Raw genomic sequence first — 81,398 nt, forward strand, 5'->3', positions numbered from 1 at the left:
TTAAGATAATCATTTACCGCAGATATTTTTAGTGCTTTTGAGTAACTTTTGTTTTTGGGTTGATTAAGTAAACCTGTTGGTCCATTGCATTGGTATATAGAAATCCATTTTCTAATACTCTGGCAAGCAACTCCAAGGTTTTTACTTGCCTGACCCAATCCAATCTCTCCATCAAGATATTGCTCAACTATTTTTACCTTTACTATTGGATCTATTTTGCTTTTTCTGGACATGAAAATACCCCCATATAGGACTTTTATATTTCATTGTCCTATATGAGGGTAGCATATCAGATGCCATTTCGATTGATGAAGTCTTTTTAGACATGGATGAGCACTGTAAATACGCGCTTGTCATTCAGGACTTCCACACAGGTGATCCCATCGATTTACTACGAAGCAGACGTTCTAATGTGACCGAGCCTTACTTTACTTCAATCCCTACTGAGGAACGCTTTGCAGTGAAGTATCTTATCTCTGATATGTATAATCCATACATTTCTTATGTGGAAAAATATTTTCCCAATGCAGTTTCTGTCGTAGATTCATTTCATGTCATTCAATGGATTACTCGTATGATTGATAATTATATTCGTCAGCTATTAAAGAAGTTCCGTCAGCGTGATCGTGAATACCAGGAAAAACTATCTCTTGAACAGCAAGTGCCGGTATCTCTTCCACCATCTGATGAAGTTTACCTGCTTCAGAAATATCGTTGGCTTATTCTATGTAATCAATCAAATATTCGATATCATACTGATCCACATATGGATCCGCATTTCCATGCACTCATGAACACATATGATTATGAAGATGCGTTATTTCGCATAGACTATAAACTCAAAGAGTTCAGAGATCTAAAAGAACTTTATCTTCAATTCAATGCCAGAAATGGCGGTAATCCTTCACAGGCTCAAATTGAATTGGAGGAATTGATTGAAGCATACCGGAAATCAAGACATGAGATATTTCGTGAATTCGCTTCTCTCTTAGAGAAATATAAATCTTCCATTATCAACTCATTTATTATGGTTGAAAAAATCGGTAATGGAAGAATCTATGATAGCCGATTATCAAATGGACCTATTGAATCTATTAACAGAAAAATCAAAGATTTAAAACGACTTGGCAGAGGTTTCCGCAACTTCGAGCATTTTAGAAATCGCTTTTTATATGCAACAAGATCAGTCCCTGTATTAAACGGTATCACGAATTACAACCCTGTTCTATATTTAGAAGAGGATGATTTTTAGGAGGAATTTATGAAAAACCATTGTGCTTTTAGCAAGAATCATTCCTGTCCACTTTGGACAGATTATGAACTTACATGTTATGAATTAGAAGAGGCAAACTCACTATGTCATAGCAACTGGATTGAAATTGCACGTCAATACAAATATATTCAAACACTGCAAAAAATCTTATCAGATAATGATATCCCATATCCCAACGAATATGATTTTGACTAATTATTTAAGAGGGCCTGGAATTATTCCAGACCCTCAAACTCGCCCCTCAAGTTTGTCCCTCAAACCAGCCCCTCAAACTAAACCCTCAAAAACTGGCATTCTAAAAGGGCCAGCCCCTCACGACTGACCCTCAATTAGTTCGGCAAACCCTCAAAAACTTTGATTATCCGAATGTTTTTGTCATTAGTGCGACAGCCCCTTTTTTATAAAAACGCTTCGCGAGGATGCTCTCAATAACGATGTTGTACTGGCTGGAGGGCAAGCTTTAGGCACAGGGTTGACGGAATAGCTTTTTTGCTTTATTCTTTCCTTATTGATTTACGCGCAGAAGAGATGATAGAAACGGCAAAAGGAAAGATGGAATCATACCATGAATTATATTGTGTTTGATCTTGAATGGAATCAAAGTCCGGATGGGAAAAAATTTGAGAATGCAAGACTACCATTTGAGATTATTGAGATAGGGGCTGTAAAGCTTGATAAAGATAAAAATATCATAGACAGTTTTCAACGGTTGATCAAACCGCAGGTGTACAACTGGATCCATGACAGTATCCATGAGGTGATCCATGTAGATTATAAAGATTTGACAGATGGCCTGCCTTTTCCGCTGGCAGTGCGAGAATTTCTTCAATGGTGCGGAAAGGATTATGCCTTTTTTACCTGGGGCAATCAGGATGTTATGGAGCTGCAGCGCAATATGAAATATTATAATATGCTGTCACTGATCAAAGGTCCTGTTACTTATTATGATGTACAGAAGCTATATGGGATCTGTTATGAGGAAGATGGCGAGAGACGGGCACTGGAGACCGCAGTGCAGCAGCTGAAGATCAAAAGCCAGATGGAATTTCACAGGGCTGTTGCAGATGCATATTATACAGCATATGTGCTTCAGTATATTGACGATAATTGCATCCGTCAGAATCCATCCCTGGACGTTTACCAGAATCCCAAGTCCAGAAAAGAAGAAGTTCATATGGAATATTCCATGTGGAATAAGTATGTTTCCAGGGAGTTCTTTTCCAGAGAGCGAGTGATGAAGGACAGGGAGGTTTTAAGCACCTGCTGTCCTGTGTGCCATTGTCCTGCCAGACGGAAGGTACGATGGTTCATGAATAATAATTCAAAGGTTTATTATTGCCTGGCAATTTGCCAGGAACATGGAACCATAGAGGGAAAGATCCGTATACGCAGAACAGAAGAAGATAAATATTTTGCTGTGAAAACTCTATACCGGGTAGGTACAGAAGAGGCGGAGAAAATCCGTGAAAAACGGGATTCTCTCCGCCTGAAGCGACAGTTAAAAAGGAAGCAGGAGGTCCGATAGGACCTCTTTTTCATATTGTACACCCCATCCTACCAGCTGACCATTATAATAATAGCTGCTGTTTAAAAGAAGAGGACCGGCAGCGTTGGAGCCTAAGATCTGCTGCTTTTCCAGGGCAGATACATCTGTTCCCTTGGGAACGGTAACATATACAGTTCTGGTATAGGGAAACGGGCAGGTATTGCCATTATTTTGAAGAATATATTTGTCGCAGGCAAGATCCACAGTAACTACAGGGGTCTTATCCTGTTTCAGATTGATCTTCTCAAAATTGCCAAACCCATAATCCAGCAGGGATGCTGTATCAGACCAGCCACCGTTAATGGTACCCATAACCACCACCAGAAGGGTCATATTCCCCCGTTTGGCATAAGTAACAAGCGTATTTCCTGCTGCTTCCGTGTATCCGGTCTTGCCGCCAAGAACACCTTCATAAGCATAGTCACGGCCTTCCATCATTTTGTGATGGTTCAGGAGATAACGGGTTTCCTCGAACTTGTTGGTAGGAGGAATCTCGAAGATCTTCCGTGTAACGTATTTGCGGAACAATGGATTGTACCAGGCTGCCCGTGAGATCTTAGCCATATCATTAGCAGTGGTAACATGATTCTCATCCGGAAGACCGTTAGGATTGTTAAAGTGAGTACTAGTGCAACCAATTTCCGCTGAACGGGTATTCATAAGCTCTACAAACTTTTTCACAGAACCGGAAACAGATTCTCCGATAGCCAGGGCAATTTCATTGGCTGATTCCAACATCAGAGCCATCAATGCCTGATGGACAGTAAAGATCTCGTCAGTATCTGCGTAAATACTGGAATCGCCGGGGGAGATGCCATGTGCAGCAGTTTCTGACATCACCAGCTTGTTCTGTACACTTAAGTTCTCACAGCCAAGAAGTGCTGTCAGGATCTTGGTAATGCTGGCCGGGTACATTTTCTCGTCCGGATTTTTGGAATAAAGGATGGCACCGGTGTACACGTCCATCATCACTGCAGAACGGGCTTCCACCTGGGGACCCTGTGGCCAGCCGGGGATGGAATTGCTTTCCGGGGCAGCATAATAGGCCTCTGTGTGAGGATCCGGTGTAGGCGTGGGGGATTCAGCAGCAGTTTCTCCTTCTTCTCCAAAGGCAAATGCAGGCTGTGTGACAAGCATTCCGGCAGATAAAGTGATACATAAAAGACGTTTTAATATTTTTTTTCCTGATTTAAACATAAAAATTCCTTTCATCTTAGCTTACAGGTTAGCATTTCCGAAATTTTGCTTCATTATAACACTTTTTTTCAGTAAAGAACAGGTGGAAAACTTGCCTAAAAAGTCTTGACACAGGGAATTTCATGCACTTATAATAGAAAAGCATATGGAAAAACCATGATGGAGACAGTAAGCTGTATTGAAAGCTTCAGCGAGCCGGGGAGGGTGGAAGCCTGGTGTGAGTCAGATATAGCAGAAGATCACTCCGGAGTTGCGTCCCTGAGGGTGTCTGGCAGCAGATACAGGTAGGGGATGACGGATTTCCCACGTTAACGGGAACGGGTATCGGGCATATGGCCCTGTACATTGTAACAGGTGGTATTACGAGAGCACTTCGCCTTCGTCCTTTTACGGACGGAGGCTTTTTAAGTTGTAATAAGAGGCTTTTTTGAAGTTCCCTGTTACACATTTCTCAAGGATGAGCAAAAGGAGGAAATGCGATGTATCAGAAAGTAGATACGAACCTGAACTTTGTAGACCGGGAAAAAAAGGTTGAAAAGTTTTGGAAAGACAATGACATTTTTGAAAAAAGCATGGAAAACCGTAAAGAGGGACCAACATATACTTTTTACGACGGACCGCCAACAGCCAACGGAAAGCCTCATATCGGACATGTACTTACCAGAGTTATCAAGGATATGATTCCAAGATATCGGGCAATGAAGGGCTACATGGTTCCAAGAAAGGCAGGCTGGGATACTCATGGACTTCCGGTAGAACTGGAAGTTGAGAAGAAGCTGGGGCTTGATGGAAAGGATCAGATCGAGGAATACGGAATTGAGCCTTTTATCAAACAGTGTAAAGAAAGTGTATGGAAATATAAGGGAATGTGGGAGGATTTTTCCTCTACTGTAGGATTCTGGGCTGATATGGAGCACCCTTATGTTACCTATGAAGATAATTATATTGAGTCTGAGTGGTGGGCATTAAAGCAGATCTGGGACAAAGGCCTGTTATACAAAGGATTTAAGATCGTGCCTTACTGTCCAAGATGTGGGACACCGCTTTCCGCTCAGGAGGTTTCCCAGGGCTATAAGCTGGTAAAAGAGCGTTCTGCTATTGCAAGGTTTAAGGTAAAGGGTGAGGATGCATACTTCCTGGCATGGACCACAACTCCGTGGACTCTGCCATCCAACGTGGCTCTTTGTACAAATCCTCAGGATACTTACTGCAAAGTAAAGGCAGCAGACGGTTATACTTATTATATGGCAGAAGCACTGCTGGATACTGTTCTTGGCAAGCTTGCCACAGAAGAAGCACCTGCTTATGAGATCCTTGAGAAATTTACAGGAAAAGATCTGGAATATAAAGAGTATGAGCCGCTGTTTGACTGCACCGGTGAATACGTGAAAAAACAGGGCAAAAAAGCTCATTACGTTGTATGTGATGATTATGTATCCATGAGTGATGGTACTGGTATCGTTCATATTGCGCCTGCTTTCGGTGAAGATGACAGCCGTATTGGACGGAACTACGGGCTTCCGTTTGTACAGTTTGTAGACGGTAAAGGCGATATGACTGCAGAAACTCCGTATGCAGGAGTATTTGTTAAAGATGCAGATCCTATGGTTCTGAAAGATCTGGATAAAGAGGGCAAGCTGTTTTCAGCACCTAAGTTTGAACATGATTATCCTCATTGCTGGCGTTGCGATACACCGCTGATCTATTACGCAAGAGAATCCTGGTTCATCAAGATGACTGCAGTAAAGGATGACCTGATCCGCAACAATAATACCATCAACTGGATCCCGGAAAGCATTGGAAAGGGGCGCTTTGGTGACTGGCTGGAGAATGTACAGGATTGGGGCATCAGCCGTAACAGATACTGGGGAACACCTTTGAATATCTGGGAATGCCAGTGCGGACATATGGAGTCTATTGGCAGCCGTCAGGAGTTATTTGAAAAGACAGGGGATGAAAGAGCTAAGACCATCGAGCTCCATCGCCCATACCTGGATGATCTGACCATGAAATGTCCGAAATGTGGCGGTACCATGCATCGTGTACCGGAGGTAATTGACTGCTGGTTTGATTCCGGTGCAATGCCTTTTGCACAGCATCATTATCCATTTGAAAATAAAGAGCTTTTTGAACAGCAGTTCCCGGCAGACTTTATTTCCGAGGCTGTTGACCAGACAAGAGGATGGTTCTATTCCTTACTTGCAGAGTCTACCCTTCTGTTCAATAAAGCACCCTACAGGAATGTAATCGTTCTTGGCCATGTGCAGGATGAAAATGGACAGAAGATGAGTAAATCCAAAGGAAATGCAGTAGATCCTTTTGATGCACTGGAAACATACGGCGCAGATGCGATCCGCTGGTATTTCTATATCAACAGTGCACCATGGCTGCCAAACCGTTTCCACGGCAAAGCAGTGCAGGAAGGTCAGCGTAAGTTCATGAGCACTCTTTGGAATACCTACGCATTCTTCGTACTGTATGCCAATATTGACGAATTTGACGCAACGAAGTATACTTTGGACTATGATAAACTCTCTGTTATGGATAAATGGCTGCTGAGTAAGCTGAATACAGTTGTTAAGACTGTAGATCAGGATCTGGCAGACTATAAGATTCCGGAAAGTGCAAGAGCACTTCAGAACTTTGTAGATGAAATGAGTAACTGGTATGTAAGAAGAAGCCGTGAGCGTTTCTGGGCAAAAGGAATGGAGCAGGATAAGATCAATGCTTACATGACTTTATATACAGCTCTTGTGACCATTTCCAAGACAGCAGCTCCTCTGATCCCGTTTATGACAGAAGATATTTATCAGAATCTGGTAAGAAGTATTGATAAGACTGCACCTGAGAGTATCCATCTCTGCGACTTCCCTACAGTGAAGGAAGAGTGGATCAATAAGGAACTGGAAGATAACATGGAAGAAGTGCTGAAAGTGGTTGTTCTTGGCCGTGCCTGCAGAAATACTGCAAACATCAAGAACCGTCAGCCTATCGGTACCATGTATGTGAAGGCTCCAGAGAAGATGGATACATTCTTTACTGATATTATTGCAGATGAACTGAATGTAAAAGAAGTAAAATTCACAGATGATGTGGAATCCTTTATTTCCTACAGCTTTAAGCCACAGCTTCGTACGGTTGGACCGAAATACGGCAAGCTTCTGGGCGGTATCCGTAAGGCACTTGCTGAGATCAACGGAAGCAAGGCAATGAATGAACTGAAGACCAATGGTGTTCTTGTTCTGGACATCGACGGAAATAAGGTTGAACTGACAGAGGAAGATCTGCTGATCGAGACTGCCCAGACAGAGGGGTATATGACAGAGACAGACGGCGATACAGCAGTTGTACTGGATACCAATCTGACTCCGGAACTGCTGGAGGAAGGTTTTGTACGTGAGATCATCAGCAAGATCCAGACCATGCGTAAAGAAGCAGGATTTGAGGTTATGGATAAGATCCTGGTTTATGCAAAAGATAATGATAAGGTTATGGATGTGATGAAAGCGCATCAGGATGAAATCAAAGGCGAGGTTCTGGCAGATCAGATCATTCTGGGCGAAGTTCAGGGTTATACCAAAGAGTGGAATATCAATAAAGAGCAGGTAACACTGGCAGTAGTTAAAGTACAGGAGGATTAACATGATTAACAAGCAGTTTGAGAAAGAGGCCTTCAAGAAGAGTGTACGAGATAATGTAAAATTTCTCTATCGCAAAAGGCTGGAGGAAGCTACCCAGGAGCAGCTTTTCCAGGCTGTATGCTACACTGTGAAAGATGTTATCATTGATAATTGGCTGAAGTCACAGAACGCATTTGAGGAGCAGGATCCGAAGATCGTTTATTACATGTCCATGGAGTTTCTGATGGGCCGTGCCCTGGGCAACAACCTGATCAACCTTGGCGCTTACGGGGAAGTAAAGGAAGCACTGGAGGAGTTAGGACTTGATCTGAATGTTCTTGAGGACCAGGAGCCTGATCCGGCATTGGGCAATGGCGGTCTGGGAAGACTTGCAGCATGTTTCCTGGATTCTCTGGCAACTCTTGGTTATTGTGCTTATGGATGCGGTATCCGTTATCGTTATGGTATGTTCAAGCAGGAGATCAGGGACGGTTATCAGGTAGAGGTACCGGATAACTGGCTTGTAAATGGTTATCCATTCGAGCTTCGCCGTCCGGAGTATGCAAAGGAAGTGCATTTTGGCGGTTATGTACGTGTAGAATATGATCCTGCAACAGGACAGAATAAATTTATCCATGAAGGCTATCAGGCAGTCAAGGCGATTCCTTATGATATGCCTATCGTGGGATACAAGAACAATATGGTAAATACCCTTCGTATCTGGGATGCAGCTGCGATTGAGGAATTTGGTTTTGATTCCTTTGACAAGGGTGATTATAAGAAAGCAGTAGAGCAGGAAAACCTGGCAAAGGACATTGTAAATGTACTTTATCCTAATGATAACAAGATGTCAGGAAAAGAGCTTCGTCTGAAACAGCAGTACTTCTTTGTTTCTGCAAGTATCCAGGAAGCAATCGCAAAATATAAAAAGAAACATAATGACATTCGGAAGCTGCATGAAAAGGTTGTATTCCAAATGAATGATACACATCCTACCATGGCAGTTGCCGAGCTGATGCGTATCCTCATTGACCAGGAAGGCCTTGGCTGGGATGAGGCATGGGCAGTAACCACCAAATGTGTTGCTTATACTAACCACACCATTATGTCCGAGGCACTGGAGAAATGGCCCATCGAGCTGTTTTCAAGACTGCTTCCCCGTGTATATCAGATGATTGAAGAGATCAACCGTCGTTTCATCATTGAGATTCAGAACAGATATCCGGGCAACTATGAGAAGATCAAGAAAATGGCGATCATTTATGACGGCCAGGTGAAGATGGCACATCTTGCTATTGCAGCAGGATATTCTGTTAATGGTGTTGCAAAGCTTCATACTGAGATTCTTGAGAAACAGGAGCTGCGCGATTTCTATGAGATGATGCCTGAGAAATTCAATAATAAGACCAATGGTATTACACAGAGACGTTTCCTCCTTCATGGCAACCAGCTGCTTGCCAACTGGGTAACAGACCATATCGGACCAGACTGGATCACAGATCTGTCCCAGATGAAAAAACTGGCTGTTTATGCTGATGATGAGAAAGCACTTCAGGAGTTTATGAATATTAAATTCCAGAATAAGCAGCGTCTTGCAAAATACATCCTGGAGCATAATGGCATTGAGGTAGATCCTCATTCCATCTTTGATGTACAGGTTAAGAGACTTCATGAGTACAAGAGACAGCTTTTGAACATTCTGCATGTGATCTATCTGTACAATCAGATCAAGACACATCCGGAGATGGATATGTATCCGAGAACCTTTATCTTTGGCGCAAAAGCTTCTGCAGCTTATGCCCGTGCAAAGAAGATCATTAAGCTGATCAACTCTGTTGCTAATGTGGTCAATAATGATGCATCCATTAACGGCAAGATCAAGGTTGTATTCATTGAGAATTATCGTGTGTCTAATGCAGAGATGATCTTTGCCGCAGCAGATGTTTCCGAGCAGATTTCTACAGCCAGCAAGGAAGCTTCTGGTACAGGTAATATGAAATTCATGCTGAACGGTGCTCCTACACTGGGAACTATGGATGGTGCCAATGTGGAGATCGTAGCAGAGGTAGGCGCTGAGAATGCATTTATCTTTGGTATGAGTTCTGATCAGATCATCAATTATGAGAACAATGGAGGTTATGATCCGGATATGATCTATAATACAGATCCGGAGATCCGTCAGGTACTGATGCAGCTGATCAATGGTACTTTCTCCAGTGATACAGAGCTGTTCCGTGATATTTATGATTCTCTTCTGAGCACAAAGAACAGTTCCAGACCGGATCAGTATTTCATTCTTGGTGATTTCCGCTCCTATGCAGAGGCACAGAAGAAGGTGGAAGCAACTTATCGTGATGAGAAGAAGTGGGCGAAGATGGCACTTCTGAATACAGCTCACAGTGGTAAATTCTCTTCAGACAGAACCATCCAGGAGTATGTGGATGATATCTGGCATCTGGACAAAGTTACTGTAGGCACAAAATAATATTTCATGTCTTATCCGGGCAGTGCAGGACATGAACGGGATAGTTATAGAAACTGAATAAGTATAAAAATGGGATACGGTTATCACCAGTCAGTGAAAGCCGTATCCCATTCTTTTGTTGCTATTTTGGAAGAAATAATTCTCCGGTTGCTGCATTTTTCCAGTATTCATAAGGGAACATATGATACATTTTACGGATGGTACTGCGCTGACTTTCGTAGATCATTGCCAGTTTCCGTTTGCGGATGTACAGTTCTTTGTCCATTTCCCGCAAGCTGTATGGAATCCGGTCATTTACGTAGTAGGTACCAAACCAGTATAATTCAGCCTTGCATCCGGTTTCTTTATATTCTTTTTCAATGATCTGATGTGTCATCTGATGATGCAGATGGCCATATTCGCCATTTTCATTGTGGGTGGCAACAAGCTGCCAGTCTTTGTAGTTAAGAATCGTTGCCACATCTTTTTCCATGGCTGCTCGCCAGTATTTCCAGGAACTGCGCTTATTGCCAAGCTTATCCGGGTAGGAAAGCATCAGATATTTGCCACCGGCTTCTGTAACCACAGATTGAAATTCTTTGCTGCGGACCGGGTTGTTCCCACCGGTCATACACACTACCAGATACTTATCATCCAGCAGGTGGCCACCACCCCAGATCAGCTCATCATCCGGGTGTGCAGAAAACAGGATCTTTGTATAACCGGACAGATCCAATGCATCCAGCTGATCATCTGTAACTGCAGGCAGGTGCATGTATGGGGAAAGAATATGCCACCAGTAAATAAGCAGGGATGCGGCTGCCACAGCCAGTAGAGAAAGAAGGGGACGGCCCACTGTTTTGCAGGCTTGCTTCATTGTATACATAAAAACCTCCTAAGGGCAGAATGTTCAGGGCGGCTTAGATCCCTTTTTTGTAGAGTATAAAAGAATAAATACAGGGAATCACAAAAAGCACTATCAGTATGGGAAAAAGAAGCCAATAGGACTGGACAAAACCGTTAATGATCATAATGATACCGCCAAGGATAAAAATCCAGGAGGCCATGCGGTGGGTACGGTTCCAGTTTTCTTCACTTGTCAGAGTCCAGGGCAGCCTGATGCCGATCGTAAAATTCTGTTTCACCTTATGCAGATAATTACCTATGACAATAAAGAGAAAGCCAATCATAAGGCTGACCCAAAGTCCGATATCCAGGTCATATCCCAGATTATAAGAATAAAGGAAAATATTAACGCATATGGAAAGCACAGGGATGATCCAGAAGACCATTTTGCCAATGCGGGTATTGATATTTTTTCGTTTGGGATCTGCCAGGGTTGCCAGGGAAACAAAAAGCTGCAGGGCAAGCAGAATCAAAGGAAGCCCAAATACTCCAAAAAATTTGCTGCCCCATCCATCGGCTCCATTATTGTTTGAAAAGTGTATGGCGAATTTCTCAGGCAGCTGATTCCATAAAATCAGGCCTGCAAGTATAGGACTGATAGTAAGAAGGCTTGTAAGTAAAAGAGTTTTTCTGTTATTTCGGATCATTGTCAGATTCTCCTTTCAGATTCTTCAGCCATAGCAGGATTTCATCTACAACTGAAGTATTCAATTCATAATATACATAATTTTTTTCTTTGGCTTCCCATACCAGATCTGCTTTTTTCAAAATGTTCAGATGGTAGGAGATGGTTGCACCAGTCATGTCAAAATGACTTCCGATTTCTCCTGCTGACATCCGACCGCTTTTCAGAAGCTGTAGGATTTCCCGTCGGACAGGATCGGATAGTGCCTTGAAAGTGTTGGCAAAAGACAATTTTGTTCCTCCTTTTAAAAGCATTTAGAAATATTTCTAAATAGAATATATGATAACTTTATGGAAAAGTCAAGAACTATTTAGAAAAAAATCTAAATACAATGACACAGACAGAAAAAATGATTTTACTGCTTCAGTTCTGATACTATAATCATGTAAAGGAATGAGAATTGAAAGAATATACTATATGGAATATATTTACAAAAGGGATGGTATGTTTCATTAATTATTTATGAGGTGGAATGATTTCTAAAAATATATAAATAATATACAAATAATCTGTTAATTACCAAAAAAAACGTGTATAATATTACATAGTGATACCAGATAGGAAAGGTTAAAGTTGGTGTCAATATAAAATCAGGCAGGACATAAAGGGGGCTTGTATATGAAGATCACATTTATCGGTGCGACCCATGAGGTGACGGGCAGCTGTTATTATCTGGAGGCAGCCGGAAAACGGTTTCTGGTAGATTATGGGATGGAACAAGGACCAAATTACTATGAGAATCAGGAAATCCCGGTAGCCCCGGGAGAACTGGATTTTGTACTGCTGACACATGCACATATGGATCATGCAGGAATGTTGCCTGCATTATATGCAAAAGGCTTTCAGGGACCGATCTATGCAACAGAAGCCACCTGTCATTTGTGTGATATTATGCTTCGTGATAGTGCACATATCCAGATGTTTGAGGCAGAATGGCGCAATCGTAAGGGACGCCGCCAGGGAAAAGCAGATTTTGTGCCTGTATATACCATGGAAGATGCACTGGCAGTGCTGAAGAATTTTGTGGGAAGACAATATGGAGAAATTTTCCAGCCGGCTTCCGGGATACAGGTTCGTTTTACAGATGCAGGACATTTGCTTGGTTCTTCCAGTATTGAGATCTGGATGGAAGAAGATGGAAAAGAAGAAAAAATAGTATTTTCCGGAGATATTGGAAATAAAAACCAACCACTGATCAAGGACCCAACATATCTTAAGGAAGCAGATTATGTGGTGATGGAATCCACATATGGAGACAGAAGTCATGGAGAACGTCCGGAATATGTAAAGCTTCTGGCAGAGGTGATCCAGGAAACCTTTGACAGAGGCGGTAATCTGGTGATTCCTTCTTTTGCAGTAGGCAGAACGCAGGAAATGCTGTATTTTATTCGGCAGATCAAGGAGGAAGGCCTTGTTACTGGACATGATAATTTTAAGGTCTATGTGGATAGTCCGCTGGCAAATGAAGCTACTACCATTTTCGGAAAACATTATCATGACTGCTTTGATGAGGAAGCTTTGAAATTGGTGCAAAAAGGGATCAATCCTTTAAGCTTCCCAGGTCTTAGGATTTCTGTAACAAGCGATGATTCCAGAGCTATCAATTTTGATGAAGACTGCAAGGTGATCATTTCTGCCAGCGGCATGTGTGATGCAGGGCGTATTAAGCACCATTTAAAACATAATCTGTGGCGTGAAGAGTGTACGATCCTGTTTGTTGGATATCAGGCTGTGGGGACAGCCGGAAGGGCACTGCTGGAAGGGGCGCAGGAGCTGAAGCTTTTCGGTGAGCCGGTTCATGTGGCTGCCCATATCCGCCAGATGCCGGGCATCAGCGGTCATGCAGATGTAAATGGACTGATTGACTGGGCGAAAGCTTTTAAACAGAAACCGAAACAAGTATTCATTACTCATGGAGAGGACAGCGTAACAGAGCTTTTTGCAGGAAGACTGAAGGAAGAACTGGGGTACGATACCATGGCGCCTTTCAGTGGAACCATATATGATCTGAAAGAAAATGCCCTTGTATATGAGGCAAAGGGCATCCGCATTGAGAAAGCATCCAAGTCTCCCAAGGCTTCTAAAGCTGCTCAAGCTTATGCGAAGCTGGTTTCTCTTGGACACAGATTGATGTCTGTGATCCGCAAAAATGAAGGAACTCCCAATAAGGATCTGGACAGATTTGCGAGAGATATCCAGTCATTATGTGATAAATGGGACAGACCGGATCAGTGAGATAAAAGAAAAACCGTCTGTGGTCTTAGTATTTCATCAGATCACAGACGGGTTTTAAGCTGCTTTTAGGCAAGTGCCTCTTTTAATGCGAAAGCAAGCTGCTGTGGACATGAAGTTGGTTTTGAACCGCACTTAATATTTTCAAGACGGCTGATCACTTCTTCAGCGTCCATGCCCTCCACCAATTTTGAAACACCCTGGGTATTTCCAGAGCATCCTCCGATAAAATTTACATTGTGAACCTTTTTATTGTCATCAATTTCAAATTCGATGGCCTGTGCACAGACACCTTTTGCTTTATACATCATGGCTTTATCCTCCTTTTTGCAGTTCAAAAGCATTATGAACTTTTCGTTTTGGTATTATGTATTATGATTTTGGCGTGAAAACACCAAAATCATGATTACACGGATGGTTCCGTGCTTTTGACATTGTAATCATATTATAGCAGAATCGCTGTAAAAATCTATAGGGGATTTGGGAAGAATAAGGAAATAGATTGGGATATGGTAAAATTACAAGGGTATCAATTTGATAATTCGGTCTTAATATGATATTAAAAATTGCCAGTTTCAGAAAAAAAGACTAATATAAGGAACAGCAAAGGTGCAGTCGTGGTGAAAACCACAGGCTGCGCCTTTTTCGCATTACAAGATTATCGATAAGATTACCAATTACACGATTATCAAAATGAAAGAGTGATCCACAATGGTATTTCATTCCGTAACAAAAAGCAAGCAAAGAGTAGAAGCATACAAAAAAGTAAATGGTGAAACCATTTTTGCAAATGACCTGGAGATGAAAGACATGCAGTACGCATACGGCGTAAGTTCCAAATATGCATTTGCATGGGTTAAAAATATTGACACTTCTCAGGCAGAACAGGCACCAGGCGTATCCTGTGTTGTTACATACCAGGACATACCAGGAGACATTCTTATGGGTGAAGACAAGCAGGATCAGTATGTACTGGCTGTAGACCGGGTGATCACGGTAGGAGATATTCTGGCCGTCGTGGTGGCTGATACCATGGAACATGCAAAACAGGCTGGACAACTGGTAAAAATAGAATATGAAAAGCTTCATGAACTGACGGACCTGGAAGAGGCCTATCGTTCGGATATGGTGGTAAATCCATATAGAAATGATAACCTGTGTTCCCAGTGTTTTATCAAAAAAGGAAACATTGATAATGCCTTTGGACCGGAAAATGTATCTGTGCAGACTCATTATGAGACAACCTGGCAGGAACATGCATATATAGAACCGGAATGCGTAGTGGCATATCCGGGAAGAATCTATGCAGCAGAGCCATAAACGCCATCCCTTTAACTTCGATGTTCATGTATCTGCAGATCAGGAAGGAAAGCTGCAAGGGTTTGAAGCACTTGCAATGACCGATTCCGGAGCCTATGCAAACATGTCTCCGGGAGTGGCTTTTAAAGCTGTATCCTTAGGGGCAGGTCCTTATGTAGTTCCCAATGTTTATTGTGGGGCAAAGGCAATTTATACAAATAATATCCCATCAGGCTCTATGCGCGGCTTTGGAAATCCCCAGGGGATTTTTGCAAGGGAATGTGCTTTAGATGAACTGGCAGAAAAGCTGGGAATGTCCCCTTATTTGCTGAGAAAAAGAAATGTAATGCATAGAGGAGATGCCACTGGATCCGGGCAGATCATTGATTTTGAGGATATCGGTGCAGAAGAGGTGCTGGATCAGGTAGCACAGAAGCTGGATTACGAGAAAAAATACTGGCAGTATAAAAAGGAAAATCCGGGAAAAACAAAAAGAAGGGGAGTAGGACTTTCCCTTTCCTACCGCGGAAACAGCTACGGAACTGGTGTCCCTGATGTTGGACGGTGTTATCTGGAAGTGCAGATGGACGGAAGTGTAAGACTGAATATCGGTTTAACGGAAATCGGCCAGGGGCTTCATACAGTGATGGGGCAGATTGCAGCAGAAGCATTGATGGTCAGTGATGACCAGGTAACGGTAAGCGAAAGTACCACAGATGCTCCGGCTACCGGAATCTGTAATGCTTCCAGAGGAACCTTTGTTGGCGGTAATGCCATTTTGGATGCAGCGAAAAAGATACATGAATGTATGAGGGACGCATTATCAGAAACCTTTCAGTGTGACCGTAGGAAAATCCGTTTCCTGTTGGACATGGTGGATGTGGATGGAAAAAAATTATCTTTTAAAGAGGCTGCCGGGATCACTTTTTCAACAGGCCGGACACCTGCCTTTACAGGAAATTATAAAACCACGGATCCTGTGTTCGATGAAAAGACAGGATTTGGTGACACCTTTTATGAATATACTTATTCCTGCATCGGAGCAGAAGTGGAGATTGATACCTGTACAGGAGAAACAACAGTGCTGAATGTGGTGTCTGCCCATGATGCTGGCCGGATCATGAATCCTAAGCTGGCAGCAGGACAGATCGTAGGCGGTGCAGTCATGGCTCAGGGTTATGCGTTGATGGAAGATATCAATTCAGTAAAAGGATATGCAAAGAATGAGAATTTTGACCAGTATATGATACCCGGAATCAAAGATGTGGGCAGGGTTTTGCCGGTAACAGTAGAAAATCCCAATGACCGCGGACCTTTTGGAGCCAGATCCCTGGGAGAACCGACTCTGGATCCAGGGCTTGGAGCTTTTACAAATGCAGTAAACCATGCACTGGGAGAACTGGGAAAAGTAAAAAGCTCCCCTGCCAGTCTGGAAAAGGTTTTGTTCTCATGTGGAGGAGCAAAGGGGGATGGAAGATGAAGTATCAGGATTACATTACCGTTTCTTCTTTGAAAGAAGCATTGGAGCAGCTGGAGAAATATGGGAAAGATGCTGTGATCGTTGCCGGGGCAACTGACCTGGCAGTAAAGGCAAGGTCAAAGGACTGGTATGAAAGCAAATATTTGGTGGACATCAGCCGCATTCAGGAATTACAGGGAATCCGAAAAGAACATGGAAAAATTATGGTGGGAGCAATGACTACCATCTATGAATTGCTTCATTCTGAACTGATCCGAAAAGGAGCAGGGCTCCTGTATCAGGCCTGTGGAAATATTGCGGGACCGCAGATACGGAATCAGGCTACCATAGGAGGTAATCTGGCGAATAGCTGTCTGGCTGCAGATACGATTCCTGCGCTTTGTGTATTAGAAGCAACGATACGGATCATGGGACCGTCAGGCACCAGAGAAATTCCGGTAGAAGAATTGCTGAAATCCTGTCCGCCATGTTTGAGACATGAGGAAATGAGTGTAGGCGGATGTTTTTATGGGATACCTGCAGGGAAAAAGAATACGCTGGAGCCGGATGAAATCATCACCCAGGTAGTAATTCCAGTTATGTCAACGGATTATCGGTATTCATTTCAGAAAGTAGGCCGGAAGAAAAGCGGATGTATGTCCAGGTTCACTTTGGCAGTGGCGATGAAGCTTTCAAAGGATCAAAAGATTGAAGATGTTCGGCTTTCCATAGGGGCTGCGCTGGCTGATATCAGACTGCAGAAGGAAGTGACAGAATCTCTCAAGGGCCATAAACCGGACAGTGAATTATTCCATGCTTGTATGGCGCAGCTTGGGGAGAAAATCCGCAGTCAGGTGCGGAAAGTGGATGACAATATAGAATACAAAGCAGCTGTCTGTGAACGGCTGGGGACAAGAACTTTAAGTGAACTTGCTTTTGGAACAGTTTTTGTGAAATAAAATGGGATAAGGACTGATGCAGAATGAAAAAAGTGATACAATTTATATTGAATGAGCAGGCAGTGTGTATAGAAACTGATCCTGCAGGAAGACTTCTGGATACCATTCGCCACATTCTTGGATACAAGGGAACCAAAGAAGGCTGTGGGATCGGGGAATGTGGAGCCTGTACAGTGATCATGGATGGCAGGACAGTGAACAGCTGTGTGACTCTGAATGCACAGGCAGAAGGACGGAAGGTGACTACTATAGAAGGCCTGGCAGGAGACAGGATGGCAGATGTGATCAAAAAGGCCTATGTGGAAGAAGGAGCTGTACAGTGTGGATTCTGTACACCTGGCATGGTTTTAAGTACATATGTTTTGCTAAAAGAAAATCCAAAGCCCACCCAGGATGAAGTGCGGGACGGCCTGTCAGGCAATCTTTGCAGGTGTACCGGATATACGGCTATCATCCGGGCGGTATTACGGGCAGCAAAAGAGCTTTCAGGTAAAGAACCTGAAAAAGAAGGGAGCGATTAAATGATGATAGCAGATGGATGGAAAGAGGAAGTTGTAGAGCTTTGTAAGAAAATTGTTTCCAGGAGGAGCTATTCCGGAGAAGAAAATGGTGTGGCAGAGGAATTAAAAGCTTACATGGAAGCAAATGGATTTGATCAGGTTTATATTGATAAATACGGAAATATCATTGGAAAGATAAAAGGAAAACGTCCTGGAAAGAAGCTGTTATTTGACGGACATATTGATACGGTTCCGGTAGGAAATGAAAGTGAATGGACCCATGCCCCTTTTGCTCCCGAGACATGTGATGGAAAGCTGTACGGACGGGGAACCACAGATATGAAAGGGGCTGTGGCAGCTTATACAGTGGCTGCCTGTCATTTTGCAAAGGATTTTGACAGAGATTTTGCAGGAGAGATTTATGTGGATGGAGTTGTCCACGAGGAATGTTTTGAAGGGGTAGCTGCCAGAAGCATCAGCGAATATGTGAAACCGGATTATGTGGTGATCGGGGAAGCTTCAGACCTGAATCTGAAAATCGGCCAGAGAGGACGTGCAGAGATTGTACTGGAAACCTTTGGAAAACCTGCACACAGTGCAAATCCTGAAAAAGGGATCAATGCAGTATATAAGATGGCAGAACTGATCGGGGAAATCAGAAAGCTTACGCCTACAGAGCATCCGGTTCTGGGAAAAGGAATCCTGGAGCTTACAGATGTGAAGTCCAGCCCATATCCTGGAGCATCAGTTGTACCTGAATACTGTAGGGCCACCTATGACAGAAGACTTCTGGTAGGAGAAACCAAGGAATCTGTGCTGGAGCCTATTCAGAAGCTGCTGGATGAAAAAATGAAAGAAGATCCGGAACTGAAAGCAAAGGTTTCCTATGCCTACGGTAAGGAAAAATGTTATACAGGCGAGACGATCCAGGGGGAAAGATTTTTCCCGGGATGGCTGTTTGAGGAAGACGCTGATTATGTACAGGCAGTGAAAAAAGAATTGGAATCCATGGGCTTTACCCCCAAGATCACAAAATATAACTTCTGCACAAATGGCAGTCACTACGCAGGGGAAGCCAACATTAAAACAATTGGTATGGGACCATCTGTGGAGAGCCTGGCTCATACAGTGGATGAATACTGTACGTTAGAGGCACTGGAAAAGGTGGCCGGATGTTATTACGGTATTATGAAAGCTTTGCTGAAATAAAGGGTCCGGTATTGCCGCTTACCGGATCAAAGGAAATATCCAGGTAACAGGAAGCGAGGGAGAGACATGAAGATATACAAAAATCTTAGAATTTTTACCATGGACAAAGAAGGAAAAGCATATGATAATGGGTACATTAAGGTTTCAAAGGGAAAGATCCTGGCAATTGGGAATTGCGATGATCTGACCTGTCAGGAGCTTGAGGCAGGAGAATGCGTGGACTGCAAAAATAAGATCGCAGTGCCAGGCATGATCACTACCCATGCACATTTTTATGGGACTTTTGCCAGAGGGATGCAGTTATCCCAGCCGATATGCAACTGGCAGCAGATGCTGACCCATATGTGGTGGAAGTTCGATAAGAAGCTTACCTTCGACCAGTGCTATTACAGTGCTATGCTTGGACTGATAGATGGCCTGAAAAGCGGCACTACCACATTTTTTGATCATCAGGCAAGTCCGAATGCCACAGATGGGGTTCTGGATATCCTGGAAAAAGCGGTAAGACAGGCAGGTGCAAGAGCATGCCTTTCCTATGAGGTTTCGGATCGGGACGGAACAGTGGGAGCTTCTGCAAAAAACAGGCACAACCGCTGCTTATAATGTACAGTCCAATACCAATAATGCAGTAGGGATCTGCCCGGCAGTATCCATGTTGGATCATGGGGTTAATGTGGCGCTTGGCGGAGATGGTTATACATACGATCTTTATCAGGAACTTGGATTCGGAGTGATCATGCAGCGGATCAGGGAAAAGGATCCTCGTGTTTTTTCAGGGGAACAGATCCGCAGGTTTGCCTTTGAAAACCCTGGAAACCTTGGGAAAAGGCTGTTTGGTGTACAGCTTGGCATGCTGGAGCCTGGTGCGGCAGCAGATATTGTTCTGGTGGATTATCAGGAACCAACACCCATAACAGGCAGTAATTTCCTGTCGCATATGACCTCTGCATTCAGCGGAAAAGTGACAGATGTGATCGTAAATGGAAAAACGGTTGTGAGAGACAGGCACTGTACCCAGATTGATGAAGAAAAGATTTTGGCAGAATGCAAGGTACAGGCAGACCAGCTCTGGAAAAGTCTTGACTGAACATAACAAATGTGTCCCACGAAAATGAAGGGGCATTCCTGAAAGGTGATCAATGAAAAAAAGTAAATTATATGAGATACAGGATGTGGCGATCCAGATTGCCAATACATTGGCAACCATGCTGCAGGTAGATGTGGAGATCATTGATTCTGCACATATGAGGGTGGCGGCAACCGGGCATTTTGCCTGCCGTGTGAATCAATCTAATGTGGGAGATGGCCATGCTTACCGGGACACACTTGAGACAGGAAAGAAAATGTTTATTGATAATCCGGGACAGAATCTTTACTGCGTGGGCTGTAAGGAAATAGATACCTGTGATGCGCTTCTTGAAGTGTCTGCACCGATTATTGTGGATGACCGGATCGAAGGAGCCATCGGGATGACCTGCTACAAAGAAGACAGGGAACAGTTTATGGCGGAGCATTTGCAGGAATCTATGTTTTTTCTGGAACAAATGTGCATGCTGGTGGCAGGAAAGATCAAGGAACGCGCCAATCTGCAGAAGCATCTTTCTGCAAGCAGGATGCTGCATGCCATGATGGGTATGGTAGACAAGGGCGTGCTGATCCTGGAATCGTCGGTCAGCCTGTGAATATCATCCTGACTGGGGATGTGATGATGGAAAAAAGGGAATATACAGTCCGTATCAAAAAAGAGATCAATCAGGCGGCAGCCCATAATGGACCTGTGCTGATCGAAGGTGAAGAAGGTACAGGGAAAAAGACCATAGGAACGGCTATCTGGAAGGCCAGCCAAAGAGCGGAAAAGCCTTTTGTATATTTTAACTGTGCAAGCGTAGAGGAAGGTCTTTTGGAAGAACGGTTATTTGGTGCCACCGGGCAGAATAAGGCCGGTATGGGATCCGAACAGGAGAGCACGGAAGTGATGCTTTGTAAATCAGTTGCGGAACAATAGATAGTAATTACAAATTCTTTAAATTTGGTCTGGCGTACAGGCTGATGAATTGATACAATAGAAGGGTCAGTGTGCAAAAAAAGGGAAGATTTTCCCGGCACTGGCGCTTCTATTTTTATGAAAAGAGGTTCAGAGGATGAATTGTATTGGAATTATCGGAGCTATGGAAACTGAGGTAGCCAGACTTAAAGAGATGATGGAAGATGTGACAGTGGTCACAAAAGCTTCCATGGAATTTTATCAGGGAACTTTAAAAGGAAAAAAGGCAGTGGTAGTCCGTTCCGGGATTGGCAAGGTGAATGCAGGAATCTGTGCGCAGATCCTGGCAGATGTTTTTCAGGTAGATGCCCTGATCAATACCGGTATTGCAGGAAGCTTGAATAATGATATCAATATTGGCGATATTGTACTTTCTACAGATGTGGTGCAGCATGATGTGGATGCAGGAGCGTTCGGATATAAGAAAGGAGAGATTCCCCAGATGGGACAGCTTTCTTTCCCGGCAGACGCAAAGCTCCGTCAGCTGGCAGCAGATGCCTGCAGGGAGGTGAATCCGGAGATCCAGGTTTTCCAGGGCAGGATTGCTTCTGGAGATCAGTTTATCTGTGATCGGGCAGTAAAAAATGATATCCGTGATACTTTTGGCGCTTATGCAGTGGAGATGGAAGGTGCAGCGATCGGACAGGCGGCATGGCTGAATCAGGTACCTTTTCTGATCATTCGTGCCATTTCAGATAATGCAGATGACAGCACTGGTATGGAGTATAATACCTTTGAAAGGCTGGCAGCTGAGCACAGTGTGCGTCTTACTGAGAAGATCATGGAAGCTCTGTAAGAACAAAAAGGGCAAAACAGGTGTGCAGTCCTTTAGGAGGCTATAACCTATTTTGCCCTGTCTGCATATACTGGAACAGACAGGAAAATAAGGGGAAAACCATATGTATCATAAAGAGTTTTATCCTTTTTATACAGCATATGCAGAAGCCGGGCTTTTCGATGGACAAAAGGTACAGGATCAGGAGTTTGAACTGATGAAATCCTATTATCCTTCTGCTGCCAGAAGGGTGCAGGCTCAGGTGGAACAGGAATGTGATCTGATGGATTACGAAGGCAGCAGGATTTATGATCAGTACCCGGATAAACTAATGCTTTACCATATGTGCCGAAAGATCCGTGAAAAGGTATCTGGGATGAGGGAAATGGAGCCGTTGTCCGGAGATTTTCTGGATGATCTGATCCAGGTTTTGCTTTTTCAGGAGATTTCCAGGAGGCGTTGCAGGCGTAACCGGTGCCGGGGAAGAAACACAGCAGTTAATTTTTTTGTAGATGAATCCAAAAAACACAATATATACAATATCAGGGAAAAAAGATATAATAAAAATGATGACATTAGAAGAATATTTAGAGAAACAGATCAATGAATATTTGAAACAGGCGGTGCTCAGTGGAAATCGTAAAGAAGGTGTGGGCACAGTAAAGATCCGTCCGGTAAAGATACGGGAGCAGATCTTTTATCAGGCTTCAGCCATGGAGGGTACAAAGGTGCTCCATAAAAACTATGACAGGGAGCAGGTGATCGCCTATATTAAAGAGGCTCTTGGCAGCGGCTTCGGACAGCTGCAGGCGCAGGGACAGGAATTGGATGGTACAGTTCTTGTAAGTAAAAAAGGAAAGATCACGGTAAAGGCAAAAAGGCATTCTGGTGCAGAAAAGATCCAGATCCAGGCACATAACCGTGTTAAGAAATATATACTTGAGGAAGGAACGCCAGTTCCGTTTCTGGTGGATCTGGGAGTGATGCATCCGTCAGGCAGCATTGTTTCCTCCAGATATGACAAATTCCGTCAGATCAACCGTTTCCTGGAATTTATTGAAGACATTCTGCCTAGGCTTCCAAAGGACAGAGAAATCACGATTCTGGATTTTGGATGTGGGAAATCTTACCTTACTTTTGCTATGTATTATTATCTTCGGGAATTAAAAGGCTATGATGTTCAGATCATTGGCCTTGATCTGAAGGAAGATGTGATCCGGCATTGCAGCCGGCTGGCAGAAGAGTATGGATATGAGAAGCTGCATTTTTATAAAGGGAATATCGCAGATTATGAAGGAGTAACATCTGTAGATATGGTAGTGACCCTCCATGCTTGTGATACAGCCACGGATTATGCACTGGCAAAAGCCGTTGAGTGGGGGGCGCAGGTGATCCTGTCTGTGCCCTGTTGCCAGCATGAGCTGAACCGGCAGATAGAAAATCAGCTGCTGCAGCCTGTACTGAAGTACGGGATCTTAAGAGAGCGGATAAGTGCCCTTCTTACAGATGGGATTAGAGCAAATCTGCTGGAAGAGGCTGGCTATGATACACAGATCCTGGAGTTTATTGATATGGAGCATACCCCCAAGAATTTGCTGATCCGTGCAGTACACACAGGGAAAAAGCGTGACGGGGAAGCGTTAAAACATATGATGAAGGCTTTGCATGTGCAGCCTTCACTGGAAAAACTGCTTTAATCGGTTTGGTAGGAGAAAAACATGAAGAAATTTTTATGCAGGCTATTGCTTTTACTGCTGGTGTTTGCAGCGGGAGTGGCAGGAACCGCCTTTCTTCTGAATAGTGAGACAACTGATGACCGGTCGGATATGAATAATCCGGTGCTGCCTGAGGTGATGATCGATGTAGGCGGCATATATGCTAACCGGATGTACGGATATGCACAGGAAATGCAGGCCGATTTTACGCGTGATAGCGTGACGCCTTTAGACACATCCAAGGAATTAAAATTTGTGATCAACGGATATGATACAAAGGTATCCAGCCTGGCTTATGAGATCCGTACTTCAGATGGTATGAAGGTGTTGGAGAACCGGAAGATCAAGAATCTGGGAGAAGAGGACGGGTATCTTACTGCGTCTGTGACGGTGAACAGCAGTCTCAGGGTGAATCAGGAATATTCTATGCAGATCACATTGGAAACATCCAAAGGGACTGCCTATTATTATACACGTGTAGTATCCAGGTCAGGACTGAATGTGGATCAGTATGTGAAATTTGTTAAAAGCTTTTATGAAAAGTCCATGGACAAGGCTTCTGCCGAGGATTTGACCAGTTATCTGGAGCCTGTGGATACTGGCGCTTCTGCTAATTATAATGATGTGAATATTAATTCCACCTTCAATCAGATCAGCTGGGGGTCTTTAAGTCCGCAGATCTACAAAAAAGGAATTCCATTGATCAAGGATATTAATGAGACAACAGCAAGTATTTCCCTGGAATATCAGATCATGGCAAGGGATGGGGACAGCGCTCCGGAGATTTATGATGTAACAGAGTTTTACAGGATGAGGTACACTTCTTCCAGGATCATGCTTCTGGATTTTGAACGTTCTGCCAGCCAGGTGTTTGATGAAAACAATATAAAGATTTCCCAGGATGGACTTCTTCTTGGTGTCCGCAGCAGGGACGTGGAATATATGACTAATGAAACAGCAGGTGTGGCTGCTTTTGTACAAGAGGGAGACCTGTGGTCTTTTGACCCTGAAGATGGGAAGACTATCCGTATTTTCAGCTTCCGCAGAGATGAAGGCGATTTCCGTGATGCAAGGAATCAGCACAACATTAAGATCATTCGTGTGGAAGATAACGGTGATGTGGATTTTGTATTGTATGGATATATGAATCGGGGATTGAGAGAAGGCTATAGCGGTCTTTGTGTATATCACTATAGCAGTGATCAGAATGTGGTAGAGGAAAAAGTATTTATCCCCACTACAGAGTCTTATGAGTTTTTAAAGGAAGACCTTGGTACACTGTCTTATGTAAGTAAGAATAACCAACTCTTTTTGCTGTTTTCCGGAAAGCTGTATCGTGTAGATATCGATAAAGGCGACTTTCAGGTTATGGAAGAGCAGATCAATCCTTCACAGTTTGTTGTTTCAGACACAAATGCACATGCAGCCTGGACTATACAGGAAGGGGAAAATGCAGGATGTATCAAAGAAATACAGTTTGACACCTTGGATACCAGGATCCTTACAGGAGCAGCTGGACAGAGCGTAAAGCCGGTAGGCTTTATGAATGAAGATCTGGTATATGGTGTGGTTATGGACGGGGATGCTCTGACGGATGATGACGGCCATGTGACAGAAGGAATCCATACCCTTCGGATTGAAGGCTTTGATGGTGAGATCAAAAAGGAATATCACCAGGAAGGCCTGTACATAACCAATGTGACGATCGGAAGTACACTGATGGAGTTTGAACTTTCTGCCAAACAGGGGAATACCTATGTTGTTCAGAAGAATGATAATATTATGAACAACAAAAAGGCGGGGGAAACTCAGGCTGAGGTTGAACTGGTGTCCAATTCCAGAACAGGCACCCAGGTCAGATTGTCCTTTAGCAGTGCACCTGAGGTTGAGGAGGCACTGGTGGTCTATGCCAAAATGAAGAGCGGGGATGAAAATAAGATCGTTCTGGATACTCAGGTGCCGCAGGATGAGATTTACTATGTTTATGCAAAAGGCGGTCTGGACAGTACATTTACAGATCCGGGTCAAGCCGTGAAGCATGCAGATGACCTGGCAGGCGTGGTATTGAACCGTGCACAGCAGTATGTCTGGGAACGAGGCAATAAAAAGACAAAGATCACGTTGAATATTGAAGATGTGCCGGAAGTGATGCGTACTGGATCCATGGATCTGGCGGCACTGCAGCAAGGCATGGGAGATCAGGGCACAGTGATCGATCTGTCCGGATGTACTTTGGACAGTGTACTGTATGAGGTAAGTGCTCAGAGGCCTGTGATCGCCAAGACGGGAAATAATACCAGCGTGGTGATCATTGGATATGATGAGTATAATACCTGGCTGTATGATCCGGCGACCGGTGAGACACAACCTTATGGTATGAATGACAGTACAGCACTGTTTGAAAAGGCTGGTAATATTTTTGTCAGCTATATTGAAAACATAAAAGATCCAACATAATAACATAAAGTTGTTGGAATAAAAAGTAAGCAAAAATAGCAGGAGGGATTTTATTATGCAGAAACAATTAATGGAACTGTTTACACAGATGTATGGAGAAGGTGGAGACATTCGTGGATATTTTGCACCTGGCCGTGTAAATCTGATCGGAGAACATACAGACTATAATGGCGGTCATGTTTTTCCGTGTGCTCTTACGCTTGGTACCTATGGTCTTGCAAGAAAACGTGAGGATAATATACTTCGTTTTTATTCTGCTAATTTTCCAAAGACCGGCATGATCCAGTCTTCTCTGGAGGAGCTTGTTCCATCTGAAGAGGCTGGCTGGACCAATTATCCAAAGGGAGTTATGTGGACCTTTGAAAAGAGAGGCTATAAGCTGACTTGTGGACTGGATTTTATGATCTTTGGTAATATTCCTAACGGTTCCGGACTTTCATCCTCCGCTTCCCTGGAAGTGCTTACAGGAACTATGTTAAAAGATCTGTTTGGATTTGATGAGATATCCATGCAGGATATTGCTATTATGGGACAGTATTCTGAGAATAATTTCAATGGGATGAATTGTGGGATCATGGATCAGTTTGCAAGTGCAATGGGTAAAAAAGGCTGTGCTATTTTCCTGGATACGAATACCCTGCAGTATGAGTATGCACCGGTAAACCTTCCAGATGCAAAGATCGTGATCACAAACAGCAAAGTGAAACACAGTCTTGTAAGCTCCGCCTATAATGACAGGAGAAATGAATGTGAGACAGCATTAGAAGATCTGCAGAAAGTGATGGATATTAAGACACTGGGAGATTTAACAGAGGCTGAGTTTGAAGCACATAAGGATGCAATCCAGGATCCGGTATGCGTAAAGAGGGCAAAGCATGCAGTTTATGAGAATCAGCGTACCATCAAGGCTGTACAGGCACTGAAAGAAAATAACATCAAAGAATTCGGAAAGCTGATGAACGCATCTCATGTATCCTTAAGAGATGATTTTGAAGTGTCCTGTGAAGAGATCGATATTCTGGTAGATCTTGCGTGGAAAACACCGGGAGTGATCGGGTCACGTATCACAGGAGGCGGATTTGGCGGTTGTACTGTAAGCATTGTGGAAAATGACCAGGTACAGGCTTTTACAGAGAACATCGGAAAGGCATACGCAGAAAAGGTAGGCCATGAGGCAGAATTTTATGTAGTGGACATGGGCGATGGTGCCGGAAAGATGGATATAAAAGATATGAATGTACAGGTTGAATGCTAAGGGGTGACGGGAAATGTTAAGTGAGAATATTAAGAAACTGGTACAGTATGGGATTGAAACAGGTTTGACACCGGAATGTGAGCGGATCTATACTACCAATCTTCTGCTGGATGTATTTAAGGAAGACGAGTATACAGAGCCGGAAGAAGAATATAGTAATATTGATCTTGAGCAGGTTTTAAAAGAGTTACTGGATGAGGCAGTTGCACGAGGACTGATCCAGGACAGTGTGGTATACAGGGATTTGTTTGATACCAGGCTTATGAATTGTCTGATGCCCAGACCGGCCCAGGTAAGAAATACTTTCTGGGAAAAATATAAAGAGGATCCGGAGAAAGCGACCGATTACTTTTATAAGCTGAGTCAGGACAGCGATTATATCCGTCGCTACCGTGTAAAGAAGGACCAGAAATGGACAGTGGACAGCCCATATGGACAGATTGATATTACCATTAACCTGTCAAAGCCGGAGAAGGATCCAAAGGCTATTGCAGCGGCCAAGCTGATCAAGTCCAGCAGTTATCCAAAGTGTCTGCTTTGCCCGGAAAATGAAGGATATGCAGGCAGAGCCAACCATCCGGCAAGGGAGAACCACAGGATCATTCCTGTTACCATTAATGATACTCCCTGGGGCTTTCAGTATTCTCCTTATGTATATTACAATGAGCATTGTATTGTATTCAATTTCAGCCATACACCTATGAAGATCGAGAGGAATACCTTTATTAAGCTATTTGATTTTGTAAAGCTGTTCCCTCATTATTTCCTTGGCTCCAATGCAGATCTGCCTATCGTAGGCGGTTCTATTTTAAGCCATGATCATTTCCAGGGCGGACATTATACCTTTGCAATGGCGAAGGCAGAGATTGAGAAGACAGTGACGATCCCAGGTTATGAGGATGTGGAAGCCGGGATTCTGAAGTGGCCGCTTTCTGTACTGAGGATCCGTCATAAGGATTCTGACAGGCTGGTGGATCTGGCTACTCATATTCTGAATAAGTGGAGAGGCTATACAGATGAAGAGGCTTTTGTTTTTGCACAGACAGATGGAGAACCTCATAATACCATTACTCCTATTGCAAGAAAGAAGGGTGATCTGTTTGAGCTTGATCTGACTCTTCGGAATAACATTACCACAGAGGAGAATCCGCTGGGCGTGTACCATCCTCATGCACAGTATCATCATATCAAGAAAGAGAATATCGGTCTGATCGAGGTGATGGGGCTGGCAGTGCTTCCAGCAAGACTGAAAGAAGAATTGGAGCTTCTTGAAGAATATATTCTGGAAGGCAAGGATATTGCTTCCAATGAGAAGATAGAGAAACATGCACAGTGGGTAGCTGAGTTCCTTCCTAAATATCCTCATTTGGATAAAGAGAACATCCAGCAAGTTCTGCGTGAGGAAGTAGGACAGGTATTTGTGCATGTTCTGGAGGATGCCGGTGTTTACAAATGTACTCCAAAGGGCAGGGATGCATTCATGCGTTTTGTTCATACACTGTAAGATTTGATGGAAATACTTATGTAATACAAATGTAAAATTTGTTAAACTTTTTTCTGACCTGTGGTTGAAAGTTAAAAATGTTTCAGTTATACTGATACAGAAGCAAGGAATTGTGATGTTGCCGGCAGGCGGCATGAGGGTTTATGAACAGAGGAGAGTATATGAAGAATAATAAGCAAAAAAGCAAAGGCCGTTTCCTATGTCTGCTGCTTGCTCTTTTGATGGTATTTATTGATATACCATTTACCGGGAGCGCAGGCAACCTTGGAGCAGCAGAAGTAAAGGCAGATACTTTGCAGGACGGAGATGCTGTTACGATTCGGTTTAAGGATCCTACAGGCAGGAAATATTATGAGGATCTTCAAATTGATACTAGCATAGGCGAGACGGTTACACTTCCGGCAAGAAAGGGGTATCGGTGGAAGCTGTCCGGGAAGTTTCGGTTTAATGGTGCTTCCAAGCTTACTCTTTCCGCTGATGCAGCATGGAGCCGTTATATCAAAGATGGTGTGCTGACTCTTCGGGCAGATAAGTTCTATTATGTGCAGTTTTATAATACCAATGGGACAAGCACCAGGAAGATGAAGGCTTTGAAGAAGATTGTGGTAGCTGGCAGGAAGATCAAGCTTCCCCAGGTGCCGGGAGCATATGGCTATAACAATCTTGGATGGTCTGTGAAGAAGAATGCAGATACTGCAAAATTTCAGGGTGGACAGGTGATCACTGTAAAGAGGAACCTTAAATTCTATGCAGTCCGTAAAAGGATCGCTACCTCCGCAGTTCTGTTTTATAACAGTAATGGCAAGACAAATGCAGCTTATAAGAAGCTGAACAAGCGTGTGGCTAAAGGCAGTACATTTACCCTGCCGGAGATTCCGAAAGTGACCGGCTATCAGGGAGTTGGATGGACGACGACCCGGGGGGCAGCTGCTCCATTATACAAAGTGGGTGATACAGTAACCATTACCGCCAATACTAAATTCTATGCGGTGAGAGAGAAAGTAGATACTTATACAGTTTCTTTCTACATGTACAATGGCAGAAGCAATGCAGATTACAGGGAACTCCAGGTGGAGGCTGAGAGCGGATCTTATATTACACTTCCGGCAGTTCCTTCAAGAACCGGGTATGTAGGTTTGGGCTGGTCTACGGTAAAGAACAGTAGCACATCTGTACTGAAAACTGGCAGTAAATACAAAGTGACGAAAGATGTTAAGCTGTATGCTGTTCAGGAAGCCGGAGTGACAGTGACCCTGTGCAAGAATGATGGATCAGTTTACCGTAAGGTTTCTGTTGGAAAGGGCAATTATCTTACTCTTCCGGCAGTGGCGAACGGTTCTGGTTACACATTCCTTGGATGGTCAAGGACGCAGGGAAAGAGTACAGATCCGGAATATGAGGCTGCAGGGCGTATCCGTGTAAATGGAGATGTGACTTTATATGCAGTGGTCTTTAACAGAAGTACAGAGCCTAATCTTACAGCTGCAGACATGGCACAGGTAGATTTATGGAAACGTAAATATAAGCAGGTGATTTTTGTAGGCGATTCCAGGACAGTCCGGATGCAGGCAACTCTGAACAGAGAGTTTGGTGCAAGCAGTACGGTAGTATGGAATTCTGAGTTTGTAGCACAATCCGGAATGGGACTTGACTGGCTGAAAGGTGACGGTTACAACCAGATCATGAATATTGTAAATAAGAATAACAGCACCCAGAATTCTACAGCAGTGATCTTTAATCTGGGAGTGAATGATCTGTCTAATCTGCCTTCTTATGTGACTTACATGAAGAGTCTGGCCTCTACATTGAAAAAGAAGAACTGCAAGCTTTTCTATATGTCTGTTAATCCAGGTAACAGTAAGATGATGGAGAACACCGGACATGTGGTAAGAAGTGAGGCAGCGGTACGCCAGTTTAACAGCACGATCCGCAGTCAGCTGGCGTCGGATTATACATTTATTGATACCTATTCCTGGCTGTTAAAGAATGGCTATGGCACAAATGCCAGCGGAAGCGGTGTAGATAACAGCGTGGATGACGGACTTCATTATACAACAAAAACCTATAAGAGAATTTATTATCATTGCCTGGAATTTTTGCTTCTGCAAGATGTTCCTAAGTAATGAGAGCTGATGAAAAATGCCCCAAAGCAACGGATGCTTTGAGGCATTTTTTTACTCAAATTAAGTTATGAACTTCTCCAGGATTCTTAAATCCTGGTTTGCATTACCACAGATTCATAACATGCTGTATAAGGAGACTGACCAGTGTAATGCCGCACCAACAGCATGCACCCAGAAAAATCGGTTTGCCTCCCTTTTTGATCAGTTTTACAATGTTGCTTCCAAGACCTATGGCGGCCATTGCCATGATGATAAAGAATTTGCTCAGTTCCTTTAATGGCGCAAAAAAGGATGCAGGAGCACCTAAGCGAAGAGCTATGGTAGTGATCACTGAGGCAAGGATGAACCATAATATGAACATTGGAAAAGACTTTTTCAGGCTGAAACCATTGGAACTGTTACCGGCGGATTTACTGCTTCTGGCACGGATAAGGGCAAGCACCAAAGTGATAGGAATGATGGCAAGAGTCCGGGTCAGCTTTACGGTTACTGCTTTATCCAGCGTCTGAGAGCCAAGATTCCACATACTGTCCCAGGTAGAAGCTGCTGCTGTGACCGAAGAGGTATCATTAATAGCAGTACCTGCAAAAATTCCAAAGGATTCACCGGAGGCAGTGTTGAAGCCAATGGCATGGCCAAGTATTGGGAAAAACAGAGCTGCTAGTACATTGAAAAAGAAGATTACAGAAATTGCCTGCGCCACTTCTTCATCATCTGCATCAATAACAGGCGCTGTGGCTGCAATGGCAGATCCACCGCAGATAGAAGACCCTACTCCGATCAGGGTACTGATGTTGGAATCAATATGCATGGTTTTATGTAAAAGAAAAGCAATCAGCAGGGAAGTAGAAATGGTGCAGATGATAATAGGCAGGGACTGGCTTCCGGTGCGAAGTACCACATTCAGGTCAAGGCCAAAGCCCAGAAGGATTACTGCCAGCTGCAAAACTTTTTTGGAAGTAAAGGTAATGCCGGTTTTCAGATTCCCGGAAGGTGTCCATACCAGTGCCAGAAGCATTCCAATGATAATGGCGATCACCGGACCGCCTATTACCGGGAATTTTTTGCCGATCAGCCAGGAAGGAACAGCAATCAGCAGGCAGATCAATATGCCGGGAAGGTTTTGCTTTATAGTTTTCATGGTGATTTTGTCTCCTTTGATAAGTTTGATGTGAACCCACGTATGAGCCAGATTCGATTATAAAGGAAAAACAGAAAAATATAAAGGAGAATGTGTGAGAAACTATATACGGAGAATGAATATATCCTGGCAGTTAGAGAAACGCATACATACGTATAAAATCCCCAGCATACATTGTAAAAATGATGTACGCGGGGGATTTTTGTGAAAGATTATATTGAAGAGCGTGCAGTGGAACTGGGAAATTACATTGTAGAAAAGAAGGCAACTGTAAGACAGACCGCGAAAAAGTTTGGAATCAGTAAAAGTACAGTACATATGGAAGTAACAATATAGAACGGTTCGTTTGGGTAATAGAATAAGAAAAACCAAGGAGGAACGAACCATGAAGGATTTGAAAACAAGAATTACGGAGAATGGCATTGATTATGTACTTGTCGGGGATTATTATATCCCAGACTTGAAGCTGCCGGAGGAAAAGCGATCTATCGGTAAGTGGGGACGAATGCACAGGGAGTATCTGAAAAAGCAGTGCTACGGTAGATATTCCAGTTTACTGCTGACCGGAAAACTTTGGAGCTATCTGGAGGATTTGGACGAACAAGCGGAGGAACGGTTTACGTGTATTGTTGATCAGATGAAAGCGGCTGAGGGAGTGACGGAGGAATTGAAGCGGAAAGATGCTATGCTTTGGGTACAACGGTGTAATAATATTAGAAACAGAGCAGAAGAAATTGTACTGAACGAAATGGTTTATATTTAGTATGGAGCAGTCAGCCGAAAGGCTGGCTGTTTTTCTTTTCCTAGCGACAGAAAATGATTGACAATGCTATAAGACTGTGGTAGTCTGAAAACAAGAACAGACTACTGTAGTCTTATAGGAGGCGAAACAAGTGACAGAGGAAAATATCAAACTTTTTGATTCGGAATTAAAGGTAATGGATGTTCTGTGGAAGGATGGTGACGTGCCAGCGAAATATGTTGCAGATACTTTAAACAGAGAAGTCAGCTGGAATAAAAACACAACGTATACATTGATTAAGCGGTGTATCAATAAAGGCGCGATTGAACGAACGGAACCGGGATTTATGTGCCATGCGCTTATAGCAAAAGAACAGGTACAGGATCTGGAAACAGATGAACTTATTGATAAGATATATGATGGATCTGTTGACAAGTTGTTTGCGGCACTTCTTGGCAGAAAAAAACTTTCTATGGAGCAGATTAAGAACCTGAAGCAGATCGTCAGTGAATTGGAATGAGGTGATGTATATGAGCCTGCTGCAAATGAGTTTTCTGGGAACGGTTATTATTTTACTTATTGTGGTATTAAGGGCTGTGCTTATCAACAGATTACCGAAGAAAACATTTTTGATTTTATGGTGGATTGCATTAATACGGTTATTAGTTCCATTTTCCATAAAATCAGTCACAAGTATTTATTCTCTGTTGCAGAGTATTTATTCTGATATAAACCCAGTGAGAACGGCGCAAACGACAACATTTTTACCCATTCATGGGAATATGCCTGAGATAGCAAATGGATTATCAGAGGCTATGGTACAGAGAACAGAATCCATTTCGATTTTGAGTGTAATATGGCTGGCAGGTCTGTTACTTTGTTTTGGATTTTTTGCGGTTTCCTATATAAAATGTTATCGGGAATTTCGATTTTCGCTGCCTGTTGAAAATGATATTTTGGAAGCATGGAAGGAAAAACATCCACTAAAAAGGAGTCTATCCATCCGGCAGACAGAAACCATAGCTGCACCACTTTCTTATGGTGTGATTCGCCCAGTTATTTTAATGCCGAAAAATACAGAATGGAAAAATATTTATCAGCTTCGTTATGTGTTGGAACATGAATATGTGCATATCAGACGGCTTGATATGCTTACAAAGCTGATAATGATTGCTGCAGTATGCATTCATTGGTTTAATCCTCTTGTGTGGGTAATGTATATTCTTTTTAACAGAGATTTGGAATTATCCTGTGACGAAACCGTAGTCCGTAGATTTGGAATGGATATAAAGTCGGTATATGCAACTGCTTTAATATCTATGGAAGAAAAAAAGAGCGGACTGACACCATTATGTAACAGTTTCAGTAAAAATGCGATTGAAGAGAGGATAAGAGCAATTATGAAGATAAAGAAGACATCTAAGTTTGCAGTAATGATAAGTGCAGTATTGGTAATTTGCGTGACAGGTGGATTTGCAACTTCCGCATCATCCTTGGAGAAAAAGACAGAGACAGCGCAAGAAAACGGTGAAACAACAGTTGCTTTAAACGAAGTGAATATCCGGGAAGATGAATCACTTTCAAGTTCGGATGTGGAATGGTGGACAGCAGAAGAGTATGCGAAATGGCTGGACGAGGAAAAAGAAGTTCTGCAGTCTATGATTGGTGAAAAAGCTTATACAGGCGGCGACGGATGGTTTGTATGGACACAGGAAAAGGTAGATGAGACGATTGCACTTTATGAGGATAATCTTCAAAAAATAAAAGATGGGATGAAGTTGTCGAAATCATCTGATGATGCAGTGGGAATTACAATGGCATATTCTCCGGAAAATATAGAATATGCGAAGCAGGAAGCAGAAACGGTCACCGAAAATAAAGACAGTAATGAAAATGTATTCAGCGAAGAACAGCTTTCTGAATATGCAAAAGCGGGAATAACTTACCAGAAAGAAACAGGATTTCTGATGTATGATGGAAAGACCATTGGATATTTCCGGGATGAGTTTAAGCCGGGTACTTATACAATAAGTTCCAAACGTGGAGGTACGCTTCGAGTTGAAGTGCAAAGGGAAAACTATGGCACCATCACAGACGTAAAGGCAGAACCGTTATCAGATGATTTTTGGTCAGAACCGGCGGCATTGGTTGAAAGTTCCGGCGGAGAAGCTGTAACTGCAGATGAAATGAAAGGATCTGTTTTTGAAGAAGGAGGAAGTGAGAACATAGCGGCTGATGACATGGGCGAATATAGCAGTGAAGAGGGAAAAGGTCTTAATATTGCTGTTCCACAGGAGTATGCTGATTATGGAGTATCCTGTGATGCTAAAGGAAACTGGGTTTATAATGGTAAGATTATAGCAGATTTATATGATGAGGGAAGGGGAATCTTTTCTAACAGCAACGGCACTATGTACATTGAAGTAACGAGAGACAAAAGTGGAAAGATTAGTAGCTTTCAAAAAGTAAGCAAAAATAGAATGCAGGAATTATTTACTGAATTTAATCCGGAAACGGAAACATTTGCGGAATATAATTCAGAGGCGAAGCATTAAGTTAGTGCTAAATGAAACGAGGATGATTAAGTGGGAAAAATATTGCTGGTATCATTCGAGGGAGATGAGGAAGAGTTGGTAAATTCTGTTATTTCCGTGTTAGATTCCGGCAGAGAAAAATTCCTTTTTCAGGAAATACAACTTCAATCGAAAATAAGGCATAAGGGTATAGCGATTGATTTGAAACGGAGGGAAGTTGTTCGTGATAATAGAAAAATAGAATTAACTTACACCGAGTTTGAAATCCTGCAGTTATTAGCACAAAATCCAGGAAGGGTATTTAGTAAGGAGCAGATTTATGATGTAGTCTGGAAAGAAGCCTATTCTGGCGATTACAATATTGTCATGAGTCATATCAGCCATATTCGTGAGAAGATAGAAGATGATCCGGGCAACCCGGTATATATTCAAACCGTCTGGGGTGTAGGATACAAGTTTAATGAGAGGGCAGGCAGCGAGTAAATTCGCTGCCTTTCCTTTACAGGGATGGATTCAGATTTCGCTGAGTTTTAAGATAATATTGCTCTGCTGATACAACCAGTCTGTGAATTCTGTCGGACTGGTTGCTCCTGCCTTTACAGCTTTCTTACGCTGCAGAGCTTCTTTCTTAAAAAGGTCAAACGCATTTTTCATTTCTTCCAGGCGTTCAATCGGAAAATTAGCAGTTTTTTGGGATTTATTGATTTTATTACGCCAATTCTGGCATTCATTTTTATAAAGCAGATCATAGTTGTTTTCTCTGGCTCGTTCATCAAACTCCCTTTTGTTTTGAAGTGCCTGTGCTTTACGGCACTTATCACTGCACAGTTCATAACGCTGGCTTTTTGCCAGAAAATATTTTCCACAGACTTTGCACTGACGGAAACAAAGGCCCCAGTCATTCAGTCGATTCAAGTAATAAGTGATAAGCGGATAAAAAGAGCTGTAGGCAGCTACACATTCTGTTCTGCGCCTATTATCCGGAAACCAAAGCTCAAGTCGGGTAATTTCAGCAGGAATATTGCGGAAATAAAGACTGCCAGTATGAAAACGTTCAGGTTTTCCAGTATCAGAATTAAAATTCATGACATTTTCTGTTTGGAATGCCTGAGTCAAAATTTGCATTTTTTCTATAAAATGATCACAGGCAGTATTACGGTCACGATATTCCCTTGTAACAAGATATTCATTCCAAATACGGAATGCAGCATATATTCTCACCGGATCGTCGGTGAGATATTTTTTTGCCAGAAAATCAGCAGAGGTCTGTTCCAGTGCAGGCTGTTTCCAACGGTTAGTGTGCAATGCATCACGTAGAGGAGCGAGTCCATATATATTCCAGTTCTTCTCTTTATCATATTCAAAATTTATCAGAAAACGTCCGAGAGGGCGCGTTATATCATGCATGACATCGTTATCTTTATTTCCGTCCAGTCGAAAACGGATTTGCTGTTCTGTTCCGATTAAAATTCGCTCCTTCATTTTGTCTCTATCCAATGCCAGAACGAAGAGGATGTGGTCGTAGCAAGGTTCTTGCCTTATAAATTGATAAGCCATTTCTATTTGCTCCTGTTTTATATGGTAATTTTAAAAAATATAATATTAGTTACATTTATGGTATCGCGAAAGTATTGAAAAGTCAAGATAAGATTGATAAGATACGATTGCATGGTAATTTCGTACTATGCAGTGTACTTTGACAACTTTATGACCGTCTAACCTGAGATAAACCGCCATGATCTTCGATAAAAGAAGTGAGCGCATCCGAATGGATGACGTGTTGTATGCCTTGACAGCAGTATGACTCAGGAAACAGGAAAGATAAAACGGCAATGAGAAGCTAAAAAAATGAGATCAAAAATGGAGGAACAACATGAGTGAAAATAAGAGATTAAACAATTATGATGAACTGCCTCTTGTACTGGATGTGGCTGATATTCAGCGGATTATGGGGATTTCCAGAGTAACGGCTTATGAACTGGTTCATACACCCGGTTTTCCGGCATTTCGAAGCGGCAGATTAATTAAGGTTAGTAAAATTGCTTTTTTCGAATGGATGGCAAAGGGAAATGGAAAGGTGCCGGAAAATAGTCACTAAATCTGGAGCAGAGCGGAGAGCGCAGTCTTTTGTGCAGGTTAAGGGCGGCAGCCATTGCCCAGTGAGTTGATGCGTGCGTCTACTCGTACTGGGTATTATCTGACGCAAAATCACGCAGGTTTGCAGCTTCGCCGCTTTATTCAATTTAGAAAAAATGCAAAAAAGGAGGGAAAGAAAATTATTGAAAGCAACAAGACACAACGGACGCTCCGGGAAAAATGGCACTTACAATCCCAGGCATAATGATCGCCGTTTCGATTTGGAAAACAGTGAACATATTGATGCTGGAAGAGTCAGAAAAAATATTTACTGGGACTGTTACCGTGGCTATACCACAATGCAGAGCAGGGAAGAAGATTCTCAGGATATCAGTTTTGAGAAGATTGAATGTACTTTTTATCAGGAACATTATGGAATGCATATAGAAGCGCAGAATGAAAGAAATGCAAGAACCCGTCATACAGAGCGTAACCGATCTGTGGAAGATTTACTAAAAAACAATAAAACCTGTCCAGAGGAAACTATTTTTCAAATAGGAACAGTAGAAGAATCTGTTTCCTATGAAATATTGCTTGCGGTCGTACAGGACTTTACAAAGCAGTTTACAAATCGGTTCGGTTCTCATGTACATATTCTGGACTGGGCACTGCACTTGGATGAGGGAACACCGCACATCCATGAACGTCATGTATTTGATTGTGAGAATAAGTACGGGGAAATCTGTCCTCAGCAGGAAAAAGCACTGGAAGAATTAGGGATTCCACTTCCAAAACCGGATAAACCCAAAGGCCGCAATAATAATCGAAAGCAGACTTTTGATGCTATTTGCCGGATAATGCTTTTTGATATAACCCGAAAATACGGGTTGCATCTGGAAGAAGAACCGTCTTATGGAGGGCGTGACTATCTTGAAAAACAGGATTATATTCTGTTTAAGCAAAAGGAACAGATGAAAAACCAGACGGAAATACTGGATAGACTTACTTTGAAAATTGAGGATGTGGAAGCTCTGATCGATGAAGTTTCAGATATTGCTTACGACAAAGCTGTGGAGGTTGTGACGGATGAGGTCAGAGTGGAAACCCATAAAGAAGACATTCGTCTGGTAGAACAGTCAAAGGCGTGGGTGCTTTCCCCTGAGCGCAAGGCTTCCCAAAAAGAAAGGACTTATGCTGCAAGCCGATTGGATGGAGTAATTACCAAAATTACAAAAGCTATGCAGACAGCAGTTAAAACAATTCAGACCACGCTGATAAAACCAGAAGTCAAAAAGGCGAATACCGAGCAGATTAAGAAAAAAGCCAGAAGTTCCATTCTGGATAGGCTGACAAAAGCGAAAATTACTGCGGAACAGGAGAACCGGGAGCGATGGGAACACGAAGGAAGAATTAAATTAGGAAGAAACGATATGGAGTTGTGATGTAAAGGAAAGAGGAAAAGGATGAATATATTTGAAGCAGTTAAACAGTCTGTGACTACCCGGCAGGCTGCAGAATACTATGGAATACGGGTAAACAGGAACGGAATGGCGGTCTGCCCGTTTCACCGTGACAAGAATCCGAGCATGAAAGTGGACAGGCGTTTTCATTGTTTCGGATGTCAGGCAGATGGGGATGTGATTGATTTTACGGCACACTTGTACAATTTAAAACCGAAAGAGGCGGCAGAGAAACTGGTAAGGGATTTTTCTGTATATTATGAGAACATGGGGCACAGCCCGCCACAGAGAAAACAAATCAAACGACAGCTAACACAGGAACAGAGGTATCTGCAGGCAGAAAATAGATATTTCCGTGCATTGGTAGATTACCTGCATTTGTTGAAACAGTGGAAAGAAGAGTATTCGCCGAAACAGATGGAAGATGTCTGGCATCCGTTGTTTATGGAGGCATTGGAAAAAATATCAGAAATAGAGTACCTGCTGGATATATTATTATCAGGCACATTAGAAGAACGAGTTGCCGTAGTGGTAGCTCATGGGAAGGAGGTGACAGCGATTGAACAGAGAATTTCGGACTTTAACGCCACAGACACGACAGGAATTGTGCGAAGTAATGGATATAATGGAAGCGGAGTTGACAGTAGAGGAAATCAGAGAACAACTGGAAATAACACAGAAGGGTGCTGTGAAAAACAATCGGCATAACTGTAAGCTAATTTTAGAACATGATTCTCTGCTAAAAGGTGTATTCCGGTATAATATTTTGACTGAGCAGACAGACCTTGTAAAACCTGTGTGGTGGGAACGGATAAGCCCGGCATTCACAGATATGGATTTGAACTATATTATGCTTTATCTGGAAGAAACGTATGGTTTGACGATGGATAAGGTTGTGCAGAAAAGTATTGTCCATCAGGCAGATCGGAACAAATATCATCCTGTCCGGAATTATCTGAATAGTCTGCAATGGGATGGACAGGAGCGTATCCGCTATGTGCTGCATCATTTCTTGGGCGCACCTGTGGATGAGTTGACGTATGAAAGTATGAAAATGTTTTTGCTGGGAGCTATTGCCCGTGCGTTCCGCCCTGGAATTAAGTTTGAATATATGCTCTGTCTGGTCGGTGGTCAGGGCGTAGGAAAATCTACATTTTTTCGATTCATGGCAGTAAAGGACGACTGGTTCACCGATGACATCGGCAAATTGGATTCGGAAAAAGTTTATTGTCAGCTTCGTGGTCATTGGATGATTGAAATGTCTGAAATGGTCGCAACGGCACGCTCTAAGAGTATTGAGGAAACAAAGAGCTTTCTGAGCAGGCAGAAAGAGACTTATCGGGATTCTTATGCAGTATATGCTCTTGATCGTCCGAGGCAATGTGTATTTGGAGGAACATCCAATATAAAGCGATTCCTGCCTTTTGACCGTACCGGAAATCGAAGATTCGTTCCAGTTCAGACGAACCGGGCAGAGATGGAGGTTCATATCCTCGAAAATGAGAAGGAATCCAGACAGTATATTGATCAGGTGTGGGCGGAAGCAATGATGTTGTACCGTAATGGGAATTTTAAATTGGCGTTTTCAAAGGAAACAGAAGCACAGCTTGATAAATTGCGGCAGGAGTTCATGGCGGATGATACGGAAGCCGGAATGATACAGGCATGGCTGGATGAACATGAGGATAGGAAAGTCTGTTCATTGATGCTGTTTAAGGAGGCACTGGACAATCCTTATATAAAGCCGAAGAAGGCGGAGACAGACCGCATCTGTGAAATTATGAATACAAGCATTGTGGGTTGGAAACAGGGTACGATGACAAGATTCAAGGATTACGGTACACAGCGTTCGTGGGTATGTGTAAACGAAAACTGTAAACGAGATGCAAAAGACTTAAAAAATGAAAATGACTGGTACCCGGTTACTGAGGAGAAAGCCCGGCAGATGGAGTTACCCTTCCGGTAAAAAGCCAGTCAGGTTTACGGTAGTTGGCGTGTAGTTTACGCTTTTATCTATGGTTATTGCTTTGAGTCGTAGAATTTGTAAACAGTAAACAGATATATAAGAGTAATTTGGTATTGAGGAAAGAAAACTGAAAAAACAAAAAGAATTAGATTTTTTGGAGCTTGTTTACAGCAGTGGTTTACAACAGGGATGCCCCTTTGACCGGCATCTATTTAAGTTGAACAGGAATGACATTTGGTAGGACTATTTGAAAAAATATTTTCATAGTTATGGACAAGGATATACGGGAGGAGGTGGAAATTCCGCTATGAAAAAGAGAAAACTTAATTATCGATTCCATAATCCAAACACAGCGGAAGTAACCGCCGACTATCTGTTAAAGATATTGATTGAAGCAAATGCAAGTAAGGTGGAACAGGCAATACAAGAAGCAGCGGATGAGCTTCCCAATGAACCAAAACATGATGGAGGGTGTCCTGCGTAGCGCGTGGGATGCCTTTTATTTTTTTGCTATTGCTTGTGTTCTGTCTGAAAATCAGTTAAAATTAGTTCTAGAAAGTCATAGATTAGTCATAGAATTTAGTCATAGAAAATTTTGAAAGGCGGAAGAATATGATATATACGGATAGCCAATTAAAAGAAAAGATTGTTCGCATGATAGAATCTTTTGAAAATGAAGTTGTAGAATTTAAAGAAGCACGCACAAATTATTCGTTTAATGACATTGGTAAATATTTTTCTGCACTTAGCAATGAAGCAAATCTTCGGGGATTACAGGAGGCGTGGCTGATTTTCGGAATTTCGGATGATAAACGATATGTAGGAACGGAATTTCGGAAACAGGGAAGTCTGCAAAGTTTGAAAAAGGAAATCGTAAATGGAACCAATGAACGATTGACATTTCTGGAGATATACGAACTGACAATGGAAAAATGTCGAGTGATAGCATTTCAAATTCCTCCAGCTATTAGGGGGATTCCGACAACATGGCAAGGGGCAGCGTATGCCAGAGAGCATGAATCTATATCACCGCTTCCGATGAATAAAGTAGATCTACTTAGAAGTCAAATAGGAATGGATTGGTCAAAAGAAATTGTAGAAGATGCAACGATAGAAGACTTGGATGAAGAAGCGATTAAAAGAGCAAGAGAACTTTTCTCAAAACGTCAGAGTGATCGAAAAAAAGCACAGGAAGTTTTAAAGAAACTGTCTGATATTGAGGTTTTAAATAAAGCTGGTATTACAATAAAAGGAAAAATCACCAGAACGGCATTATTGTTATTAGGAAAAAGTGAGGCTAAATATTTCTTTGATGGCTTTATTCCTAGAATTACCTGGACACTTTATAATGCAGATAATTCGGTAAAAGCTTATGAACATTTTGATATACCGATGTTAATGGCAGTGGATAAGGTATATTCCAGGATCAGAAATGTAAAGTATCGTTATATTGCCGGACAGCAGACTTTGTTTCCGGATGAAGTAGATCAATATGAACCAGAGCTGATCAAAGAGATTATTAATAACTGTATTGCTCATCAGGACTATCGCTTGCGTGGAAAAATCAACGTAGAGGAATTTGAGGACAGACTGGTATTTATCAATGAGGGGGCTTTTATACCAGAAACTATTGAACAAGCACTGGAACCGGGATATAAACCACCGTATTATCGAAATGTGTTTTTGTGTAACGCAATGGTAAATCTGTATATGATTGATACAAATTCAATGGGAATACCAATGATGTATCAGATACAGCGTGATAAATGCTTCCCATTGCCGACATATGATTTGAACACAATTAATAGAGTTACAGTGACTGTGTACGGAAAGATATTGGATAAGAATTATACTCAGCTTTTATATTCCAATGAAGATTTAGATATGAGAACTGTATTTTTGTTGGATAAAGTTCAGAAACAGGAAGTAGTTTCTAAAGAAAGCTTTAAGGATTTGAAGAAAAAAGGTCTTGTGGAAGGACGTTATCCTAATGTTTTTGTATCTTTCAAGGTGGCAGATATTGTCGGACAGAAAGCTGCTTATGTTCGAAATAAAGGGTTAGATGATGATATTTGCAAGCAGTTAATTATAAAAGCACTTCAGTCAATGGGAGAAGCCAGCAAAAAAGATTTGATGGAAGTTTTAGAGAAGGCTTTGCCGGAGGTGCTGAGTGAGGAACAGAAATCAAAGAAGGTTTCAAATTTGCTACAAGTATTAAAGAAAGATGGGATAATTGAAGTTAGTGGTGGGAATAGATATTCCAAATGGTTTGTAAAAAACAAATAGTCAAAAAGATTCATAATGTTAAGGAAGGGAGACACATAGATGAAAATTTTAGATTTAGTAGATGATGTAAGAAGTGGCTGTAAGTCTGTTTTAACAACGATGACATTAGAAGAATATAAGAAATTGTCATTTTTTGCGTTTAATAATAATGGAAACATTGATGGACAGCGAAGTGTTATAAAACGTTCTTCTACAGCGGCGAAAATTCGAAAGCGTATGGCGGATGATTTTAGAAAAGGAGCAATTTTTCCACAGGTAGTTTTGGGAGTGCTTTTTTCAACTGAGAATATGCAAAATTTGGATGAATCAAAATTTTACATGTTGTTAGAAAGTGTTAATGAGGGGCAGATTTCTATTATTGACGGTATGCAGAGGAGTAATATATACTTTGAAAATTATGAGGACAATAAACAACAAAAAATCCGTGTGGAATTTTGGTGTTCAGATGCAAGTACTAAATTATTATATCGAATGCTTGTTTTAAATACAGGGCAGGTTCCGTGGAATACTCGCAGACAGTTAGAAGTGATTTTTGATGGAATAAGTAATAAAATTTCTGAAGAAATCAAAAAGACAGATCCATTGCTTGATATTCAACTGAATATTTTAGCTGTTGATGAAATTAAACGACGTAAAGCGGGAATGTTTAAAAAATCATCACTTATTGAAATGTATCTTGGATTTAATACAAGAAAAGTGAATGTTGATGTTAATGATGAACTGGCAGATGAATTTCAACGTTTTGATATGATGGAAGCAATTGATAGTGCAGTAAATTTTGAAATGTTTGTAGATACTTTTCGCAATCTGTGTAAGTTGGATTTTGCAGTAACGGCTACAAGTGAAACTGTTGAAGGTAAACAGTTTGCATCTGGACAAGATTTGTTCCGTAGTGATCCGGTATGTTTAGGTTTTGTGGTTTCATGTGCAGAGTATATTATGGGAAAAATGGGAGTTCAACGCAGTGATGAAGAAAAACGAAATAGAGCATTAGAATTGGATAATAAAATTGCAAAAGTAATAAAATGTATTGAAAGTAAACCAGAGACATATTTAAGTCTTGAAGTTTTGAATGAAATTGTTGAAAAGTTACCAAGAACACGAATTGGTGATAGCTTAAGGCATTTATTTAAAAATGCTTTTAGCGAGTTAATTCGCTATGATAAACTTGAAGAGATTCCTTCTATGGAGACGTTTTGGAGAGAATAAGTATGTCAAGAAATCTATTACAAATGACGGGTAAGATTTTTGATGAGTTTGCTACCCGAGTTAGTGAGGAACATAAAGAATATATTGTATCTGTAAATAGACATATATCTATAAGCGAAGAAAATCGGGCAGAGTGTTGTGAATTATTAAAAGATGCAATTATAATCGGTAGGAGACATGATTATTTGCCCACAGTTGTTTTTATAAAATATAAGGAAGAATTTTATGTAGGAATAGATACAAGGTATGCTGAAAAATTTGAAAATTTTGGATATGTGATGGAAGAAAGGGCCGCAATTTGTATCGGATGTCAAATTTTAAGTATAACAGAAAAATATTACCAACTAAAAGTAGAATCAAGAGAACTGATAGATTATTGTTTGGGATTACAACCAGAAGAAGGTATGGATGCGGTTGTTTTTTCAGAAGATAATATTCTTGACTTGATTTATGGATTATCAATTTTTAAGGTGGTAAATAATGAGTTGGAAATAGATATTGATTCTTTGGATGATGTGTTGAGAGTTTCAGTATTATTATTGATTGCGAATAGTGAAAAAATAACTCCTGTTTATAAAGAAACTATGGAAAAACTATTATCAATGATATGTGTAAGGAAAATATGCAGTAATATTTTGGATTTTCTTATCATCAAAGACACTAGAATTAAATTTTTAAGTTTATATCAATGCATAGAATTTCTCTTTATTCCAAACAGGGCAAGCGAATTTGTACAAAAGTATAATATGAATATTTCGGATGCATTAAAATTACATATAAATGAAGCGATGAGAAGGGATGAACGAATAAACGCATTAGCAATCTTAAAAATTGCAGGAATGCCTTTGATTCATAAGATGTACATTTTATTGTTTAATGAATCAGAGGGTGATAATGAGTTAGAACGCATTAATAATTGGATATATGACAAAAGATGCTCAATAGCTCATTTTAGATATGGACAACAAAAAAATGAAGAAACATATGTAAATGAAGAAATATTAGAAATGATGTTAGAATTATTAGTAGGGATTTTTTCAAATATGAATCAAAATATGAAAGATATTTGTAGTGGACTTGTAAAATTAGAGGAAAGTACTTTGGCATAAATGCTAAGGTACTTTTTCTTATTGTTATTTTATTTAAAACAGTGTATACTAAAGTTGTAACAGAACGACTTTAATGTAACAGGAAGGTATCAACTATGAATATAGCTGCCTATTGCCGAGTTTCCACCGATAAAGCTGACCAGCTCAACAGTCTGGAAGCGCAAAAAGAATTTTTCTCTGAGTACACCCAGCGTACCGGTGACAACTTAGTAAGATTATATGCTGACGAAGGAATTTCAGGTACAAAAATAAAAAATCGAAAAGAATTTTTACGCATGATGGTAGATGCCGAGCATGGACTGTTTGATATGGTGGTTGTAAAGGATATTTCCCGTTTTGCAAGAAACACGGTTGACCTTCTGCAAAACGTCCGCAAGCTGAAAGCATTGGGTATCGAAACACAGTTCCTGACAGCCAATATGACCAGCATGGGAAACAGCGAATTTGTCCTGACGATTTTTGGCGCACTGGCGCAGGAGGAAAGTGCTAATACTTCTAAGCGTGTAAAGTTCGGCAAGAAAATGAATGCAGAAAAGGGACGAGTTCCGAATATTGTGTACGGATATGATAAAACCATCGGTGATTACTTTAATTTGGCAATCAATGAGGAAGAAGCAGCTGTTATCCGTCAGATTTATAGATGGTATATCGAAGAAGGTTACGGTGCCGCCAAAATTGCGAATATGCTGAATGCCAAGGGCATCCGGACAAAGCGTAATTGCCAGTGGAGCCAGAATGCAACCTGCCGGATTCTGACAAATGAGCTTTATACCGGTAAAATCATCAATGGTAAGCAGGAAGTAGCTGACTTCCTGACCGGACAGAGAACGGAAAAAGATGAAACGGAGTGGATGGTAACAGAACGTCCGGAACTGCGGATTATTGAGCCGGAAATGTATGAAAAGGCACAGGAGATTTTGGAGTCCAGAAGCAAGGCTTTTAAATTAACGAAGGAACGGCAGAGCAATAAGTATTTGTTTTCTACTCTGATTAAATGTAAGGAGTGTGGCTGGTCTTTCCGACGAACGGTTCGTACCTATAAGAATACCTATATTCGCTGGGTCTGCTCCGGTCATAATGGTCGTGGTGCGGATAGCTGCCCCAATGCGCAGACAGTAGACGAAGAAGAGCTGATTGAAGTTTTATCCGAATATTTTTCCGAGCTGCTGAAAGCAAAGAAAAATGTAATTCGTCATGTGACGAGTGAATTTCAACGGGTTTACAAGGCGAAAGACGAGAATCTGAATTACGAAAAGGAACTGAATGCACAGCTTCGCAAGCTTCAAAAGATGCGTCAGAAATATATGGATATGTACACAGACGATCTCATTACCCGTGAGGAATTGAATGAAAAAATCGGCGGAACAAAACAGGAAATCGAGCGTCTGGAAAATGAGTTGAAAATGGTTGCCTATCATCTGACAAAAGGAGAACAGCTGGAAACAATCCTGAATCGTACTTTTAAAGAGATTGAAGATATTTCAGATGTCCGCCAGATGACCAATGCACAGCTAAAACGCATAATCCAGAAAATCGAAGTGGACAAGGATGGTAATGTAGATATTTATTTACGCATCTTTGGAGATTTGGGCCTAGATGAAACCGTTCTAATTAGTGACAACCAAACATAAAGATGTGACAGAGCGTCTGGCGTCTATTCGTCCGTCTTTGGCAGAACGGACACGGGAGGTATTGGAGGTGAACAAGCAGGAACGACATATCCGGGGCGGACTGGCTACAAGGGAGAAGTACCTGCATCTTCATGAAAAATATCCAGAGCAGGATGGTGGTTAAATATGCAGCAGCCCCGATTCCGGGGCTGTAGTATCGTGCTGAGATATAGGGCAAGGGTTGAATCTGCTGGGAAGCTATTGTATAATTTGGGTAATTATTTGGTGAGTAAGAAGGAGAAAACAGAAATAAATCGGAGGTGCAGCATATGCGGCTGACAAAGGTACAGGATGCATTACAGAAAAAGAAAATTAAATATGAATATACAGAAGTAGACAATTGCGGAAGTCTGGATTTCTTATTCCGGGGTCTGAAATTTCATGTGTGGGAATATGAAGATAAGGTCTGGGGAGCAGAAACCAATGTTTTTGAAGCTGGCAGAAGTCAGGATATAGAAGGGGATTATGAAGAAGTGATTTCAAAAGAAATCCTTAGCTGGCCGGACATGCTGGCCTGAACAGGATGTGTGATGCGAAATGCAAGGGAAAACAGCAGAGTAACTGCTGTACTCTTCCTACATATGTGCTTTTTTAAGGAAGTGTATAATTTGGTAATATTTAGAAAAGAGAAAAAAGGTATCCGACGATTTGGATTGATTTTAATCTGCATGATAATGATAGGGTGTACAGGCTGTGGTAACAGTGAAGAAAAGGCACAGCAGGCAGAAACAGCAGGGCCGTCAAAGCCTTCCGGTGTGCCAGAGACTGTACAGGAAATGACGGAAGAAGTTACTGTGGTAAGACCAAGTATAACTCCATCTTTAAGTCCTGAGCCAACAGCTGCCCCTGCATCTGTGACTGCGGTCAGTGCCACTCCAGAGATAAGCAGTGAACCAGAGATCAGTGCGGCTCCTGTTGTGAGTATCACGCCTCCACCGGAAATGAGTCCAGTGTCCACCATAACCCAGGCACCTACCATAACTCCGGCGAAGCGAAAGTCTGAGCAGTCTTCGGAAGAAGGCACTTTAAGCAGACCTGACCATCCGGATACGGTGACGAATGATAAGCTGATCTTTGTGGGAGATTCCAGGACAGAAGGAATCCGGGACGCAGTAGGAGATGACAGTGTCTGGTCCTGCCTTTCAGGAAAAGGATATGATTGGATGGTGCAGACTGGAGTACCGCAGATCGAAGATGAGATCGAGAAAAACACGGCCATTATTTTTTTGATGGGAGTAAATGACCCTTTCAATGTAAATAATTATATCAATTACATTAATGAAAAGGCCTACGAATGGGCGGCAATAGGAGCCCAGACATATTTTGTGTCTGTAGGACCGGTTGAGAAGGATCCCTATATAACCAATGCGCAGATTGAAAGCTTTAACACATCTATGGAGAATAATCTTTCCGGAGTGAAATACATTGATGTTTATACCCATCTTGTGGAAAATGGGTATGCTACTGTGGATGGTCTGCATTATCCGGCAAATGTATCCATAGAAATATACAATTACATTTTGGAAAATCTGGAGGAAGTAAGAAGCGGTATCTGGGGATAGAACAGGCAGGATAATCAGTTTTTTGTGTCTGTAACAGGGATTTCTTTTTGGAAGTCTTTGGTATAATGCATTTCATAATCGTCTGTGATAAACACTGCCTGAACATTGTCCAGGGATTCTGCATAGGTAAGCCCATCTTCTAATCCAAGGGCAAAACAACTGGTACTTAAAGCATCGCCCATCACGGACTGATCACAGACAATAGTAACGGAAATCAAGCCGTTCTGGTATGGATAGCCTGTTTTAGGATTCAGGATATGATGGTAAGATTTGCCATTGTATTGGAAACAGCGTTCATAAATACCGGAAGATACTACAGACTTATTCGTGATATCCATAATGGCTTCTGTTTCATTGCGATCTGCAAAAGGCTTTTGGATGCCTATTTTGAAAGGAGTTCCGTCAGGCTTTTTTCCTATGCAAAGAACATTTCCGCCCAGGTTAATGATCCCGCTTTCTACACCTTGGGATACAAGATACTCTTTAATACGGTCAGCAATGTATCCCTTTGCTACAGCACCCAGATCAATCTGGATATCAGGAGAATCAAAGGTAATGATCCGATCCTGCAGATTTACGTGCTGATAGCCACAGGAAGAAAGGGCAGTGTGAATGGCACTGTATTCAGGTGGAATCGGATTTTCAGCTGTAAAATTCCAAAGAGATGTAAGAGGTGCAATGGCAATGTCAAAGGCACCTTGGGTAGCTTCTGAATAGGAAAGGCCGGTGGCAATCAGATCGGCAAGGGGCTGGGATATCTGGTAGGAATTTTCTCTGCCATCCACATGGGAAAGCTTACGGTGATTCAATTGATAAAGCTCACTTGTTTCAAGTGTACGGCTGAATATTTTTTCGTATTTGTCACAAAGTGCCATGGAATGATCCAGAAGGGTCTGATCCTGTGCATCATAAATTGTAATGGTAACAACCGTGTTCAGCTTCAGGGAGGTTTCCTGAAGGGGCTGGGAGGTATCTTGGAAATTTTGCAGGGAGCTGTCTGTATTTTTACATCCGGATAAAAAGACAGTGCACAACAGCAAAAGAATAATATAAGAAAAATGTCTGTTCATATGAAATCGTTTCTTTCCTGCAGGATATTTTGGCGTACCTTCCTGCATAAGGAAAGTATACCAGAAAAAGAAGGCCAGGCACAGCAGGAAATAAAATAAGTTTTAAGGGGAGATTACGATGGAAAAAGGAACTAATTGTGAGTATTGTGTAAACTATTCTTATGATGAGGATTATGAGTGCTATACATGTGAAGTGAATCTGGATGAAGATGAGATGGCACATTTTATTACAGGAAATTTCAGACAATGTCCTTATTTTAAAATGGGGGACGAATACCGGGTAGTGCGAAAACAGATGTAAAAGTATCCGGATACAGAAGTGTTACTGTTCACACACCACTATCCCGCGAGGTGTTTTGGCATGAATATGCCAAAATCCCGAGACATACAAGCCAAAATTCCATTGCCGCAGGCAATCTGGAATGAATTTTGGCTACGTTACTGTGAACGGAGTGAACAGTAACACAGAAGTAACGGGAGATGCAAAAATTTTTAATTAAGGTATTGACATATCTGGAAAAAGATGATATTGTTCTTTAGAACGCTGCCGAAGACAGTAGGTGCCGTATGGCATAAGGTTTAAAACGCCTACCGAGGAATAAGTATTCTTATAAGAGATTACTGGAACCTTACTGTCATGCAGTAAGGTTTTTATATTGCAGGAAAGCATGTGCTTTCTGGTAATAAAAACCCTCCGGGTAGAGTCTCATTGTGACGGCGGTATATCAAAATCTATAAGGAGGTGTACCATTTCATGGCAAAAGTAGAACTGAAACAACCAATCGTAAATGAAATTTCTGACAGCATTAAAGACGCACAGGCAGTAGTTCTGGTTAACTACAGTGGTCTTACTGTTGAGCAGGATACAGTTTTACGTAAAGAGTTAAGAGAGTCTGGTGTACAGTACAAGGTTTACAAGAACACTATGATGCATCGTGCATTTGAAGGTACTGCATGCGAGGATCTGATTCAGCATTTACATGGAACAAATGCTCTGGCTATCTCTGATACAGATGCAACTGCTCCCGCAAGAATTCTTGCAAAATATGCAAAACAGTATCCGGCTCTTGAGTTAGTAGCTGGTATTGTTGAAGGCAACTACAATGATCAGGCAGGAATTCAGGCACTGTCCCAGGTTCCTTCCAGAGACGAACTTCTTGGAAAACTTCTTGGAAGCATCCAGTCTCCGATCACAAACTTCGCTCGTGTGCTTAAGCAGATTGCAGAAGCAGGCGGAGAGAGCGCAGCACCTGCTGCAGAAGAAGCAGCTGAGGGTGAGGCACCGGCAGCAGAATAATCTGGCCGGTTATATCATGATCCCCTATAGAGGGAAAATTCATTATTAATAAAATTATAAAATGGAGGTAATTGAAATGGCAAAGTTAACAACTGAAGAATTTATTGCGGCAATCAAAGAATTATCCGTATTAGAGTTAAATGATTTAGTAAAAGCTTGTGAAGAAGAGTTCGGCGTATCCGCAGCAGCAGGTGTTGTTGTTGCAGCAGCAGGACAGGCAGAGGCAGCTGAGGAGAAAGATGAGTTTGACGTAGAGCTGACAGAAGTTGGCCCGAACAAAGTTAAAGTTATCAAAGTTGTTCGTGAAGTAACAGGTTTAGGCCTGAAAGAGGCTAAGGCTGTTGTTGATGGCGCTCCGAAAGCAGTTAAAGAGGGTGCTTCTAAAGCAGAGGCTGAGGATATCAAGGCTAAACTTGAGGCAGAAGGCGCTAAAGTTACTCTTAAATAATTTTTGCCTTTTATGCCCCCCGCAAATGCTTGCTTCGCAGGTGTTTGCGGGGGTTCTTTTTTTGCCTGCAAACAGGGAATAGACTGGGTAAAGCTGGAAATAATATAAAAAACGAAAAAAATTGAGAAAATTGGTTGACAGCCTTTTTTCGTTGTGATATAGTGAAGAATGCTATATTATGGCATGATATGCCTACTCTGCCCTCGAAATCTGGTCAGAAACTCATATACAGATTTCTGATAGGAGGATAGGCAAAGAAGGCTTAGATTGTAATAAAAAATAAAAACAGGGGTGAAACGTCAATGGAAAAAAACAGAATTCGTTCTGTAAAAACTGGAAAAAGCATGCGAATGAGCTACCAGAGACAAAAAGAAGTCCTGGAAATGCCAAACCTGATTGAAGTCCAGAAAGATTCTTACCAGTGGTTTCTCGACGAAGGATTGAAGGAAGTCTTTGATGACATTTCTCCGATCGCAGATTACGGCGGAAAGCTCAGCCTTGAGTTCATCGATTTTACATTTGATGAGAAGGATGCGAAATATTCCATCGAACAGTGTAAAGAACGTGATGTGACTTATGCCGCACCTTTGAAGGTTCGAGTGAGACTGATTAACAAAGAAACAGAAGAAATCAACGAACACGAGATTTTCATGGGAGATTTACCGTTGATGACAGCTACAGGCACCTTTGTAATCAACGGAGCCGAGCGAGTTATCGTAAGCCAGTTAGTACGTTCCCCTGGAATCTATTATGCAATTGCTCACGATAAAGTTGGTAAAAGGCTGTTTTCATCAACCGTTATTCCTAACCGAGGCGCATGGCTGGAATATGAGACTGATTCCAACGATGTGTTCTATGTTCGTGTTGACAGAACCAGAAAGGTACCGATCACAGTCCTGATCCGTGCATTAGGTGTTGGTACAAATGCAGAGATTGTAGAACTGTTTGGTGAGGAGCCTAAGATCCTGGCCAGCTTTACAAAAGATACTTCCACCAATTACCAGGAAGGTCTGCTTGAATTATATAAGAAGATCCGTCCAGGTGAGCCTCTGGCAGTAGAGAGTGCAGAGAGCCTGATCGGGGCAATGTTCTTTGACCCGAGAAGATATGATCTGGCAAAGGTTGGACGTTATAAATTCAACAAAAAGCTTCATTTCAATAAGAGAATTGTAGGACATAAGCTGGCAGATGATGTGGTAGAAGAGTCTACCGGAGAGATCATTGCAGAAGCCGGTACTGTTGTTACAAGAGAACTGGCAGATGAGATCCAGAACGCAGCAGTTCCTTATGTGTGGATCCTTGGGGAAGAAGACCGCAGGATCAAAGTCCTTTCCAGCTTGATGGTGGATATCCGCCATTATCTGCCTGAGATTCAGGATCCAAAGGAAGAACTGGGTGTTACAGAGTTAGTATATTACCCTGTGCTTCAGAAAATCCTGGAAGAAAATGACACTCTTGAGGAAATAAAGGCAGCGATCCACAGGGATATCCATGATCTGATTCCAAAACATATCACAAGAGAAGATATTTTTGCTTCTATTAACTATAACATGCATCTTGAGTACGGTCTGGGTAATGATGATGATATCGATCATCTGGGCAACCGCCGTATCCGTGCAGTAGGCGAACTTCTTCAGAATCAGTACCGTATCGGTCTTTCCAGACTGGAGAGAGTGGTTCGTGAGAGAATGACCACGCAGGATACAGAGAGTATTTCTCCCCAGTCTCTGATCAACATCAAGCCTGTAACTGCAGCTGTTAAAGAATTCTTTGGATCTTCCCAGCTGTCCCAGTTTATGGATCAGAATAACCCTCTTGGTGAGTTGACTCATAAGAGACGTCTTTCTGCGTTGGGACCAGGCGGTCTGTCACGAGACAGAGCCGGATTTGAGGTGCGAGATGTACATTATTCCCATTACGGAAGAATGTGCCCTATCGAGACTCCAGAGGGTCCGAACATTGGTCTGATCAACTCCCTTGCATCTTATGCAAGGATCAATCAGTACGGCTTTGTTGAAGCTCCGTACCGTAAGATTGATAAGACAGATCCAAAGAATCCGCGGGTTACAGATGAAGTTGTTTATATGACCGCAGATGAAGAAGATAATTATCATGTGGCACAGGCGAATGAGGCTTTGGATGCGGATGGACATTTTGTTCGTAAGAATGTTTCAGGTCGTTTCCGTGAAGAAACTCAGGAGTATGAGCGCCAGATGTTTGACTATATGGATGTATCCCCGAAGATGGTATTTTCTGTGGCTACAGCCCTGATTCCGTTCCTTCAGAATGATGATGCCAACCGTGCGCTGATGGGATCCAACATGCAGCGTCAGGCCGTACCGCTTCTTACTACAGAAGCACCGGTTGTTGGTACTGGTATGGAGACCAAGACAGCTGTAGACTCCGGTGTATGTATTCTTGCTAAGAAAGCAGGTACTGTTCTTCGCTCTACATCTACAGATATTACAATTAAGAATGATGACGGAACAAAAGATGATTATCATCTTACAAAATTCCAGAGAAGTAACCAGAGCAACTGCTACAATCAGCGCCCAATCGTAAATCAGGGCGAGCACGTGGAGGCAGGTGATGTGATCGCTGATGGTCCATCCACATCCAATGGTGAGCTTGCTCTTGGTAAGAACCCGCTGATCGGATTTATGACCTGGGAAGGTTATAACTATGAGGATGCTGTTCTTTTAAGCGAAAAGCTTGTACAGAATGATGTTTATACATCTGTTCATATTGAGGAATACGAAGCAGAAGCACGTGATACCAAGTTAGGACCGGAAGAGATCACAAGAGATGTCCCTGGTGTTGGTGATGATGCTCTTAAAGATCTGGATGAGCGTGGTATCATCCGTATCGGAGCAGAAGTACGTGCTGGTGATATTCTGGTAGGTAAGGTAACTCCTAAGGGAGAAACTGAACTTACAGCAGAAGAGAGACTTCTCCGCGCCATCTTTGGTGAGAAGGCAAGAGAGGTTCGTGATACATCCCTTAAGGTGCCGCACGGTGAGTATGGTATCGTAGTGGATGCAAAGGTATTTACAAGAGAGAATGGCGATGAATTGTCTCCAGGTGTTAATGAAGCTGTCCGTATTTATATTGCCCAGAAGAGAAAGATCTCTGTTGGTGATAAGATGGCCGGACGTCATGGTAACAAGGGTGTTGTTTCCAGGGTTCTTCCAGTGGAGGACATGCCATTCCTTCCTAACGGACGTCCTCTGGACATCGTGTTAAATCCTCTGGGTGTGCCTTCCCGTATGAATATCGGACAGGTCCTTGAGATTCACCTTAGCCTTGCTGCAAAGGCTCTTGGATTTAATATTGCAACACCGGTATTTGATGGTGCAAACGAGAATGATATCCAGGATACACTGGAACTTGCAAATGACTATGTAAATACAGAGGATTTTGAGGAGTTCCGAGAGAAATACAAAGATATACTTGCTCCGGATGTTATGCAGTATCTGGATGAGAATAAAGAGCACAGAGCTCTTTGGAAGGGTGTTCCTATTTCCAGAGATGGTAAGGTACAGCTTCGTGACGGACGTACAGGAGAACCGTTTGACGGTCCGACTACCATTGGCCACATGCATTATCTGAAGCTGCATCATTTGGTTGATGATAAGATCCATGCACGTTCTACTGGCCCATACTCCTTAGTTACACAGCAGCCGTTGGGTGGTAAAGCTCAGTTCGGTGGACAGCGTTTCGGAGAGATGGAGGTATGGGCACTGGAGGCATACGGCGCATCTTACACACTGCAGGAGATCCTTACAGTGAAGTCTGATGATGTTGTAGGCCGTGTGAAGACCTATGAAGCTATTATTAAGGGGGATAATATCCCTGAGCCGGGTATTCCGGAATCCTTCAAGGTACTTCTTAAAGAGCTTCAGTCCCTGGCACTGGATGTGCGGGTTCTTCGTGATGACCAGACTGAAGTGGAGATCATGGAGAGTGTAGATTACGGAGAAACAGATCTTCGTGCTGTTATTGAAGGAGATTCCCGGGGACATCGGGATCATGAATCATTTGCAAAACATGGCTACACCAAACAGGAATTCGACGGTGATGAGCTTGTTGATGTAGATGAGGACGAGGAAGAAGATTACGAAGAATTAGAAGAAACCTTCGATAATGACGAAGAATAGAAAGGGGAAAGAATACATGGCAGAAGCAACTAATACCAATGAAACATATCAGCCAATGACTTTCGATGCCATTAAGATAGGACTGGCGTCCCCTGAGAAAATCAGAGAGTGGTCAAGAGGCGAGGTTTTAAAACCTGAGACCATCAACTATAGAACACTGAAGCCTGAAAAAGACGGACTTTTCTGCGAAAGGATTTTCGGACCCAGCAAAGACTGGGAGTGCCATTGCGGAAAATACAAGAAAATCCGTTATAAAGGTGTTGTGTGCGACCGTTGTGGTGTAGAAGTAACAAAAGCCTCTGTCCGCAGGGAGCGTATGGGACACATTGAACTGGCAGCGCCGGTTTCCCATATCTGGTATTTTAAAGGGATTCCGTCCCGCATGGGACTGATCCTGGATCTTTCACCAAGAACATTGGAGAAAGTTCTTTACTTTGCAAACTATATTGTACTGGATCCGGCTGAGTCCGGACTCCAGTACAAGCAAATCCTTACAGAGAGAGAGTATCAGGAAGCAAGGGAAAGCTATGGAAGTGGCTTCCGTGTAGGTATGGGTGCCGAGTCCATCAAAGAACTTCTTGAAGCTATTGATCTTGAGAAGGATTCTGCAGAATTAAAGGCTGAACTGGTGGATGCGACTGGTCAGAAGAGAGCACGTATCATCAAACGTCTGGAGGTTGTTGAGTCCTTCAGAGAGTCCGGCAACCGTCCGGAGTGGATGATCCTGACCGTGGTCCCGGTTATTCCGCCGGATCTTCGTCCTATGGTACAGCTGGACGGAGGACGATTTGCTACTTCCGACCTGAATGATCTGTACAGACGTATTATTAACCGTAATAACCGTCTGAAAAGACTGCTGGAGCTTGGCGCTCCGGATATTATCGTCCGCAATGAGAAGCGTATGCTTCAGGAAGCTGTAGATGCGCTGATCGATAACGGACGTAGAGGCCGTCCGGTAACAGGACCTGGCAACAGAGCCCTGAAATCTCTTTCCGATATGCTGAAAGGTAAATCCGGACGTTTCCGTCAGAACCTTCTTGGTAAACGTGTTGACTATTCCGGACGTTCCGTTATCGTTGTAGGACCGGAACTGAAGATTTATCAGTGTGGTCTGCCTAAGGAGATGGCAATCGAGTTGTTCAAGCCATTCGTAATGAAAGAACTTGTTGCCAACGGAACCTCCCACAACATTAAAAATGCTAAGAAGATGGTAGAGAAGCTTGAGCCGGCTGTTTGGGATGTGCTTGAGGACGTTATCAAAGAACATCCGGTTATGCTGAACCGCGCACCTACACTGCATCGTCTGGGTATCCAGGCGTTTGAGCCGATCCTTGTTGAAGGTAAGGCAATCAAGCTTCATCCGCTGGTTTGTACTGCATTTAATGCGGACTTCGATGGTGACCAGATGGCTGTCCATCTTCCACTTTCCCAGGAAGCTCAGGCTGAGTGCCGTTTCCTGCTGCTTTCACCAAACAACCTTCTGAAACCGTCTGATGGAGGCCCTGTAGCAGTACCTTCTCAGGATATGGTTCTTGGTATTTACTATCTGACACAGGAAAGACCGGGAAGTATTGGTGAAGGTAAATTCTTCAAGAGCGTTAACGAAGCAATCCTTGCTTATGAGAATAAAGCAATCAAGCTGCAGACCAAGATCAGTGTACGCTGCAGCAAAGAAATGCCGGATGGTACAGTGATCAGCAGTAATGTAGAATCCACGTTAGGACGTTTCCTCTTTAATGAGATCCTTCCACAGGATCTGGGATTTGTTGATCGAAGCATTCCTGGCAATGAGCTTGTTCTTGAGGTAGACTTCCTTGTTGGTAAAAAGCAGCTGAAGCAGATTCTTGAAAAAGTTATCAATACACATGGAGCAACAAAAACAGCAGAGGTACTTGATTCCATTAAGGCTATGGGTTACAAGTTCTCTACAAGAGCAGCCATGACAGTATCTATTTCAGATATGACTGTGCCGCCTCAGAAACCTGAGATGATCAAACAGGCTCAGGATACCGTGGATCTGATCACAAAGAACTATAAGCGTGGTTTGATCACAGAAGAAGAGCGTTACAAAGAAGTTGTAGACACCTGGAAGAAGACAGATGATGAGCTGACTCATGCACTGCTGACAGGACTTGATAAATACAACAATATCTTCATGATGGCTGACTCCGGAGCCCGTGGTTCCGATAAACAGATCAAACAGCTTGCCGGCATGCGAGGCCTGATGGCAGATACAACCGGTCATACTATCGAGCTTCCTATCAAGTCCAACTTCCGTGAAGGTCTTGACGTACTGGAGTACTTCATGTCTGCACATGGAGCACGTAAAGGTCTGTCTGATACAGCCCTCCGTACCGCCGATTCCGGATACCTGACCAGACGTCTGGTAGATGTTTCACAGGATCTGATCGTTCGTGAGATGGACTGCTGCGAGAATCGAACAGAGATTTCCGGTATGTATGTGAAAGGCTTTATGGATGGCAAAGAAGAGATCGAAAGCCTTCAGGATCGTATCACAGGACGTTTTTCCTGCGAGACGATTAAGAATAAAGACGGTGAGGTTCTGGTTAAAGCGAACCATATGATCACACCGAGACGTGCGGCACGTATCATGAAGGAAGGCGTGGATAATATTACCGGCGGAGCTGTTGAGCAGGTTAAGATTCGTACTATCCTTACATGTAAATGTAAAGTTGGTGTATGTGCCAAGTGTTATGGTGCCAACATGGCTACAGGCGAGCCTGTGCAGGTTGGTGAGTCTATTGGTATTATTGCTGCTCAGTCCATTGGTGAGCCTGGTACACAGCTTACCATGCGTACATTCCATACCGGTGGTGTTGCCGGTGGTGATATCACACAGGGTCTTCCTCGTGTGGAGGAGCTTTTTGAGGCGAGAAAGCCAAAGGGTCTTGCTGTTATCACTGAGATCAAGGGTATTGCCACTATTAATGATACCAAGAAGAAACGAGAGATTATCGTAACAGATCCGGAGAACGGTGATTCCAAAACTTATCTGATTCCATATGGATCACGCATCAAGATCGTGGACGGACAGGTTATGGAGGCCGGTGATGAACTTACAGAAGGTAGCGTGAATCCACATGATATCCTTCGTATCAAGGGTGTTCGTGCTGTTCAGGATTATATGCTTCGTGAGGTTCAGCGTGTATATCGTCTCCAGGGTGTTGAGATCAACGATAAGCATATTGAGGTTATTGTTCATCAGATGCTGAAGAAAATCCGTATCGAAGATAATGGTGACAGTGAATTCCTGCCAGGTACATTGGTTGACTATTTGGAATACGAAGAAGTCAATGAGAAGCTTGAGGCAGAAGGACTTCGTCCGGCTACCGGAAAGCAGGGCATGCTTGGTATTACCAAGGCTTCTCTTGCTACAGATTCCTTCCTGTCAGCTGCATCCTTCCAGGAGACCACCAAAGTCCTTACTGAGGCTGCCATCAAAGGTAAGGTTGACCATTTGATCGGTCTTAAAGAGAACGTAATCATCGGTAAGCTGATTCCTGCCGGAACCGGTATGAAGTGCTATAGTGATGTAGAACTTGATACAGGCATGCCAGAGGAAACAGAAGAGGATTTTGCCATTGATGAGGATGAGGATGATCTTCCGATTCTGGATGACATGGAAGAAGTTGAGATCGACGACGAGCCGGAGGATGCTTCTGAGGATCTGGGGGAAGATGAAATTCCTGAAGAGGATACAGAAGAATAAATTTCAGCAAAGAGTGAAATCCATAAGATAACTAAAGGCTGCGGTTCGGAGCAAATCCGGACTGCGGCCTTTTCGTATCTGTATGCTGACTGCAGCTTTTAATAGGAAAATACAGGGAATGCTATCTTTTGTGATATGATTCTAGTATAATACTGTAAAGAAAAAGATTCGGAAAGGAGGAAATCCATGGATAAGGAATTGCCAGCTTCTGTATGGCCAGAATGGAAGATTATCGAAAAAATCGGGGAAGGATCCTTCGGCAGAGTTTACAAAGCAGAAAGAACAGAACAGGGAAGGCCTTTTTATTCTGCAATCAAGATCATTACTATACCTGGAAACCCAGATGAACTGAACAGTATCCGGGAAGAAATATCTGGCGATGATTCAGTACGGGAATACTTTCAGAATCTTGTGGATGAATGTATTCAAGAAGTAAGCACCATGGAATGTTTCAGGGGGAATTCCCATATTGTTTCCGTTGAAGATTATAAAGTTGTGGAATATCTTGATGAGATCGGTTGGGATATTTATATTAGAATGGAATATCTGATCAGCTTCACTGAGTATTGTGCAGGTAAGGCTCTTACCCAGAATGAAGTATTGAAGCTGGGGTGCGATCTGGCAAAGGCTTTACATTACTGCAGGCAGTTGAATATTATACATCGGGATATTAAGCCAGAGAATATATTTGTATCGTATTTTGGCGATTTTAAGCTGGGTGATTTTGGTATTGCCAGGGAGCTGGAGCGTTCTATGAGCAACATGTCCAAGAAGGGTACCTATTCCTACATGGCTCCTGAGATGTACAGAGGCGAGCTGTATGACCGGCGAGTAGATATTTATTCTTTGGGAATTGTACTGTATAAGCTGATGAATGATGGCAGACTGCCATTTCTAAGCAGGGAGAAGCAGCTGATCACGTACAGGGACAAAGAAAATGCCCTGGCGAAGCGGATGTCAGGAGAAGAATTGATTCCGCCAGTTCATGCTGACCAGGCTTTTTCCACTATTATTCTGAAGGCCTGTGCATATCGCCCGGAAGAACGGTATCAGACACCTGAGGAGTTTTATTATGCAATGGATGATCTGCTGCATGGACGTATGGAGACAGATTCGGAAAAGAAACCAAAAGAAAAGCCGGTAGTGGAAAGCGAACGGTCCAAACCTGTGAAAAAGCATTCTAAACTACTTGATAAGATCAAGTCAGGGCCGGACGAAGTGAAACGAAGACCCGCTTTGTGGAGTGTACTGGCTGCCGGGATTGCACTGGCAGCTTGTATAATAACGATTTTATATGTAAGAAGCATGCTTGAAGAGAATCTTCCCTTGCGCAAATCCAACCAGGTAGTAAGCATCCTGGAGGAAAATGATACACATACAGCGCAGGTTGATGATTTTTCCACTGCTATTGAGACTATAAAACAGCAGGCTTCCGAAATTGTCAGTGAGCTTCCGGACTGCCAGGAAGTAGGGAAAAAAGGCGAAAGATTAAGATATTATGATCAGAACAACAAGCTGGTAAAGACTTTGATCTATCCAGAGATGTCCGATGATGGTGTTTATGAAGAATATTATTACTGGGATGAACGTCTGTTTTTTGCATATATTTGGACAGATAGCAAGCAGGAATTATACTATTATGACAGAAGAGGCAAGCTGATTCGCTGGATTGATGCTGATGGGATCGTTCATGACAAAGAAACCGACAGTACAGAGTACAATAAGCGGGGAGAAAAATACTGGAAAAATTCTCTGGAGCAGTTTGACGAATAGAATAAAAGAAGGATTGTAACTGTTCAGTACCCTTACAGTTACGAAGGACTATAGAATGAATTACGATATTGAGTATGCTTATGCTTGTCACAGGGGAAAGGTACGCAGCAATAATGAGGACAATTTCTGGTGCTGTGGGCACATGCTTCCTGAAATAAATGATGGATCCGGAAAAATATCCGAAGAAAGGTGTTCCAGCCGGACATTTCCTGTACTGGCTCTTTTTGATGGCATGGGTGGTGAAAGCTGCGGAGAAGTAGCAGCAAAGCTGGCAGCAGAAAGGCTGGGCAGTTACTATCAAAGGAACAGAGCAAAGCTGAAACATCGGGCAGAAGAGTTTGTACAGGAAGCATGCAGGGAAATGAACCGGGCTGTGTGCAGTTATGCTGCAAAGAATCGTATCAGTACGATGGGAACAACTTTGGCAATGGCTGTTTTTGCCGGACAGAAGCTGTATATGTGTAATGTAGGTGACAGCCGGATCTATCAGGAAAGAAATGGAGCCTTTTTCAGGATGTCTACCGACCATGTTCAGGGGAACGGGCTTTTCGGAAAAGCTCCTCTTACTCAGTATCTTGGGATTCCTGAGGACCATATGGTGATCCAGCCTTCTGTGGCAGAGATTGATTGTCAGCCGGATACCAGGATCATGCTGTGCTCGGACGGAATCTCGGATATGCTTACAGAAGTGGAGATCCAGGCAATCCTGAACAGGAGAAAGAATGCATCAGATACAGTCCATGATCTGATGAAGCTTGCACTTGAAAAGGGCGGCAGAGATAATGCAACTGTGATTCTCTGTCAGGTTCATGAAAGAAAGGCAAAAGAACCCATAAGGGAAAGATTAAAGAAAGTATTGCAGCTGTAGGGAAATGTCAGGGAGCATTTAAATAAAGAAGGTGTTTGATCATGAATAATCGGATGAAGGATTTGGATTTTGAACAGACCGTTGTATTTGATACAGTTAAGGATTTTGAATTTACAAGGAAGGCAGCCCAGAGGTTTCGTCAGGTGGTTGAATTGGATAGTTTTGAAGAAAAGGATACGGAGGTAATCTTTCATTATCTTTATAAAGAGATGGAATTGGTATCCTTTGGAGATCATCTGAAAAGATATATTTATGAGCGGGCAGGGCTGGAAGAGCCTTTTGCACAGGTTCCACAGGAGGTTTACAGGGAGATTGCATTAGAATCATTTAAAGAAACCTGTACACCTAAGTCAATGAACCCCACATCAACAAAGCTGCCGGCTCTTATAAATAACTGGCTGACACAGGCATCTGTGAAACGTGATACTGTATTCCTTTTAGGATTCGGCCTGCGGATGAGTGCAGGAGATGTGTCGGATTTCCTTACCCGTGTGCTGCGGGAGCAGGATTTTGATTTTTCAAATCCGGAAGAGGTGATCTACTGGTATTGCTATACTCATCATTACCTGTATGCAAAGGCACAGGAATATAAAGAAAAATACAAAGAACTGGTGCCGGCTGCAATACAAAATGAGACAGCTGCTTGTGGGGGAGGCCTGATGATCGATACAGAGGAAAAACTGATGGAATATCTGGCAGGACTGAAAGCTGGCTGGGTAGACCCCAGATCTGAAAAGAGTCAGGCATTTCAGGAATTTATGAGACTCCTGGAACAGGCAAAGCAGGTCATTGCTGATCTGTATCAGAAGGATGAAGATGAAAAAGGCAGGCACAGAAGATGGACAGCAGAGAATATTACACCTTCAGATCTGGAAAAGGTGATCTGTAATGGGATTCCTATCAACAAAATGGGAAATCTGAAAAAAATGTCTGCTTCCATTTTGGCAAAGCATTTCAGCCAAAAGCGTTTCAGCCGACAGAGGATCACAAACATCCTGAACCACAAATTTCCGGTAGAAAGATTTGATCTTCTAACTTTGGAGTTTTTCATAATTTCTCAGAAAATGCAAGATGAAGATCCTTATAAGCGCTATCATCATTTTATTGAAGAAGGTCAGAAGCTTCTGGAAAAATGCGGTATGAGTGATATATACATAGTCAATCCTTATGAATGTTTTCTTTTGATGTGTATGCTGACAGACTGTCCTCTGGCAGTGTTCTCTGAGATATGGGAGAAATCCTACGAGGGGACAGATGAGAGTAGTATGGAATCATTATCGTGAAAATAAAAAGGTTGAAAATAAAAACAAGAAAACATGTGAGGTGCCTGTAAAAAACAAGAAAAAACATGTAAAATGCCTTGACAGTCTAATCTTTACAGGATATAATCAAAAAGCGTGCGAAATAAAGCATATTTTTTTTGCATGTCAAAAGATAATAGCAACCGCAAGGCCCCATGTTAAGCATGGAGAAATAAATCGGGAGGTGAAATGGAATGCCAACATTCAACCAGTTAGTAAGAAAAGGTCGTCAGACCACTGTAAAGAAATCTACAGCACCGGCTCTGCAGAAGACATTCAACTCTTTAAGAAAGAAAGCAGTTGAGCAGTCTGCACCGCAGAAACGTGGCGTTTGTACAGCTGTTAAGACAGCTACTCCTAAGAAGCCTAACTCAGCTCTTAGAAAGATCGCCAGAGTTCGTCTTTCCAACGGTATCGAAGTAACAAGCTATATTCCAGGAGAGGGACATAACCTTCAGGAGCATAGTGTTGTACTGATCCGTGGTGGAAGGGTTAAGGACTTACCTGGTACCAGATACCACATCATCAGAGGTACACTGGATACAGCAGGTGTCGCTAACAGAAAACAGGCTCGTTCCAAATACGGAGCTAAGAGACCTAAGGTTAAAAAATAATTCATCCGTATAATTGCGGAAACTATAGATATTTGTACGGTATTCCATATACCCTGTCGGTTGCGGGTTAAATATAGGACCATTACCAGTGCGAACATGCAATAGTTTACTGCGTGAGTACCGATGAGATAATCTATTGATTAAGGAGGGAAGTAACGTGCCACGTAAAGGACATACTCAGAAAAGAGACGTTCTGGCTGATCCGGTATACAATAACAAAGTGGTAACAAAGCTTATCAATAACATTATGTTAGATGGTAAGAAAGGTGTTGCTCAGAAGATCGTATACGGCGCATTCACCAGAATCGAAGAAAAAGCTGGCAAACCAGCAATTGAAGTATTTGAGGAGGCTATGAACAATATCATGCCCCTTCTGGAAGTAAAAGCAAGACGTATCGGTGGTGCTACTTATCAGGTGCCGATCGAGGTAAGAGCTGACAGACGTCAGGCTCTGGCTCTTCGCTGGCTGACCACATATTCCCGCAAGAGAGGCGAGAAGACAATGGAGGAAAGACTGGCTAACGAGCTTTTAGATGCAATGAACAACACAGGCGCATCTGTTAAGAAGAAAGAAGACATGCACAAGATGGCTGAGGCAAATAAAGCATTTGCTCACTATCGCTTCTAATCGAGGAGGAAAATCCATTGGCTGGAAAAGAAGGTAGAGAATATCCGCTTGAGAGAACCAGAAACATTGGTATCATGGCTCATATCGATGCGGGTAAAACAACCCTGACTGAACGTATTCTTTATTATACAGGTGTCAACTACAAGATCGGTGATACTCACGAAGGTACTGCTACCATGGACTGGATGGAGCAGGAGCAGGAGAGAGGTATCACGATCACATCAGCTGCAACAACATGTCACTGGACACTTGAGGAGAACTGCAAGCCGAAGCCAGGAGCACTTGAGCATCGTATCAATATCATTGATACACCTGGTCACGTAGACTTCACAGTAGAGGTTGAGCGTTCCCTGCGTGTACTTGATGGTGCCGTTGGTGTATTCTGTGCGAAGGGCGGTGTTGAGCCACAGTCCGAGAACGTATGGCGTCAGGCTGACACTTACAATGTACCACGTATGGCATTCATCAATAAGATGGATATCCTGGGTGCAAATTTCTATGGCGCAGTAGAGCAGATCAAGACCCGTCTTGGTAAAAACGCTATCTGCCTGCAGTTGCCAATCGGAAAAGAAGATGATTTCAAGGGAATCATTGACTTATTCGAGATGAAAGCTTACATCTACAATGATGAAAAGGGTGACGATATTTCTATCGTTGATATCCCGGATGATATGAAAGAAGATGCTGAGCTTTATCATACAGAACTGATCGAGAAGATCTGTGAGCTGGATGACGAATTAATGATGGAATATCTGGAAGGTGAGGAGCCGACTGTTGATAGACTGAAAGCTGTTCTGAGAAAAGCTACCTGTGAATGTACAGCTGTTCCGGTATGCTGCGGTTCCGCTTACAGAAACAAAGGTGTTCAGAAGCTTCTGGACGCTATCCTGGAGTATATGCCTGCTCCAACAGATATCCCGCCAATCGATGGTGTTGATATGGATGGAAACCCGACAGTAAGACATTCTTCTGATGAAGAGCCGTTCTCTGCTCTGGCTTTCAAGATCATGACAGACCCATTCGTTGGAAAACTTGCATACTTCCGTGTATATTCAGGAACAATGAATTCCGGATCTTATGTATACAACTCAACAAAAGGCAAAAAAGAGCGTGTTGGCCGTATCCTTCAGATGCATGCCAACAAGCGTATGGAGCTGGACAAGGTTTACTCCGGTGATATCGCTGCAGCAATCGGATTCAAATTCACCACAACCGGTGATACAATCTGTGACGAGCAGCATCCTGTAATCCTTGAATCCATGGAATTCCCGGAGCCGGTTATCGAGCTGGCTATCGAGCCTAAGACAAAAGCTGGCCAGGGTAAACTTGGTGAGGCTCTTGCAAAGCTTGCTGAAGAGGATCCTACATTCCGTGCTCATACAAACCAGGAAACTGGACAGACAATCATTGCTGGTATGGGTGAGCTTCATCTGGAGATCATCGTTGACCGTCTGCTTCGTGAGTTCCACGTAGAAGCAAACGTAGGTGCTCCTCAGGTTGCTTACAAAGAGACAATCACCAAGGCAGTTGATGTAGACAGCAAGTATGCAAAGCAGTCTGGTGGTCGTGGACAGTATGGTCACTGTAAAGTTAAATTCGAGCCTATGGATGCCAACGGAGAAGAACTGTACAAGTTCGAGTCCACAGTTGTTGGTGGTGCTATTCCGAAGGAATACATCCCTGCAGTTGGCGAAGGTATCGAAGATGCTATGAAGGCTGGTATCCTTGGCGGATATCCGGTAGTCGGCGTTCATGCAAACGTATATGACGGTTCTTACCATGAAGTCGATTCTTCTGAGATGGCATTCCACATTGCCGGATCTCTTGCATTCAAAGATGCAATGCATAAGGCTGCACCGATCCTTCTTGAGCCTATCATGAAGGTAGAGGTAACAACACCTGAGGATTACATGGGCGATGTTATCGGTGATATCAACTCCCGTCGTGGTCGTATCGAGGGTATGGAAGATATCGGCGGTGGCAAGATGATCCGTGGATATGTTCCGCTGTCTGAGATGTTCGGATATGCAACAGACCTGCGTTCAAGAACTCAGGGACGTGGTAACTACTCCATGTTCTTTGAGAAATACGAGCCGGTTCCAAAGAGCGTACAGGAAAAGATCCTTGCTCAGAAAGACTGATTCAGGACTGGTTACTGTAAACAGTAACTTGTATTTGATAAAATAAATAATGCTTGCAAATATCCTTGATTTGCAATATAATCAAGGATAGCAAGTTTAAAATCGAAATTGGAGCTCTGTATAGAAAGAGCCAATATTCAAGGAGGACGTTTTAAAATGGCAAAAGCTAAGTTTGAGAGAACAAAACCGCATTGTAACATTGGTACCATTGGACACGTTGACCATGGTAAAACTACTTTAACAGCAGCTATTACAAAAGTTCTGTCAGAGAGAGTTGCTGGTAACACAGCTACAGATTTTGAGAACATTGATAAAGCTCCAGAGGAAAGAGAGCGTGGTATCACAATTTCTACAGCACACGTTGAGTATGAGACAGAGCATAGACACTATGCACATGTTGACTGCCCAGGACATGCTGACTACGTTAAGAACATGATCACAGGTGCAGCTCAGATGGATGGTGCTATCCTTGTTGTTGCTGCTACTGATGGTGTTATGGCTCAGACAAAAGAGCACATCCTTCTTTCCCGTCAGGTAGGTGTTCCTTACATCGTTGTATTCATGAACAAATGTGATATGGTAGACGATGAGGAACTTCTTGAGCTGGTAGAGATGGAGATCCGTGAGCTTCTTTCCGAGTATGACTTCCCAGGAGATGACATCCCGGTTATCAGAGGATCTGCTCTTAAAGCACTTGAGGATCCGAGCAGCGAGTGGGGCGATAAGATCATGGAGCTTATGGATGCTGTTGACAGCTACATTCCAGATCCACAGCGTGACACAGATAAGCCATTCGTTATGCCTGTAGAGGACGTATTCTCTATCACAGGACGTGGTACAGTTGCTACTGGTAGAGTAGAGGCTGGTGTTCTTCACGTATCTGAGGAAGTTGAGATCGTTGGTATTAAAGAAGAGACACGTAAAGTTGTTGTAACTGGTATCGAGATGTTCCGTAAATTACTGGATGAGGCTCAGGCTGGTGATAACATCGGTGCACTTCTTCGTGGTGTTCAGAGAAACGAGATCGAGCGTGGACAGGTTCTTGCTAAACCAGGAACAATTACATGCCATACAAAATTCACAGCTCAGGTTTACGTTCTGACAAAAGACGAGGGTGGCCGTCATACACCATTCTTCAACAACTATCGTCCACAGTTCTACTTCAGAACAACAGACGTTACAGGCGTTATCAGCCTTCCAGAAGGAACAGAGATGTGCATGCCTGGAGATAACATCGAGATGACTATCGAGCTGATCCACCCAATCGCTATGAGCCAGGGTCTTACTTTCGCTATCCGTGAAGGTGGACGTACTGTTGGATCAGGACGTGTTGCTACAGTTATCGAATAATTATAGCATAACATCTTAATTATATATATTGAGTACCGCAAGGTACATTGTGTCCAAACGTAAGATACCCCGGAACCGCAAGGTTTCCGGGGTTTTTCTGTTGAGTGGAAAGTAAAATCACCTATGAGTTTTCAAGATAAAAGTAAGCAGAAAATTAATCAGTAAGACGAAGTACAAACAAACTAAAAACCGAAAAATCAGACCAGCGGTGCCAAAACGGTGCCAAAAAGAAACTCCTGCGAATGTTTGCTATTCACAGGAGTAATTTTTTTACCAGCCTTTGATCTGTTTGATCTGTTCAGCACGTTCCGGATCACGATGATATTGCAATTTCAGACGGATTGTTTCCACAACTTCCTGTCTGGCTTCATCATCAAGTTGATAAAACGATGTAAGTAAATTATCTACATCAGGCATACTGTTCTTACCGAAAAGATACATTAGTGGATACATGGAATTCTTCAAGTAAGTTTTTACACGAGTTGCATCTAACGCTCCGTTTAATCCGTCTGGAAGTGTAGGATAAATCTCTTCTTCTTTAATTGTGCCAGAAAATGGACTGGCAGAACATATCTCATTCACATCAATTTGTAATTCATTTGCAAGTCTCAATGCAAAATCAAATCGAATATTGGAATCCTTTTGAATAATTGAATATAAGGTTGTGGCACTGATTCCGGTTGCCTTTGCAATTTTACGGACATTTGTGCTTTTTTCATCAAGGTATTTCTTTAAATTTTTACCGTCACCCATAGAATCCTCCTTTTTCATATATTAGAAAATTACGAAAAACATAAATCTATAAAATATCATATCACAGACCTGGAATAAAATAAAGAAAAAAAGACATACGAAGTTCGTAAAAATGTGTTTACGAAATATTGACAATGGTATAAATGCATGATATTATCAATTTACGAAAATCGTACGGACAAAAAATACAGTAAACGTATTTGAAGCCTGGCGAGGAAAGGAGGAGGCAAAATGTCAAGTTACAATTATATGATGAGTGCTGATGAAGTGGCACAGGAATTAAACTGCTCAAAATCTCATGCCTATAAACTGGTGAAAGCTATGAATAAGGAGCTGGCTGCACAGGGATATATTACGATGGCTGGAAGAATACCAAAGGCGTTTTGGGCAAAAAAGATGTATGGCTATGAAATAGCAGGAAATTAAGGAGGATCAATATGGCTTACAGAGAAAAAGATACAAAAAAATGGACAGCCCAGTGGTTTGAGACAAATGTTATGGGTGAGAAGAAAAAACGCAGAAAGCGTGGATTTGAAACAAAGCGAGAAGCATTGGAGTTTGAACGAAGCAAAAAGTTGAGCAATGAGCGAAGTATGGATATGAAGCTGAGCGATTTTATTGAGATTTATTTTTCAGACAAACAGAATGAACTGAAAGATCGAACAATCAAAAATAAAAGATATATGATGCAACAGCATATTGTTCCATATTTTGGAAATCAGATGATGAGTGAGATCAAGGCGTCACAGATTATTCAGTGGCAGAATGAAATCCAGAAGAAAGGATATTCAGATTCTTATCTGAGAATGATTCAGAATCAGTTGACCAGTCTGTTTACACATGCAGCTAAAATCTATGATTTGCCGGTTAATCCATGCAAGAAAGTAAAACGAATGGGAAATTCAGATTCGAGAAGTTTGAATTTCTGGACACTGGACGAGTACAAACAGTTTATACAGACAATGGAGCCGGGAACAAGATATTATCTTATGTTTGAGATGTTGTTCTGGACTGGGTGCAGGATCGGGGAACTGCTTGCGATTACAAAAGCTGATATCAATTTTGAAAAGAATCAGCTTAGCATCAATAAGACTTATTATCGAACAGGAATGCAGGATATTATCACAGAACCAAAAACAAAACAGTCCTTTCGGACAATCGAAATTCCAGAATTTCTGAAAGAGGAAATTAAGGAATTTGTAGATGGTCACTACGGAATGCCGGATACAGAAAGATTATTTCCGGTTGTTCAGGAAGCGGTACAGCATAAGATGAAACGGCAGATTGAACTGGCAGGCGTAAAGAAAATCCGAGTGCATGATCTCAGACACAGTCATGTGGCTTATCTCATTGAGAAAGATGTAGAACCATTACTGATTCGGGACAGATTGGGTCATAAAGATATTCGTATCACATTGAACACTTATGGACATCTTTATCCAAATCAGCAGAGGAAGATTGCGAATCTGCTGGATAATGAAAATGCAGTTACCGGATTGGGAGAAGAAAGAGATGAATGTTGAAAAGGCAAAAGAAAAAGCCCAGATAAATAATCTGAGCAAGTTCTCTGATAATCAGATTCACTGATATACCATCTTGGCAGATTCAGTATATCACGAATTGAATGATACAACAATTCCCGAATATCTGTTCATCAGAGACTTGCCCGGAAGGGCAGGAGGAGATGATGAAATGAATATGAATGAAAAAAATAAAATTGAGAATTGCAGAATAGAACCAAAACTGAAACTGATCAATATGGATTCAGTAGAGGTAGAACAGATAGAATGGCTGCTTTATCCGTTTATTCCTTATGGAAAAGTGACCATTATACAGGGGGATCCCGGAGAAGGTAAGACAACGATGGTACTTCAGATTATTGCAAAACTGACCAGAGGAGAGCAGATTCTTCCTGTTACTGATGCAACGAAAACAAAAGAAAAACAAAGTGACGAAGTCGATAGTGGGAATAATGATTTAGACGGCGAAGACAATATGCAGGAACAGCCTTCTGTGTCACCTGTAAATGTGATTTATCAGACAGCAGAAGATGGTCTTGGAGATACCATCAAACCCAGATTACTTGCTGCAGGTGCCAATTGTTCAAAAGTGCTGGTGATTGATGACAGCGATCAGCCACTGACGATGGCAGATGTCAGATTGGAAGAAGCAATCGTGCAGACAAAAGCAAAAATGGTTGTTCTTGATCCGATACAGGGATTCCTGGGAGCAGACGTAGACATGCACCGGGCAAATGAAATCAGGCCATTGATGAAGCGTATCGCAGTGCTGGCAGAAAAATATCATTGTGCAGTCATTTTAATCGGTCATATGAACAAAAACAGCAACGGCAAATCTTCTTATCGAGGACTTGGCTCCATTGATTTTCAGGCTGCTGCAAGAAGTGTCCTGATTGTCGGGCGAGTGAAGGATGAACCGGAAGTAAGAGTGGTGTGTCATACGAAGAGTTCTCTTGCACCGGAAGGAACGTCCATTGCATTCAGACTGGATAAGAATAATGGATTTGAATGGATTGGAGAATATGATATCAGTGCCGATGAACTTCTTAATGGAGACGGAAGAGGACAGAAAAGCCGGAAAGCAAAAGAATTTCTCCTTGAGATACTGGCAAATGGAGGAATGACACAGAAGAAAATTGCCGAAGAAGCAGAAGCCAGAGGAATTAAAAGTAAAACGCTATGGAACGCCAAACGGGAACTTGAAATTGATTCCGTAAAGCGTGGAAAGCAATGGTATTGGATGTTGCCAGAATAAAAATGGAAGATGGCAAGATTACCATTTCTTAAGAAGAGGGAATCTTGCTACCTTGAAAGGAGAACAGATGCAAAATAAAAGTGTACAGATTCCATACGAGTTATTCTTTCAACTCTTGCAATATTTTTTGATGGATAACTACGATGGTGAAGAAAAAATCCGGTTGGGGTTGGAGAAGAAACTGGATGCAATAGTGAATCGTGAAGTGTACAGCAAATCCAAAACAGCACCAACGGAAGAAGAAAGGGAAAAGTTCCAGCAGGAATATCTGGACAGACGGGGAATACCGGAGAACTTTCGATGGTAAAGGTTCTTTCTGATTACTTTATTACAGGAGCGTGTCACGCACCTGTAGATAGCAGATAAGGAGAAAGTCGGTAATGTGTAGCTGGGAGTTGGCTGGCGGAGAAGAGAATTTTCAAAAGGGAGCCCTGATTCAGGGCACCCCTGCGGAAACGGTAGATGAAAGGAGATTGGCATAATGAGAGAAGGAAGATTAGGATATAACAGTTATAACAAAAGATATGGATTATTATCATCCGATCTATGGATTGATACAGGATTTCACTGTGGAGAATGCCTGGAAGTGTTGCTTGATGATGAATGGGTTCAGACCAGAATGGAAATGAATCCTGCAAGAGAATGGTATCTTGTAGGGACACCGTATTGTGGTGACTTGGAATATATCTGGGCAAGGATACCGGAGTAAAGGTCTCTGTACCCCCGGAGGGCGCAAGGGTACTTTTGATGGACGGTACGGCTGTCGAAAGTGCTTTTGCGTTACTTTTGACAAAAGTAACAAAACCGCCGTATCCGGCGAATATTTCTTTTTATACTATAGCTGGCAAAGATACAAATTTATGTGCCATGTCTGGCACTGGTTTTAGAAAGCGGGGTGAGGAATATGACGATGAAACGAACAATCAGTGGTATGATCGGGACAGGGTCTCTGGCTCATAACAGACGAGATTTTATAGCAGAAAATGTTGATCCAGACAGAGTGCAATTAAATATTTGTTACCGGAATGAGAATCTGAAAGAAGTCTATAAAGAGTTGTTTGATGAAGCTGTAGAACGGTATAATGTCGGGAAAAGAAAAGATCGGCAGATTACAAATTATTATGAAAAGATTCGCCAAGGAAAACAGGAAAAGTTGTTCCATGAAGTGATTTTCCAGATTGGAAACCGAGAAGATATGGCTGTTGGAACAGAAGCAGGAGATCTGGCTGTAAACGTACTGGATGAGTATGTAAAAGATTTCCAGAAACGGAATCCGACACTTCGGGTATTTAGTTGCTATCTGCATCAGGATGAGGCTACTCCACATCTCCATATTGACTTTATTCCTTATGTGACGGACTGGAAAGGAAAAGGAATGGATACCAGAGTTTCACTGAAACAGGCATTAAAAAGTCTTGGATTTCAAGGTGGAAATAAGCATGATACGGAACTGAATCAGTGGATAAATCATGAAAAAGAAGTTCTGGCAGAGACTGCAAAGCAGTATGGAATTGAATGGGAACAGAAAGGTACTCATGAGGAACATCTGGATGTCTATAACTTCAAGAAAAAAGAACGGAAAAAGGAAGTACAGGAATTGGAGCAGGAGAAAGAGCATCTAACTGCTGAAAAAGAAGAATTAACAGCACAAATTGCAGAATCCAGAGCAGATATCCAGAATTTAAAAGACGATAAGGAACAGGCAATCAAGGCGAAGCAAGAAGCAGAACAAAAGGCAGGGAGCGCAGAAAAAGAACTAAAAAGCCTGGAAGATCGCAGAGAACAGCTACAACCGATTATGGATAGTGTGAGCAAAGAAATCAAAGAATATGGAACGGTTAAAATGTTACTGCCGGAGGCGGGCACGCTAGAACGGGCAGTAACCTATCGAGATAAAAAAATTAAACCACTGTTTCTTCAAATAAAGAATAAGGTTGCTGTAATGGCGGCTCAGGTTAAAGAACTCACGAAAGAGGTGGAAGGTTGGAAGAGAAAATATCAAAAGGTGAAACAAAAATATAATGCTATTCAGAGAGAACTGGATGATATACGTAAAGATAATCAGAAATTGTCAGAAGAAAAAGATATATTACAAGGTGTTTCTGATAGGTATGATCGTGTTGTGCGTGTTCTTGGAATAGAAACTGTAGATACAGCAGTACAGCAGGATATTCAAAACGAGAAAGTCCTGGAAGAAAAGCGACGGATGGAACAAATGCCGAAGGGAAATATTCATGAAAGATTGGCATGGGGAATGAAAAAAAGCGAGATGGAGAATCAGCAGCGTAAGAAAACTAAATCAAAAAACAGAGAAATGGAGAGATAAGATTATGGAAACACACATTTATGATGAAAAGAACGGATTAAGCTATACTTTGCATGGAGATTATTATTTGCCGGATTTGGTATTGAATGAAGAAGAACCGATATATGGGAAATATGGAATGCTGAGGAAACAGTTTCTGAAGGAACACAGATTAGCAAAATATCAATATTTGTTGTTGACTGGAAAGCTGACGGAACACCTGAATCAAATTGATCAGGAGAGCAGAGAGCAGGTGGACATGCTTATGGAACAGATGGCAGAAAAACAGGGCGTAACTGAAGAATTAAAGGTACAGAATCGGACGAAGTGGGTTAGACTGATGAATAATATAAAAGCTAGTGCAGAAGAAATGGTGTTGAGAGAAATACTTTATATATAAGTATTGTTTGTAAAGGATTGAACAGGAAAAGCATAATACTATCCGGCTTATTAAGATTTATTTCACATCTCTTGATTTTTATTACGGTTACTGATATAGTTATTACAGTAACCGTAATAAGGAGGGAATGCCATGAGGGATAATGTGAAAAGTGGTGCACTCACAGAAGTGACATTCTATATTTTGCTTTCACTCTATTCACCTAAACACGGATATGCTGTCATGCAGTTCATTGAAGAAAAAACAGGTGGGCGGCTTTCATTGGGAGCAGGCACTTTATATGGTGCATTAAATTCAATGCTGGAAAAGGGATGGATTGAGCTTTTCGGAGATAGTGAAGGTAGAAAAAAAGAGTATCTTATCACTGTAAAAGGAAAGGAGATAGCTGAAAAAGAACTTATCAGACTTCGTGAACTTGTAGGTATTGCAAGCGGAATTGTAGGAGGTACACTATGAGCAAAAAGTGTTATCGTTTTTTTGGTGGGCTACTAACGGTACAGAAAAACTGGCTGAATAAGATGGCTGAAAAAGGTTATCGCCTTATTCGAACGGGAAAATTACTCTATGAATTTGAAAAATGTAAGCCAGGTCAAGTTCAATATTGCGTGGAGTTTATAGGACAAAAATCAAAAGCTAATGCTGAAGATTACCATGATTTCTTGGAAGAAATGGGATATTCCGTATTCTATAAAAATATCAATCTTAATTATTCTGTTGGTAAAGTTCGCTGGCGTCCGTGGGCTGAAATTGGCGGTCGTGTTGCAACAAACACTACAACATTTAACAGGGAATTGCTGATTGTAGAAAAAGAAAATGATGGAAAACCTTTTGACCTTCATACGTCCTATGAAGATAGGGCAAATTATTACAGTAATTTGCGAAATCCCTGGCTTTTATTAATGCTTATGCTCGCGGTATTTGCTACTGTAAATCGGTCTGTTATTTTAGGCATAGTTGCTGTGATTTTTCTAATCCCTGTCATTATATACCAGTTGCAAATTATGAAAAATAGGCATGAAGCGAAGATGAAGGAGTGGTGATTCAGGATAACAAGGTTGGTTTAGTTGATGCAATGTAATACACTGTCGTTTGAGGGTTAGTAGCCCGTTCTTAAACTTGTGGGCAGTTTGTTGCTGATGATATAAATATTAGAGAAAATTAATTGAAAGTTAAAAAAAGAAAGTAATAAGTAAACAAAGGCTCAATTGTAAACATGTATTGGGAACGCTATAATGGAAATGAGGACAGGAGGTGTGAACAATGCGTATTGGTGAGCAGATAAAAAACTATCGAAAAACTGCGGGATTAACACAAGAACAGGTGGCAAATTATCTGGGTGTTTCTACTCCAGCGGTAAATAAATGGGAAAAGGGAGTTTCCCATAGTTAAAGATACCACACCAAATATAACGAATCCACGCTTATATGATACTGCATGAAAAAAGGTACTTGATAAAAGCAATGAAGCGCAATATCAAGTACCTTTTTGATTTGTTTTTTACATGGTTATTAAGAGAATTACTCTTATTCCGAAGTCCTCAATCGTTCCACCACAGTTCCTTTGTTAAAGAAGTGGAGAACGATCAGCGGAATGACCGCAGCCAGCAACAGATAAAGCACGCCGATGACCAAAGCTGGAACCAATGTAATGTGCAGAGTAAAGAACCACATAGATGGCGAGTTCAAGACATTTTTCAGCACCGTCACAGCAAGCAGCAGCGCAACCACTCCACCAATGATGTCTGCACCAGCGGCATAGTAAACGCCTTCATAAACCATCAGCCTTTGAAGCTGGCGATTTGTCATACCGATACTCTGCATAGTCGCAAACTCATGGCGACGGGTAATAATATTGGTGATGATCATATTTGTAAAGTTAATCAATCCTGCCAATGCCATGATACAGCCAATCAGACTACCTACAACCCAAACCATACTTGCAACAGAATTTAATTGTTCTTTCAGTAATTTTGTTGAGGTATAGGTAACAGAGGGGTTCTTTTCAACATAACTGCTCAGAAAGTCCTCCATTTGCGGATGCAGAGAAGCATCCATATTAAATCCATAGTTCAACAGGGTCGGGGTCGTGTAAATCTGTTTGAATACGGTGTCTGGTAAATACACAAAAGGCGCATCGCCGCCAATATGCATCGTAGCCGTAGTTGTTGTCGGCGTTTCGTCCTCAGTCCCAACGGTGCAGGCTTTTGCCAGAATTGTGCAGGTTTTGACTAACTCACCATCCCTGTAAAAAGAAATGCTATCACCGATCTGCAACTGCTCTGACAGGGATGTTGTTTTCGGGCCACCACTCAGTCGGTCTAATCGGTTTCCGATAATGACATATTCTCCGGTTAGCATTTTCTGTTTCAGTACATTAGGATCTGTTTCACCATCATAAATCATCATGTCAGACCAAAAATGTTCGGAAGCGCCATAGACATTTCCAAAGAAAAGATTTTCTGCATCCGGGGCAGTATTCAGCGCATAATTCCCGAAAGACTTGCTAATCCCATTTTCATATTCAAAAGTATTTGTGCAAGTAAGTCCCTCAAAGCCGTAATCCACAAGCACGTTACCGTCATCTACGGTGTTACGGTAAAGATACCGTTCTTCTTCCAGACCGTTCTGCTCACGGATCATATCTACTACTTGCTGTGGAAGTGCATCTTCGTGATGTCTAAAGCCCTCCTGAACATTGACTGCAATCGAATTGTAGACGGTAAAATCTGTTTTTGTTGTGCGGGTAATCCACTTTTCTTCATCCATACTCTGTGTCACGATGATAATAGAGTTGAACAGAACGATACACAAAAGCATAGAAACAACAATGAATACACAACGGCGTCTGTTACGTCCTAAGTTAGAAAATGCCATGTGAGAGAGCTTTGCTCCACTGATTCGTGTAACCGTTTTCTTTTTATAATCATCCTGCTCCGTATAACGAATTGCCTCCATGGGAGATACTTTTGATGCCTTTTTGGCCGGTTTGCGGGTACTGATAAACACTGTCAAAATCGTAAACAATGCGGCTATAACAAATAGCATAGGAGATGCCGATGCCTGCAAACTTGCCGTAGAATACTCATAACTGAAAATTCGCATTACTACCGGAAGCAACGCCCTGCCTGCAAAGAGCCCGGCAATTAAACCGATCGGCAGACCGATTAGGGTCAGCCATACCGCCTGCCGATTGACGATGCTTTTAATTTGCCGTGTAGAAGTACCAATCATCCTCAATAAGCCATATTGCCGAACATCCTGCATAACGGAAATATCAAAAATATTATAAATCAGCAGATAGCCACACAATACAAACATCAAAACAAATACTACGGCAAATAAGATGGACTCCGAAGAAATCATGGCTTTTCCCATCTGGTTTTCAACAGAGAGGATAAAGTTATCGGCAGACATATCCTCTGGATTGCCGCCGATGGAGTAGACAAAGCTATCCATCTGCTCCTGAATGTTCGTCTTGTCTTTCAGCACAACTTCAGAAAAAGTAACCCCTGAGATTTCTCCATCCACTGCGTGGGTATTTTTCACCACATCCGGATTATCTTTTACAAACTGCTCTGAGAGAATCGCCACGCTGACCGTATCGTTGCTTGCTTCCCACCAACCGGAAAGCACCATATCATAATGATAGGTTTTTCCCCGCAGTTCAAATTCCAGAGGAACTTCTGCTCCGATCTCCGGTTCCACACCAAGGGCCTTCAAAGCCAGTTCGGTAGTAGCAATTTCATTCGCCTTTTCCGGCGCTGAACCATGCGTTGGCACGCAGAATGTAAGTTCCTGCTGTATGCTGTCAGCATAGTTTAATTCAACAGAATGACCCACGGCGTTGCTTGCATATCCAATCGTCCGCCGATGACCTGCCTGCTCCACAAAATCACTGTTTTTCAGTTGCTCAAATTGCTCCTCTGTCATATAGCCGAAGGTTCCATCTCCCTTGCTGCCTTTCTGCATCTGCATAGAGAGCTGCATGGAGGATACCATGTTAAATGCCAGTGAAGTGATGGATGTAAACAAAAATGCTGTCAGAACGATCGCAAGAATCGCCGCCAGATTACGAACCTTATTCTTCTTGAAATATTGTTTAGACAGCCGCTTGATGGTTTTTGTATTATTATTGCCAAATAGAATGTCATTCATAGTCCCGCCCCCTTTACTGCACGATCTTGCCATCCTCAATCCGAATGATACGGTCGGCAAGCTGGGCAATCTCATTATTATGAGTAATCATCACGAGGGTTTGGTGGAATTTCTGACTTGTGGTTTTCAAAAGCCCCAGCACATCAGCGCTGGTCTTGCTGTCCAGGTTGCCGGTGGGTTCATCAGCCAAAACAATAGCGGGTTTTGACACCAAGGCGCGGGCAATGGCTACGCGCTGCTGCTGACCGCCGGAGAGGTTATTGGGCATATTGTTCAGCTTATCCTCCAGCCCCAGCATCTGAACAACTTCTTTCATAAACTTCTTGTCTACCTTGTTTCCGTCCAGCTCCACAGGCAGCACGATGTTTTCATAGACATTTAGCACCGGAACCAGATTGTAGTTCTGGAAGATGAAGCCGATCTTTCTCCTACGGAAGATAGTAAGCTGCTCATCTTTTAATGTGGAGAGTTCACGCCCATCCACAATAACCTTGCCGGAGGTAGGCACATCCAGCCCGCCAATCATATTCAGTAGTGTAGATTTACCGCTGCCGGAGGTTCCTACGATAGCAACAAATTCGCCCTTTTCAATGGAGAGGGTCACACCATCCAAGGCTCTGGTAATGTTCGGCTTTGCACCATAATATTTTTTCAGTTCAGTCGTTTGCAAAATGCTCATAAAGAACACCATCCTTTCTTTTTGATAAATCCATTATAACGACCAAACCTCACAGAAATGTCACAGCCAGCATAATAAATTGCCCTGAAATGTCACAATCCTGTGACATTTCAAAAAAACAGGTTATTCATGGGGAAGAAAAACGGAGAATGTTGAACCTGTTCCTACTTGAGAAGTTACTTGTATATAACCGTTCTGTAAGCTAATAATTTCCCTTGCAAGATACAACCCAATGCCGATTCCCTCTATATCGTGGACATCTTCTTCCCGATAAAAGCGCCTAAAAATTGCTCCTTGCTGGTTTTCGGGAATACCTTTGCCGGTATCGGTAATGCTGACTTTCAGGTGCATTTCCCAGCTTTCAACGCAAACACGAATAGAACCGTACTCCGGCGTGTACTTAACTGCATTATCCAATATGTTAAATAAGGCTTCTGCTGTCCATTTGCGGTCATGGGAAACAACCAATGTTTCCGGGCAGTTTACTTCAACTTGTATGTGCTTTCTTTCAGCGTTCAGAAAAATACCGCCCAGCGCCATAGCAAGAGTATCATAGATAGGCTGCTGTTTCTTTTCAAGTGAGATAACGCCAGTTTCAAGTCGGGAAGTTTTTATCATAGCCTGCATTAAGAAATCCAGTTTATCAAGCTGTGTGCCACTGGCAAGTAGAAATTCCCGCTGTTTATCCGGTGGCACTTCTTGTTCTAATAAGGTGGCATTTATCATTTTTAAGTTTGCTATCGGTGTCTTTACCTGATGAGAAATATCGGAAATTAACTCCTGTAAGTCAGCTCGTTCACTGGCAACGCTGTTTTTGCTTTCCTGCATAACCTCATAAAGACGCACCAGCCGATGATTGATTTTATAAAATAGGTTTTCTTCTTCGGCAACCTGTGATACATCTATTTTTCCATTCATCATTTCGTCTAAGGTGCAGCAAAGCATTTCAGAAAACAAAGTCAGCTTTCGCCGTATCAGTATCACAAAAGCAGTAACACAAAGTAGAAAAAGCAGACCAAAAGCCATGCTACAAAATACCACAGACATTTCTTTGGTCAGGATATATAGAACCGAAAACATGACCACTGATAAAAGTAAAATGGTAGTTGCCAGTATTATGCAGACTTTATTTAAGGAGAGTTTTTTTGAAATCATTTTTGCGCTCCTCCAATCCACATATAGCCCATACCGTAAACGGTTTTGATGTAGGAATGCTGGTTCGTTTCAATTTTACTGCGGATGCGGCTGATCGTTGTGGTTAGTGCGTGTTCATCCACATAATTTTCATCTACATCCCACAGCTTTTCAAGCAATACCTGACGTGTCAGGACAGTTTGAGAATTTCTTGTCAGCACTTTTAATAAACGATATTCCAACGATGTAAGGGTAATCGGCTGTCCTGCGAGACAGGCTGATAATTCGGAAAAATTGATATACAAATTCCCGTCATCGTAGAAATCGCCGCCGGATTGTGCTGAAATGCGGTTCGGTAAAGCAGATACTTTCTTTTGGAACACGCTGATAGGAAAGGGCTTTGTTACATAATCATCTGCGCCCAATTCAAATCCTTTCAGCATATCGCTTTCCATATCATTTGCGGTTAGAAAAATCACGGCGGTATCAGGACGGCGTTCTTTTACCTCATGGCATATATCAAACCCGTTCCCATCTGGCAGATTGACATCCAAAACGATTAAATCATAATCCTGTTTTTCAAGAAATCTTATGGCAACAGCCTTTGACATAGCCCCATCCACGGAATATCCGACAGCCGACAGATTATAGCTTAATGTCTTATTCAAAAGCTGGTCATCTTCAACAACCAGTATTCGCATAGTATCACATCCTTTTTCTTTTTATAGTATCAGCAAAATGTCACAGAAACCTCACAACGAGAAAAAAATTTAATATTCTGTCAGTTCCACAATTACATTACTCTGCTGATACAGCCAGTCCGTAAATTCTTTCGGGCTGGCTG

Annotated in this window: 72 protein-coding genes, 3 pseudogenes and 1 other annotated feature; of the genes and pseudogenes, 61 read left to right on the forward strand and 14 right to left on the reverse strand. The window is 42.3% G+C overall.

Going from position 1 to position 81,398, the window contains the following annotated elements:
• A partial coding sequence (locus G5B11_RS07665) for a helix-turn-helix domain-containing protein (RefSeq protein WP_173727423.1) occupies positions 1 to 233 on the reverse strand: 233 nt, incomplete at its 3' end.
• A 71-nt stretch (positions 234 to 304) separates the two neighbouring features.
• On the opposite strand from G5B11_RS07665, the gene G5B11_RS07670 reads away from it, so the two are divergent.
• The 3 genes from G5B11_RS07670 to G5B11_RS07680 all read left to right on the forward strand — a co-directional run bounded on the left by G5B11_RS07670 (position 305) and on the right by G5B11_RS07680 (position 2,798).
• Complete coding sequence (locus G5B11_RS07670; RefSeq protein ID WP_330603098.1) at positions 305 to 1,252, forward strand: transposase; 948 nt, start codon at positions 305 to 307, stop codon at positions 1,250 to 1,252.
• A 9-nt stretch (positions 1,253 to 1,261) separates the two neighbouring features.
• Positions 1,262 to 1,468: a mobility-associated LCxxNW protein gene (locus tag G5B11_RS07675; protein ID WP_173727427.1), complete on the forward strand. Its 207-nt coding sequence runs from the start codon at positions 1,262 to 1,264 to the stop codon at positions 1,466 to 1,468.
• Positions 1,469 to 1,838: 370 nt separating this feature from the next.
• Positions 1,839 to 2,798 (forward strand): 3'-5' exonuclease, encoded by a 960-nt coding sequence (locus G5B11_RS07680; RefSeq protein ID WP_173727429.1) that lies wholly within the window; start codon positions 1,839 to 1,841, stop codon positions 2,796 to 2,798.
• On the opposite strand, the gene G5B11_RS07685 is transcribed toward G5B11_RS07680, so the two are convergent.
• Positions 2,772 to 4,016, reverse strand: a complete 1,245-nt coding sequence (locus G5B11_RS07685; protein WP_173727431.1) for a D-alanyl-D-alanine carboxypeptidase family protein — start codon at positions 4,014 to 4,016, stop codon at positions 2,772 to 2,774. The genes G5B11_RS07680 and G5B11_RS07685 overlap by 27 nt on opposite strands.
• A gap of 479 nt (positions 4,017 to 4,495) precedes the next feature.
• Here G5B11_RS07685 and ileS point away from each other — a divergent pair, with 479 nt between their 5' ends.
• A complete protein-coding gene (gene ileS, locus G5B11_RS07690; RefSeq protein ID WP_158421643.1) occupies positions 4,496 to 7,657 on the forward strand; it encodes an isoleucine--tRNA ligase in 3,162 nt (1,053 codons plus the stop codon).
• Between the two features lies 1 nt (position 7,658).
• The gene (locus G5B11_RS07695; protein ID WP_173727433.1) at positions 7,659 to 10,121 is read left to right on the forward strand and encodes a glycogen/starch/alpha-glucan phosphorylase; all 2,463 of its coding nucleotides are present in this window, start codon (positions 7,659 to 7,661) and stop codon (positions 10,119 to 10,121) included.
• Positions 10,122 to 10,242: 121 nt separating this feature from the next.
• On the opposite strand, the gene G5B11_RS07700 is transcribed toward G5B11_RS07695, so the two are convergent.
• From G5B11_RS07700 to G5B11_RS07710, 3 genes are read right to left on the reverse strand one after another with little or no spacing between them, the layout of a single operon-like run.
• Positions 10,243 to 10,986, reverse strand: coding sequence for a PIG-L deacetylase family protein (locus G5B11_RS07700; protein WP_173727435.1), 744 nt, complete (start codon positions 10,984 to 10,986; stop codon positions 10,243 to 10,245).
• 34 nt (positions 10,987 to 11,020) lie between these two features.
• On the reverse strand, positions 11,021 to 11,653 hold the full coding sequence (locus G5B11_RS07705) for an SdpI family protein (protein WP_173727438.1): 633 nt from the start codon (positions 11,651 to 11,653) through the stop codon (positions 11,021 to 11,023).
• On the reverse strand, positions 11,640 to 11,921 hold the full coding sequence (locus G5B11_RS07710) for an autorepressor SdpR family transcription factor (RefSeq protein WP_158421647.1): 282 nt from the start codon (positions 11,919 to 11,921) through the stop codon (positions 11,640 to 11,642). The genes G5B11_RS07705 and G5B11_RS07710 overlap by 14 nt, the downstream gene beginning before the upstream one ends.
• A gap of 388 nt (positions 11,922 to 12,309) precedes the next feature.
• Here G5B11_RS07710 and G5B11_RS07715 point away from each other — a divergent pair, with 388 nt between their 5' ends.
• The gene (locus G5B11_RS07715; RefSeq protein WP_173727440.1) at positions 12,310 to 13,926 is read left to right on the forward strand and encodes an MBL fold metallo-hydrolase RNA specificity domain-containing protein; all 1,617 of its coding nucleotides are present in this window, start codon (positions 12,310 to 12,312) and stop codon (positions 13,924 to 13,926) included.
• Between the two features lie 65 nt (positions 13,927 to 13,991).
• Here the strand turns inward: G5B11_RS07715 and G5B11_RS07720 are convergent, their stop codons facing one another.
• Complete coding sequence (locus tag G5B11_RS07720; RefSeq protein ID WP_158421649.1) at positions 13,992 to 14,234, reverse strand: TIGR03905 family TSCPD domain-containing protein; 243 nt, start codon at positions 14,232 to 14,234, stop codon at positions 13,992 to 13,994.
• A 400-nt stretch (positions 14,235 to 14,634) separates the two neighbouring features.
• Here G5B11_RS07720 and G5B11_RS07725 point away from each other — a divergent pair, with 400 nt between their 5' ends.
• The 16 genes from G5B11_RS07725 to G5B11_RS07800 all read left to right on the forward strand — a co-directional run bounded on the left by G5B11_RS07725 (position 14,635) and on the right by G5B11_RS07800 (position 31,222).
• Complete coding sequence (locus G5B11_RS07725) at positions 14,635 to 15,243, forward strand: molybdopterin-dependent oxidoreductase (protein WP_173727442.1); 609 nt, start codon at positions 14,635 to 14,637, stop codon at positions 15,241 to 15,243.
• Positions 15,227 to 16,702, forward strand: coding sequence for a xanthine dehydrogenase family protein molybdopterin-binding subunit (locus G5B11_RS07730; protein WP_173727444.1), 1,476 nt, complete (start codon positions 15,227 to 15,229; stop codon positions 16,700 to 16,702). Before G5B11_RS07725 ends, G5B11_RS07730 begins: the two co-directional genes overlap by 17 nt.
• Entirely contained in the window at positions 16,699 to 17,640 is a 942-nt protein-coding gene (locus G5B11_RS07735; RefSeq protein ID WP_173727446.1) for an FAD binding domain-containing protein, read from the forward strand. The genes G5B11_RS07730 and G5B11_RS07735 overlap by 4 nt, the downstream gene beginning before the upstream one ends.
• Positions 17,641 to 17,663: 23 nt before the next feature.
• Entirely contained in the window at positions 17,664 to 18,161 is a 498-nt protein-coding gene (locus G5B11_RS07740) for a (2Fe-2S)-binding protein (RefSeq protein ID WP_173727457.1), read from the forward strand.
• Positions 18,162 to 18,164: 3 nt separating this feature from the next.
• Entirely contained in the window at positions 18,165 to 19,349 is a 1,185-nt protein-coding gene (locus G5B11_RS07745) for a YgeY family selenium metabolism-linked hydrolase (protein ID WP_158421685.1), read from the forward strand.
• Between the two features lie 66 nt (positions 19,350 to 19,415).
• Positions 19,416 to 19,952, forward strand: coding sequence for an amidohydrolase family protein (locus G5B11_RS07750; RefSeq protein WP_173727464.1), 537 nt, complete (start codon positions 19,416 to 19,418; stop codon positions 19,950 to 19,952).
• Positions 19,885 to 20,436 carry an amidohydrolase family protein gene (locus tag G5B11_RS07755; protein WP_173727466.1) on the forward strand — a complete coding sequence of 184 codons (552 nt, stop codon included), beginning with the start codon at positions 19,885 to 19,887 and terminating at the stop codon, positions 20,434 to 20,436. The genes G5B11_RS07750 and G5B11_RS07755 overlap by 68 nt, the downstream gene beginning before the upstream one ends.
• A gap of 52 nt (positions 20,437 to 20,488) precedes the next feature.
• A complete protein-coding gene (locus tag G5B11_RS07760; RefSeq protein ID WP_173727468.1) occupies positions 20,489 to 21,031 on the forward strand; it encodes a hypothetical protein in 543 nt (180 codons plus the stop codon).
• 23 nt (positions 21,032 to 21,054) lie between these two features.
• Positions 21,055 to 21,354, forward strand: a complete 300-nt coding sequence (locus G5B11_RS07765; RefSeq protein ID WP_173727470.1) for a sigma 54-interacting transcriptional regulator — start codon at positions 21,055 to 21,057, stop codon at positions 21,352 to 21,354.
• A gap of 136 nt (positions 21,355 to 21,490) precedes the next feature.
• Complete coding sequence (locus tag G5B11_RS07770) at positions 21,491 to 22,189, forward strand: 5'-methylthioadenosine/adenosylhomocysteine nucleosidase (protein ID WP_173727472.1); 699 nt, start codon at positions 21,491 to 21,493, stop codon at positions 22,187 to 22,189.
• A gap of 103 nt (positions 22,190 to 22,292) precedes the next feature.
• Positions 22,293 to 22,775: a hypothetical protein gene (locus tag G5B11_RS07775; protein ID WP_244092944.1), complete on the forward strand. Its 483-nt coding sequence runs from the start codon at positions 22,293 to 22,295 to the stop codon at positions 22,773 to 22,775.
• Positions 22,735 to 23,865 (forward strand): class I SAM-dependent methyltransferase, encoded by a 1,131-nt coding sequence (locus G5B11_RS07780; protein WP_173727474.1) that lies wholly within the window; start codon positions 22,735 to 22,737, stop codon positions 23,863 to 23,865. Before G5B11_RS07775 ends, G5B11_RS07780 begins: the two co-directional genes overlap by 41 nt.
• Before the next feature lie 21 nt (positions 23,866 to 23,886).
• Positions 23,887 to 26,340 carry a hypothetical protein gene (locus G5B11_RS07785; protein WP_173727476.1) on the forward strand — a complete coding sequence of 818 codons (2,454 nt, stop codon included), beginning with the start codon at positions 23,887 to 23,889 and terminating at the stop codon, positions 26,338 to 26,340.
• 55 nt (positions 26,341 to 26,395) lie between these two features.
• Positions 26,396 to 27,595, forward strand: a complete 1,200-nt coding sequence (locus G5B11_RS07790; protein ID WP_173727478.1) for a galactokinase — start codon at positions 26,396 to 26,398, stop codon at positions 27,593 to 27,595.
• 13 nt (positions 27,596 to 27,608) lie between these two features.
• Positions 27,609 to 29,099: a UDP-glucose--hexose-1-phosphate uridylyltransferase gene (galT, locus tag G5B11_RS07795; protein ID WP_173727479.1), complete on the forward strand. Its 1,491-nt coding sequence runs from the start codon at positions 27,609 to 27,611 to the stop codon at positions 29,097 to 29,099.
• A 161-nt stretch (positions 29,100 to 29,260) separates the two neighbouring features.
• Positions 29,261 to 31,222 (forward strand): InlB B-repeat-containing protein, encoded by a 1,962-nt coding sequence (locus tag G5B11_RS07800; protein WP_173727481.1) that lies wholly within the window; start codon positions 29,261 to 29,263, stop codon positions 31,220 to 31,222.
• Between the two features lie 103 nt (positions 31,223 to 31,325).
• On the opposite strand, the gene G5B11_RS07805 is transcribed toward G5B11_RS07800, so the two are convergent.
• Positions 31,326 to 32,363, reverse strand: a complete 1,038-nt coding sequence (locus G5B11_RS07805; protein WP_173727483.1) for a YeiH family protein — start codon at positions 32,361 to 32,363, stop codon at positions 31,326 to 31,328.
• Between the two features lie 204 nt (positions 32,364 to 32,567).
• On the opposite strand from G5B11_RS07805, the pseudogene G5B11_RS07810 reads away from it, so the two are divergent.
• The 5 genes and pseudogenes from G5B11_RS07810 to G5B11_RS07830 all read left to right on the forward strand — a co-directional run.
• Positions 32,568 to 32,693: pseudogene (locus G5B11_RS07810) on the forward strand (sporulation transcriptional regulator SpoIIID); the annotation flags it as partial.
• 55 nt (positions 32,694 to 32,748) lie between these two features.
• Positions 32,749 to 33,126, forward strand: a complete 378-nt coding sequence (locus G5B11_RS07815; protein ID WP_008707145.1) for a TnpV protein — start codon at positions 32,749 to 32,751, stop codon at positions 33,124 to 33,126.
• 130 nt (positions 33,127 to 33,256) lie between these two features.
• The gene (locus G5B11_RS07820; protein WP_173727485.1) at positions 33,257 to 33,625 is read left to right on the forward strand and encodes a BlaI/MecI/CopY family transcriptional regulator; all 369 of its coding nucleotides are present in this window, start codon (positions 33,257 to 33,259) and stop codon (positions 33,623 to 33,625) included.
• Between the two features lie 25 nt (positions 33,626 to 33,650).
• A complete protein-coding gene (locus tag G5B11_RS07825; RefSeq protein ID WP_138344434.1) occupies positions 33,651 to 35,660 on the forward strand; it encodes a M56 family metallopeptidase in 2,010 nt (669 codons plus the stop codon).
• A gap of 30 nt (positions 35,661 to 35,690) precedes the next feature.
• Positions 35,691 to 36,122, forward strand: coding sequence for a winged helix-turn-helix domain-containing protein (locus G5B11_RS07830; RefSeq protein ID WP_022388636.1), 432 nt, complete (start codon positions 35,691 to 35,693; stop codon positions 36,120 to 36,122).
• 30 nt (positions 36,123 to 36,152) lie between these two features.
• Here G5B11_RS07830 and G5B11_RS07835 read toward each other — a convergent pair whose 3' ends face one another.
• Positions 36,153 to 37,196, reverse strand: coding sequence for a DUF6076 domain-containing protein (locus tag G5B11_RS07835; RefSeq protein ID WP_138344422.1), 1,044 nt, complete (start codon positions 37,194 to 37,196; stop codon positions 36,153 to 36,155).
• A gap of 316 nt (positions 37,197 to 37,512) precedes the next feature.
• Between G5B11_RS07835 and G5B11_RS07840 the strand changes: the two genes are divergently transcribed.
• The 12 genes and pseudogenes from G5B11_RS07840 to G5B11_RS07895 all read left to right on the forward strand — a co-directional run bounded on the left by G5B11_RS07840 (position 37,513) and on the right by G5B11_RS07895 (position 48,977).
• Complete coding sequence (locus tag G5B11_RS07840; RefSeq protein WP_138344423.1) at positions 37,513 to 37,737, forward strand: helix-turn-helix domain-containing protein; 225 nt, start codon at positions 37,513 to 37,515, stop codon at positions 37,735 to 37,737.
• 181 nt (positions 37,738 to 37,918) lie between these two features.
• Positions 37,919 to 39,157: a hypothetical protein gene (locus G5B11_RS07845; protein ID WP_138344424.1), complete on the forward strand. Its 1,239-nt coding sequence runs from the start codon at positions 37,919 to 37,921 to the stop codon at positions 39,155 to 39,157.
• Positions 39,158 to 39,178: 21 nt separating this feature from the next.
• On the forward strand, positions 39,179 to 39,883 hold the full coding sequence (locus G5B11_RS07850; protein ID WP_158421673.1) for a CHC2 zinc finger domain-containing protein: 705 nt from the start codon (positions 39,179 to 39,181) through the stop codon (positions 39,881 to 39,883).
• A complete protein-coding gene (locus tag G5B11_RS07855) occupies positions 39,792 to 41,141 on the forward strand; it encodes a VapE domain-containing protein (RefSeq protein WP_158421674.1) in 1,350 nt (449 codons plus the stop codon). The genes G5B11_RS07850 and G5B11_RS07855 overlap by 92 nt, the downstream gene beginning before the upstream one ends.
• A gap of 307 nt (positions 41,142 to 41,448) precedes the next feature.
• Positions 41,449 to 41,625, forward strand: a complete 177-nt coding sequence (locus G5B11_RS07860) for a hypothetical protein (RefSeq protein ID WP_171030313.1) — start codon at positions 41,449 to 41,451, stop codon at positions 41,623 to 41,625.
• Positions 41,626 to 41,753: 128 nt separating this feature from the next.
• Positions 41,754 to 43,427 carry an RNA-binding domain-containing protein gene (locus tag G5B11_RS07865; RefSeq protein WP_138344427.1) on the forward strand — a complete coding sequence of 558 codons (1,674 nt, stop codon included), beginning with the start codon at positions 41,754 to 41,756 and terminating at the stop codon, positions 43,425 to 43,427.
• 39 nt (positions 43,428 to 43,466) lie between these two features.
• Positions 43,467 to 44,636, forward strand: a complete 1,170-nt coding sequence (locus G5B11_RS07870) for a hypothetical protein (protein WP_138344428.1) — start codon at positions 43,467 to 43,469, stop codon at positions 44,634 to 44,636.
• Between the two features lie 2 nt (positions 44,637 to 44,638).
• On the forward strand, positions 44,639 to 45,745 hold the full coding sequence (locus G5B11_RS07875; protein ID WP_138344429.1) for a hypothetical protein: 1,107 nt from the start codon (positions 44,639 to 44,641) through the stop codon (positions 45,743 to 45,745).
• Between the two features lie 95 nt (positions 45,746 to 45,840).
• Positions 45,841 to 47,376, forward strand: coding sequence for a recombinase family protein (locus G5B11_RS07880; protein ID WP_158421676.1), 1,536 nt, complete (start codon positions 45,841 to 45,843; stop codon positions 47,374 to 47,376).
• Positions 47,363 to 47,539, forward strand: a pseudogene (locus G5B11_RS19555) (sporulation transcriptional regulator SpoIIID); the annotation flags it as partial. The gene G5B11_RS07880 and the pseudogene G5B11_RS19555, both read left to right, overlap by 14 nt.
• Positions 47,540 to 47,684: 145 nt before the next feature.
• The gene (locus G5B11_RS07890) at positions 47,685 to 47,933 is read left to right on the forward strand and encodes a kinase (RefSeq protein WP_173727487.1); all 249 of its coding nucleotides are present in this window, start codon (positions 47,685 to 47,687) and stop codon (positions 47,931 to 47,933) included.
• A gap of 90 nt (positions 47,934 to 48,023) precedes the next feature.
• Positions 48,024 to 48,977 (forward strand): SGNH/GDSL hydrolase family protein, encoded by a 954-nt coding sequence (locus G5B11_RS07895; protein WP_173727489.1) that lies wholly within the window; start codon positions 48,024 to 48,026, stop codon positions 48,975 to 48,977.
• Between the two features lie 14 nt (positions 48,978 to 48,991).
• Here G5B11_RS07895 and G5B11_RS07900 read toward each other — a convergent pair whose 3' ends face one another.
• Positions 48,992 to 50,047: an FAD:protein FMN transferase gene (locus G5B11_RS07900; protein WP_173727491.1), complete on the reverse strand. Its 1,056-nt coding sequence runs from the start codon at positions 50,045 to 50,047 to the stop codon at positions 48,992 to 48,994.
• A 118-nt stretch (positions 50,048 to 50,165) separates the two neighbouring features.
• Between G5B11_RS07900 and G5B11_RS07905 the strand changes: the two genes are divergently transcribed.
• The 12 genes from G5B11_RS07905 (at position 50,166) to tuf (ending at position 68,354) form a co-directional block, all read left to right on the forward strand.
• Positions 50,166 to 50,348 carry a DUF6472 family protein gene (locus G5B11_RS07905; protein WP_158421680.1) on the forward strand — a complete coding sequence of 61 codons (183 nt, stop codon included), beginning with the start codon at positions 50,166 to 50,168 and terminating at the stop codon, positions 50,346 to 50,348.
• 228 nt (positions 50,349 to 50,576) lie between these two features.
• Positions 50,577 to 50,711, forward strand: a sequence feature (ribosomal protein L10 leader region).
• Positions 50,712 to 50,801: 90 nt separating this feature from the next.
• Positions 50,802 to 51,344, forward strand: coding sequence for a 50S ribosomal protein L10 (gene rplJ, locus G5B11_RS07910; RefSeq protein ID WP_173727493.1), 543 nt, complete (start codon positions 50,802 to 50,804; stop codon positions 51,342 to 51,344).
• A gap of 76 nt (positions 51,345 to 51,420) precedes the next feature.
• Positions 51,421 to 51,792: a 50S ribosomal protein L7/L12 gene (rplL, locus tag G5B11_RS07915; protein WP_158421682.1), complete on the forward strand. Its 372-nt coding sequence runs from the start codon at positions 51,421 to 51,423 to the stop codon at positions 51,790 to 51,792.
• Between the two features lie 302 nt (positions 51,793 to 52,094).
• Entirely contained in the window at positions 52,095 to 55,949 is a 3,855-nt protein-coding gene (rpoB, locus tag G5B11_RS07920; protein WP_173727495.1) for a DNA-directed RNA polymerase subunit beta, read from the forward strand.
• Positions 55,950 to 55,965: 16 nt separating this feature from the next.
• The gene (gene rpoC, locus G5B11_RS07925) at positions 55,966 to 59,679 is read left to right on the forward strand and encodes a DNA-directed RNA polymerase subunit beta' (protein WP_173727497.1); all 3,714 of its coding nucleotides are present in this window, start codon (positions 55,966 to 55,968) and stop codon (positions 59,677 to 59,679) included.
• Positions 59,680 to 59,865: 186 nt separating this feature from the next.
• The gene (locus tag G5B11_RS07930; RefSeq protein WP_173727499.1) at positions 59,866 to 61,452 is read left to right on the forward strand and encodes a serine/threonine-protein kinase; all 1,587 of its coding nucleotides are present in this window, start codon (positions 59,866 to 59,868) and stop codon (positions 61,450 to 61,452) included.
• A gap of 55 nt (positions 61,453 to 61,507) precedes the next feature.
• Positions 61,508 to 62,320: a PP2C family protein-serine/threonine phosphatase gene (locus tag G5B11_RS07935; protein ID WP_173727501.1), complete on the forward strand. Its 813-nt coding sequence runs from the start codon at positions 61,508 to 61,510 to the stop codon at positions 62,318 to 62,320.
• 41 nt (positions 62,321 to 62,361) lie between these two features.
• Positions 62,362 to 63,603, forward strand: a complete 1,242-nt coding sequence (locus tag G5B11_RS07940; protein WP_173727503.1) for a hypothetical protein — start codon at positions 62,362 to 62,364, stop codon at positions 63,601 to 63,603.
• A gap of 212 nt (positions 63,604 to 63,815) precedes the next feature.
• Positions 63,816 to 64,235, forward strand: coding sequence for a 30S ribosomal protein S12 (rpsL, locus tag G5B11_RS07945; protein ID WP_158421488.1), 420 nt, complete (start codon positions 63,816 to 63,818; stop codon positions 64,233 to 64,235).
• A 157-nt stretch (positions 64,236 to 64,392) separates the two neighbouring features.
• Complete coding sequence (rpsG, locus tag G5B11_RS07950) at positions 64,393 to 64,863, forward strand: 30S ribosomal protein S7 (protein WP_173727505.1); 471 nt, start codon at positions 64,393 to 64,395, stop codon at positions 64,861 to 64,863.
• A gap of 17 nt (positions 64,864 to 64,880) precedes the next feature.
• A complete protein-coding gene (gene fusA, locus G5B11_RS07955) occupies positions 64,881 to 67,004 on the forward strand; it encodes an elongation factor G (protein WP_262582756.1) in 2,124 nt (707 codons plus the stop codon).
• 156 nt (positions 67,005 to 67,160) lie between these two features.
• The gene (tuf, locus tag G5B11_RS07960; protein ID WP_173727507.1) at positions 67,161 to 68,354 is read left to right on the forward strand and encodes an elongation factor Tu; all 1,194 of its coding nucleotides are present in this window, start codon (positions 67,161 to 67,163) and stop codon (positions 68,352 to 68,354) included.
• 270 nt (positions 68,355 to 68,624) lie between these two features.
• On the opposite strand, the gene G5B11_RS07965 is transcribed toward tuf, so the two are convergent.
• Positions 68,625 to 69,107, reverse strand: a complete 483-nt coding sequence (locus tag G5B11_RS07965) for a helix-turn-helix domain-containing protein (RefSeq protein WP_173727509.1) — start codon at positions 69,105 to 69,107, stop codon at positions 68,625 to 68,627.
• A 231-nt stretch (positions 69,108 to 69,338) separates the two neighbouring features.
• Here G5B11_RS07965 and G5B11_RS07970 point away from each other — a divergent pair, with 231 nt between their 5' ends.
• The 10 genes and pseudogenes from G5B11_RS07970 to G5B11_RS08015 all read left to right on the forward strand — a co-directional run.
• Positions 69,339 to 69,533, forward strand: a complete 195-nt coding sequence (locus G5B11_RS07970; RefSeq protein WP_173727511.1) for a DNA-binding protein — start codon at positions 69,339 to 69,341, stop codon at positions 69,531 to 69,533.
• An 11-nt stretch (positions 69,534 to 69,544) separates the two neighbouring features.
• Positions 69,545 to 70,630 (forward strand): site-specific integrase, encoded by a 1,086-nt coding sequence (locus tag G5B11_RS07975; protein WP_173727513.1) that lies wholly within the window; start codon positions 69,545 to 69,547, stop codon positions 70,628 to 70,630.
• A gap of 169 nt (positions 70,631 to 70,799) precedes the next feature.
• Positions 70,800 to 71,882 (forward strand): AAA family ATPase, encoded by a 1,083-nt coding sequence (locus G5B11_RS07980; RefSeq protein ID WP_173727515.1) that lies wholly within the window; start codon positions 70,800 to 70,802, stop codon positions 71,880 to 71,882.
• Between the two features lie 67 nt (positions 71,883 to 71,949).
• Positions 71,950 to 72,189 (forward strand): complexin-2, encoded by a 240-nt coding sequence (locus G5B11_RS07985; protein WP_173727517.1) that lies wholly within the window; start codon positions 71,950 to 71,952, stop codon positions 72,187 to 72,189.
• A gap of 174 nt (positions 72,190 to 72,363) precedes the next feature.
• Positions 72,364 to 72,591: a DUF5348 domain-containing protein gene (locus tag G5B11_RS07990; protein WP_173727519.1), complete on the forward strand. Its 228-nt coding sequence runs from the start codon at positions 72,364 to 72,366 to the stop codon at positions 72,589 to 72,591.
• 201 nt (positions 72,592 to 72,792) lie between these two features.
• Positions 72,793 to 74,208, forward strand: coding sequence for a plasmid recombination protein (locus G5B11_RS07995; protein WP_015541741.1), 1,416 nt, complete (start codon positions 72,793 to 72,795; stop codon positions 74,206 to 74,208).
• A 4-nt stretch (positions 74,209 to 74,212) separates the two neighbouring features.
• Positions 74,213 to 74,587 carry a TnpV protein gene (locus G5B11_RS08000; RefSeq protein WP_173727521.1) on the forward strand — a complete coding sequence of 125 codons (375 nt, stop codon included), beginning with the start codon at positions 74,213 to 74,215 and terminating at the stop codon, positions 74,585 to 74,587.
• A gap of 132 nt (positions 74,588 to 74,719) precedes the next feature.
• A complete protein-coding gene (locus tag G5B11_RS08005; protein WP_004850579.1) occupies positions 74,720 to 75,043 on the forward strand; it encodes a PadR family transcriptional regulator in 324 nt (107 codons plus the stop codon).
• Complete coding sequence (locus G5B11_RS08010) at positions 75,040 to 75,627, forward strand: DUF2812 domain-containing protein (RefSeq protein WP_004850578.1); 588 nt, start codon at positions 75,040 to 75,042, stop codon at positions 75,625 to 75,627. The genes G5B11_RS08005 and G5B11_RS08010 overlap by 4 nt, the downstream gene beginning before the upstream one ends.
• Before the next feature lie 220 nt (positions 75,628 to 75,847).
• Positions 75,848 to 75,967 (forward strand): annotated as a pseudogene (locus G5B11_RS08015) (helix-turn-helix domain-containing protein); the annotation flags it as partial.
• A gap of 143 nt (positions 75,968 to 76,110) precedes the next feature.
• Here G5B11_RS08015 and G5B11_RS08020 read toward each other — a convergent pair.
• From G5B11_RS08020 to G5B11_RS08035, 4 genes are all read right to left on the reverse strand, one after another.
• Positions 76,111 to 78,741, reverse strand: coding sequence for an ABC transporter permease (locus tag G5B11_RS08020; protein WP_173727523.1), 2,631 nt, complete (start codon positions 78,739 to 78,741; stop codon positions 76,111 to 76,113).
• A gap of 13 nt (positions 78,742 to 78,754) precedes the next feature.
• Positions 78,755 to 79,420, reverse strand: a complete 666-nt coding sequence (locus G5B11_RS08025; RefSeq protein ID WP_009896684.1) for an ABC transporter ATP-binding protein — start codon at positions 79,418 to 79,420, stop codon at positions 78,755 to 78,757.
• Between the two features lie 123 nt (positions 79,421 to 79,543).
• Complete coding sequence (locus G5B11_RS08030; protein ID WP_004849789.1) at positions 79,544 to 80,575, reverse strand: sensor histidine kinase; 1,032 nt, start codon at positions 80,573 to 80,575, stop codon at positions 79,544 to 79,546.
• Positions 80,572 to 81,255 carry a response regulator transcription factor gene (locus G5B11_RS08035; RefSeq protein ID WP_173727525.1) on the reverse strand — a complete coding sequence of 228 codons (684 nt, stop codon included), beginning with the start codon at positions 81,253 to 81,255 and terminating at the stop codon, positions 80,572 to 80,574. Before G5B11_RS08035 ends, G5B11_RS08030 begins: the two co-directional genes overlap by 4 nt.
• Positions 81,256 to 81,398: the final 143 nt, after the last annotated feature.

Source organism: Blautia glucerasea (assembly GCF_013304385.1).
Classification (GTDB): Bacteria; Bacillota; Clostridia; order Lachnospirales; family Lachnospiraceae; genus Blautia_A; species Blautia_A ammoniilytica.

Excerpts from the sequence above, each read along its gene's own strand:
- G5B11_RS07675 (WP_173727427.1), top strand. The coding sequence starts at position 1,262 with ATGAAAAACCATTGTGCTTTTAGCAAGAATCATTCCTGTCCACTTTGG.
- G5B11_RS07680 (WP_173727429.1), top strand. The coding sequence starts at position 1,839 with ATGAATTATATTGTGTTTGATCTTGAATGGAATCAAAGTCCGGATGGG.
- G5B11_RS07685 (WP_173727431.1), bottom strand. The coding sequence starts at position 4,016 with ATGTTTAAATCAGGAAAAAAAATATTAAAACGTCTTTTATGTATCACT.
- ileS (WP_158421643.1), top strand. The coding sequence starts at position 4,496 with ATGTATCAGAAAGTAGATACGAACCTGAACTTTGTAGACCGGGAAAAA.
- G5B11_RS07695 (WP_173727433.1), top strand. The coding sequence starts at position 7,659 with ATGATTAACAAGCAGTTTGAGAAAGAGGCCTTCAAGAAGAGTGTACGA.
- G5B11_RS07700 (WP_173727435.1), bottom strand. The coding sequence starts at position 10,986 with ATGTATACAATGAAGCAAGCCTGCAAAACAGTGGGCCGTCCCCTTCTT.
- G5B11_RS07705 (WP_173727438.1), bottom strand. The coding sequence starts at position 11,653 with ATGATCCGAAATAACAGAAAAACTCTTTTACTTACAAGCCTTCTTACT.
- G5B11_RS07715 (WP_173727440.1), top strand. The coding sequence starts at position 12,310 with ATGAAGATCACATTTATCGGTGCGACCCATGAGGTGACGGGCAGCTGT.
- G5B11_RS07720 (WP_158421649.1), bottom strand. The coding sequence starts at position 14,234 with ATGATGTATAAAGCAAAAGGTGTCTGTGCACAGGCCATCGAATTTGAA.
- G5B11_RS07725 (WP_173727442.1), top strand. The coding sequence starts at position 14,635 with ATGGTATTTCATTCCGTAACAAAAAGCAAGCAAAGAGTAGAAGCATAC.
- G5B11_RS07730 (WP_173727444.1), top strand. The coding sequence starts at position 15,227 with ATGCAGCAGAGCCATAAACGCCATCCCTTTAACTTCGATGTTCATGTA.
- G5B11_RS07735 (WP_173727446.1), top strand. The coding sequence starts at position 16,699 with ATGAAGTATCAGGATTACATTACCGTTTCTTCTTTGAAAGAAGCATTG.
- G5B11_RS07740 (WP_173727457.1), top strand. The coding sequence starts at position 17,664 with ATGAAAAAAGTGATACAATTTATATTGAATGAGCAGGCAGTGTGTATA.
- G5B11_RS07745 (WP_158421685.1), top strand. The coding sequence starts at position 18,165 with ATGATAGCAGATGGATGGAAAGAGGAAGTTGTAGAGCTTTGTAAGAAA.
- G5B11_RS07750 (WP_173727464.1), top strand. The coding sequence starts at position 19,416 with ATGAAGATATACAAAAATCTTAGAATTTTTACCATGGACAAAGAAGGA.
- G5B11_RS07755 (WP_173727466.1), top strand. The coding sequence starts at position 19,885 with ATGAGGTTTCGGATCGGGACGGAACAGTGGGAGCTTCTGCAAAAAACA.
- G5B11_RS07760 (WP_173727468.1), top strand. The coding sequence starts at position 20,489 with ATGAAAAAAAGTAAATTATATGAGATACAGGATGTGGCGATCCAGATT.
- G5B11_RS07765 (WP_173727470.1), top strand. The coding sequence starts at position 21,055 with ATGATGGAAAAAAGGGAATATACAGTCCGTATCAAAAAAGAGATCAAT.
- G5B11_RS07770 (WP_173727472.1), top strand. The coding sequence starts at position 21,491 with ATGAATTGTATTGGAATTATCGGAGCTATGGAAACTGAGGTAGCCAGA.
- G5B11_RS07775 (WP_244092944.1), top strand. The coding sequence starts at position 22,293 with ATGTATCATAAAGAGTTTTATCCTTTTTATACAGCATATGCAGAAGCC.
- G5B11_RS07780 (WP_173727474.1), top strand. The coding sequence starts at position 22,735 with ATGATGACATTAGAAGAATATTTAGAGAAACAGATCAATGAATATTTG.
- G5B11_RS07785 (WP_173727476.1), top strand. The coding sequence starts at position 23,887 with ATGAAGAAATTTTTATGCAGGCTATTGCTTTTACTGCTGGTGTTTGCA.
- G5B11_RS07790 (WP_173727478.1), top strand. The coding sequence starts at position 26,396 with ATGCAGAAACAATTAATGGAACTGTTTACACAGATGTATGGAGAAGGT.
- galT (WP_173727479.1), top strand. The coding sequence starts at position 27,609 with ATGTTAAGTGAGAATATTAAGAAACTGGTACAGTATGGGATTGAAACA.
- G5B11_RS07800 (WP_173727481.1), top strand. The coding sequence starts at position 29,261 with ATGAAGAATAATAAGCAAAAAAGCAAAGGCCGTTTCCTATGTCTGCTG.
- G5B11_RS07805 (WP_173727483.1), bottom strand. The coding sequence starts at position 32,363 with ATGAAAACTATAAAGCAAAACCTTCCCGGCATATTGATCTGCCTGCTG.
- G5B11_RS07815 (WP_008707145.1), top strand. The coding sequence starts at position 32,749 with ATGAAGGATTTGAAAACAAGAATTACGGAGAATGGCATTGATTATGTA.
- G5B11_RS07825 (WP_138344434.1), top strand. The coding sequence starts at position 33,651 with ATGAGTTTTCTGGGAACGGTTATTATTTTACTTATTGTGGTATTAAGG.
- G5B11_RS07835 (WP_138344422.1), bottom strand. The coding sequence starts at position 37,196 with ATGGCTTATCAATTTATAAGGCAAGAACCTTGCTACGACCACATCCTC.
- G5B11_RS07840 (WP_138344423.1), top strand. The coding sequence starts at position 37,513 with ATGAGTGAAAATAAGAGATTAAACAATTATGATGAACTGCCTCTTGTA.
- G5B11_RS07850 (WP_158421673.1), top strand. The coding sequence starts at position 39,179 with ATGAATATATTTGAAGCAGTTAAACAGTCTGTGACTACCCGGCAGGCT.
- G5B11_RS07855 (WP_158421674.1), top strand. The coding sequence starts at position 39,792 with ATGGATATAATGGAAGCGGAGTTGACAGTAGAGGAAATCAGAGAACAA.
- G5B11_RS07860 (WP_171030313.1), top strand. The coding sequence starts at position 41,449 with ATGAAAAAGAGAAAACTTAATTATCGATTCCATAATCCAAACACAGCG.
- G5B11_RS07865 (WP_138344427.1), top strand. The coding sequence starts at position 41,754 with ATGATATATACGGATAGCCAATTAAAAGAAAAGATTGTTCGCATGATA.
- G5B11_RS07870 (WP_138344428.1), top strand. The coding sequence starts at position 43,467 with ATGAAAATTTTAGATTTAGTAGATGATGTAAGAAGTGGCTGTAAGTCT.
- G5B11_RS07875 (WP_138344429.1), top strand. The coding sequence starts at position 44,639 with ATGTCAAGAAATCTATTACAAATGACGGGTAAGATTTTTGATGAGTTT.
- G5B11_RS07880 (WP_158421676.1), top strand. The coding sequence starts at position 45,841 with ATGAATATAGCTGCCTATTGCCGAGTTTCCACCGATAAAGCTGACCAG.
- G5B11_RS07890 (WP_173727487.1), top strand. The coding sequence starts at position 47,685 with ATGCGGCTGACAAAGGTACAGGATGCATTACAGAAAAAGAAAATTAAA.
- G5B11_RS07900 (WP_173727491.1), bottom strand. The coding sequence starts at position 50,047 with ATGAACAGACATTTTTCTTATATTATTCTTTTGCTGTTGTGCACTGTC.
- G5B11_RS07905 (WP_158421680.1), top strand. The coding sequence starts at position 50,166 with ATGGAAAAAGGAACTAATTGTGAGTATTGTGTAAACTATTCTTATGAT.
- rplJ (WP_173727493.1), top strand. The coding sequence starts at position 50,802 with ATGGCAAAAGTAGAACTGAAACAACCAATCGTAAATGAAATTTCTGAC.
- rplL (WP_158421682.1), top strand. The coding sequence starts at position 51,421 with ATGGCAAAGTTAACAACTGAAGAATTTATTGCGGCAATCAAAGAATTA.
- rpoB (WP_173727495.1), top strand. The coding sequence starts at position 52,095 with ATGGAAAAAAACAGAATTCGTTCTGTAAAAACTGGAAAAAGCATGCGA.
- rpoC (WP_173727497.1), top strand. The coding sequence starts at position 55,966 with ATGGCAGAAGCAACTAATACCAATGAAACATATCAGCCAATGACTTTC.
- G5B11_RS07930 (WP_173727499.1), top strand. The coding sequence starts at position 59,866 with ATGGATAAGGAATTGCCAGCTTCTGTATGGCCAGAATGGAAGATTATC.
- G5B11_RS07935 (WP_173727501.1), top strand. The coding sequence starts at position 61,508 with ATGAATTACGATATTGAGTATGCTTATGCTTGTCACAGGGGAAAGGTA.
- G5B11_RS07940 (WP_173727503.1), top strand. The coding sequence starts at position 62,362 with ATGAATAATCGGATGAAGGATTTGGATTTTGAACAGACCGTTGTATTT.
- rpsL (WP_158421488.1), top strand. The coding sequence starts at position 63,816 with ATGCCAACATTCAACCAGTTAGTAAGAAAAGGTCGTCAGACCACTGTA.
- tuf (WP_173727507.1), top strand. The coding sequence starts at position 67,161 with ATGGCAAAAGCTAAGTTTGAGAGAACAAAACCGCATTGTAACATTGGT.
- G5B11_RS07965 (WP_173727509.1), bottom strand. The coding sequence starts at position 69,107 with ATGGGTGACGGTAAAAATTTAAAGAAATACCTTGATGAAAAAAGCACA.
- G5B11_RS07970 (WP_173727511.1), top strand. The coding sequence starts at position 69,339 with ATGTCAAGTTACAATTATATGATGAGTGCTGATGAAGTGGCACAGGAA.
- G5B11_RS07975 (WP_173727513.1), top strand. The coding sequence starts at position 69,545 with ATGGCTTACAGAGAAAAAGATACAAAAAAATGGACAGCCCAGTGGTTT.
- G5B11_RS07980 (WP_173727515.1), top strand. The coding sequence starts at position 70,800 with ATGAATATGAATGAAAAAAATAAAATTGAGAATTGCAGAATAGAACCA.
- G5B11_RS07985 (WP_173727517.1), top strand. The coding sequence starts at position 71,950 with ATGCAAAATAAAAGTGTACAGATTCCATACGAGTTATTCTTTCAACTC.
- G5B11_RS07990 (WP_173727519.1), top strand. The coding sequence starts at position 72,364 with ATGAGAGAAGGAAGATTAGGATATAACAGTTATAACAAAAGATATGGA.
- G5B11_RS07995 (WP_015541741.1), top strand. The coding sequence starts at position 72,793 with ATGAAACGAACAATCAGTGGTATGATCGGGACAGGGTCTCTGGCTCAT.
- G5B11_RS08000 (WP_173727521.1), top strand. The coding sequence starts at position 74,213 with ATGGAAACACACATTTATGATGAAAAGAACGGATTAAGCTATACTTTG.
- G5B11_RS08005 (WP_004850579.1), top strand. The coding sequence starts at position 74,720 with ATGAGGGATAATGTGAAAAGTGGTGCACTCACAGAAGTGACATTCTAT.
- G5B11_RS08010 (WP_004850578.1), top strand. The coding sequence starts at position 75,040 with ATGAGCAAAAAGTGTTATCGTTTTTTTGGTGGGCTACTAACGGTACAG.
- G5B11_RS08020 (WP_173727523.1), bottom strand. The coding sequence starts at position 78,741 with ATGAATGACATTCTATTTGGCAATAATAATACAAAAACCATCAAGCGG.
- G5B11_RS08025 (WP_009896684.1), bottom strand. The coding sequence starts at position 79,420 with ATGAGCATTTTGCAAACGACTGAACTGAAAAAATATTATGGTGCAAAG.
- G5B11_RS08030 (WP_004849789.1), bottom strand. The coding sequence starts at position 80,575 with ATGATTTCAAAAAAACTCTCCTTAAATAAAGTCTGCATAATACTGGCA.
- G5B11_RS08035 (WP_173727525.1), bottom strand. The coding sequence starts at position 81,255 with ATGCGAATACTGGTTGTTGAAGATGACCAGCTTTTGAATAAGACATTA.